The sequence below is a fragment of the Pseudarthrobacter siccitolerans genome (genome assembly GCF_001046895.1).
Taxonomy (GTDB): domain Bacteria; phylum Actinomycetota; class Actinomycetes; order Actinomycetales; family Micrococcaceae; genus Arthrobacter; species Arthrobacter siccitolerans.
The window spans coordinates 168,957-283,321 of sequence record NZ_CAQI01000042.1; the positions used below are offsets into that span (position 1 = coordinate 168,957).

104 protein-coding genes and 1 pseudogene (1 of these 105 only partly in view) are annotated in these 114,365 nt (G+C 62.1%); 46 read left to right on the top strand and 59 right to left on the bottom strand.

The window, feature by feature from the left end; translation table 11 throughout:
* Positions 1-18: 18 nt before the first annotated feature.
* On the top strand, positions 19-336 hold the full coding sequence (locus ARTSIC4J27_RS10020) for a hypothetical protein (RefSeq protein ID WP_050055049.1): 318 nt from the start codon (positions 19-21) through the stop codon (positions 334-336).
* 95 nt (positions 337-431) lie between these two features.
* On the opposite strand, the gene ARTSIC4J27_RS10025 is transcribed toward ARTSIC4J27_RS10020, so the two are convergent.
* The 15 genes from ARTSIC4J27_RS10025 to ARTSIC4J27_RS10095 form a co-directional block, all read right to left on the bottom strand.
* The gene (locus ARTSIC4J27_RS10025) at positions 432-1,379 is read right to left on the bottom strand and encodes a hypothetical protein (protein WP_152683835.1); all 948 of its coding nucleotides are present in this window, start codon (positions 1,377-1,379) and stop codon (positions 432-434) included.
* 482 nt (positions 1,380-1,861) lie between these two features.
* Complete coding sequence (locus ARTSIC4J27_RS10030) at positions 1,862-2,101, bottom strand: hypothetical protein (protein WP_050055051.1); 240 nt, start codon at positions 2,099-2,101, stop codon at positions 1,862-1,864.
* A 250-nt stretch (positions 2,102-2,351) separates the two neighbouring features.
* Positions 2,352-2,663 carry a muconolactone Delta-isomerase gene (locus ARTSIC4J27_RS10035; protein ID WP_050055052.1) on the bottom strand — a complete coding sequence of 104 codons (312 nt, stop codon included), beginning with the start codon at positions 2,661-2,663 and terminating at the stop codon, positions 2,352-2,354.
* A gap of 12 nt (positions 2,664-2,675) precedes the next feature.
* The gene (locus tag ARTSIC4J27_RS10040) at positions 2,676-3,431 is read right to left on the bottom strand and encodes an alpha/beta fold hydrolase (protein ID WP_050055053.1); all 756 of its coding nucleotides are present in this window, start codon (positions 3,429-3,431) and stop codon (positions 2,676-2,678) included.
* A complete protein-coding gene (locus ARTSIC4J27_RS10045; protein WP_235436628.1) occupies positions 3,424-4,308 on the bottom strand; it encodes a class III extradiol dioxygenase subunit beta in 885 nt (294 codons plus the stop codon). Before ARTSIC4J27_RS10045 ends, ARTSIC4J27_RS10040 begins: the two co-directional genes overlap by 8 nt.
* Positions 4,283-4,639: a protocatechuate 3,4-dioxygenase gene (locus ARTSIC4J27_RS10050; RefSeq protein ID WP_050055054.1), complete on the bottom strand. Its 357-nt coding sequence runs from the start codon at positions 4,637-4,639 to the stop codon at positions 4,283-4,285. The genes ARTSIC4J27_RS10045 and ARTSIC4J27_RS10050 overlap by 26 nt, the downstream gene beginning before the upstream one ends.
* A 54-nt stretch (positions 4,640-4,693) precedes the next feature.
* Positions 4,694-5,293, bottom strand: coding sequence for an RraA family protein (locus tag ARTSIC4J27_RS10055; protein ID WP_050055055.1), 600 nt, complete (start codon positions 5,291-5,293; stop codon positions 4,694-4,696).
* A 14-nt stretch (positions 5,294-5,307) separates the two neighbouring features.
* Positions 5,308-6,024 (bottom strand): PIG-L deacetylase family protein, encoded by a 717-nt coding sequence (locus tag ARTSIC4J27_RS10060; protein WP_050055056.1) that lies wholly within the window; start codon positions 6,022-6,024, stop codon positions 5,308-5,310.
* A gap of 109 nt (positions 6,025-6,133) precedes the next feature.
* Positions 6,134-6,415, bottom strand: a complete 282-nt coding sequence (locus ARTSIC4J27_RS22140) for a DUF2218 domain-containing protein (RefSeq protein WP_083435401.1) — start codon at positions 6,413-6,415, stop codon at positions 6,134-6,136.
* 115 nt (positions 6,416-6,530) lie between these two features.
* Positions 6,531-7,865, bottom strand: a complete 1,335-nt coding sequence (locus ARTSIC4J27_RS10070; protein WP_050055058.1) for an MFS transporter — start codon at positions 7,863-7,865, stop codon at positions 6,531-6,533.
* 89 nt (positions 7,866-7,954) lie between these two features.
* Positions 7,955-8,806, bottom strand: a complete 852-nt coding sequence (locus ARTSIC4J27_RS10075; protein WP_050055059.1) for a bifunctional 5,10-methylenetetrahydrofolate dehydrogenase/5,10-methenyltetrahydrofolate cyclohydrolase — start codon at positions 8,804-8,806, stop codon at positions 7,955-7,957.
* 2 nt (positions 8,807-8,808) lie between these two features.
* Positions 8,809-9,651: a formyltetrahydrofolate deformylase gene (gene purU / locus ARTSIC4J27_RS10080; RefSeq protein ID WP_235436637.1), complete on the bottom strand. Its 843-nt coding sequence runs from the start codon at positions 9,649-9,651 to the stop codon at positions 8,809-8,811.
* A gap of 46 nt (positions 9,652-9,697) precedes the next feature.
* Positions 9,698-10,984, bottom strand: a complete 1,287-nt coding sequence (locus ARTSIC4J27_RS23205; RefSeq protein WP_235436629.1) for a hypothetical protein — start codon at positions 10,982-10,984, stop codon at positions 9,698-9,700.
* Between the two features lie 794 nt (positions 10,985-11,778).
* Positions 11,779-13,242, bottom strand: coding sequence for an aldehyde dehydrogenase family protein (locus tag ARTSIC4J27_RS10090; RefSeq protein WP_050055060.1), 1,464 nt, complete (start codon positions 13,240-13,242; stop codon positions 11,779-11,781).
* A 76-nt stretch (positions 13,243-13,318) separates the two neighbouring features.
* Positions 13,319-14,224 carry a hypothetical protein gene (locus tag ARTSIC4J27_RS10095; protein WP_083435403.1) on the bottom strand — a complete coding sequence of 302 codons (906 nt, stop codon included), beginning with the start codon at positions 14,222-14,224 and terminating at the stop codon, positions 13,319-13,321.
* A 301-nt stretch (positions 14,225-14,525) separates the two neighbouring features.
* Between ARTSIC4J27_RS10095 and ARTSIC4J27_RS10100 the strand changes: the two genes are divergently transcribed.
* From ARTSIC4J27_RS10100 to ARTSIC4J27_RS10115, 4 genes are all read left to right on the top strand, one after another.
* Positions 14,526-15,512 (top strand): LysR family transcriptional regulator, encoded by a 987-nt coding sequence (locus ARTSIC4J27_RS10100; protein ID WP_050055062.1) that lies wholly within the window; start codon positions 14,526-14,528, stop codon positions 15,510-15,512.
* Positions 15,513-16,002: 490 nt separating this feature from the next.
* Complete coding sequence (locus tag ARTSIC4J27_RS10105) at positions 16,003-17,847, top strand: glycoside hydrolase family 15 protein (RefSeq protein ID WP_050055063.1); 1,845 nt, start codon at positions 16,003-16,005, stop codon at positions 17,845-17,847.
* Complete coding sequence (locus ARTSIC4J27_RS10110) at positions 17,844-20,195, top strand: ATP-binding protein (protein WP_050055064.1); 2,352 nt, start codon at positions 17,844-17,846, stop codon at positions 20,193-20,195. The genes ARTSIC4J27_RS10105 and ARTSIC4J27_RS10110 overlap by 4 nt, the downstream gene beginning before the upstream one ends.
* 607 nt (positions 20,196-20,802) lie before the next feature.
* Entirely contained in the window at positions 20,803-20,994 is a 192-nt protein-coding gene (locus ARTSIC4J27_RS10115) for a hypothetical protein (protein ID WP_050055065.1), read from the top strand.
* Positions 20,995-21,018: 24 nt separating this feature from the next.
* On the opposite strand, the gene ARTSIC4J27_RS10120 is transcribed toward ARTSIC4J27_RS10115, so the two are convergent.
* Positions 21,019-22,254, bottom strand: a complete 1,236-nt coding sequence (locus ARTSIC4J27_RS10120; RefSeq protein WP_050055066.1) for an IS110 family RNA-guided transposase — start codon at positions 22,252-22,254, stop codon at positions 21,019-21,021.
* Between the two features lie 878 nt (positions 22,255-23,132).
* Here ARTSIC4J27_RS10120 and ARTSIC4J27_RS10130 point away from each other — a divergent pair.
* Positions 23,133-23,387, top strand: coding sequence for a hypothetical protein (locus ARTSIC4J27_RS10130; RefSeq protein ID WP_050055068.1), 255 nt, complete (start codon positions 23,133-23,135; stop codon positions 23,385-23,387).
* Between the two features lie 133 nt (positions 23,388-23,520).
* The gene (locus ARTSIC4J27_RS10135) at positions 23,521-23,820 is read left to right on the top strand and encodes a hypothetical protein (protein WP_050055069.1); all 300 of its coding nucleotides are present in this window, start codon (positions 23,521-23,523) and stop codon (positions 23,818-23,820) included.
* Positions 23,821-24,068: 248 nt separating this feature from the next.
* Here ARTSIC4J27_RS10135 and ARTSIC4J27_RS10140 read toward each other — a convergent pair whose 3' ends face one another.
* From ARTSIC4J27_RS10140 to ARTSIC4J27_RS10180, 10 genes are all read right to left on the bottom strand, one after another.
* Positions 24,069-24,518: a hypothetical protein gene (locus tag ARTSIC4J27_RS10140; protein WP_050055070.1), complete on the bottom strand. Its 450-nt coding sequence runs from the start codon at positions 24,516-24,518 to the stop codon at positions 24,069-24,071.
* Between the two features lie 344 nt (positions 24,519-24,862).
* Positions 24,863-27,019 (bottom strand): amylo-alpha-1,6-glucosidase, encoded by a 2,157-nt coding sequence (locus ARTSIC4J27_RS10145; RefSeq protein ID WP_050055071.1) that lies wholly within the window; start codon positions 27,017-27,019, stop codon positions 24,863-24,865.
* A 390-nt stretch (positions 27,020-27,409) separates the two neighbouring features.
* A complete protein-coding gene (locus ARTSIC4J27_RS10150) occupies positions 27,410-27,862 on the bottom strand; it encodes a carboxymuconolactone decarboxylase family protein (protein ID WP_050055072.1) in 453 nt (150 codons plus the stop codon).
* A 238-nt stretch (positions 27,863-28,100) separates the two neighbouring features.
* Complete coding sequence (locus tag ARTSIC4J27_RS10155; protein WP_050055178.1) at positions 28,101-28,850, bottom strand: GntR family transcriptional regulator; 750 nt, start codon at positions 28,848-28,850, stop codon at positions 28,101-28,103.
* A 148-nt stretch (positions 28,851-28,998) separates the two neighbouring features.
* The gene (locus tag ARTSIC4J27_RS10160) at positions 28,999-30,144 is read right to left on the bottom strand and encodes a thiolase family protein (protein WP_050055073.1); all 1,146 of its coding nucleotides are present in this window, start codon (positions 30,142-30,144) and stop codon (positions 28,999-29,001) included.
* Entirely contained in the window at positions 30,137-30,529 is a 393-nt protein-coding gene (locus ARTSIC4J27_RS22145; RefSeq protein ID WP_083435404.1) for a Zn-ribbon domain-containing OB-fold protein, read from the bottom strand. Before ARTSIC4J27_RS22145 ends, ARTSIC4J27_RS10160 begins: the two co-directional genes overlap by 8 nt.
* Positions 30,526-31,746 carry a CaiB/BaiF CoA transferase family protein gene (locus ARTSIC4J27_RS10165; RefSeq protein WP_050055074.1) on the bottom strand — a complete coding sequence of 407 codons (1,221 nt, stop codon included), beginning with the start codon at positions 31,744-31,746 and terminating at the stop codon, positions 30,526-30,528. Before ARTSIC4J27_RS10165 ends, ARTSIC4J27_RS22145 begins: the two co-directional genes overlap by 4 nt.
* Positions 31,743-32,900 (bottom strand): zinc-binding dehydrogenase, encoded by a 1,158-nt coding sequence (locus tag ARTSIC4J27_RS10170; RefSeq protein WP_050055075.1) that lies wholly within the window; start codon positions 32,898-32,900, stop codon positions 31,743-31,745. The genes ARTSIC4J27_RS10165 and ARTSIC4J27_RS10170 overlap by 4 nt, the downstream gene beginning before the upstream one ends.
* 16 nt (positions 32,901-32,916) lie before the next feature.
* A complete protein-coding gene (locus ARTSIC4J27_RS10175) occupies positions 32,917-34,437 on the bottom strand; it encodes an aldehyde dehydrogenase (protein WP_200900788.1) in 1,521 nt (506 codons plus the stop codon).
* 167 nt (positions 34,438-34,604) lie between these two features.
* Positions 34,605-35,978, bottom strand: a complete 1,374-nt coding sequence (locus ARTSIC4J27_RS10180) for an MFS transporter (RefSeq protein WP_050055076.1) — start codon at positions 35,976-35,978, stop codon at positions 34,605-34,607.
* Between the two features lie 433 nt (positions 35,979-36,411).
* On the opposite strand from ARTSIC4J27_RS10180, the gene ARTSIC4J27_RS10185 reads away from it, so the two are divergent.
* From ARTSIC4J27_RS10185 to ARTSIC4J27_RS23555, 3 genes and pseudogenes are all read left to right on the top strand, one after another.
* On the top strand, positions 36,412-37,824 hold the full coding sequence (locus tag ARTSIC4J27_RS10185) for an MmgE/PrpD family protein (RefSeq protein WP_161799564.1): 1,413 nt from the start codon (positions 36,412-36,414) through the stop codon (positions 37,822-37,824).
* Between the two features lie 114 nt (positions 37,825-37,938).
* Positions 37,939-39,084 carry an IS630 family transposase gene (locus tag ARTSIC4J27_RS10190; protein ID WP_083435405.1) on the top strand — a complete coding sequence of 382 codons (1,146 nt, stop codon included), beginning with the start codon at positions 37,939-37,941 and terminating at the stop codon, positions 39,082-39,084.
* Between the two features lie 59 nt (positions 39,085-39,143).
* Positions 39,144-39,539 (top strand): annotated as a pseudogene (locus tag ARTSIC4J27_RS23555) (hypothetical protein); the annotation flags it as partial.
* Between the two features lie 393 nt (positions 39,540-39,932).
* Here the strand turns inward: ARTSIC4J27_RS23555 and ARTSIC4J27_RS23560 are convergent.
* Together ARTSIC4J27_RS23560 and ARTSIC4J27_RS10200 are read right to left on the bottom strand one after the other, a co-directional pair.
* The gene (locus tag ARTSIC4J27_RS23560) at positions 39,933-40,475 is read right to left on the bottom strand and encodes a flavin reductase family protein (RefSeq protein ID WP_200900800.1); all 543 of its coding nucleotides are present in this window, start codon (positions 40,473-40,475) and stop codon (positions 39,933-39,935) included.
* A gap of 129 nt (positions 40,476-40,604) precedes the next feature.
* The gene (locus ARTSIC4J27_RS10200; RefSeq protein ID WP_050055078.1) at positions 40,605-41,381 is read right to left on the bottom strand and encodes an SDR family oxidoreductase; all 777 of its coding nucleotides are present in this window, start codon (positions 41,379-41,381) and stop codon (positions 40,605-40,607) included.
* A gap of 416 nt (positions 41,382-41,797) precedes the next feature.
* On the opposite strand from ARTSIC4J27_RS10200, the gene ARTSIC4J27_RS10205 reads away from it, so the two are divergent.
* Complete coding sequence (locus tag ARTSIC4J27_RS10205) at positions 41,798-42,064, top strand: MmyB family transcriptional regulator (protein ID WP_152683836.1); 267 nt, start codon at positions 41,798-41,800, stop codon at positions 42,062-42,064.
* An 81-nt stretch (positions 42,065-42,145) separates the two neighbouring features.
* On the opposite strand, the gene ARTSIC4J27_RS10210 is transcribed toward ARTSIC4J27_RS10205, so the two are convergent.
* The 3 genes from ARTSIC4J27_RS10210 to ARTSIC4J27_RS10220 form a co-directional block, all read right to left on the bottom strand.
* Positions 42,146-43,372: an MFS transporter gene (locus ARTSIC4J27_RS10210; RefSeq protein ID WP_161799565.1), complete on the bottom strand. Its 1,227-nt coding sequence runs from the start codon at positions 43,370-43,372 to the stop codon at positions 42,146-42,148.
* Between the two features lie 143 nt (positions 43,373-43,515).
* Positions 43,516-44,367: a helix-turn-helix transcriptional regulator gene (locus ARTSIC4J27_RS10215; protein ID WP_050055081.1), complete on the bottom strand. Its 852-nt coding sequence runs from the start codon at positions 44,365-44,367 to the stop codon at positions 43,516-43,518.
* Between the two features lie 865 nt (positions 44,368-45,232).
* Positions 45,233-46,408, bottom strand: coding sequence for an acyl-CoA dehydrogenase family protein (locus tag ARTSIC4J27_RS10220; protein ID WP_050055082.1), 1,176 nt, complete (start codon positions 46,406-46,408; stop codon positions 45,233-45,235).
* Between the two features lie 224 nt (positions 46,409-46,632).
* Here ARTSIC4J27_RS10220 and ARTSIC4J27_RS10225 point away from each other — a divergent pair, with 224 nt between their 5' ends.
* From ARTSIC4J27_RS10225 to ARTSIC4J27_RS10255, 7 genes are all read left to right on the top strand, one after another.
* Complete coding sequence (locus ARTSIC4J27_RS10225; RefSeq protein ID WP_050055083.1) at positions 46,633-47,199, top strand: MaoC family dehydratase; 567 nt, start codon at positions 46,633-46,635, stop codon at positions 47,197-47,199.
* Positions 47,196-48,077 carry an HpcH/HpaI aldolase/citrate lyase family protein gene (locus tag ARTSIC4J27_RS10230; RefSeq protein WP_050055084.1) on the top strand — a complete coding sequence of 294 codons (882 nt, stop codon included), beginning with the start codon at positions 47,196-47,198 and terminating at the stop codon, positions 48,075-48,077. Before ARTSIC4J27_RS10225 ends, ARTSIC4J27_RS10230 begins: the two co-directional genes overlap by 4 nt.
* Positions 48,078-49,250 carry a CaiB/BaiF CoA transferase family protein gene (locus ARTSIC4J27_RS10235; RefSeq protein WP_050055085.1) on the top strand — a complete coding sequence of 391 codons (1,173 nt, stop codon included), beginning with the start codon at positions 48,078-48,080 and terminating at the stop codon, positions 49,248-49,250. It abuts the gene before it with no gap.
* A gap of 105 nt (positions 49,251-49,355) precedes the next feature.
* Positions 49,356-50,108 carry a GntR family transcriptional regulator gene (locus tag ARTSIC4J27_RS10240; RefSeq protein WP_050055086.1) on the top strand — a complete coding sequence of 251 codons (753 nt, stop codon included), beginning with the start codon at positions 49,356-49,358 and terminating at the stop codon, positions 50,106-50,108.
* Positions 50,109-50,697: 589 nt separating this feature from the next.
* Positions 50,698-51,336 (top strand): hypothetical protein, encoded by a 639-nt coding sequence (locus tag ARTSIC4J27_RS10245; protein ID WP_200900789.1) that lies wholly within the window; start codon positions 50,698-50,700, stop codon positions 51,334-51,336.
* Positions 51,329-52,441, top strand: coding sequence for an XRE family transcriptional regulator (locus tag ARTSIC4J27_RS10250; protein ID WP_050055088.1), 1,113 nt, complete (start codon positions 51,329-51,331; stop codon positions 52,439-52,441). Before ARTSIC4J27_RS10245 ends, ARTSIC4J27_RS10250 begins: the two co-directional genes overlap by 8 nt.
* A gap of 27 nt (positions 52,442-52,468) precedes the next feature.
* Positions 52,469-54,121, top strand: a complete 1,653-nt coding sequence (locus ARTSIC4J27_RS10255; RefSeq protein WP_152683837.1) for a DUF6119 family protein — start codon at positions 52,469-52,471, stop codon at positions 54,119-54,121.
* A 57-nt stretch (positions 54,122-54,178) separates the two neighbouring features.
* On the opposite strand, the gene ARTSIC4J27_RS10260 is transcribed toward ARTSIC4J27_RS10255, so the two are convergent.
* The 5 genes from ARTSIC4J27_RS10260 to ARTSIC4J27_RS23405 all read right to left on the bottom strand — a co-directional run bounded on the left by ARTSIC4J27_RS10260 (position 54,179) and on the right by ARTSIC4J27_RS23405 (position 57,377).
* The gene (locus ARTSIC4J27_RS10260; protein ID WP_161799566.1) at positions 54,179-54,796 is read right to left on the bottom strand and encodes a phospholipase D-like domain-containing protein; all 618 of its coding nucleotides are present in this window, start codon (positions 54,794-54,796) and stop codon (positions 54,179-54,181) included.
* A gap of 331 nt (positions 54,797-55,127) precedes the next feature.
* Entirely contained in the window at positions 55,128-55,346 is a 219-nt protein-coding gene (locus ARTSIC4J27_RS10265; RefSeq protein WP_050055091.1) for a hypothetical protein, read from the bottom strand.
* 110 nt (positions 55,347-55,456) lie between these two features.
* Positions 55,457-56,074 (bottom strand): hypothetical protein, encoded by a 618-nt coding sequence (locus ARTSIC4J27_RS10270; RefSeq protein WP_050055092.1) that lies wholly within the window; start codon positions 56,072-56,074, stop codon positions 55,457-55,459.
* A 176-nt stretch (positions 56,075-56,250) separates the two neighbouring features.
* Positions 56,251-57,210 carry an alanine racemase gene (locus ARTSIC4J27_RS23210; protein WP_327077645.1) on the bottom strand — a complete coding sequence of 320 codons (960 nt, stop codon included), beginning with the start codon at positions 57,208-57,210 and terminating at the stop codon, positions 56,251-56,253.
* Positions 57,162-57,377, bottom strand: coding sequence for a hypothetical protein (locus ARTSIC4J27_RS23405; RefSeq protein ID WP_050055093.1), 216 nt, complete (start codon positions 57,375-57,377; stop codon positions 57,162-57,164). The genes ARTSIC4J27_RS23210 and ARTSIC4J27_RS23405 overlap by 49 nt, the downstream gene beginning before the upstream one ends.
* Before the next feature lie 578 nt (positions 57,378-57,955).
* On the opposite strand from ARTSIC4J27_RS23405, the gene ARTSIC4J27_RS10285 reads away from it, so the two are divergent.
* From ARTSIC4J27_RS10285 to ARTSIC4J27_RS10305, 5 genes are all read left to right on the top strand, one after another.
* Complete coding sequence (locus ARTSIC4J27_RS10285) at positions 57,956-58,978, top strand: ABC transporter substrate-binding protein (RefSeq protein ID WP_050055094.1); 1,023 nt, start codon at positions 57,956-57,958, stop codon at positions 58,976-58,978.
* A 118-nt stretch (positions 58,979-59,096) separates the two neighbouring features.
* The gene (locus ARTSIC4J27_RS10290; RefSeq protein WP_050055095.1) at positions 59,097-60,749 is read left to right on the top strand and encodes an amidase; all 1,653 of its coding nucleotides are present in this window, start codon (positions 59,097-59,099) and stop codon (positions 60,747-60,749) included.
* A 69-nt stretch (positions 60,750-60,818) separates the two neighbouring features.
* Positions 60,819-61,136 (top strand): DUF4286 family protein, encoded by a 318-nt coding sequence (locus tag ARTSIC4J27_RS10295; protein WP_050055096.1) that lies wholly within the window; start codon positions 60,819-60,821, stop codon positions 61,134-61,136.
* Between the two features lie 57 nt (positions 61,137-61,193).
* Positions 61,194-61,592, top strand: a complete 399-nt coding sequence (locus ARTSIC4J27_RS10300) for a GlcG/HbpS family heme-binding protein (RefSeq protein ID WP_050055097.1) — start codon at positions 61,194-61,196, stop codon at positions 61,590-61,592.
* Between the two features lie 76 nt (positions 61,593-61,668).
* Positions 61,669-62,277 carry an NIPSNAP family protein gene (locus tag ARTSIC4J27_RS10305; RefSeq protein WP_050055098.1) on the top strand — a complete coding sequence of 203 codons (609 nt, stop codon included), beginning with the start codon at positions 61,669-61,671 and terminating at the stop codon, positions 62,275-62,277.
* Positions 62,278-62,370: 93 nt separating this feature from the next.
* On the opposite strand, the gene ARTSIC4J27_RS10310 is transcribed toward ARTSIC4J27_RS10305, so the two are convergent.
* The 20 genes from ARTSIC4J27_RS10310 to ARTSIC4J27_RS10405 form a co-directional block, all read right to left on the bottom strand.
* Positions 62,371-63,573, bottom strand: a complete 1,203-nt coding sequence (locus ARTSIC4J27_RS10310; protein WP_050055099.1) for an acetyl-CoA C-acyltransferase — start codon at positions 63,571-63,573, stop codon at positions 62,371-62,373.
* An 838-nt stretch (positions 63,574-64,411) separates the two neighbouring features.
* Positions 64,412-66,064, bottom strand: a complete 1,653-nt coding sequence (gene aceB, locus ARTSIC4J27_RS10320; RefSeq protein ID WP_050055101.1) for a malate synthase A — start codon at positions 66,062-66,064, stop codon at positions 64,412-64,414.
* A 75-nt stretch (positions 66,065-66,139) separates the two neighbouring features.
* Positions 66,140-67,456 (bottom strand): isocitrate lyase, encoded by a 1,317-nt coding sequence (aceA, locus tag ARTSIC4J27_RS10325; RefSeq protein ID WP_050055102.1) that lies wholly within the window; start codon positions 67,454-67,456, stop codon positions 66,140-66,142.
* A gap of 154 nt (positions 67,457-67,610) precedes the next feature.
* Positions 67,611-68,678, bottom strand: coding sequence for a YeiH family protein (locus tag ARTSIC4J27_RS10330; RefSeq protein WP_083435408.1), 1,068 nt, complete (start codon positions 68,676-68,678; stop codon positions 67,611-67,613).
* A 188-nt stretch (positions 68,679-68,866) separates the two neighbouring features.
* On the bottom strand, positions 68,867-69,004 hold the full coding sequence (locus ARTSIC4J27_RS22780; RefSeq protein ID WP_161799567.1) for a hypothetical protein: 138 nt from the start codon (positions 69,002-69,004) through the stop codon (positions 68,867-68,869).
* Positions 69,005-69,072: 68 nt separating this feature from the next.
* A complete protein-coding gene (locus ARTSIC4J27_RS10335) occupies positions 69,073-69,546 on the bottom strand; it encodes a MaoC family dehydratase (protein WP_050055103.1) in 474 nt (157 codons plus the stop codon).
* Positions 69,543-70,304 (bottom strand): SDR family oxidoreductase, encoded by a 762-nt coding sequence (locus tag ARTSIC4J27_RS10340; RefSeq protein ID WP_050055104.1) that lies wholly within the window; start codon positions 70,302-70,304, stop codon positions 69,543-69,545. The genes ARTSIC4J27_RS10335 and ARTSIC4J27_RS10340 overlap by 4 nt, the downstream gene beginning before the upstream one ends.
* A gap of 51 nt (positions 70,305-70,355) precedes the next feature.
* Positions 70,356-71,009: a histidine phosphatase family protein gene (locus ARTSIC4J27_RS10345; RefSeq protein ID WP_050055105.1), complete on the bottom strand. Its 654-nt coding sequence runs from the start codon at positions 71,007-71,009 to the stop codon at positions 70,356-70,358.
* A gap of 104 nt (positions 71,010-71,113) precedes the next feature.
* The gene (locus ARTSIC4J27_RS10350) at positions 71,114-72,379 is read right to left on the bottom strand and encodes an MFS transporter (protein WP_050055106.1); all 1,266 of its coding nucleotides are present in this window, start codon (positions 72,377-72,379) and stop codon (positions 71,114-71,116) included.
* On the bottom strand, positions 72,376-73,698 hold the full coding sequence (locus ARTSIC4J27_RS10355; protein WP_083435409.1) for an MFS transporter: 1,323 nt from the start codon (positions 73,696-73,698) through the stop codon (positions 72,376-72,378). Before ARTSIC4J27_RS10355 ends, ARTSIC4J27_RS10350 begins: the two co-directional genes overlap by 4 nt.
* 86 nt (positions 73,699-73,784) lie before the next feature.
* Positions 73,785-74,945: an acyl-CoA dehydrogenase family protein gene (locus tag ARTSIC4J27_RS10360; RefSeq protein WP_050055108.1), complete on the bottom strand. Its 1,161-nt coding sequence runs from the start codon at positions 74,943-74,945 to the stop codon at positions 73,785-73,787.
* A gap of 65 nt (positions 74,946-75,010) precedes the next feature.
* On the bottom strand, positions 75,011-75,898 hold the full coding sequence (locus ARTSIC4J27_RS10365) for a 3-hydroxyacyl-CoA dehydrogenase family protein (RefSeq protein ID WP_050055109.1): 888 nt from the start codon (positions 75,896-75,898) through the stop codon (positions 75,011-75,013).
* Complete coding sequence (locus tag ARTSIC4J27_RS10370) at positions 75,895-76,704, bottom strand: enoyl-CoA hydratase/isomerase family protein (protein ID WP_235436631.1); 810 nt, start codon at positions 76,702-76,704, stop codon at positions 75,895-75,897. Before ARTSIC4J27_RS10370 ends, ARTSIC4J27_RS10365 begins: the two co-directional genes overlap by 4 nt.
* A complete protein-coding gene (locus ARTSIC4J27_RS10375) occupies positions 76,704-77,930 on the bottom strand; it encodes an acetyl-CoA C-acyltransferase (protein ID WP_050055110.1) in 1,227 nt (408 codons plus the stop codon). Before ARTSIC4J27_RS10375 ends, ARTSIC4J27_RS10370 begins: the two co-directional genes overlap by 1 nt.
* A 60-nt stretch (positions 77,931-77,990) precedes the next feature.
* On the bottom strand, positions 77,991-79,193 hold the full coding sequence (locus ARTSIC4J27_RS10380) for an acyl-CoA dehydrogenase family protein (protein ID WP_050055111.1): 1,203 nt from the start codon (positions 79,191-79,193) through the stop codon (positions 77,991-77,993).
* Between the two features lie 32 nt (positions 79,194-79,225).
* Positions 79,226-79,936 carry an SDR family NAD(P)-dependent oxidoreductase gene (locus tag ARTSIC4J27_RS10385; protein WP_050055112.1) on the bottom strand — a complete coding sequence of 237 codons (711 nt, stop codon included), beginning with the start codon at positions 79,934-79,936 and terminating at the stop codon, positions 79,226-79,228.
* Complete coding sequence (locus ARTSIC4J27_RS10390) at positions 79,936-80,796, bottom strand: alpha/beta fold hydrolase (RefSeq protein WP_050055113.1); 861 nt, start codon at positions 80,794-80,796, stop codon at positions 79,936-79,938. Before ARTSIC4J27_RS10390 ends, ARTSIC4J27_RS10385 begins: the two co-directional genes overlap by 1 nt.
* 51 nt (positions 80,797-80,847) lie before the next feature.
* The gene (locus ARTSIC4J27_RS10395; RefSeq protein WP_050055114.1) at positions 80,848-82,761 is read right to left on the bottom strand and encodes a flavin-containing monooxygenase; all 1,914 of its coding nucleotides are present in this window, start codon (positions 82,759-82,761) and stop codon (positions 80,848-80,850) included.
* 46 nt (positions 82,762-82,807) lie between these two features.
* A complete protein-coding gene (locus tag ARTSIC4J27_RS10400) occupies positions 82,808-83,620 on the bottom strand; it encodes an alpha/beta fold hydrolase (RefSeq protein WP_050055115.1) in 813 nt (270 codons plus the stop codon).
* Positions 83,613-84,497, bottom strand: coding sequence for an ABC transporter ATP-binding protein (locus ARTSIC4J27_RS10405; RefSeq protein ID WP_050055116.1), 885 nt, complete (start codon positions 84,495-84,497; stop codon positions 83,613-83,615). Before ARTSIC4J27_RS10405 ends, ARTSIC4J27_RS10400 begins: the two co-directional genes overlap by 8 nt.
* A 292-nt stretch (positions 84,498-84,789) precedes the next feature.
* Between ARTSIC4J27_RS10405 and ARTSIC4J27_RS10410 the strand changes: the two genes are divergently transcribed.
* From ARTSIC4J27_RS10410 to pntB, 22 genes are all read left to right on the top strand, one after another.
* Positions 84,790-85,671 carry an SDR family NAD(P)-dependent oxidoreductase gene (locus ARTSIC4J27_RS10410; RefSeq protein WP_268794387.1) on the top strand — a complete coding sequence of 294 codons (882 nt, stop codon included), beginning with the start codon at positions 84,790-84,792 and terminating at the stop codon, positions 85,669-85,671.
* A 41-nt stretch (positions 85,672-85,712) separates the two neighbouring features.
* A complete protein-coding gene (locus ARTSIC4J27_RS10415) occupies positions 85,713-86,564 on the top strand; it encodes an ABC transporter permease (protein ID WP_050055118.1) in 852 nt (283 codons plus the stop codon).
* Positions 86,552-87,403: an SDR family NAD(P)-dependent oxidoreductase gene (locus ARTSIC4J27_RS10420; RefSeq protein WP_050055119.1), complete on the top strand. Its 852-nt coding sequence runs from the start codon at positions 86,552-86,554 to the stop codon at positions 87,401-87,403. The genes ARTSIC4J27_RS10415 and ARTSIC4J27_RS10420 overlap by 13 nt, the downstream gene beginning before the upstream one ends.
* A gap of 122 nt (positions 87,404-87,525) precedes the next feature.
* Entirely contained in the window at positions 87,526-88,428 is a 903-nt protein-coding gene (locus tag ARTSIC4J27_RS10425) for a LysR family transcriptional regulator (protein WP_050055120.1), read from the top strand.
* A gap of 501 nt (positions 88,429-88,929) precedes the next feature.
* On the top strand, positions 88,930-91,167 hold the full coding sequence (locus tag ARTSIC4J27_RS10430; RefSeq protein WP_268794388.1) for an acetate--CoA ligase family protein: 2,238 nt from the start codon (positions 88,930-88,932) through the stop codon (positions 91,165-91,167).
* A gap of 2 nt (positions 91,168-91,169) precedes the next feature.
* Positions 91,170-92,744 (top strand): acyl-CoA carboxylase subunit beta, encoded by a 1,575-nt coding sequence (locus ARTSIC4J27_RS10435; protein ID WP_083435413.1) that lies wholly within the window; start codon positions 91,170-91,172, stop codon positions 92,742-92,744.
* A 12-nt stretch (positions 92,745-92,756) separates the two neighbouring features.
* The gene (locus tag ARTSIC4J27_RS10440; protein WP_050055122.1) at positions 92,757-94,142 is read left to right on the top strand and encodes an acetyl-CoA carboxylase biotin carboxylase subunit; all 1,386 of its coding nucleotides are present in this window, start codon (positions 92,757-92,759) and stop codon (positions 94,140-94,142) included.
* A 2-nt stretch (positions 94,143-94,144) separates the two neighbouring features.
* Positions 94,145-94,366 (top strand): biotin/lipoyl-binding carrier protein, encoded by a 222-nt coding sequence (locus tag ARTSIC4J27_RS10445; protein WP_050055123.1) that lies wholly within the window; start codon positions 94,145-94,147, stop codon positions 94,364-94,366.
* 3 nt (positions 94,367-94,369) lie between these two features.
* On the top strand, positions 94,370-95,386 hold the full coding sequence (locus ARTSIC4J27_RS10450; RefSeq protein ID WP_200900790.1) for an NADPH:quinone oxidoreductase family protein: 1,017 nt from the start codon (positions 94,370-94,372) through the stop codon (positions 95,384-95,386).
* 60 nt (positions 95,387-95,446) lie between these two features.
* Positions 95,447-96,568: an ABC transporter substrate-binding protein gene (locus ARTSIC4J27_RS10455; protein WP_050055124.1), complete on the top strand. Its 1,122-nt coding sequence runs from the start codon at positions 95,447-95,449 to the stop codon at positions 96,566-96,568.
* Positions 96,569-96,576: 8 nt separating this feature from the next.
* Complete coding sequence (locus ARTSIC4J27_RS10460; protein WP_050055125.1) at positions 96,577-97,650, top strand: phosphotransferase family protein; 1,074 nt, start codon at positions 96,577-96,579, stop codon at positions 97,648-97,650.
* Positions 97,651-98,880 carry an acyl-CoA dehydrogenase family protein gene (locus ARTSIC4J27_RS10465; RefSeq protein ID WP_050055126.1) on the top strand — a complete coding sequence of 410 codons (1,230 nt, stop codon included), beginning with the start codon at positions 97,651-97,653 and terminating at the stop codon, positions 98,878-98,880. It begins immediately after the preceding gene.
* 177 nt (positions 98,881-99,057) lie between these two features.
* Positions 99,058-100,074, top strand: coding sequence for a PDR/VanB family oxidoreductase (locus tag ARTSIC4J27_RS10470; protein ID WP_050055127.1), 1,017 nt, complete (start codon positions 99,058-99,060; stop codon positions 100,072-100,074).
* A gap of 11 nt (positions 100,075-100,085) precedes the next feature.
* Positions 100,086-101,300 (top strand): cytochrome P450, encoded by a 1,215-nt coding sequence (locus ARTSIC4J27_RS10475; protein ID WP_050055128.1) that lies wholly within the window; start codon positions 100,086-100,088, stop codon positions 101,298-101,300.
* A 190-nt stretch (positions 101,301-101,490) separates the two neighbouring features.
* Complete coding sequence (gene bioB / locus ARTSIC4J27_RS10480) at positions 101,491-102,516, top strand: biotin synthase BioB (protein WP_050055129.1); 1,026 nt, start codon at positions 101,491-101,493, stop codon at positions 102,514-102,516.
* 62 nt (positions 102,517-102,578) lie between these two features.
* Complete coding sequence (gene bsaP / locus ARTSIC4J27_RS10485) at positions 102,579-102,806, top strand: biotin synthase auxiliary protein BsaP (RefSeq protein ID WP_083435416.1); 228 nt, start codon at positions 102,579-102,581, stop codon at positions 102,804-102,806.
* On the top strand, positions 102,803-104,182 hold the full coding sequence (locus ARTSIC4J27_RS10490) for an adenosylmethionine--8-amino-7-oxononanoate transaminase (protein WP_050055131.1): 1,380 nt from the start codon (positions 102,803-102,805) through the stop codon (positions 104,180-104,182). The genes bsaP and ARTSIC4J27_RS10490 overlap by 4 nt, the downstream gene beginning before the upstream one ends.
* An 8-nt stretch (positions 104,183-104,190) precedes the next feature.
* The gene (locus ARTSIC4J27_RS10495) at positions 104,191-105,363 is read left to right on the top strand and encodes an 8-amino-7-oxononanoate synthase (RefSeq protein WP_083435417.1); all 1,173 of its coding nucleotides are present in this window, start codon (positions 104,191-104,193) and stop codon (positions 105,361-105,363) included.
* Positions 105,360-106,037, top strand: a complete 678-nt coding sequence (bioD, locus tag ARTSIC4J27_RS10500) for a dethiobiotin synthase (protein WP_050055133.1) — start codon at positions 105,360-105,362, stop codon at positions 106,035-106,037. Before ARTSIC4J27_RS10495 ends, bioD begins: the two co-directional genes overlap by 4 nt.
* A gap of 38 nt (positions 106,038-106,075) precedes the next feature.
* Positions 106,076-107,296, top strand: coding sequence for a cytochrome P450 (locus ARTSIC4J27_RS10505; RefSeq protein WP_235436632.1), 1,221 nt, complete (start codon positions 106,076-106,078; stop codon positions 107,294-107,296).
* A gap of 247 nt (positions 107,297-107,543) precedes the next feature.
* Complete coding sequence (locus ARTSIC4J27_RS10510) at positions 107,544-109,097, top strand: Re/Si-specific NAD(P)(+) transhydrogenase subunit alpha (protein WP_050055134.1); 1,554 nt, start codon at positions 107,544-107,546, stop codon at positions 109,095-109,097.
* Between the two features lie 44 nt (positions 109,098-109,141).
* Complete coding sequence (gene pntB / locus ARTSIC4J27_RS10515) at positions 109,142-110,569, top strand: Re/Si-specific NAD(P)(+) transhydrogenase subunit beta (RefSeq protein WP_200900792.1); 1,428 nt, start codon at positions 109,142-109,144, stop codon at positions 110,567-110,569.
* A 434-nt stretch (positions 110,570-111,003) separates the two neighbouring features.
* On the opposite strand, the gene ARTSIC4J27_RS10520 is transcribed toward pntB, so the two are convergent.
* Positions 111,004-113,160, bottom strand: a complete 2,157-nt coding sequence (locus ARTSIC4J27_RS10520; RefSeq protein WP_050055135.1) for an amylo-alpha-1,6-glucosidase — start codon at positions 113,158-113,160, stop codon at positions 111,004-111,006.
* 404 nt (positions 113,161-113,564) lie between these two features.
* Here ARTSIC4J27_RS10520 and ARTSIC4J27_RS10525 point away from each other — a divergent pair, with 404 nt between their 5' ends.
* On the top strand, positions 113,565-113,891 hold the full coding sequence (locus ARTSIC4J27_RS10525; RefSeq protein ID WP_235436635.1) for a hypothetical protein: 327 nt from the start codon (positions 113,565-113,567) through the stop codon (positions 113,889-113,891).
* Here the strand turns inward: ARTSIC4J27_RS10525 and ARTSIC4J27_RS10530 are convergent.
* Together ARTSIC4J27_RS10530 and ARTSIC4J27_RS10535 are read right to left on the bottom strand one after the other, a co-directional pair.
* Positions 113,888-114,286 (bottom strand): hypothetical protein, encoded by a 399-nt coding sequence (locus ARTSIC4J27_RS10530; protein ID WP_050055136.1) that lies wholly within the window; start codon positions 114,284-114,286, stop codon positions 113,888-113,890. The two genes, ARTSIC4J27_RS10525 and ARTSIC4J27_RS10530, sit on opposite strands and share 4 nt — an antisense overlap.
* Positions 114,276-114,365, bottom strand: the final stretch of a protein-coding gene (locus tag ARTSIC4J27_RS10535; RefSeq protein ID WP_050055137.1) for a DUF4193 domain-containing protein. Its footprint extends 210 nt past the window's final position; the window shows 90 of its 300 coding nt (coding positions 211-300); the start codon falls outside the window, past its right edge; its stop codon occupies positions 114,276-114,278. Before ARTSIC4J27_RS10535 ends, ARTSIC4J27_RS10530 begins: the two co-directional genes overlap by 11 nt.

Sequence of the window (114,365 nt, forward strand, 5' to 3'; positions counted from 1 at the left end):
AACCAAGGAGAAGCATCCATGAACAAGAACGAGCTGGCCCAGTTGGGCCTCGACACGGATGGCCTTACGCCTGACGCCGACTACGTCCCGAACCCCTTCACCGCCGACGACGGTGTGCACGTCGACCTCGTGTACCGCGCGTACCTGCAGCTCGAGCAGATTAACGCGCTGGGCGGTATCAGCGTGCTCGGCGGCTCGCGCGAGCGGTTGGAGGACATTTATGGCGGACTTGAGGATGGCATGGATCTGATGACGGCGGTGGCGCGCTTTGGCGACGATGAGCAGCAGCAGCGCGCCCAGCAGCTCATCGCGGCAGGGAAGATCAGCGGCTCCTGACAGGCCTCGACAGAACCCCGACAGCCCAGGCTGTCGGGGTTCTTTCTTTTCATCATGCAGACCGAGCTGGCGAGAACGCCTGCGATGGGTGTGTGTCAGCGGTACCAGCGGCGGCGGGTGGGTACTTCTATCCGCGGGATTTCGTGAGGTTTTAGTGGTCGTTGGGGAACCGGGCGGATGGTGTAAGGGGTGATGCGGTCCGTCTCGTGTTCCCTCTCGATCGTTTCTGCTGCGCTCTTGTCAGTTCTGCGGATGTGGTCCACTGCCCAGGTCAGGAGGACGTCGAGGCGATTGACTTCCGCTTCTGCAGCCAGGAGCCGTTCATGAGCCGTCACCGAGGCGTAGCCGCACCATTGGCGGAGGATCTCATGAATGGGCTTTTGGTGGCACAGGTAATAGTCATATTCGAACTCTGCAGATGTAGCTACCGTTTCCCGGGTTTCCCAGTCTTCAATAGTTCCTCCCCGCTTGGATTTTTCCCGTGCCGCTGCTTCCTCGGCCATGACGAGGTCCAGCACCGGGGCCGGGTTCCTGCGGCAGACCAGCTCCGCTACGGCCAGCGCCGCACGCGGCGACAGGAACACCTCGCCGTCATGAACCAGCCAGGAAAATCGGGATTGGAAGGCAGCCACGGTCTGTCCGGTGAGCGTTTCGAAGGCAACGTGATCGTGGACGGTCAATGCGTCGTCGGTTGAGGCGACAGACAGCTCAGCGACCTCCGAAGGTATAACCAGCTCAAGGGCCGCCCACAGGGCCGACGCCTCATGGCCGTCGATGGACTCGGCCTTGAGCCGCCTCCAGCCATCCATCGAGGCGTCGTACGGGACTACGTCTTTCCACGGCACCTTGAGCCTCGAGCGAGGAACGTTCTCTTCCCTGCCCGGTGGATGGCCTTGCATGTGGCGGATGTCGACGCGGAATCTTCGACCCTCCTGGTGCAGCGCCACGATGTGCACCCGCTCGGACGGCGCATCGTCACGCAGCCTGTAGGCCCACTCTTCCCCTGGGCAGGGACCGCCGGAAACGTCAGCATTTGGTTCCATAGCCGCTCATTATCCGTCCACACCAGGCTGCTGTCTCTTGGCGGATCCAAGAGCCTGAACAGTCAGAAGTCCGACCCTGGTATTCATGTGGTGTTCGCACCGTTCTGCCTGATAATGCAAGGATCGCAGCACCATCGATCACGCGGTTATTCGAATTCCTCCGGGGGTATGTCCTTAACCATGCATGCGAGAAGGCATTCTAGCGGTGACCGGTTACCTTCAAATATGTTCGCGGAAGCACCGCCTGCCCGAACCCGCCGAGCTGCTGCCGGGCTCGACGGCGAGCGGTGCGCGCGGATCTCGACGCGGCGATGAAGTCAGCAGGCTAAGCCATCCCGCAGCGGTCTCCGGCGAAAGTTCTGGGAGGGGTGTCGTAGCCCTGCCGCGTGTATGTCTAAGCAAAGCGGGCGTTCAGGTCGAACATTCGTGGGGGCGAGAGTAGCCGAATGAAACGTGAGCACGTGAAGGCTACGTGTGTTCTGTCAGACATTGGAGCTGATGGCAGAAGATGGACGCATGTCGCGCTCCATAATCGTTCCGTACGGGACCTCTTGATTGAATGAAAGACTGAAGGAGCGGTGGTTATGGCGCGTGATGAGGATGCCTGCTCCGGCCGGCCGCTGGGTGGCCTGTTCGATTGCCGCTTCAACTGCGGTGTCCAGTATCTGATCGAGATCGTGCGGGCTGGCAATTGTAAAGGTCATGGGGTAGATGGTCTTCATAAGTTCCTCGGCATATTTCAGGACAAGCACCCAGCAGCCGTGTTTGTGCCGGATGGGCCATGCGGTTGTGAGTGCCTGGCATTTTCGTACCGACTCAGGGCTGCGAAATCGACGCTGACAAAGCCCTCCTTGGTACCAGTTCCAATCGACCCCGTTTGAGATGAGTCCTCGTGGCTTGGGTCGCGGCTTCCGGACTGGTCGTGGGGAGCGCTTCCTCAGGTTTCCCTCTCGCTCCTTGCAGCCCAGATGCTTACTCTTTGGCCGCTTTGGAGGGATTGGAACCGGCCAGCACCTGTTCTTGTGGGTGGGTGGCCAAAGCCTCAACGGTGATGGACTGCCACGGAAACGTGGGCAGATTCGAGAGTACGTCGTGTAGCTCTGTTGCGTCTTCCACTTCGTACCAGCCAACTGCAGTGCGTGTCCCTGGGATCCGCCAGAGGCGCTTTAGTATGCCCCGGTCGCGCAGTTCCTGGGCATAGGTTCGTTCAGCTGATTTGATCTGAGCAGCTTCGTCTGTCGGCAGCTGGGGCAGGTTGTTTTCTTGGCGCACTAAGAATTCCATCGTTGTCTCCTCCTATGGAGCCGTCTCTACTGGCTGGTTTGCGGGGTATAGCAGGTGATGTGCGAGCAGGTCAGGGTTTGTGACCATGACCTCGTGGTCAGCATCTAGTTCGCTGACTTGCCATGTCTTGGCGCTCGCGCGTTGGGCAAAACGCAAGAACGGCGTCGACCATCCGGAACACAGCAGATACTCGCCCGGGAATGACAAGTCCGACAGCCCGTGTTCAACCTTGTCCAGGTAAGTCTTGGCGGGGTGGGCGGTAAGTTTCGGAGTCAGTTCTGCGATTGTCTGCGGGTCGCTGACTCCAAGGTTTTCAAGCGGCCTGGGGTCGATGACGAGTCCATCATTCTTGTCCGCTGATTCCCGGTAGTGAGCTGCGGCGCGTTCGGGCAGCAAGTCCATAGCTACCTCTCCTGCCTCTGGCAAGAAGCCATCCAGAATCACCAGCCGTTTGATGCGGTCCGGGACGAGCGCGGCTGCAGAAGTGACAACCAGTCCTGCGTAGCTGTGGCCGACAAGGACTACGTCCTGCAGGTCTTCTGATTCGAGGACGGACACTACGTCCTTTACGTGGGTGGACAGGCCGGTCTCCCTGGTCAGAAGGTGTGCCCTGTCACCGAGTCCGGTAAGGGTTGGAGTGAAGACCCGAGCTCCTGCGGCTTCAAGAAGATGTTGGACGGGCCGCCAGCACCAGGCTCCATGCCAAGCCCCGTGGACCAATACAAAAGGCCCGGAGTCCGCAACTTTGCCATCAGAGGTGTTAGGCATTTTTGGCTCCGTTCGAAGGCACGGTTTCAAACAGGGCTAGGGCTGTGGCTGTGTTAGAGGCCGGCACATGGTATGCCTCGTGTACCCGGTGAATATCTGATCCAATGGCTCCGCGCATAACCAGCCACATTATTAATTCGATGCCTTCCGAGCCGGCCTCCCGAATGTAGTCCTCCCTTGTTAGCGCCGTTAGCGCAGCAGGGTCAGTTTCAATCGCTTCGAGGAACATCCGGTCAAACTTTTCGTTGATGAGTCCGGCGCGGGCACCGGCGAGTTGATGCGACATTCCTCCGGTGCCAAATACTGCGACTTTGATGTCCTCCGGGTAGGAACGGATGGCCTTCCCGAGGGCCTCGCCTAGCGCCAGGCAGCGTGCCGCCGTTGGTTGCGGGTACTGGAGAACGTTGACCAGGATTGGCACTACCGCGCAGGGCCAGGCGGTACCGGGATCCGGGCAGTAGACCGAGAGCGGAACAGTAAGGCCGTGATCGACATCCAGTTCCTGACATACGGTCATATCGAATCCATCATCAACGAGATTCACAAGGAGGTGCTCGGATAGCTCAGGATGGCCGATAACAGGAGGGACTTTGCGGCTGCCCCACCCTTCGTCGGCGACGTTGTATTTGGCGGCCGTCCCGATAGTGAACATGGGGGTCATGCCGAGGTCCATCGCGTTTGCATGGTCGTTGTAGACGATGATGGCTACGTCAGGTTTGTGTTGAGCCATCCACTCACGAGCGGGGGCATATCCATCAAACAGCGGCTTCCAGTAGGGTTCCTCCGTTTTGTGGTTGTCCATTGCCGCGCCAATGGATGGTACGTGGGAAGTTCCAAGTCCCCAGATCAATTCAGCCAAAATGACGTCCTCCTGCATTCAACGATGCAACGAATTCCTCCGTTGTCATACCTGTGAAAATTCCGCCCAAATCCTGCATGGATACCTTGTCCAATACAGCGAGTTTGAACACATAAAAAATTGAGCCGCCCAAGTCCAGCATCCGGGTCCAGTCGCGCTGAAGGATGGCATCGCGTTGCTCGGCGGTGAGGCCATATGCCTCGCAGTATGCGGCCTCATCCGCAGTGAAAATTTCGCGGTTGGCTGGGTCTTTGAGGGAGCCACATAGGCGATTTAGTGCATATCCTCGGGCGCTCTGAACAACATCAAAGACGTATGTCCCGGGAACCACCGGTGTAGACGATGGCATTTGTTTCTCCGTTCCTTGCGGTTTACTAACCAGGTTTTGCGGCCGATGACCGGCTTAGTGAGTGCTGGCCGAACCAGTTATCGCATGTCGTTGCGCGAGTTCCTGCTCGTGCTTGAGGGCGGCCTTTGCAATGACATCGGCCTCGAACTGATGCGGGACCACAACCACCCCGTCGTCGTCGGCGACGATGAGGTCCCCGGGACTCACAACAACCCCGCCTATGGCCACAGGTCGCTGACAGTAGCCGGGCCCATTCCGGTATGGACCAGCCGGTGAGATTGCCCTGGCGAACACAGGAAACTGCATCAGCTGCAAGTCCCGGACGTCACGGACAGCGCCATCAATAACAAACCCGAGCACCCCTGACGCGGCAGCCCGACCGGCTATGAGTTCCCCGATGAGGGCCCGGTGCGTTGCGGCCTGACCATTCACGACCAGGACCTCGCCGGGGGCGGCAAGGTCTAGAGCATCATGAATGGCTTTGTTGTCCCCACCGGCGGTCATGACTGTGAACGCGCGGCCGACTATCCGTGCCCCTGGCCAGACTGGATGAATGCCGGAATCGACGACGTTCAGCCTGTCCATGGCATCCCCGATATTTGCGGTGGGCAGTGTCGCAGCTTGTTCCATTAGTTGCTTGGCAGGAGCGTTCATGCCTGTTTCCTTTCCTAGAGCTGATCGACGACGTTGGGCAGTAGTCGCTGGAACGCTTCGGCCTGGCGGATCTGCTTGTTGCCGGTGACCTTGCGGGCGTGGTTGCCCCGGTGCTCGGCTCGCTGGCTGTAGTACTCCTGCAGGTACTGCTGGGCCTTCATCTCTTTCATTGCCAGCATTTTGAGCTCAAAGACTTCGCTGATGTCGACAAAGACCGAGGGCGTGAACTCACAGAGTTCAGGCTGGTGGGGTTCGAAGGCCAAAAACTCTGCCGGGGGCGCTGTGCGAAAACCACTGTCCACGCCAGCACCGGCTGTCAGAAGCCGGGCACGAGCCACGGCGGCGTGGGCGACGGGATGGTCCGGGTTGTAAGGGTCCTTCGCCGGGTGAGTGAGGGTCACGTGGGGTTGAAAGTCCCGCATCAATTCGGCAAGACGAGAAATGACATCCGGGCCGATCTCCAGCGGATAGTCTCCCAGATCGAAGGCCTGGAAATCAGCTCCAAGAATTGCCGCTGCCCTTGACGCTTCCTCATGCCGGATACGTTTGACGTTGTCCTCAGTCTGCCCGGGTACCTTCCACAGCTCACCAGATTCCCCCCGTTCGCCGTATGACAGGGCCAAGACAAGTGCCTCGCCGCCAGCTTTGGTGTGGGCGGCAACGGCACCTGCAGAGCGCCAGACGAAATCTGCGCTATGCGCGCCGACGACGAGCATTCTCCTCTTCGACATCAAGGTCTCCTTTATTGGTTGACAAATGTTCTCTAATTGAAATTGCAGTGGACTTGGCCCCAATGCGCTTTGCCGTGGCATCGGGGCCGCGGAACAGGAGGGTAATTTCCTACCGGAGCCACAAGATGTTCAGTTGCTCCTGGCGGGCGAAACGTTGAAGGTGCCGGGCCAGTACGCCTTCTATGTGCTCCAACGAAGCGGTATCAGGGGCGATGACGAGCAGCACCAACTTGTCAGACTCGACAAGCACGATTCCTTTCCCGCCGCCGATAGTGAGGACATCGCCCTCCGGCGATTGTTCCGATGGGACATTCCGGCTCAGGTGGGCGACGAGTTGCTTAGCCCAGCGATGTGGACGGTCAATTGAAATGTCCGCGCGTGATCTCAGCATTGGAGGTAACACTTCAACTCTCCGAAAGGCAGAAAGACAACGGCGCTTCTGGGGACGACGATCCCACGGGTTTCCTTCTTGAGCTGGAGGGGGAGGGTGGCTTGGATGCGGGTGCTTAGGCGGTGGGAACGCGTTCTTCTACTGGAGCTGCCGGCATTTTGAACCGGCGGGCAGTCACGATGATCACGGCAATGACTGCGATGACTGCGGGGATGGTCAAGAGAAGGAAGTTGATTTGCAGAGGGAGCTGGGCTGCCACAAGGGCACCTCCAAGGATCGGACCAGCGATCGCACCGACACGTCCGTTGCCTGACGCCCATCCGACGCCTGTCGTGCGGACATGAACCGGGTAGAACTCCACAGCGAAGGCGTGGATGATAGCCAGGATCCCGATGATTGTTGCTCCTGCCGTGAACAGGGCGATGTTCAGGACGAGCGGGCCAGGCCGAACAGAGAGCACCAGCAGCGAAGCAATTGCCACCGCGAAGTAGCCAATGAGGGTTTTCCGGTAGGAAGTACGCCCGGCCATCCAACCTCCTGCGATCGATCCGAGAAGCCCGCCTGCGTTGAGCACGACAAGTGTCCACATGGCTGAACCAAGCTCAAATCCCGCGTTCTGCATCAGTTTGGGCAGCCAGGTGTTCAGTGCGTAGGTCAGGAGCATGGTCATGATGAAGAAGACCCACATCAGCGATGACGCCAAAGCGTTTCCGTTGGTAAACAGTTGTGCGATGCGGGAGTTCGACTGAGCACGGGCAGGCTGGACTATCTCGAGTCCGGAGTCCCAACCTGGCTCAATCTGCTTCATCACCGCATCCAGCCGGTTCCGATCGCCGCGCAGGGCCAGGAACTCAGGAGATTCCGGCAGGTGCTTCAAGACCACGGGAACCAGGAAAATAGAAAGCCCGGATACGTAGAAGACCCCGTGCCAGCCCAGGAACGGCTCAACCCAGATCGAAATCAGGGCCGCGCTGACGCCACCGACGGCGTAGAAGGCCGATACCGTTGCTACGAAGAGTGCCTTCGACTTGTTAGGCGCGATCTCGCCGGTGAGAGCTACAAGGTTCGGCACCAGTGTTCCCAGGGCAATACCGACGATGAATCGCAATGCTCCCAGGACAAGCACAGACCCGGCGAAGGCGCAGGCAAACGCCGCGAAGCTGACCAGGAGCAGGCCGGCTACAAGCACTTTTCGGCGGCCGTATTTGTCGGCCAAGGGGGCTACGAGCAGTCCGCCGACAAACATCCCGGCCAGGGCCATGGAGGCGACGACGCCAAGGGCTACGGGGTCCGCGCCCCAGTCCTTGATGAGGAGGGGAATGACGGATCCGAACGAAACGAGGTCATACCCGTCGATGACCATGAGGAGAGCGCAGATACCTGCGACTTTGATGTGAAATCGGTTGATTTTCGCATTGCCGACAACGGTGGCGACACTGGTTGGTGACATGGTGGTCCTTCGGTAAGGATTTATTGGATTCCGCCGTCCTCGGCAAAATCGGAGTTGATACGGCCCAGGGCCGTGTTGGACTAGTAGCCCTAGTTTTGGAGCTGCGCCGCTTTCAGCGTGTTTCTGAGTAGTTCAGCAATGGTCATTGGGCCGACGCCGCCAGGCACTGGGGTTATCCTGGACGCCACTCCGCTTACTGCGTCGAAGTCGACGTCGCCCACCAGGCCGTTCGCCGTCCGGTGGATTCCCACATCGATCACTACAGCCCCTGGTGAAATGTGCTGCTTTCCAAGCAGGCCGGGGACACCGGCGGCAGCAATCACCAATGCCGCCCGGCTGGTGACTTCTGCAAGATCTTCCGTTTTGGAGTGGGCAAGCGTCACGGTCGCATCCTTTTGCAGCAGGAGCCGGGACAAGGGATTTCCGACCAGATCGGACCGTCCGACAACAACCGCATTGATTCCCTGAAGCCGAACGCCTTCAGCCTCAAGCAGGGAGATCACGCCAAGCGGTGTGCAGGGCCGCAGTCCGTCCAAATTTCGGGCGAGACGGCCAGCGCTGGTCGTTGTCAGCCCGTCGACATCCTTCTCCCAAGGTATGCGGTCGATGAGGGCCTTGGCATCCAAGTGGCTTGGCAGCGGAAGCTGAAGCAGAATACCGGCAACTGCAGGATCGGCAGCCAATTCATCCAGAACAGCGGCTACCTGTTCCTGCGTCGCATCGGCCGGCAGGCGTCGATGATGATCATCGATCCCCGCCTGTTGCGAGAGCCGACGTTTGCTGCCGACGTAGACTTCAGAGGCCGGGTCATCGCCCACGAGGACGGTCGAGAGCCCAACCGGGCGGCCGGTGGCGCGTTTGAACTGTTCTACCTCGGAGCGGAGCTCTTCTCGGAGACGCGCTGCCAGGCCCTTGCCGTCAATAATCTGTGCCGTTTCCATGGCTAGAACACAATCGTTGTGTTGCCGTCGCGCATGACCTTGTCCTCACAGTGCCAGGCAACGGCCCTGGAGAGGACGCTCCGCTCAACGTCCGCTCCGAAGCGCATCAACTGCGGTGTTGATTCCCGGTGAGTGACCCTGATGACGTCCTGTTCGATGATCGGCCCTTCATCGAGGTCCTTGGTTACGTAGTGCGCGGTTGCGCCGATGAGCTTGACGCCGCGATCCTTGGCCTTCTGATAGGGTCCTGCACCGATGAAGGCGGGGAGGAAGGAGTGATGGATGTTGATCACGGGGACGTCCACTTCGTCCAGGAATTCAGCCGAGATGATTTGCATATACCGGGCAAGGACCACGAGGTCGACGTTGCCGTTGAGCAGTTCAAGGTGCTTGCGTTCGGCCTCCTTTTTATCTCCGGTGACCGGAACGTAAAAGTAGGGGATATCGAAGGGGCGAACCTGGTCCGCGAGGTCGGGGTGGTTGGATATGACCATGACGACATCCATCGGGATTTCACCACGCCGGTGCCGCCACAGCAGATCTAACAGGCAGTGGTCCGTCTTCGAGGCGAAGATTGCCACGCGTTTGCGCTTGGAAGCGTCGGTAAGCTTCCACTGCATGTCAAGCGGACCCGCCAACTTCGCTTGGATATCAGCTTCCAGGCCCTCCTTGCGGGCTGCGTAGCCCGGCAGATGGAACACGGTCCGCTGGTAGAGCGTGCCGTCTTCGGGGCCGGTTGTGAACTGGTCCAGGGAGAGTATGTTGGCTCCGTGCTGACCGAGCAGTTGTGTCAATTTGGCGACGATGCCTGGCTGGTCCGGACAGCTGACAACCAGACGCCCGATGTCCTGGGGCCCTGAGGCGGCGGCAGCTGGTGCCGGGAGTGTCGTGCTAGACGGTTGCAAGGAGATCACCTCGTGATTTATCGGTCTTGTAGGGGGCTGGCCTGACAATGGCTCGGATGGTTTTTTGTGGGTGGCCGGGGGCTCCCCAGATGACGCTGACTTCGGTACCTGGTTCGGCATACTCGACGTCGATGGTGGCCAGGGAGAGCATTTTGCGGAAGTAGTAGCTGTATCCCCGCGAGGTGGCCACTCCTGCAAGGATTCCGTCGACTTCGACGCGGTCCGCCCACATGAAACCGCGTTGGTCCCGAGGCATGTCCATGAAGTCGTAGTGCTCCCCGTCCCGGAACAAGGAAGCCTGAACCTCGGCGACGTCGTCTCCGTCCCATTCGAGGGTTCTGATGACCCGGCGAGGATTCTCCTTCTCTTCAGCGAGGGCTTCACGGCCGAGGAAGTCGTGATCAGTGTTCACTGTTCGGCCCCACCCCAATTCGATGGGGCTGCGGTAGTACTCGCTGATGTCCTTTCCCTCGTAACTGCCGGCGATATATGCAGGTTGCGCGAAGGCGGGCATTGAGGATTGGAAGTACTTCAGGTACTCGGCCATGTCCTCATCGAAGATCGCCGGGATGTAGTCAGTGGCAATGGTTGGAAAACACGCCTCGAGATGGTTGATCGCGGCCACCCTGCCACCCAACTTGCGGATGCCAAATGCCTTGCCGGCTTCGAGTACGGCGTCGTAGACGGCCTGACCGGCTTCTTTGGGGCCCTGAAGTTCGAACCCGACTTCACCGGCCATGCCCTGGCGAAGGGCATGTATTTCGTGCCCGGCTACTGTGATCGGGACGACATGCATGTATTTGGCGTTCAGTAGTTCGTCTGAGTCCGTGAGGGCTTTGAGGACCTTTACTGCGGCCGGACCCGAGACCTGGAAGATGAACCAGTCTTCTTTCGACACTTGAGCGTTGTAGTTGCCGTGCTCAAGATTGAAAGCAGCCCAGAAGCCGCCGCGCCCGTGGACAACAAAGTCCTCCTCACCGAAGCGTGTGAGCACACCTTCGTGAATGACTTTGCCGCTCCGGTTGGTGTGAATTGCGTGCTTAGACTGCCCGATATCGAACTTCTTGTAGCTGTTCACCGTGGTTTCCTCGAACAGGCGCAGCGCGTCCGGACCGGTGAAACGGTGCTGCCACAAGAAGGACCAGTCGCCGATGTAGCAGCTCTCCTTCCAGGAAAGGCTCTCGTCAAGCCAGTCCGTGTACTCCGGCTGGCCGAAGCGGCTCCACGCGTATCCTTCCGGAGCCTTGCGCATGCTGTCGACGGTGTACGTCATTGTTTCCACCTTTTCTTGCGTATTTGCTGAGGAGCGTTCCGCGGATTTCTTCACGCTTCCGCTCACTTGGTTGATGCTTTTGTGCTCTGCATCACCACCTAATTCACGATAAAGCCGAACGTATTATTTATCAAATAGAATGTATGAATGTCAGAATAGATACTGTCTATGAGGCTTTGTAGGCGTCTCGGATGAAGGACCTGGTGGCAGTGAAAGGCGTTACGAGAATGCTCGGTTTGGCGGGCGATCGGTCCTCATAGCTATTTGATGGGCCGTTTGGCATAGCGAATGCGTCCCGAAATCCGGTTGCCGCTATGCCGTACGCGTTGGTCGCCTCTAATGCGTGCTGATCAGGGTTTCGGGGGCAGGACGGTGAGGTGGATAGCGGCGCTGCCTGCACATGGGCGGAAGTCATGCGCGTGGACCCACGGGTCGGTAAGGTCGGGTTGGTCGCCCGTCAGTAGTGTTCCTCCGGGCCAGAGGTCAGCAGGGGCAGCATTCAGACCAGACCCGTGGTGCAGGAGGGGCTGATTGGCAAGCGGAAATAGAGCCAGGGCCGCGCAGGTGGCTTCCGCGCCTTGAGTGGGTGGAGCTGGGTCCGCTGCCGTTTGGTGTTGGCCATGACGGGGTGGGCGGCGAATATAACACGCAACCCCTGGACGGCAGTAGCGATCCAGGGGCGCGTGCGATCACCGGGCTGCTGGCGGAGCACAGCTTCGGTGAGTGTCGGGTGAAGCAGCAGTTTCAGTGGTGGTGTCTGTTGGTCAGGGGCGACACCACCACTGCGGGATCTGTCAGGCGCGGAATGTCACTGTGTGGGGTTCCGTGAAGTCAAGGATCCCGTCGGTTCCCATCTCTCGGCCGATTCCGCTCTGCCGGAAGCCGCCAAATGGAGCGCGGTCATCGCATGCACCGGCGTTTGCCTGGTTCACCCACGTCGTGCCGGTCCTCATTCGCCGTGCTATGTCACCGCCAAGTTCCTCATTGGAGGTCCACACCGATGAACACAAACCGGACCATTCATTGTTCAACTGCCCGATCAATTCATCGAGGTCATCAAAGGGCATAATCGGAACCGTCGGGCCGAACTGTTCCAGAGTGACGATATCAAGGTGGGCTGGAGGATCGAGAACCAGCGAGGGCAGAAGATAGTGGCCAGCGCCAGCAAGGGCCTGTTCCGTCATCCGACCGAACTCACGGACCTCAGTTCCAGTGCGGCGAGCCTGATCAAGGAGTTGAATGACGTGGTCACGCTGTGCAGCGCTGTTCAAGGGGCCCATGTTTACGGCAGGATCAAAGCCGTTGCCCACTATATAGTTTTCGAGAATACGGCCCATTCCATCGGCAAGTTCTGCGAAGCGGCTACGAGCAACGTAGATGCGTTTGACGCTCATGCACACTTGCCCGGACGTGAGAAAACACGCTGCGACAAGCTCTGAGAGCATAGAGTCGCTGAGCTCCGCGTCATCAAGAATGATGGCAGGGTCGTTGCCGCCGAGTTCCAGCGTGACCTTGGTCAGCGATTGTGCTGCCAGTGTCATGATGCGAGTGCCCGCCGCGGTGCTGCCAGTGAAGACAACGTGTTGGACTCTGGAGTCGGTGATTAGTGGTTCGACGTCAGAATTTGCGCCGCTGATCACGTTGATCACCCCTTTGGGTAGCCGTGAACCAAGAATCTCCAGAGCGCGCATAACCGCAAGCGGCGTAGTGGGCGGCGCTTTGACCACGACGGTGTTTCCGGCCACGAGCGCATATGGAAGACTCGCCGCCAGGATTGCCAACGGCCAGTTGAACGGGACAATGATGCTAACGACGCCTACCGGAAGCCGGTGAACTTCCGTCCGGAAAGGCGGGCCGGCAAGCCGTACCGGTTCAGCGACCGTCGCCGCTAGCTCACATGCCGCGCGGAAACGAAGTTCGAACACGGTGACATCTATGGACGCCTCTTGCAAGGTCTTGCCGTTTTCGCGCACCAGGAGTTCCGACAGTTGATTCTCGTAGCCCTCGATCCCGCTTAATGCGTCCAGGATGAGCGAGACCCTGTCGAGTATCGGGGTTGCGGCCCATCCAGGGAATGCAGCGTCGGCTGCGGCAACGGCGGCGCGGGATTCGTGCAACGACGCGTCTGCGGAGTAGCCGACAGCCGTGCTCGGATCGGAAGGGTCATGAACAGGTGACCAGTTGCCGGTTTCGATAGTGGTTCCGTCGATGAACAGCCCAGCCCGGGTCTGGGTGGCACGGGAAATATTCGTGGTCATTTTTGACACATACTTTCGTTCATGCCGATAGACGGCGAGTGATGGAGAGAGTTGTGATTCATGTGGATTTGTCGACCTAGGCTGCACTCTTGAACTTGCGCTCGGTCCGCGTCAGCTGGCCCAGCTTTGCAGCCGCTTCGCGGTGCCGCTCCGGCGTTGAGATGGTTGGGTCCGGTAGGACTTTCTCTTTCGCAAAGAAGGCTGCCAGGATGATCAGCTCGAATATTTTGGTGACAAACCTGCTGGTATACGGGATCCGGTGGACCCTGTGGCTTGGCTCGTCGAGCAACGACTTGATGAGGTTCCTGCCGACCCAGTGGAATCCCTTGGGAAACCAGTTCTCGCCAAATTTGTCGATCAAGAGCATCGCTGCTTTATGTCCGACGTCTGTCTGTGGCCAGTCCCGGGCCTCGAAGTCCGCCATGTAGGTGAGCATTCCTTCGAAGTTTTCCGGGAACTGGTCCGAAACCGGACCGACTTCGCTGAGGAACATCTTGGAGACCTCATACCAGTACTTGTGTGTGGCGATCCGCTGGTTCTCGGTAAAACCGGGCATTCCCACGCGCAGTCGGAGTCTGTGCATGTCCGCCCCGAGGACACAGATGGTGTAGATGAAATCATCGACATTGGAAAAGAGCCCGGGGTTCTTCTTCCAAATCGCCTCATGAATCTTGTTGACGATATCAACGGATTTTTGCATTTCGGGACTGGATGGCCCGCGCTCGAACCAGGTCCACAGGTGATCGGTTGTATCTTCCTCGCGCTTGTCAGTTCGCGCGAAGATCTTGTTGGTTGCTTCCAGTGACTTCGGTCCGGTGGGAGGCAGGGTGAAATGGGGAAACCCGGTTGTGTAAAGGAAGCTCATCATGAAGTCGTTGACCCAATAGCACGTCGATAGCTTCCAAATAGTTTCGTAGTCGACGTTAGGGTCCAACCGCTCGATTTCCGCAGAAATCCATTTGTAGCCACGCTGCTTAGTCATTTGTACTCTCCCAGAAAGTTAAGTATCGGCGCGAGGAGCCGTCATTGGTCTGACGGCGCTGAGCGACTTGCCCTCGCATGCCGGCGACGGTGTACGTCATTGTTTTCCACCTTTTTTGCGTAATTGCCGAGCGAGCGTACTTCGGGTTTTCTCACGTTTTCCGCAGGCCGGGCCGGATGCTATGTGCTCTGCATCACCACCTGATTCACGGTAGGCCTCAGACCTTTGTTTATCAAATAGAATTTGCGTATATAAAAATAGATGTTGTCTATGAGGGTGGTTCTTCCACTACTCTGTGGGTATGGACGAACCTGGCGCGAAGTACGATCTGAACCTCCTGCGCGTATTTGCATTGGTGTTTGAGACGCGAAGCGTGACTGATGCCGCTGAAATCCTGACCATCAGTCAGCCTTCGGTCAGTTATGCACTTTCCAAGTTGCGAAAGGTGTTCACAGACCCGCTTTTCCTCCGCGGCCCCAATGGTTTAGAGCCAACACCAATGGCTCTCGGTCTCTATCCAGAATTGAGCCAATCGCTTCGTGCTTTGGACTCTGCAGTGCGGGGTGCAGCTACCTTTGACCCAGCAGTCAGCACGCACCGGTTCAGGCTGATGATGACCGACCTGGGCCTGATGGCGCTGTTTCCTTACATCATTCGCGCTGTTCTGGCAGCCGCGCCCAACGTAGGAATCGACGTCATTCCACTGGACACAGCGCAGCTTCATGACCGGTTGGTGCGGAATGAGGTCGATGCCGCGATCGGCATTCCCGCAATCCATGAGGACGATTTGCTCATTGAGCCACTGATGGATATGCCCTATGTAGGCATATGTGCCCTTGAGCACCCTCGCTTGTCCGCCAGCCCTTCCCTCCAAGACCTTGGTGCGGAGAAGCACATTGTGGCCTCCAAAGCGCTGGGCCACGAGCACGTCCTCCAGCGCCTGCGTGAGGTAGGCATCGGCGACTCGGTCACAATCACCCTTCCCAGCTTCGCGGTAGTATCGCAGGTCCTCGCCGTCACCGACCATGTGAGTGTGGTGCCCAAGGCTTTGGCTGATATAGCCGAATCTCAAGGGAACATTCGCCAGTTCACGCTTCCCTTTAGTATCAAGCCTGGGCGTGTCACGCTCTACACCTGCCGACGCACCGTGCCGTCCCGGCCTGTCGAATGGCTCCGTTCCACTATCGCCGCCGGACTGGCCGTGTATCCGTACCCGAACTACGTCAATGGGGGAGTGCCGGAGGTATCTGTGTATGGTCCTGACGACCAAGAAGAAAATAGCCCGTAACCCACTACAGACTTACCGCGCGAAGAACGGTGCACCAGTAACTAATACCTCGCGGAAAGAGTTTGGGTTCTGGCGGTTTGACCACCAGGGTCGCAGTAGAAGAACTGAGGCTGCTGTACCGGCTCGTATGGGACGATCACCCATTCCCCACTGTAGAACTCCACATACGAGTCTTTCGGGCAACGAACAAAGGCTTCTTCTCGTGTCATCGCCTACACTCCCTTTCCTGCTTTCGTAACGGTTACGGTTCTTCCCAGGACTTCAGAATGTCGCGCAGTGCTGCGTTCGGGACGGGGGAAACTACGCGATTGACTACCCGATCTTGTTTCCACTGGGTGCGCCGTGCTCCGATCCTGGGAACCGAACCATGCGGAGCAGCACCGCAGAGCCCCCAGTGCGTCAGAGGCGCAACTTCTCAGTCTGAGCTGGATCGAAGCGGTGGCGTGCGCGACTGTGCGCGCACGGACAGCCTTTGTGCTTTAGTAGGCATATGGCGGAATCAATCGAGGATTACGCACTGCTGTCGGACCTTACGACGGGGCCCCTTGTGTCCAAGCGAGGAAGCGTCGATTGGCTCTGTTTCCCGCGCTTCGACTCTCCTTCGACTTTCGCGGCCTTACTTGGAACAGAGGAGCACGGCCGCTGGGTTATCGCCCCTCAGCACATGTCAGCGCAGGTGATCGACCGACACTACGTGGAATCGACTTTTGTCCTGGAGACCATCTGGGAAACCGCCGAAGGTCGGGTCAAAGTGGTCGACCTCATGCCTGTAGGCCTTCCGGGTTCATCCATATTGCGACGAGTCATCGGGCTTGAAGGTGAAGTTTTGATGCGCCAGGAACTGTCGATTCGTCCCCAGTACGGTGCACTGAAGCCATGGACAAGTCGTGTTCGTTCCGGTTCGAAAGACAGTTTGGTTGCCATGGCCGGCCCGGATGCCTGGGCTCTCCACTGCGAAACGCTGCCGGACCCGCACGCTCAGGGCCATGGCAGTTCGTTCGCCGTTGCCTCCGGCCAGCATCTGGACTTCGAGCTGGATTGGTTTCCCTCATATCGGCCGCTCCCAGACCCGGTTGATTTTGATGTCGCACTCAGCGGGGCGCTGAGGTTTTGGAAAACCTGGGGAGGAAATTGCCGTCAGGATGGGCCCTATAGCCCCATGGTGAAACGGTCCCTCCTCGTCTTGCGGGCCTTGTCCCACTTTGAAACGGGTGGCATCGTTGCAGCTCCAACGACTTCACTGCCCGAGGAGTTCGGGGGAACGCGAAACTGGGACTACCGATTTTGCTGGCTGCGGGACGCGGCGCTCACTCTCGAGTCCATGCTCACGCACGGCTATGAGGCGGAGGCTCTCAAGTGGCGGAACTGGCTATTGCGGGCCCTCGCCGGAGACCCCGAGGATATACAGATTATGTATGGGGTGGCGGGCGAGCGTGACCTGCCAGAAAAAGTCTTGGACCACCTCCCTGGGTACAACGGCGCTGTACCAGTCCGCATAGGTAACGCAGCGGCCTCGCAGTACCAAGCCGATGTGGTCGGCGAAGTAATGGTGGCGTTGGAACGGCTACGACTCGCCGGCGGTAAAGAAGATTCGTTTTCCTGGCCGCTTCAGCGTGCGCTCCTGTCCTTTGTTGAGAAGCACCTCGATGACGAGGACTTCGGATTGTGGGAGATGCGGGGCCCCACCAGGTATTTCACCCATTCCCGGGTCATGATGTGGGCTGCGTTTGACTGCGGTGTCCGGGCCGTTCGAGAACACGGGCTCACCGGACCGGTCGACCGTTGGGAACAGCTCCGGGACCGTATGCGCACAGAGATAATGGAACGAGGCTTTAGTCAGGAACTCAACTCATTTACGCAGAGCTACGGGGGTGTCCAGACCGATGCATCCCTCCTGGTCCTTCCGCAGGTGGGGTTTTTGGCTTACGACGATGAACACATGCTTGGAACCGTCTCGCGGATTGAAAGGGAGTTGCTGGCCAGCGGGGGTTTGTTGATGCGATACCGGACCGACAGCGGCGTTGACGGCCTTGAACCTGGCGAGCACCCTTTCCTGGCTTGTTCGTTCTGGCTGGTGGAGCAATATGCACGCAGCGGCCGCCGGGACGAAGCACATAAGCTCATGGATCGGCTCGTCGGGCTGGCCAACGAACTGGGTCTTCTCAGTGAAGAGTTTGATGTTCAACAGCATCGGATGGCGGGGAATTTCCCGCAGGCATTTTCGCACCTGGCCTTGGTCAGAGCTGCCGATGCTATGCATGGCGTGGATAGGCTGAGCCTGGCAGTTCCGGAAAGTGCTCAGGCCTCATCGAAGGGAAACCTGTCCGCACCATGACGGAGGCTAAGGGACCGGGCAACTTAAGGCTGCAGCTGACAAACTTCGTCGGCCGGCGGAAAGACATAGCCAATGTGCGCGACGCCATGGCGGAGTCCCGGCTTGTCACCCTCATCGGCCCTGGAGGAGTTGGGAAAACGCGGCTCGCCCTTCACGTCGGGATGATGGTCAGAGCGTCATTCGAAGATGGCGTCTGGCTGGTGGACCTTGCGCCGTTGACCGATCCCGCATTAGTCCCTGAAGCTTTGATGTCAGCACTCGAGATTCGTACTACGTCGACCCAAAGCGTTGCTGATCAATTGAGTGCGCACCTTTCGCAGCGGCATTTGCTGGTGATACTCGATAACTGCGAACATGTGCTGCCTGGCTGTCGGCTACTGGTTGAGAAACTGCTCGAAAACAGTCCCAGGCTGAGCATTCTGGCCACAAGCAGGGAACGGCTGGGGGTCAAAGGCGAAAGGATATTGCCCGTCCTACCCTTTGAGCTTCCGCAAGCCAACGAAGTGCTGGATGAAACAGCTGTCCGGCGGATCGACTCGCTGGCATTCCTCCATGATCGGGCCAGGGCCAGCTCCCCGGACTTCCGGATCACCAATGAAAACATTGCCGCAGCGGCCGAACTCTGTATCCAACTCGACGGGATCCCCCTGGCTCTTGAACTTGCTGCGTCGCGCCTTAGATCACTCAGTGTCAGGCAGCTCCTGGAGCGACTCAAGAGCCGCTTCGCGATTCTGACCTCCGGGAGTCCAACGGCCCCGCCCCGTCAACAGACCCTGCGTGCACTCATCGACTGGAGTTATGAACGGTGCTCTTCGGAAGAAAAGGTTCTTTGGCGGCGGATGTCGGTGTTCGCCGGAAGCGCCGATCTCGACGCCATAGAACGCACCTGCTCCGACGAGATCCTCTCCCAGAGCTCCATTCTCGAGGTGGTCGACTCTCTTGTTTCCAAGTCGATCCTCATTGCCATCGTGACCCCGAAAAGCGTCAGGTATCAGGTTCTGGAGACCATCCGCCAGTATGGTCTTGAGCGCGCGCAAGACGCCGGCGAGGAGGCAGCTCTGCGCCGAAGGCACCTCCAGTACTACCTGGAACTTTCCCAATCCAGCGCTGAGGAATTTTGGTCGCAGGAACAGAACATATGGATTAGCCGACTACGTGTGGAGCACGAGAACATACGGGCGGCTCTCACGTATTGCACTGCCCGCATGGAGTCCTCAGATGTCTTGGCTTTACAGCTCGTAACAGCGCTTCGATTTCACTGGATGGTCGGAGGCTTCGTCAGCGAGGGCCGTCGGTGGTTGGATCTGGTCCTCGCGGCGTCGACCGAGCATGATATCGAGAAGTGCCGCGCCCTATGTGTCGCCGCCTGGATGGCGTCGGTCCAAGGCGACTTGGCCGGGAGTCACCAGCGTCTCACGGAATGCACCCTTCTTCTCGAAGAATTGAGGGCCGCCGGGAAGATTTCGGAACCAGATTTTGACGACATTGAAACCCAGATCCAGATCTGGTCCGGCAGCCTCCTCCTCTTTGGGGGAAATCCATCCGCAGCCGCCGCAACATTCGAAAAGGCATTGGCGCGGAGTCGGGCGGCGAATCGCATCGAAGGCACCATGTTGGTGCTGTTTCAACTGAGCACCACGTATGCGCTGATGGGCGACTTCCCAAAGGCTGAAGAAGTTTCAGGAGAGTCAATAGCGATCAGCGATACGGTCGGTGAGACCTATGCAAAGTCCCTGACGTTATGGTCGAAGGCCTACTGTGCCTGGGCGCAGGGGAACCCGGAAGGTGCCCTCGAATACGCCCACCAGAGCCTTGCCCGTGCCTTGGTTTTCGACGACAAAGTAGTGACGGCACTCAACCTTGAGGTCGTTTCCAGTGCACTCGCCGAGCAAACCAAATATGAGGACGCAGCGGTCATCCAGGGAGTCGCGTCCCGTGTCTGGGAAGCCGTGGAAAGCAGCATTGATTCCTTCGGTCCGGATCTGGCCGGAGCCCACGACAGATGGGCCAAGCGGGCCCACAAGGCACTCGGCCCTCGAACCTATCGTGAAGCTCTCGCGAGAGGCTATCGAATGAGCCCAGAAGAAGTGAGAGCCCGGGTATTGGGCTTTAAAGTTTCCGAGCAAGATTCAGCCTCCGACAGGGAGGCAGGCGCGCTGACCAAAAGACAACGCCAAGTAGCAACACTTATTGCCGACGGTCAGAGCAACCGCGAAATTGCAGACAACTTGGTCCTGTCGACAAGGACCGTAGAAGGACATGTCGAGAGCATTCTGTCCAAACTGGGTATGACCTCCCGTACCCAGATTGCCTCATGGATGAACCGGCGATCGGTCCCGGATCGCTGAGGCGGGTCTCAGGAAATGACTTCTCGGGACACCGATTCCCGTGCGTCGGCTTCTTTCCGCCCGGCCATTGATGCGCTCAGAGTCTATGGGCGAACCTACGTGAACGTATCACATGGTCTTTCCCTCACCCTCGACATCGAGAATGGCAGGTGTGTGCTGTCGGAACTCAAAGTTGGTGGACATGTGGTGATCGCAGTGGGAGGGGGCTGTTTGTGCTGATTTAGCAGGGATCTTTTCTCCTTGTTTATCAGCGAAAAACATACCCCTCACATAGACCCCCGGGTCCCTGCCCCTAACTATGTATGCGTCAGGGCGCGGGCCGACCTGCCGTCAAACTGCGTGCGGCGTTCATCGCGCGGACACACAGCCTGCTCAAGCCCGGCTCGGTGCTGCTGCCCGGGCTCGCCGTGGGCGATGCGGTGGAAGGCGAACGGGGGCCTTGACAATCCACGTGATCCGCGTCGGCCGAGGCATTCATATTCGGCGGGGATTAATGTCTCGTATCGCGTCCGTACAAAGCTGGAGGAGCATCGCCACCGGGAGAAGCTTCAGCCGGGCGGAATCCCTCGTCCAAGCGGTCATGCATCGAGACTTTGGTCAGCGACTGATGAATGAAGTCACCCACCCGAACCTCGACGCGATCATTTCCGCCACTGACCTGGCCACGGCGAACGCGGTCCGGTTCGGCAGCCTTGTTTCTTCCAGCTCACCGTACGGTCGGATCACCGACTCCGTTCCGGTCGCCGACGCGGTCGCAGCATCAGCTGCCTTCCCTGCACTCCTTCCGGCACTAACGTGAAAATGGAGTCTTGGCCGGGGCCTGTTATGCGGCCGGGCGGGGTTCGAGGGTGACGGTGTAGCCGAGGGATTCGAGCTGGTGGACGGCGCGGATCTGTGCCTGGACGGGCTTTCTGCGGACGAAGTAGTCGGGTCCCGGGTCGGCATAGAGTTCGCCGTTGGTAAGCATGTGCCAGATGGCGATGAGGATCGACTGTTCGAGGGCGACGAGTGCTTTCATGGGCCCGCGCCGGGATTTGACGCGGCGGTACTTCGCGCCGAGGTAGGTCGTTTGGGACCGGGATACCGAGAGGGCCGCGGTGCCCAAGGCGCGTTTGAGGTACCGGTTCCCGGGCCGCGTTTTCGTGGACTTGACCCGTCCTGCCGATTCATTGGCCCCGGGCGCGGCCCCGGCCCACGAGGCCAGGTGCCCGGCGGTGGGAAAGATGCTCATGTCGGCCCCGGTTTCGGCGATGATGACATCGGCGATCCGGTCACCGATGCCCGGGATGCTCGCTAGCAGTTCCCGGGCCTGGGCGAAAGGGGCCATGAGTCCTTCTAGCCTGTCATCAACCCGCCGAAGATCATTGCTCTGCGCATCGATCCGGTCCAGGTGCAGCCGGGCCAGGAACCTATGGTGGTCATTGAACCGCCCGGTCAAGGCCTCGACCAGCGCCGGGATCTTCGGGCGCATCCTTGTCCGTGCCATCTCAGCGAGAACCGTCGGGTCCTCTTCGCCGCCGATCAGCGCCTCGAGCATGAGCCGTCCGGAGACACCCGTGATATCGGTTGCGACCGAGGAGAGTTTGATGCCAGAGTCCTCGAGCATCTTCTCCAGCCGCAGAATCTCCCGGGAGCGTTCATCGGTGATTGCCGTCCGGGCCCGAGTCAGGTCGCGGATCCGGCGGATATCGGCCGGCGGAACAAAACAGCCGCGGACCAGCCCGTGGGCGCCAAGCTGGGCCAGCCACGCGGAGTCCGAGACGTCGGTCTTGCGCCCGGGCAGATTCCTCGCATCCCGGGCATTGACCAGTTGAACGTTGAGACCGGCCTCCTCCAGGATGAAATAGAACTGGCGCCAATAATCGCTGGTCGCCTCTATCACGACCAGGCCCACGCGTTCGCGGAGCAGGTGACGGGCCAGTTCATGAACCTGGTTCGTCATCGAGGTCCACGTCGTGATCGTCTGCGTGATCTTCCCGCCGCCGGCAACACGCACGCAGGCCTTTGCATCGCGCTTGGACACATCCAGTCCCGCGCACCGTTTGAATAGGACATCCATGGTTCCGGCCCTCCCGCCGTTGTCGGATCGTAAGGTGTGTCCCGGACGAGAAGGCAAGGAAAGGCAGAAATCTAACGTTCGTGCTCGAGGCAACAGTCCACGGTCCCCGCGGACGAAGGGCCCTCCGCCACCAAGCTAATACACGGGCTCACAGGCCCCATAGGCAGACCAGGGACGCATCCGGAACACGCCACCAGTATCGGCCCGGCGGCCACCGCCCGGAAAGGCTGAAGTACTCCGAAAAGGCGGGGGGCAGGCACCCGTTTTCCCCTTCCACGGAGGGACGCGGCAGCGGACCTGGGGAGCTAGTACGCAACTACACGTTCGAGGCATTCGACACCGGCATCAGGACGGTTCAGCGCCTTTCGATGACCGACGGGGGCGTCTACGACAACCTCGGAATCACACCACTGCTTCCTGGACGGTCGTCGAAACACACAGCCCATGTATACGACCTCGACTATGTGATCGCAGTTGACTCCGGTCGCGGACGAGAGACGGCCAAGCCCGCGCAGTACCTGATGAACCGATTGAAGCAGACACTGACGATCTCGCACGGGGCGTGTCCAAGACTCCGGACGGTCTCTCCTGAACGTCGCCGCCGGAAATGGACTCGACGGTTTTGTCCACGTGTACCTCGGGATGCGCGACCATTTAGTGCGCCCGCTCGCCGACCTCGTGCCGCGAGACGTCGCCCGTCGCTGTCCGACAGACTTTGCGGCCATGTCAGATGCGATGTTCGACGCAGTCACGATTCGAGGCGAGCAACTGACGAGACTGGTGATCGCCCGGCACGCTCCGAACTTGCGCTGAATCGGAGAGGGCACACCCGTAGGCGCGACGAGGTATCTTCACACAGAACGTGTCAGCATCAGGGCATGAGGAAGACGCGGAAGCACGGAGATCCGATCATCTGGCGTGGCGGCCTGCAGTGGACGAAGGCCGCACGGATGCAGGCCGCGCGGTTCGAGCACGCTGCCATGGAACTCTATTCGGCGTACTTCGACGCTTCGATGCGGGCAGACCTTGAGGGCCACAAGGACCCCTGCTCGCTCAAAGATGGCGCGACAGCCTTGATGGCCGCCCGCCGTTCGACCCGCAACGGCCGTTCTGTGTCCCCGCAGCGGCTTTGAGCATGCAGGTCGCTGCTGAGCACCAGTTCCTGTTCGTGGCGTTGAGGAATGCGCGGCGTGCCCACGACAGGCTCCCCGCAGGCGTGAAGCCTGCGGTGCCAGGCGGGAAGGCAACCACCCTGCTGCGCCCGCCATGGAGCATTGGGACGAGGAGGGTGGACCATCGATCGGTGAGCTACTGGAGATCGAGTACAACCGGCGGGTGCTGGACGACGCGATTCTCATCGCGAGACTCTCGTCTCCGGATGAAGAGGAGAGTGCGAGGAGGCGGTACAACGACGAACCCATGACGCTCCATGCATCGTTCAGCGTGTCGAAGCACGAGGTGACAGTCGGTGGCTTCACCGTGGAGGAGTTGCAGGAATGGCTGGAATTACTGGATGTAGCCATGCGGGTAGCACTTGCCGAGGCGGGGCTCGACGCACCGGGTTGAGGATTCGATCGTGGCTGGAGACGACAACGTCGCATGGCCTGCCGACAGATTCCGGGGACGGCTATGGGGGATTCTGCAGGTAGAGGTCGATGAATGGGCCGCGCGCCCTTCGGCTCCACAGTTCGACGTCCCATTCGAAGGCCTCCGTTATGACGGCTGACTCCACCCCTCCTCCTGCCGCGACGGGTCTTCGATCAGGTCAATGTGTGTGAATGGCCCAGGTAGTCGTCGTGGAGGGGTAGCTCTTCTCAGGTCGGCAGGCGGTCGGGCAGCGGATAGATACGGGCGGTCCCTTCGGGGACCACATCCCTCGACCGCAGCGGCTCGGGAACGTGAACGACGACCGCGACGTGGTCCGCGATGCGGATGTGCGTCACTAGAGTGAGTTCCATGAGCCGTCGCATCCCACCAAGCTGGGCCTGCGAGCAGGACGCGGCGTCCGGTGCCTTCTGAACCCAGTCGAAGACGCCGTTCTGCTTGCGGACACGGAAGAGGTGCACGGCGAATCCGTCCGGGACGCTAACAAGCGCATGCCGGGAAGGCTCGTCGACGAGGAGCCTGAAGGGCTGGGACACGTTGAGGTTGACTGCCGTCTTCGCGAACCATCGCGCAAGGATCGTGGCTTCGTCATCGGTGATTCGCCCGCGGCACGGACTCTGAGTCAGGATCGGCATGGCGCTTATCTCCAGCAAGGACATCCAGCCGTTGTTTCACCCGGCACAGACCTCGCCGTTGAAATGGGCGCGCAGTCGACGCTCCCCGCGCTCAAACGCGACACGCCGCCGAGGGGCATGCTGATGCGGGTGGGGTCGATTCGCTCATCCATGGCCCTGTGGTGCCTGAGAAGCCACTGCGGGAAGATGTGCTCCTTCGATCGAGTCCCAGCGGGGCTGTCGCAGAACCAGCAGAAGGCGACTACTCGATGGGCGAGCGGGCGGCCTGCCTCGATCAGGTTCCGATCGAACTTTCGCGGTCTGTCGAGAACTTCACGGCACTTCATTCACTCGAGGCATTCTTCGCGGCAGGGACCCCGCAACCCCCGTTACGACGTCCTGTTCCGTTTGGCTTGCTCCACCAGTTCGGTCAGCCACGGCCGGTGCCCACGGTGGAACACGATTCCTTCGCGCAGGCCTTGGATGGAGGGGACGGAGTTGGCGATGTCGATGGTGATCCGGCCGTTGCCCATGGGCGCATTGCTGATATGCAGGTCGCCGTAGGACTCCGGGAGCACGGGGTCCATCCATAGGCCACCGCGGGAAACGTGGGTGTCATACTGCATCAGGCTCGTCAAGAGTAGGATCGGTGTGGTCGCTGCCCAGGCCTGTGGCGCGCATGCCGTTGGATAGGGCAATGGCTTGGCGAATTGGTCCCGGCTGAAGCCGCAGAACAGCTCTGGGAGTCGGCCATCAGAGTACTCCGCCGCCTCCAGCAGGGCGTTGGAGATCCGTTGTGCTTCCGCCACGAAGCCGTAGCGTACCAGGCCGGCCGTGATGATTGCATTGTCGTGTGGCCATACTGAACCGTTGTGGTAGCTGGCAGGATTGTAAGCGCCCATGTCACTCGCCAGGGTTCGCACGCCCCAGCCGCTGAACATCTCCGGAGACATCAGGCGTTCGACCACCTGCGGAGCTTTATCCTCATCCACCAGGCCGAGCCACAGGCAGTGGCCCATATTGGAAGCACACGCGTCGACCTGACGCTTCTTCCCATCCAAGGCGACGGCGTAGTACCCGCGCTCGGGCATCCAGAACTGCTCGTTGAACCGTTTCTTCAGTTGCGCGGCGAGATCGGCCAGTTCATTCCCTAGAGTCGCATCGCCGGCGTCGTACGCCATCCATGCGCGCGCCAAATATGCGGTATAGACGTAGCCCTGCACCTCGCAGAGAGCGATCGGCGGCTCCGCCAGGGTTCCGTCGGCAAAATTGATCCCGTCCCAGGAGTCCTTCCAGCCCTGGTTGATCAGCCCCTGGTCGTTGAGACGCTCATACTCGACAAATCCGTCGCCGTCCTTGTCCCCGTAATCTCTGATCCACTCCAGCGCGCGGTCTGCATGCGGCAGCAAAGCGGCGATGGTATCCGCTGCGAACCCCCAGCGGCTTACTGATCCGAGCAGCATCACGAACAGGGGCGTGGCGTCTACGCTGCCGTAGTACGTCGATTTGCCGCCCAGGGAAAGCCCGCTGGAGATATCGAGCCTGACTTCGTGCAGGATTTTGCCTGGCTCTTCCTCGCTCATCGGGTCCACCAGGGTGCCCTGCCGGTCGGCCAGCGTCTGGAGCGTGCCCAAGGCCAGGGAAGGGTCCACCGGGAGGGCCATTAGGGACGCCCAGAGCGAGTCCCGGCCAAACAGAGTCATGAACCAGGGTGCCCCGGCGGCTACCATGACTCGGTTAGGATGGTTCGGATCCTCGATGCGGAGGGCGCCCAGGTCGTCATAGCTGCGCCGCAGGGTTCGTTCAATGGAGCGGTTTCCCATTTGCAGCACCGGAATCTTGGCCACCCACTCCTGCCGACGTCGGTCACTCGGCGAAAGTTCGCCGGTATCCGGATGAACAAACAGCATGCTGGGGCTGATTCCGTCAACGAGGGGCACTACGCTAACCAATGCTGTCCATTGGCCGTGGGGCGGGACAACGGTCCGGTACGTCAGGGCCTCTGCCGTGACATCGGCACCCTCGGCCGTGACCAGAACGCCCTTCCGGGCATCCTGCCAAGCGGCCTGGATCGTCAAGGTATCGCCGTCGGAGTGGCGGGTTTCGTGCCACTGCCGAGAGATCCGCGCCTCCTTTACCTCGAAGAGATCCGCGAAATCGGATTCGATCCTAAGGGAAATAACGCATTCTGCAGGATTCAGGGCATAGTTCCGTACCGTGATCTGCTCCAGGATTCCTGTACCGACTTCGCGCAGTCGCTCCACGATCAGCGGGCTGTCCGCATACCCGTCCCCGCGGAGAACACGGCCGGCAAACAGCGCCCGGTACGGCTCTTTCGTCTCGGCTCCCAGCGGCTCCAGGGGCTGTCCATTAATCGTGAGGTTCCAGCCGGACACGATGCGTATGTCCTGAAAGAACACTCCGTGCGGATGTTCGGGATGGATGTCCCCGTTCGGCAAGGAAATGCAGAACGACGATCCCTCCACTAAAGTGACCGTCCCGGCACCTAAGGGCCCGGCCGCCGTGTCGGCATTCCATCCAGCCATTTCCGGTTCCTCCAACGGATTTCCCCTAGGCGACGTGGTCAGATGTTCTGTCCAAGCGCCGCCGGCCTGCATCGTTCTAAGCGACGCTACGCCCGTGTTCCGATTGATGCCAGAGCCACGACTGGATGCCCCATGTTCAGTGAGATTCCGTCACCGTCGCGGATGTAGGTCGGGGGAATGCTCGTGCACAAATTCTTCGGCTAGGCCCTGTTGTTCTGCCTCGGACAGACTTCGGGGCCAGCAGTAGGCCTGCATCCATCTCGTCTTATTTGCCCCGCAGTGCATCCGACCCGGTGGAGCGTATTTGAAGAGCTGGCTGCGTCTGGCTCGGCCCGGTAGACCACAGTGATGGCTGTCTCGAATTTGGCGGTCTTCCACGCCAATGTTGGTCTACTCTGCCCGCAGACCAATGTGTTGCGGATTCTCCAGCGGAAGCAGTCCTCGCTCGGCAAAAACTCGTTTTGCTTCAAACACGGCGTTCAATGCTCTGGGGAAGCCGCAATAGACAGCCGATTGGGTCAGAGCTTCGATAATCTCCGCAGGCGTGAGCCCGACGTTCAGCGAAGTATTCAGGTGAAACTCCAACTGAGCTTCACAGCCTCCCAGGGCGGCGAGGATGCCGAGGGTGACAAGCTGGCGTTGAGCCGGAGACAGAGTGTCCCCGGAGTAGATGTCGCCATACGCGAAAGCAACCATGTGCTCCGCCAAGTCTGGGGCCACACCTTCTAGCGCGGTTACAACGTTTGATCCGGTTCGTGGGTTCAGGGTATTCAACACCTTGAACCCACGTTCAAAGCGCTCGGATCTTGCACTGCGCTTTCCAGTGCCGTCTTGGGTGGGCATTTTTCGTTCCTCGCGCGGTTGCTGGCTGGTCAGGTTACGTGGCTCCAGACGGAGCGGCTTGAAGCATGCTGATCTTGAATCGAATTGTCGGCAGCCGTCTGGGCTCTCGAGCTGCCTCAGTCAGGTTCCCGAACCAGGGAGACTCCGAACGTCCATTGTTCTCGCGGTTGGATGCCACAACTTTCGCGAGTTTTGATCGCTGGGTGGGCGATGCGACGGAATGACCTAATCGAGAGAGCTACGGGGCATTTCTGTGCAGTTCCATACGATATGCATAGCGTCTGGGATTGAAATGTGAGGAGGTGAACTCGATGAACTTCCCGTCCGCGTCGTAATAGAGACGTTCGATCAGCAAGATCGCGTCACCGGCTTCGCATCCGATCAGCCCGGCCTCATGGTCCGGGGCATTCATCGCGGTAATTTCCTGGCGCGCGCCTGTTATGGGCTTGTCCAGGAAGTGCTCTGCGATTCCGATGACTGTTCCTTCGCCCGGCGACGCCTCTCCCAACTCGGCCAGCTTCGCACCCAGAGTTGGTTCCACGTAGTGGCGGGTCACCACGAACGGCACCCCTTTGTAGGAACGGCGCACGGTGGCCCGGCTCACCTCTATGTAAGTGAGGCCCATGCGGGCAGCTATGGATGGCTCTACGACAACGGAAAATGGCTCTATTACCTCAGTGGTCGTGTCAGGCCAAACAATAATCTCATCGAGGGATCCGATGGACCGCATGTAACGCCCTTGGGAATCCTGGCGGCCATTGACGTAGGTGCCGCTGCCTTGGACCCGGTTTATCAGGCCATCCGTCAGCAGGATTTGAAGAGCTCCTCGAACGGTGTGCCGGCTGACCTTATGGGCAGCCTGCAACTCACTCTCGGTCGGAAGCTTCCGCCCTTCGGAATAAACCCCCGCGGCAATATCGGCCCGAATCTGCGCAGCGAGGGACCGATAAGCAGGAACTGCGCGCTCTTCTCGGGTATGAACCCCCATCCTGTACCTCCGTTGGATTCGGCCCGTTCGGGACCTGCCGAACACCATCAAATCTAGCATATGTCCGGACGAATTCCTCCTGGGCGTGGCGCCGGATCGGTCCTCAGGTTCCCTGACGTCCGAGAACTACAGGGAACCTGAGGGAGCGTCATCTTTCGACCATCAATACAGTTACTGAACCGCCATCGGTGCCGCTGACGGTACCGCCTTTGCAGTAAGCCAGACCGAGGTGAGCATCCTCAACCTGACGTGCACCGGCACGATCAGTGAGTTGCCATGTCAGCTCACATATTTGGGCCACGCCCGTGGCACCGACCGGATGTCCGCGACTAAGAAGGCCCCCGCTGGTGTTTACGGGCATTTTCCCCCCGAGGGATGTGCTGCCGTTCTCGGTCCAGATTCCGCCTTCACCTACTGGAATCAGACCGAGCCCCTCCAGCCTAACGATTTCGGCGATGGTAAAGCAGTCGTGCATCTCAACAAGATCGACGTCTTTCGGTCCAAAGCCTGAGATGTTCCATGCCTGCTCTGCAGCCCGCCGTGAGACGTCCTCATCGTTAAGGCCGGCGGCAGTGGATACCACGCTCCCGCTGATGAGTGCGCATCCTGCTATCCGGGGGGCGGAGCGAATTTTCAGTTTTGCCAGACCGGCCTTGCTGCACAGGACTACGGCCGCTGCTCCGTCACTAATGGGGCTGCAGTCCAGAAGTCCTAGCGGTTCGGTGATAATGCGTGCCTCCAGTACTTCGCTGAGGCTGACTGGGCGCTGGTATTGGGCGAATGGGTTATGAACGGAGTGCGCGTGGTTTTTGACAGCAACGGCTGCGATCTGTTCCCGGGTCGCGCCATGATCGTACATATACCGGCGCGCGCTCATCCCGTGGTTGGCTGCCATGACCAGTCCGTTGATGGCGTCGAGGTCAGTCGGGTCTGGCATGACTCCGCCGGCGACTCGGTCCGTCATTTTCTCGGCACCAATGACGAGCACGATGTCGTGGATCCCGGCTTTTATTGCAATCCAGGCCTCTCGAATCGCTGTTGCTCCACTGGCGCAATAGTTTTCGTGGTTCGAGACAGGCAGTCCGCCTAGCCCAAGTTGGACAGCGACGCGCTGGCCCGCTACCGGGCCACCGAAAACGTGCCCCATATATACGGCTTCGATATCGGCAGGGATGACGTATGAGTCTGCCATCGCTGCCCGAGCTGCCCCGACCGCGAGCTTTTCAAAGGTGACGTCTACGGGGTATTTCCCGAACCGCACCATTCCTGCTCCGGCGATGAATGTTTCACTCATTTGTTTCCTCGATTCCTCGGAAGCGGTACCACCATAGTGAGTTGCCGGACTCGTCAACAGTTTTGGGGTACAACTCGACCCCTACGACTGTCCCGATGTCGACGTTGCCTTCTGCCGCGCCGAGTACACGGTTACCGTCTTCGAAATCGACCGTGACAAGTGTGTAGGGGGTCTTCAAGTGGGCAGGGGCCTGACGAACAACGGTCCAGCTACAAACGCGGCCTTGCTTGGGCAAGCTGACGTTTTCAACCCGGTCAGAGCCGCAATGAAGGCAGAGCGGTCTCTGCGGAAATGAATGCCGTTGGCAGGCGAGGCATGAAATGCCCTGCAGGCCATTCGCCAGGTTCACTACGTCTTCACGAAGAGGCATATCTACAGATGTCATTGTTCTGCTCCTAGGAGGATGTGGTCCTTGGGCGGGGCTCCAGTTCGTTCGTTCCCGGAGCGTGGTTTCAAATCCTGCAGTAGTTCCTTGTTGTTGGCGCCCAGCTCCGGGGCTGAGTCGGGGCGGGGCTCCTCGTAGGCGTCCATGAGGATCGGCGTCCTGATCATCCGGTGCTTGCCGGCAAACTGGTCATCGATGCTGATGAACATGTGCCTGGCGTCCAGGTGCGGGCAGTCATAAAGTTCGTCAATGGTTTGAGTTTCACCCGCGGGTAGTCCGGCAGCGGCGAAGGATTCGACGATCTGCCGACGCGTCCGTGTGTATGTCCACTTTTCGGCTTCGGGACGGATGACGGTTGCGAAGTTTTCGGCACGGTTCATCACGGAGCCCAGAAGGGGATGGTCAAGCAAATCCGGCCGGTCAATGGCCTTGCACAGTCTGCGCCACATCTCGTCTGTAGGGAGGATCAGCGCTACGAATCCATCGCTGGCTTGCAGTGAGCCCAGGGGGGCGTACCGGTCGACGCCCCTTACACGCTTTTCCTTTGTGAAGTCCCAAAGCATCAGCTCCCGTTCCAGCAGGGATGCGACTGTGTCGTACATGCTTTGGTCCACGAATGAACCCGACCCTGTTCGTTCCCGTCCCTGAATTGCGGCGAGTATGCCAACGGATGCGTAAACGGCAGTGTATATGTCGGCGAAGCCGGTGACCGTCGGCAGCGGCGGACCGGACGTTTCACCGGTGACGGACATAAGACCGCCCATGGCCTGGATTGCAGTATCGAATGCGGGGCGGTCTGAAAATTCCCCGCGGTGACTGTTCAGACGCCCGTAGCCGCTGATCGCGCAGTAGACCAATCGCGGGTTTTCTTCCCGCAGCGCGTCGTAACCGATTCCGAGTTTGTCGACGGCGCCCGGTCGCAGGTTTTCGACAATGATGTCCGCGGTTCCTGCAAGGGCCAGGTAGGCGAGCCGATCCGTCGGGCTGCTGAGGTCCAAGGTTACCGATTTCTTGTTCCGGTTATAGCTCAAGAACCCGCCGCTCAGGGCGCCGGCATCGGTCTGCACGAGAGGGTCGTAAACCCTGCGGGGGTCTCCGCTGTCGGGTTTTTCGATCTTGATTACTTCGGCACCGAGATCGGCGAGGATCATCGCGCAATACGGTGCGGCTATGTACTGTCCCAGCTCCAGGACGCGGAGGCCTTCGAGGGGTCTCATGTCAGCGCCGCCGTACCGTGGGGAACGATCAGGGGCTTAATGTCTTCCTGGGACCGCATCCGGGACATCGCCTCATTGACTTGATCGAGCCGGTAGTGGTTGGGAACCAGTGCGCCGAAGTCGTATTTGCCCTTGGAGTTCTTCATGAAGTCCAGCGCTTTGCGGTATTCGGCGATGTGGCCAGACCAGGTGCCCATGATGGTGAGCTGTTGGCGGGTGATGAAGCCCGGACGCACGGGTACTTCTTTTCCGGGGCCGTCGATTTGACCGGTGACCATGTATCGGCCACCTTCTCTGATCATTCCCAGGCCCTCAGTGAAGGCAGTGCGTGCACCTGAGAATTCGAAAACGACTTCGGCACCCTGTCCGCCCAGTAGTTCCCTTACTGCGCTGATCCGGTCTTCGGGTTCGGGTGCGTCCGCGATGGAGATGGTGTCCGTCGCTCCGTACTGCTTGGCGATGGCCAGTCGACTTTCAGGGGCACCTATGGTGATGATCCGCCCTGCGCCAAGGTGATCTGCAAGTGCGGTGGCGAACAGTCCGAGCGGGCCGGCACCCTGGATCACAACATTCTCCCAGGGGTTCATTTTTCCGATGCGTTCAAAGGAGTGAACTACGGTTCGCAGGGCGCAGCTGGCTGCTGAGGCCCATGAGGTTGGAACCTCATCGGGGACTCGTACCCGGCCGGAATTGGGAAAGACGTAGCAGTATTCTGCAAAGCCGCCGACGAGGTAGGGCGGGCGTTCGCAGTTTGTGAACATGTAGTACTGCCGATTTGTGCACAATGTGGGCTGGTTATCGAGGCGGCAGTGGTCACAGTTGTTGCAGGATGCGTGTGTGAAGCAGATGCGGTCGCCCAATTCCAGGGGAGCCCCGAAGGTGTCCCTTTCGGCTCCGGGCCCGAAAGCCACGATGCTGCCCACCATCTCGTGGCCAGGGATGACGGGAAGGTCCACCCCTTGGCTTCCTCCGAGCGAGCCGTCCCATAGGTGGAGGTCTGAGCCGCAGATGGTGGCTGCTTCGATCTTCACGAGCAGCGCTCCGGCTTCCAGCTCCTGGGGGACGGGGATGTCGCGTAGTTCCAGGTCCTCGCCGTGTTTGGCAAGTACTGCCGCACGGCTTGTCTTGGGAATCTCGAAAGTACTGTTTGTCATGGCTTTTTCCTTTGTCTTAGCCGAGTTTGAACGGGTCGCGGCTTTCGCCCGTGAGCTCAACCCACACGGACTTTGTCTGCAGGTATGCGTCCAGGCCTTCCAGCCCGTTTTCGCGGCCGATGCCGCTCTGGCCGAAGCCTCCGTAGGGGACGTTATTCGCCAGGACCCGGTAGGAGTTCACCCAGATGGTGCCCGCTTTTAGCTGGTGCGCGATCCGGTGTGCGCGCTGTACGTCCTTAGTCCACACAGCAGCCGCGAGCCCGTAAGACGTGTCGTTGCCGAGGCGAACTGCTTCCGCCTCGTCCTCGAAGGGGATGACTGCCAGAACGGGCCCGAAGATTTCTTCCCTGGCCACTCGCATGGAGTTGTTGACTCCGGTGAGAATGGTTGGTTCAAAGAAGAATCCGTCAGTCAGGCCCCGTGTCTCGGGCCGCCGCCCACCGGACGTGATGGTGGCGCCTTCTTCGACGCCCAGGTTCACGTAGTACTGGACTTTGTCGAGCTGCTCGGAGAAGGCGATGGGGCCCATCTCCGTTGCCATTTCCAAGGGGTCACCCATTTTGATCTGTGGTGCACGATCGGCAAGCCTCCTCACCACTTCGTCATGGATTGAACTATGCACAAGAAGCCGGCTCCCCGCGATGCAGGTCTGGCCTGTGGCGGCGAAGATGCCGGCCATCGCTCCGTTGACGGCGGCGTCAAGATCAGCATCAGGGAAAATGATGTTGGGGGATTTGCCGCCGAGTTCAAGGGTGACTTCAGCGATGTGGTCCGCCGCGCTCTTCATGACAGCGATTCCTGTGGCGGTAGATCCGGTGAAAGTGATCTTGTGAACCCCGGGATCAGCAGTCAGGGCGGCGCCAGTCGCGCCGGCCCCGGTAAGGACGTTGAAGACGCCTGCCGGGAACCCCGCGTCATGGACGAGCCTTGCAAACTCAAGGGTTGAATTGGGGGTCTGTTCTGCAGGCTTGGCAATAAAGGTGCAGCCCGCCGCAAGGGCCGGCGCCAGCTTGCTGGCCAGCAGGAAGAGTGGACTGTTCCACGGGAGGATGGCCGCTACGACTCCGATCGGCTCCCGGCGGGTATACGTGAAGAAATTGGTCTGTGGGGCGGGGATGGTCTGCCCGAAGATCTTGTCCGCTGCACCTGCAAAGAACTCATAGGTCGCGGGCAGGCCCGCCATCTGGCTCCGGGTCTCCCGGATGACCTTACCGTTGTCCCTGGTTTCGATGACGGCCAAGGAGTCGGCCTCGGACTCAATGAGAGCAGCCAAACGACGGATGAGGACTCCGCGTTGCGCCGCCGACATTGTCCCCCAAGGGCCTTCCAGAGCGGCCTGGGCTGCACTCACGGCCTTGCGGACGTCAGCTGGCCCCGCCAGAGGAACAGTGGCCCAAGGCTTCCCGGTATACGGATTGACGGATTCGAATGTCTGACCCGACTCTGCCTCGACCCATTCGCCGCCGATGTACATGCTGCGGTGCTCGAGCTGGGTCGACTCACTGTCGGCACTGGCCAGTGTTTGGTTGGAACTCATAATCTTCCTGCTTCCTGCTTCCTGCTTTTGGGCCTACGGTTGCCCGGTCAAGTTCGCGCTACTTGTGCGCGGTCTTCTTGCGTATGAACATTTCTGGGTCTGCTAAAACACGCTGACTTCTCCTGACGGTGGTGACCGTTGGCCGGCCCTTGGGCCGGCCTCAGGCCTTAGGAATGCGTCTTGACAGCTTCGTTGGAGGACAAGGAGACGCCGCGTGTTTCGGGCAGGTAGCGCAGCAGAACGAAGAAGCAGATCAGCGCTACGGCGGCGAGATAGAAGGCTGGCGCCACCAGGAGGGCAAAGGCCGACGCGATGGCCGTTGCGATGAATGGGCCTGGGCCCCCAATCAGTGCCTGCGCGACGTTGAAGCCTATGGAGCTGCCACTCACGCGCAGCCGGGCCGGGAAAAGTTCCACCATCAGTACGCCAAGCATCACGTTGACGAGCGCCTCAAAGGCAGCGAAGATCACCAGCCCAGCCAATCCGAGGAACCAATTTCCGGTGCCCAGGAGCATAAAGCACGGGATAGTCACAACGGCGATGCCAATGGTGCCGATGAGCATCGTTTTCCTTCGCCCGATCCTGTCGCCGATCATGCCGGCGATGGGGCACATGATGGAGTAGATCAAGAGGCCAAGGATGGAGAGTTCAAGGGCAGCGGTGCGTGGCATGTTGACCTTGACCGTCAGGAAGGTAATGACGAAGGTCGCCAGGTAGTAGAACCCAAGTCCTGTGACCGCGGTGCAGGTGAAGACCAGCAAAATTCCTGAACGGCTCTTCTTGCTCGCGGATCGCAAAGGCGCGTGCTCTACCTCGTGCGTGCGCTGGAGTTCGCGGAACACCGGGGTGTCTTCGAGCCGAAGCCGCAGGTACAAGCCCAATACCGCAAGCGGCCCGGCGACGATGAACGGCACTCGCCAGCCCCAGGCGGACATTTCCTCACTACTGATGCTGCTCGCCAGGAGGAGGGTGACAACTCCACCCCCCATGACTCCTATGGCGGCACCCGCGGAGACAACACTGCTCCAGAGGCCCCGGCGCCCATGTGGGGCGTATTCGATCAGAAAGGTTGCTGCGCCCGCGTACTCACCACCGGCCGAGAATCCCTGTGCGCAGCGGAACACCACGAGAAGGATGGGGGCCGCGATCCCGATGGTCTCATACGTTGGCAGGAGGCCGATCGCGAGGGTGCATACGCCCATCAAGACAATTGCTAATGAGAGAGCAGCTCTGCGCCCCAGCCGATCCCCCAGGGCTCCGATGATCAGGCCACCCATGGGCCGGAACAGGAATGCCACACCGAAGACCGAAAGGGAGGAGAGTAGAGAGACGGTTGGATTTTCGGACGGGAAGAAGAGCTGTCCGATCGTGACTGCGAGAAAGCCATATACGGCGAAGTCAAACCACTCCAGGAAATGACCGATGCCAGCCGCAACGGCAACCCGCTTGGAGACCTGGGGGGCTAGCGAACCATCAGCGATTATTGAGGTGCTCTGGGGTTCGGGTGGAACCTCAGTGTGAGGTGTAGTTTCTGCGTTCATTGATTCTCTCCTTTGAGAATTTGTCATTGGGGCTATGTCTGAATGCCAAGTTGTCTCATTCACCGGGATAGGCGATTGAACCAAGGGAGAGGCGGTGCTTGTGACGCCATCTCTACTGGACGTGACCTGCGCTACAAAGGTACGGACAAATCTAGCTCGGTCATCCCTTTACGTCAAGAGGTGTTTGCTTGCCTCCTGTCGAGACTCAAATGAGAGCCCCATACTCCGTGTGTTTCCGCCGTCCAGAAGCCATAGTCCGGATTGAATATGGCTTCCCGGGTGCGGTGATTGACTGGGTGAGGATCGAGGCCTAGGGTAACAATGGTACGGACGATTTACAGATAGGTTGCCAGCCGGATACGAGCGGCCAGGAACCAAAGCGCCAGAGCAAAAGGCGCACGACCCAAGGAGTTAAGGAATGCGGCAGGGAGCAATGGGGCTTCAGCAGGAGCCATCCGCCACCACGAGCACGATCGCCGAACGACTCGCGCTGTTTGCGTGCGAAGTCAAAGTTGGTGATGCTCCGGCATTGGTACTGGAACGGGTGAAGGCGTGCTTGATTCACGCCATTATGGTTGGAGCCGCCGGAATGGACGCCCCTTTCGGGATGGCGGCCGAAAGGGCGATGGGCCCTGGAGATCCTGAACTGCGGGCAGGCCGGTCGCGATCCCTTATCACCGGTGATTATCACTCTCCACCCATAGCGGCGTTCATCAATGCGTCGCTTTTTCATGCCCGGGCACAAGAAGACACCCATGGTACGTTCCATCCGGGGATCACCGTTATACCGGCCGCCCTCGCGGCGGCCGAGTCCAAGATGTGTGACGGTAAGACGTTCATGGACGCCGTCTTGGCTGGATATGAGGTGGGGACGGCTCTTTCTGCCGTTCTGACGGAGAGGACCACGCCTCCGTTTAGAGCCACAGCCGTCTTTGGTGCAGTAGCCGCCGCTGCGGCGGTCGGAAAGATACTTCAACTCAGCACCGAGCAAATGGCTTCGGCCATTGCTATCGCTGCGGCCAGCTCAGGTGGCACCTCCGAGTCCTTCGGGGCAGGAACAGATGAGTGGCGCTTTCAGCCGGCAAAGGCTGCCATGAACGGGTTCATGGCCGCAACGCTGGCTGTCGAAGGGGTTCATGGCTCGAAGACGGCAATCGAAGGACCCGCAGGGTTCCTGGAGTGCTTCGCAGGGATAGATGCAGAAGACCTGACCACAGATCTGGGTAACGTCTGGAATATTCTGGGGGTGACGTTCAAGCCGTATCCGGTCTGTGCCTTCAACCAGGCGCCTTCGCTCCTCGGCGTTCAGATGCGCTCCGAAGGGTTGCGGGCCGAAACGGTGGAATCCATTACCCTCAGAATGAACGAGCGCGAAGCGACCTACCCGGGTATGCCGTTCGATGGCCCTTTCCAGACGGTGGCCCAGACGTTGATGAGTGCAAGATTCGCATTTGCCACAGCCTTGGTCCACGGTGACATCACTCTGGCATCACTGCAGGAGTTCGAAACTCCCGAAGTCATGGAGATGGTTGGGAAAATCAAACTCGTTGCTGATAGCGGCAGGCCGGCGAAAACAGCCAAGGCCACCGCTCATCTCGCGGATGGTTCCGTGCTCGAGCGGGCGATCGAGGAAACCGACTCCCTCCTTTCCTGGTCTCTCCGACAGGTTGTCGCTAGGGGGGAGCGAATGCGTTCCGAATCGAATCTCTCGGCCGATCAGTATCAGCTTCTTGTCCGAAGCATAAATGACCTCGCGGCGGCCAACGATGTGAGGGAAGTTGTTTCGGCCGCCATCAGCGCCCAGCCGGCGGAATCGATGAGTGAACTTTCCGATCCAGTGCGGTGATTCGTGAGATGCCGGGGTCAAGTGCGGTGTCCATCCCAGCCTTCTTTGACGGTTTGGGATAGGCCGACCTAGTGTCCTGCGCCTGAAATTCGCTTCGTAATTATAGAATGGTTTATGGCGAACGTTGGACGGCCGAAGGCCCCTCTGGAACTGTCGGATGAAGAGCGGGAAACACTGTCCCGGTGGGCCCGCAGAGCCAAGTCGGCACAGGCGCTGGCCACACGCTCGAAGATCGTGTTGGGCAGCGCCGAGGGCCTGAGCAACGTGGAGGTCGGTGCCCGGTGCGGAGTCGAACCTCATACCGTGGCTAAGTGGCGGCGCCGCTTCCTAGAGCGCCGGCTGGACGGGCTTGTTGATGATCCCAGGCCCGGCCGTCCTGCGAGCATCACCAGTGATCAGGTAGAGGATGTCGTGGTTGTGACGCTGGAATCGACGCCGAAGAATGCCACGCACTGGTCCCGGGCGAAGATGGCCGAGCGGTCGGGGCTCTCAAAGTCAACGATCGGGCGGATCTGGAAGTCTTTCGAACTCAAGCCGCACCGCGCTGACGGGTTCAAGCTCTCCAATGACCCGTTCTTCGTGGAGAAGGTCTATGACGTGGTGGGCCTTTACCTGAATCCGCCTGAATCGGCTGTGGTGCTCAGTGTGGATGAGAAGTCGCAGGTCCAGGCGCTGGCCCGGTCCCAGCCGGCTTTCCCGATGATGCCGGGCATGCCGGAGAAGCGCACCCATGACTATGTCCGGCACGGGACCACAACCCTGTTCGCGGCGCTGAACACCGCGGACGGGTCCGTGATTTCCAGCCTGCACCGCAAGCACCGGGCCATCGAGTTCAGGAAGTTCCTGGCCAAGATCGACGCCCAGGTCCCCGAGGGCCTGGACGTGCACCTGATCTGCGACAACTATCAGACCCACAAAACACCCGTGGTGAAGACGTGGCTGCAGAACCACCCGCGGTTCCACATGCATTTCACCCCGACGTACTCATCCTGGCTGAACCAGGTCGAGCGGTTCTTCGGATTCGTCACCGAGGACCTGCTGCGCCGCAGCGATCACCGCAGCGTCCAGGCCCTCGAGTCCGACATCCGCAAATGGGTCACCGAATGGAACACAAGTCCCACGCCCTTCACCTTTCAGGCGCAGGACACTAGGAACGTGGTGAAGAATTCGGGAGTAAAAGTGCATCTGTTGGATTCTGGCTGCGCACCGTTAGGACTTGAGGGATGCAGGGTCGTGACGACGGCAACGAGAGATTCTTGACGTAGAGGCGTTGGTGGGGCAAGACTCTTTTCGGGTGGGCCCACCACCGGGCTTTCTTCAGAGCCGCCTGCAGGAAGTGTCCGCTCCGATCCCGTTACACGACGGCCCGGGACGGCAGGAACCCCACCCTTCACCAGTTCGCCCCGCTGCAGCGTGGACACCGGGAATGGGCCGCCGACCAGGAAATCCATCAGAGCTACCGGCAGCATCCGCCGATGGTCGAACGCTCTATCGCCTGGCTCACCGGGAGGGCGCATCCCCCATCGCGCCGTCGGCAGGAACAACTCCTGGCTCAGCCTGCGCGCGGTCCGACCCGAACTTGGGCATACACAATCTCGGTCCCGCTAACAGCGACGGGACCTGGGCGATCGCCTGAAACCCGGGTCCGGGAATCGTCCGAACTCCGAGAGCCGGCACCGTTCAACGCCATCGGCTCGACCGGAACAGTCAGCTAACATCCGGTCCCGGCAGCCACGGGCACCGCCCGCCGGAAACCACGCCAAGGGCGCAAACTGCCCTTCCAGCAGGAGCCCGAATACAGCACCCTCCTAGCTGAACTCCCACGAGGTTGTGAACGGCGTGGAGTGATTCATGAACGAGGACCTCCCGTATCGATGTCGGTAACGCTCACTCGATGACGAGGGAGGTCCTCGTTTCCCGCTTTAGTGGCTATCTCAGATTGTTCCTCTGGGCCGTTCATCCACTCTCCCCGTCCAGCTCCGAACCGGAACCGCAGCTCATCGTCTTGTTTGCTCTGCAGAGATGGCGTGTGGACGAGCAGGATCGGACTAAGCGTGAGAAACCCCTTCACCGTGACGGGCAGGGATTCGTCCATGACGCTGGGGGTGTCAGACGGAGAGGGAAGGCCATTTGGTCATGCGGTCGCGAAGGTCGATGACGCTGCCATTCGTGGAGAACGTCCCGTTACCCCGATGGTGGAATTCCCCTGATCCCCGCAGCCCGGGTGCGTACCAGGCTCGGACCGGACGAAGCACCCAAAGGTCGTACTCGTCGACCAACCTGTCATCTGCTACAACGCATTCGATGTTAGCGAAGCATTCACGAACGAGCGGAGCTGAAACCTCTTTGGGCTGCATGGGAGTGAAGCCAAATCCGCTCCATTTGTCCATGTCCTGGCCGGAGGAGTTCCCTACATCCACGACGGCTTCAGCCAGTCCAGCGGACGGTATTGCAATGACGCACTCTCCAGTATTACGCAGGGCGTGGTAGCTGTAATCCCACGGACCAAGAGTGACTCCGATCAGTGCCGGGGATGCCTGATCGGCATGTTGAAACCGTTGGTCATCAGGTTTGGCTCGCCGTCGTCCTCGGTTGCGATCAGGATGGTCGGCCCGGGTTCCATCAGACGATGGACGAGATGGAGGGGGTATTCCTCGAAATCAGAGGTTCGTTGTACAAAGCGCAATGGGTTGTCATTCCTTCCCTGCGGGCGAGGATGGTGTACGAAACCAGGGTGGGGCCGGGGCCCGGCCCCACCGCCTGGATCGGATGGGACTGGGTTAGATGGCTTGCGCCGTCGGAAGAATCGTGAGCTCGGTGAGATTCACGTGCTTCGGAAGTGCGGCAACGAACGCGACGGTTTCTGCCACGTCCGCCGACCGCAGGACGTCGATCTGGTTGATCAGGTCCGCCATCAACTTGCTGGCATCAGGATCGGTGACGTGATCCGGAAGTTCCGTGTTCACCATGCCCGGCTCAACTGTGGACACGCGGACGTTCTTCCGCCCGAGTTCGGTCCGCAACAATCGGGTGATGTGGCTGATGTACGCCTTGGTGCCGGAGTACACCTGGAACTTCTCGAGCACCCTGGTGGCAGCGATCGACGAGGTAGTGATGAGGTCGGCCGAGCGCCCCTGGCCACCGGCGGTTTCGAGGGATCCGACGAACGCCTGGATGGTGTTCATGACGCCCTTGATGTTCAGATCGATCTGCGCATCCCAGTCCTCGGTTTTCAGGTCGCCGATTTCGGAGATCAGCTGGACGCCGGCGTTAGCGAAAACCAGGTCTACCGTGCCCAGTTCGAGGTCGATCCTGTCAGCAGCCGCCAGGACGGCATCGCGATCGGTGACGTCGGTAGGCACTGAGAGCGCTGTTCCGCCATTCTTCGTGATCCGCTCGGCGAGGACGTCGAGACGATCCTTCCGTCGGGCGATGAGTGCGACCTTGGCTCCAAGCTCGGCGAGTCGCTCCGCGGTCGCCTCGCCGATGCCGCTCGATGCTCCGGTGACTACGGCGACGCGACCTGCCAGCGGGGTTCCTTCAATTAGCTTGCTCACTACGTACTCCTAAGAATCGTGAGAACCGGTGTGACCGGCTTGATTGGGAAATGAAAGCTTGTGCTTCCGGGTAACCACTATTCGCGAGTCTTGGCGAGGCAAACAGGGTGTAACTCACCTACCCTCGGGGTTTGGTGCGGAGATCACGCCTATGCAGGACGAACCAGGTGGGGCATGACCTCTTCGATCGCATGCCGGGAGCATGAGTGGCTGAAAATCCGTCCCGTTGAGGACGGATCGAGCGGCAGGGACAGATAGCTGTCAATGCTGGGGTAGGTTTGTTGGGGTTAGGCAAAGATCAACCTGGAAGTGCGGGGGAGCCGTACGCCGTAGGGATTGCGGTGGCAGAATGTCGGCATGGTCGCCGAAGACTGCCACAACATGACGACCTGTTGATGCTGCCGAGGGGCGATCCCTTGGCGGACGAGCTTGAACGTAGATGGCTATATGAAATTGAATCGTCTTTCGTCCCTTTGGATCGGACACTCGCTGAGCTGCTGGGGAAGTTCACCCATACACCAGCGATCCTGATTGATGAGATTGGGAATGTGATGGCATCGAATGCTCTGGCCAATGAGCTGTTCGCGGAATTCACCATCCGAGACAATGTGTCACGGATGGTTTTCCTGGATGCCGCGGCACGGCGCAGCCACCATCACTCGCGCATACGGCGCCCGTACTGAAACGCAGGGACTGGCCACACCAGCCCCGGAGAGTGTCATTTCCGCGATGACTCGGAATGAAGATATCCAATCCGAATCCCCTTACACGTAAGCCCCTTCATCGCGGGGGATTTGAGGGCGCGATTGACAGGCGAAGGACATTAGGGCGGCACCTGTCAGGAGCGCCATCGCGGCAGCGCTCATTCCCCAAACGAAGCCCGACGGGGCCAGCAGTGATGCAATCTGTGGTCCTGCGCTTCCGCCAAGAAACATGAAGAAGCCGTAGAGCGCTGTTGCGCCGCCCGATTCCCCGGGTCGGGCGATGGCGACCACTGCTTCGATAATGGCAGGTGCGGCGGCGGCAATGGCGGCGATGAAGAGGAAGACGGAGAAACCAAGAGCTATCGTGCTTCCATCGAGAGCAGAAGCTGCGCCGGCGAACACCGCGGCCAGCGCCAGCGAGCCGGATCCACGAACACCGGCACCCCACCGATGAAGTACTTTGCCGAGCAATGGCACCATTATCAATGCGGGTAAGGTCCCCAATCGCAGCGTCTGGAGCGTCTGCGGATCCGCGATGATATCCGACGGGCCGACCAAGGAGATCGTGGTGAAGACGCCCGCATAGCCGCCTAAGAGGGTGGCCGCTGAACCGTACAACGCGAGCATTCGCCCCCGAGCAAGAACACGGGGTATCGCGCGAAATGGATGGGTGTCTGGAGACGGTTGCGTTGAAGGTCTGTCGGGCACAAGCGCAACCACAGCGACAGCACACGCAGCCAACGCGATAGCGCTGAAGACGAAAACCATGCGCCACGTAAAGACTTGTTCGATCAGCTGTGCAAAGAGCTGGAGCAGTACGGCGGAGGCCAGGAAGGCGCTGGTCAGGCAAGTCAAGGCCAAAGGGCGGCGACGGGGGACGAGATGTTCGGCAACGTAGGTAAAGGCTGCCGGAGCAAAGGTTGCTGCCGTGCCGCCCTGCGCTGCCCTGGCGACAAGCTCCCATGGGAGGTTGGTAGGCACCCCTGCAACTGCCGTTGCCAGGGCGGCCGCGCCCAGACCGGCAACCATGACCCGTCTGGACCCATGCTTGGATGCCAACGGGCCGGCAATGAGGAATCCGGCCGCATAGGCGACACCGAAAACCGTTGCGGTGCCGGTTGCCTCACTGGGTCCGATCCTAAGACTTTCTGCGATGGCAGGGAGGATCGCCAACACCGAATACATTTGGCCGACGATCACCACCGCCGTGAATGTCAGAACGGCGATGATGGGGGTTGACGGTGGCCAAGGGACAGCGGGATGGCTGTCAGGGACGGAAGCGGACATGCGTCTGCCTTTCGAGGAATCGATATTCTCCCTGTCCTCGTGCTCTGGACGGGGGCTGGACTTCACTCTTCCCTGAAAGCGGCCCCTCATACAGGACGCCGCGTTCCTAGGTTGGACGCGGCCTGCATGGACGGCGACGGGAGCTAATTGGGCACGGATTGACCACTGTCATGTCTCTGCCCCACGCCGGCGAGAGTGCTAAGGAGAGTCAGCGCCTGAGCGCTCGATGAATGCGGCTCTGCGTGGTAGGTGATGAGCTGTTGCCCGGGGGCGTCCCGGACGTCGAAGGCCTGGTAGGTCAGCACAAGGGGACCGACGGCTGGATGAAACAGATCTTTCGGGGCTTTGGTTTTACCCCGCACTTCATATTGGTCCCATAATTCGGCAAATCGTTCGCTCTCCGCGGTGAGCTCGTCAACAAGCTCCCGGATCCTGGCGTTCTGCGGATCATGCCCCATGGCATCGCGGACGTGCGCTACTGTGGCCTGCGCAGCACCATCCCAACGGCCATAGAAGCTCGTTCCTGCTGAATCGAGGAAAATCATCCGCACAAGATTGTCCTGCAAGGTAAATGGTGAGTAGAGAACTCTGGCCAGGGAATTCATGGCAAGGAGATCGTGGGCGCGGTTGATGACGAATGCCGGTGTGGTGGTGAAATTGTCCATGAGCTCAAGCAGTGCGGGGCTGACCCACTCACGGGCGGGTGTCCTGCTTCGACTCTGTGATGCCCCTGCAAGAAGGAACAAATGCGTGCGGGCGTCATCATCGAAATTCATTGCCCGCGCGATGGCATCCAGCACCTGCGGGGAAGGGTGTCGTTCACGGCCCTGTTCAAGCCGTGCGTAGTAGTCGCTGCTGACACCCGCGAGGAAGGCGATCTCTTCCCGGCGTAGCCCTTTGACCCGTCGGGTCCCATAGGTCGGGATGCCAACGTCAGAAGGGAGCAACTGAGCGCGTCGCGCCCGAAGGTAGTCACCGAGTTGGTTGGGTTTCATGCATCGAAGTCATGTCGAGGGCGGCGCCCACTACCTGGGTGGTTGCACCTAGTCTTGGCCTGTCCTGGATGAGAATGTTCGAATCAGCCGGAATGGTGACTAGCCCATGCCGAACCTCCGAGTGGAGCGGACCGGTGCTCTGAGCAGACCGTCTCTGACCCGGGGCGGGGCATTCCGCCACAGCGGCCTGTGGTGTACACCCCTTCTGTTCGGGTCCGAGTCCTTTAGTCGAACGGGACAGTGGCTCTCGAGAACGTCTTCCTCGGGATTCGCCCGAATGCACTGACAACCACGCCGGGAGCAGGCACGAATTCATCTGAATCTTTCTGTATGAGGACATTTCAGTCCTGCCTGGTCGAGAACAAGTAACAGGCGCGTCGGAAGGACACCGTTTGGCGACGAATACCGCGTTCAAACGCCCTGCGAAACGGCATGCGGTGGTTCGAGTGATTTCTCGGCATGGTCTATCCATCACCCGTCTGTATCGATATTGGGGCGTTGAGAGTCATATTCGCCTGGAGACTCAGCCTGACGGTTGAGTTGGGGATGCTCCCACGTGTAGTCGATCCATACTTCCAAGCCCGGATCCCGGGTGAACATCCTTCTCGTGGCAATTCCCATGGCCCGTAGCCACAGCGTGTCGTCGTTAGGGGTTACTGCGTCCACCGTCCCCGCGTCAATAGTCACTCCATTACGGCGAATTTCGACCCAGTGGCCCACAACAGGAGACCACGACATTTGGGGGTGAAACGACATTCAAAGCCTTTCAGGGGGAAACAATCATGGAATCGTCAACGAGGACCCAGCGTGCCCGGCTTCGGGGGCTTGTAGCGACCACGACCGTGCCGCACCAGATCCGCGGGCTTTAGTAGGAGCGGGGGAGACCAAGGACCTTGGTGGCAACGAAGGACTTGATCATGTTGTTGTTGACGGGAGCCACCTGGAACATGCGCGTTTCGCGGAACTTGCGTTCGACGTCGTACTCATCGACGAAGCCGTATCCGCCGTGGGTGTCGAGGCAGGCGTTGGCGGCGGCCCAACTGGCTTCGGAGGCGAGGTGTTTGGCCATGTTGGCCTCGGCGCCGCAGGGTTCTCCGGCGTCGAAGAGCCGGGCAGCTTCATAACGCATCATGTCTGCGGCGCGGACCTTCATGTAGGCGTCAGTGATGGGGAATTGCACGCCCTGGTTGCTGCCGATCTTGCGGCCGAACACCTCACGGCTGTTGGCGTATTCCACGCCCCGCTTCGTGAACCAATAGCCGTCACCGATCGCTTCGGAGGCGAGCAGAATGCGTTCGGCGTTCCAGCCGTCGATGACGTAGCGGAAGCCCTTGCCGACTTCGCCGATCACGGCCGATGCCGGGACGCGCATGCCGTGGTAGTGGATTTGGTTGGTTGCGTAGTTGAACATGGTGCGGACCTTGACCACCTCGAGCGTGTCAGGCTGTTCCTGGTGGACCTGGCGCAGGTCCACCAGGAACAGCGTCAGGCCGTGAGTTTTATCAGTTCCCTTGCCGTCGGGCTTCCCGGACGTGCGTGCCAAGACAAAGAGCAGGTCCGATTCCTCGATCCGGCTGGTCCAGCTCTTGTGGCCTGTGATGACGAAATCGTCGCCATCGCGCACGGCGGCCGTCTCGATGCTGGTGGTGTCCGAGCCGGCCTTGTCCTCGGTGATGGAGAAGGCCTGCAGCCGCAGCGAGCCGGCAGCGATCTGCGGCAGGTATTCGTTCTTCTGAGCCGCGTTACCGTGCCGGAGCAGCGCACCCATGGTGTACATCTGCGCGTGGCATGCAGCCGAGTGGCCGCCGGACTTGTTGATTTCCTCCATTATGACGCTGGCCTCGGTCAGGCCCAGGCCCAGGCCGCCGTACTCGGCCGGGATTAGCGCCGAGAGCAGGCCGGCCTCGGTGAGGGTGTCTACGAACTCCTGCGGGTAGCGGCGGTTGCGGTCCGTCTCGCGCCAGTACGCATCCGGGAAGCCTTCGCACAGGAGGCGGGTCTGCTCGCGCAGCTGGTCCAGTCCGGTGGTCAGGGTTTGCATCGTTGCTCCTTGAAATTGTTGCTGGCGACCCTCCGTCACCTCTGGAAAATGACCATACGTCAATATATTGGGATCTGGCAAGGGGCATGTAAACGGTTTATGCAAGCGGTAGATCCTTGACATTCTAATTCTTTTTCGGTCAAACTGGCGACTACTTGCCAATATATTGGGTGTCCAACGGTTAGCATTCGCCGGAGGCCGCCACGAACCTAAGGAGACCACCGATGACCGAAGCAGCAACCCAGGCAACAGCCCGGGAAGGCGGAGTAGTGGAGGGCTGGACAGGTCGCCTGTTTGAAGACTTCACCCCCGGGGACATCTACTACCACCCGTTCGGCAAGACGGTCACAGAGGCGGACAACCAGTCCTTCACGCTGATGACGCAGAACGTGGCAAAAACGCACGTGGACCGCAATTTCGCCAAGGCCACCGAGTTCGGCCTTCCGCTGGTCAATTCCACTCTTACTCTCGCGCTGGTCACGGGCCAATCCACCATCGACCTGTCCATGAATGTCTTCGCGAACATGGGCTGGGACGAGGTCCGCATGCCGAACCCGGTCTATGAAGGCGACACGATCTACTCGCGGTCCAAGGTCCTCTCCGTTCGGGAGTCGAAGTCCCGCCCCAACCTGGGCCTGGTCACTGTCGCCACCGAGGGCTTCAACCAGGACAGCAAAATCGTGATCAGCTACCGCCGCACGTTTATGGTGTACCGGCAGGGCCACCTCCCTGGCGTCGAATCCGCCCGTCCGGATGAGTCCACCCTGCCCTCGGTCGGGGACTTCCAGTGACGGCCGAGCCTCAGGTTGTGGCCACGGTGGGCACCGCCACGGAAAATGTCGTCGCGGCGGTCACCGCCTTGTTTGTTCCCGGTGACCGTCCCGACCGGTTCGCCAAGGCAGCCGCCGCGGGTGCCGGCGTCGTGATCATTGATCTGGAAGACGCCGTGGCACTTGACGCCAAGTCCGCAGCCTTGGCTGCGGCCGTGGAGGCTGTGGCACCGTCCGACGGCGGCGCAGCGGTGCGTGCCTTGGTGCGGGTGAACCCGCAGGGTTCCGGCCATTACGACGCCGACATCACCTTGCTGCTGTCCGCCGTCCGCACGCCGGGGTCAGGTCTGCTGGGCATCGTCGTGCCGAAGGCGGAAGACGCCGGTGCACTGCGGCAACTGCGAGCGGACCTGCCAAAACATCTGGCGCTGGTGCCGCTAGTTGAATCCGCGCTCGGCGTGGTGAACGCCGTGGAGCTGGCACGCGTGCCGGGCGTTACCCGGCTGGCCTTCGGCGCCATCGATTTCGCCCTGGACATCGACGCCGACGGAGGGGACCGATTCCTGGACCACGCCCGGGCGCAGCTGGTCCTGGCCTCCCGCGCGGCCGGCATCGCGGCGCCGCTCGACTCGCCCTCCACAGACATCAAGGACACCGGCAAGGTTGCCGATTCAGCCCGGCTCGCCCGGAACTTCGGGTTCGGCGGAAAACTGTGCATCCACCCCGCCCAGCTGGCGGCCGTGCAAGGGACGTTCGCTCCCGCGGAGGCGGACGTAGAGTGGGCGCTGTCGGTCATCAGAGCCGAAGGCGGCGCCGCCCAGGTGGACGGCCAGATGATAGACCGTCCCGTCACCGAGCGGGCCAGACGTATCCTGCAGCGCGCAGGGAAGGAGCAATAAATGGGCGCCCTGCCACTGGCGGGCATCACCGTCATCTCCCTCGAACAGGCCGTCGCCGCCCCGTTCGCCACGCGCCAACTCGCCGATCTGGGCGCCCGCGTGATCAAGGTCGAACGGGACACCGGGGACTTCGCCCGCGGCTATGACACCAAGGTCCACGGCATGGCCAGCTACTTCGTATGGCTGAACCGGTCCAAGGAAAGCATCGTCCTGGACCTGAAGTCCGCAGAGGGCATGGCCGTGTTGCGCAAGCTGGTATCCACCGCTGACGTGCTGGTCCAGAATCTGGCGCCAGGCGCCGTCGAACGCCTGGGTCTGGGACCGGACGAAGCGCTGGCGCTGAACCCGCGGCTGATCCATGCCTCGATCTCCGGCTACGGCCGCGGCGGGTCCTACGAACAGAAGAAGGCCTACGATCTACTGGTCCAGTGCGAGGCCGGCCTGCTGAGCGTCACCGGCACGCCGGATTCCCCGGCCAAGGTGGGTGTATCCATCGCCGACATCTCGGCCGGTATGTACACCTATTCCGGAATCCTGACTTCCTTGCTGCAGCGGGCCACCACAGGCCGCGGCGATGTTTTGGAAGTCTCCATGCTCGAGGCGCTGGGCGAATGGATGGCCCAGCCATACTTCTACGCCGAATATGGCGGAGCCCCGCCCGCCCGCAGCGGCGCCCAACACGCCAGCATCGCGCCTTACGGACCATTCGGTGCGGCCGACGGCACTGTGTTCTTCGGCATCCAGAATGAGCGCGAATGGGCCAAGTTCTGCACGGACGTGCTGCAGCAGCCGGCGCTGGCTCAGGACGGCCGCTTCGCCGGCAACGCGCTGCGCGTGGACAACCGTGCGGCACTGCACGATGCCATCAACGCGGTTCTGGGTGCTTTGCCGGCAGCCGAGGTCCTGTCCCGGCTAGACGCGACCGGAATTGCCAATGCCCAGCTGCGGGACATGCACGAGTTCGCCGCGCACCCTCAACTGGCAGAGCGCAACCGCTGGCAAGACGTTGAATCCCCGGCGGGCCCGCTGCGCAGCCTGCTGCCCCCCGTCTCGTCCCGGGAAGCGGACGTCAGGATGGATCCGGTGCCGGAGATCGGCCAGCACACCGAAAAGATCCTGGCCGAACTGGGGCTGCACACGCCCGGTCCGGCCCGGCCCGGAACCATCAACTGAATCACCCCTGATTGCGCATCAGCCACGGCTGATCTGTACCCCAGGCAAGCCGTGGCTGATGCCGTATGTTAGGTGGGGAAATTGATCAGAAAGAGTCCGCAGCCCATGACCAGCCGTAGCCCCCGTAGCAGCGCCCGCCCGCAACTGAGCGAAAAGGCAACCGCCCATATCCGGGGCCTCATCATGTCCGGTGAAATACGGCCCGGGACCTTGGTCCGCCCCGAGACCATCGGCGAGGACTTAGGAATCTCCACCACGCCGGCGCGCGAGGCGCTGCAGGCCCTCAGGGTGGAAGGCTTCCTGGAACTCGTGCCGCGGCGCGGGTTCGTCGTGGCACCACTTACCGGACAGGACATCCGGGACCTTTTCCAGGTGCAGGCCCTCATCGGCGGGGAACTTGCCGCCCGGGCCGCCACCAAGGCCACGGCGCAGGACGTGGCCGAGCTCGAGGCACTGCACCACGAGCTGATCGCGGCCGCCGCCCGGAACGACCACGATCGGCTCGAAGAGAAGAATCACGCCTTCCATCGCGAGATCAACCTGATGGCCGATTCCCGGAAGATCATCTGGATGCTGGGCCTGGTCACCCGCTACGTCCCGAGACAGTTCTATTCCTCCATCCCGGGCTGGCCCCAGGCAACCGTCACTGACCACGAGGAACTGCTAGAGGGAATCCGCTCAGGGGACTCGGACAAGACACGTGCAGCCATGGTGGCTCACATCATACATTCCGGGGAACTGCTCGCAGCCAACTTTGACGAACGACTGGCCGAACCTCTTCCGGCAACCGATGCGGAACTCACCCAAGGAAAGACCGGGACGAGCCGCTTTGAGGCGTCCGTGAACGCCACAAGCTAGCGGCTGGTATCACGTCCGGAGTTGATCGGCGCCTGCTCGAGCATAAGCTCTTTAACTCTGAAAGCCTCCTGAACCCAGCAGATTCGGGGTGTGGCACGAGCCCTGGTGCATCCCTATCTGGAGGACATGCCCTCGGAGTTTGTGGGTCTGTCGGTACCCGCGAGAACCCAGAGTTGGTCGGATCGGTCCTGGCTACCGTCCACGCATCAGCCAGAATTTCGATGTCAGCAGGGCGCACACACATGGTCTTTACGCTTTCCTGCACCTCCGGGAGTGCACCCTTAAGTATGTTGGTGGTGCGGCCTCGGTAATCACGGAATTGGAACAGCGCCAGTTGCGGTCTACGATCCGTTACCCCGGGGATTCCAGGTGCAGGGCGGGCTGCCGGACACCTACGCGCCAAACATCCCATGGAAACAGGATCCGACACGCCGCGTATGTCACTGAAGCTTCCATGCGCGAATCGTGTGCAACACTGAAGTTTCAGTCTTTGCCGCGCCCGCGGCACCGATGCCTGTTCAGGAGGCCTGCCGTGGTTCCAAACTCTCCCACCGATGCACTCGGACTCCATGCTCCGACAATTCGCGACTTGCTCGTTCAGGCTGCGCGATCCCGGCATAGCCGTTTCGCCGAGGCGCACCAGATTTCGGAATCCCGGTACGCGATGGGGTTTGGCACCCAGTGGCGGGACCTGCTCGATGACGCCCACGAAGCACTGACGGCGCGCGGTTTTCAGTCGTACAAACTGCCTCCGGCCAATTACAAGCTCCCCGTGGTTAATGACTGCCTCGTCTATCTGTGGAGGGTTCCTGAAGCTGTTGACGCGGTTGCCTCATTCGCGACAAGCCCGACGAAGAGGAACGGGTTCATCGCGCCGCCTCTGGATCCGATGTTGTTCGACCCGGCATTGTTGGCTGGTCCTGAGCCTGTCGAAGCTGCAGACGACGAGACAGAGCTCGAGCGTGTCGTACGCGAGGTCGGCGATACGATGCCGCTGGTGCTTGTCATGATCCAGTCTTCACCCCGTCAGTTGCAGTCGATCGAATGGGCAATCGCTGAACTCAACCATGTGACCGACGAGGTTGTGCTTCGCGGGCATGAATCCATCTGGCAGCCGGAACTAAATGCGGCCGACGCGTCGTTCGATGTCGAGTCGTTCGATAGTGGTGTGCCGGTCGTGCCCGCCGTCGAGCTGCAGAAGCAGGAGGCTACGCAGTCGGATGCGTGAGGACACTCCGAGTCTGTTCGAATTCTCCGGCTCCGGGCAGACGCATGGACGATTTGAGCCGGCACGGCTGACCCAGGCCCGGGTTCGTGCCGGAGTGAGCAAGACAGACCTTGCCGCCGAAGTCGGGGTATCCGCTGCAGCTATCGGACAGTACGAAGCTGGAGTCAACTCGCCCCGCCCTGACGTTCTTGACAGCTTGGCACGGGCCTTGAACGTTCGCCCTGGCTTCTTTGGCATCGGCCGTCCTCTGGCACGTATCGATACTGTGAATGCCCATTTCCGGAGCTTGAGGTCCGCCCGTGTAAGCGATCGGCAGAAAGCACTGGCCACGGCGGCCATGGTGTGGGAACTAACGTTCGCCCTTGAGCGGTACGTGAAACTTCCCGAGGCTGATCTACCTGCCGTGGCGACGGGGACATCGCCGGCGGATGCAGCCGTGTTGTTGCGCCGGCACTGGGAACTGCCCGACGGACCCGTCAAACACCTCGTCGCCACGACTGAATCCCGTGGCATCGTGGTGGCAGTGCGACCCCTCGGTGAAATTGATGCGGTTGATGCGTTCTCAGTAGTGATCCTGGATCGTCCCATCATCATCACGACGCCTCGCCGGAGCGAAAACGTCTTCCGGCACCGCTTTTCGATCGCACATGAGATTGGGCACCTGCTGCTACATACCGATTGCGTTGAGCACAGCGCGGCGATCGAGAAAGAGGCCGACGAGTTTGCTGCAGCATTCCTGACCCCCGCGTCCTCGATGGATGCAGCGCTCCCGCAGCGTCTCGACCTGGCAGCCCTGGACCGGCTCGGCAGGACTTGGGGTGTCTCGCCGCACTCGCTAATTCGCCGGATGGTCGAACGTGGCCGCACGACAGAGTCTTCAGCACGCCGGGCCTACCAGCGCCTTGCCATGCTCGACGATCCCGATGCCGACCCGACCAGCTCCTACGCAGGAGAGGTTCCAACACTACTGAGGAAGGCCGCCGAGTTGGCCGGCGAGAACGGGGCCGGAATACCTGCGCTCGCTGACGTCTTGAAGCTCAGCACCTCGCAGGTGCGGGATCTGCTCGGAACGGCAGATCAGCGCCCGGTTCTTCGAATCGTTTAAGCAGTCATATTCAACAGGGGAGTGAAGATGATCGAGAAAAAGCAGTCGGGAAGACGCACCACGATTTACCGCTTGACAGGAGTCTCGGACTTCGAGGATGCCATCCGCCGCAAGTACCTCGATCGGGAAGGCTTCGATCACCGCAGCGTCGAGGTAGGGAAGCGACCTGCCTACCTGGTAGCAGGTGCCATGTCCAAGGACAGGGCGGATTGGTGCTCGACGGTGACGACTCTCACCGGAGACAACGTCGAGATTAGCGGCGTCACGCCAGCGGGCGTGCTGCTGGTGAGGCCGACCGGGGACCAAGTGGCAGAAGGCGGCATCGCCTATGCACTGAGCTACGGGATGGGCTTCCAGTTGCTCGAGCCCAGCAGGATAGACAACCTGTTTGGACAGCGCATCGCGATCCGGGCAGCGGATCCGGGTAAGCTGCGCTCCCTCACAGTCACCACGATGGACGAGCGCTCGCGGACGTCGCGCGCGACCATCCCGCAGGGCGATGGTTTGTTGGGTTTCGGCGTTGGTGATATCGGGGAGGCCGTCAGCCGGATCGTTGCGATCGCGGATTTGCCGAACCTCTCCCGATCTGCGGGCGAACCCCTGCAGATCCGGGGATCGGACGCACTCAACGTCCCGCTGGGCCTGACCGCTGAGGAGGTGCTCGCGGATCTGGATGTGCTGGAGAAACTGCTCGCGGCTGACCCCCTCCCGTCCCTCAAGATCCTCGAGCAGCTGGCGGCGGTGAAGAACCCTGAAACGAGAGAGCGGCTAGACGGGCTCCTTTCGAGCGCCCTGGACGGCATCGGCGGCAACGTCGGACTGGCGTGGCCTCACGAAAGGGTGGACGAGAACGGCACTCCGGACTCTTGGGTCCCTACCGGACTATGGCCACGCGGGCGGAACGGTGTTCGTCCGGGGCAGCCAGAGTGGTCAGAGATACGAGCAGCGCTGAATGAGCTTCCTGCCGGGAAGCGCCTGGCCCGTCTGGACTCCGCGTCCATACAGCTGTGCCGTGACGCGGAAGGGGACCAGCCGATCAGCCAGGCAATCCCTCTCAGGCGGTGGGTCGCGTTCGAGGGCGATCTCGACGGCCGGACCTACGCGCTCTACGACGGCTCCTGGTATCAGATCCACCACGACTACGTCGAGAATATCAACCGGATGACCAAAGAGCTCTTCGATCGCCCGGTAGACGATCTGGATTTCCCGGAATGGCACGCTGCCGATGACGAGGAAGCGTACAACAAGGCTCTGGCCGCCGCGCTGGGAGGGATTTGCCTTGATCGGAAGCTAATCACCACTGACCTTCACCGCCGAGGGATCGAAGCGTGCGACGTATATCTTCCGGACGCGACGCTGATCCATGTGAAGAAGACCGAGAAGTCCGCTGCCGCGAGTCATCTCCTGGCGCAGGCGCTCGTGTCCGCGGACGCTCTATGCAACGACTCTCAGGCGAGGGAGAAGCTGAGAAGCAGAATCAAGGCGCTTGGCGGTAATGCAGATAGGCTGGGGTCGAAGCCCTCGAGGGTCGTACTAGCCATGCATCGGGGTGAGGGGAAACCGGTGACTGCGAAAACCCTTTTCACCTTCACAAAGGTTAACTTGGTCAGACAGGCGGCGTCGCTCGAAGAGCGAAGCGTTTCGGTGCGTGTGGTATCGATCGAAGGTGCCAGCGCCTGAGCCATGGCTTAGGAGGTCGCGCCGAACAAGGCCCTGCAGGATGTCGTGGCTTTCCAGCTACGTGCCCAGCCGCCACTCGGGTTCAACCCACCTTGACGTCCAGTCGAGGGGCTCGCTTAGAGAAGCGACGCGGCTGAACTCCTCGAAGTAGGAATGGGCGATGGCTGCGTCGTGGATCACCACGGCATTCTCGAACGAGAAGCCGGCGTTCCTGGTGAAGTTGAAGGAACCCGTCCAGACGCTCTCGGCCTCAAGAGTGATGGAGTCAGCCATCTCCAAGCCCCCCACAACGTCGCCCGGAACTGCCGTCTGGCGTAGACGGACCAGGAATTTGTGGTGCATGCGCGGGCTGGCCGCCTTCCGCTCCGAGTTGTGGTTGCCGACGCAACGAACGCCTTCGATCCCGCTCAGCCTCAAGGTCGACATGCTCCTGAGGGGCTCCGGGAACCACCAGCGCATCCACGGGTTGTCAATGCTGTCATACCGCTGGCGCAACCGGCCTTTCCAGTCGTCACCGTTGGTGCCAAGGTCGGGCCGGAGGAAGTCTTCCTTCTGGACGACCAAAGCCCCGTCGATTTTGGCAATCTCGTCCAAGACCTCCAGATCGGTCAGCCATGCAACACATCCGACCACGGCTTCGGAGCCGCGGATGAAATCTACAAGAGGTTCTTTCACGTCTCCGAAGTGGGAACTCACGCGCGGACCACCCGAGTAGGCTCCTCGGATGCGCTGGTCCCACTCGAATTCGCTCGGCTCATCAACATCTGGCCGTAGATCATGAAGAGACCGTTGGCCCGGATTTTCTGGTGCTGGTTGACTGAACATCGCCCCTCCTCGTTGTTCGGCGGACAGCCATCTGTCGTCTGCTGTCCGGGCCGAGGCCATTGCGCTAACCGCATTCTCACATGCCCGACGATCGCTGGGAATCAATATGCGTGAAAGTGTGCGAGAGGTGGCTTATGTCGCGGAGTCGTTGGACCTGAGATCTTGAGACGGTAGGTAGGTGTCAGCGGTACCAGCCGCGGCGGGTGGGTACTTCTATCCGCGGGATTTCGTGCGGTTTCAGCGGACGTTGGGGAACCGGGCGGATGGTGTAAGGGGTGATGCGGTCCTCCTCGTGCTCCCTCTCGATCATTTCTGCGGTGCCCTTGTCAGTCCTGCGGATGTGGTCCACAGCCCATGTCAGGAGGACGTCGAGGCGAATAACTTCCGCTTCTGCGGCCAAGAGCCGTTCATGGGCCGTCACCGACCCGTAACCGCACCATTGGCGGAGGATCTCATGAATGGGTCTTTGGCGGCGCAGGTAATAGTCGCATTCAAACTCAGCTGAAGTGGCTACCGGTTCCCGGGTTTCCCAGTTTTCAATTGTTCCGCCCCGTTTGGATTTTTCTCGAGCCACTGCTTCTCGGCCATGACGAGGTCCAGGACCGGGGCCGGGTTCCTGCGACAGGCCAGCTCCACGACAGCCAGCGCCGCACGCGGCGATAGGAACACCTCGCCGTCGTGAACCAGCCAGGAAAATCGGGCTTGGAAGGCAGCCACGGTCTGTCCGGTGAGCGCTTCGAAGGCGACGTGATCGTGGACCGTCAACGAATCGTCGCTTGAAGCGACAGACAGCTCGGCGACCTCCAAAGGTACAAGCAGCTCAAGGGCCGCCCAAAGGGCCGACGCCTCATGTTCGTCGATGGCCTCGGCCTTGAGCCGCCTCCAGCCATCCATTGCGGCATCGTACGGGACTACGTCTTCCCACGGTACCTTGAGCCGCGAGCGAGGGACGTTCTCCTCCCTGCCCGGTGGATGTCCGTGCATGTGACGGATGTCGACCCGGAATCTTCGACCCTCCTGATGCACCGCCACGATGTGCACCCGCTCGGACGGCGCATCGTCACGCAGCCTGTAGGCCCACTCTTCCCCCGGGCAGGGACCACGGGAAACCTCAGCATTTGGTTCCATAGCCGCTCATTATCCGTCCACACCCGGCTGCTGTCTCCTAGCAGATCCGTGCCCACACAGTCAGAAGCCCAACCTTGATGGTTCATGTGGTGATCTCCGATTCAGCCACGTCGCTTTGCTCTTCAGATTCGCAGAAGAGCCAGACGACGGGGCGGCGAAACCGCCTACTGTGATTCCTAATCCTCCGCGTCTGGATCGTTGTGGCCCGACGCCAGCTTCTGCCGCAGATGGTCGATGTATTCGGCGCGGAGCACAGGCCGGGCCCGCGGGCGCTTCCCGCTGTTGATGTCCCGGACGTACTGCGCGAGCCGCTCCGGGTTCTTGCCGGCCCACCCGTGAGCAAGGGCCCAACCCTGGATGGCGTCGGCGTCCATCGGGATTCTGGCGTCGCGCAGCGCCAGGAGGACGCCGACGACCCGATCCTTCTCATAGCCTGCCGATATCGTGTTGTTGTGGTTCACCGTAAGCGTCAGGCTCCTCAGGGCCTCTATGACGATCGGGTCGAGATCGGGGGAGAAAGTTTCCCAGTCCGACCCGTCGCCAAGAATGTCCGGTTTCATCGCCATGACCCACGGTCGGATCTGGTCGGCATTCCCGGTGATGAGGCAGATGGCCCGGATCCCGCGGCCGTAGCGCACCAGCTTCCCGATGTCTTCCATGTCCGGCCAGGCCATCAACACGGGACCATTACCTCGTGGAGCCCCACCACCGCGACCGGTGATGTGTACAACATTGCTGTGCCGCTGCACGAGGCGCTCCAAGGCGTAGCAGTTGCTGAGGTTCGACATGAGTGACGTCCAGACCGAGAGTGTATCGCCGGTCTCCATGTGCTCGATGCACCAATCATCTGTGGCCGTGGACGGGGCGGTGAAGCTGGCGCTTGGAGTGGATCCGCCACTGCGGTGGACGATGTGGAACCCAGCCTCGATCAGCAGGTCCGAGGCCACACCAAGGGCCCAGCGTTCCTCATCAGCGGCCTGCTGTGACATGCGAGGAGCATAACTGTGTCCGGGGAAGGTAAAGACCCCGATTACCCTGAGCCCTGCCGTTGCGGCGGCACGGGCTACGGCGACGACGGCGTCCGGAGCTATGCCGCTGCGGTGATGGCCACTATCGATTTCCGGCCGGACCTCAATCTCTCCAGCTGGGCTCCGTACTCTGCAAAAACCTCCGCCTCTCCGAGGGTTGCTAAAGTCAATCCGACTGCACCGGCCGCCAGCTGCATTTGAGCGATTTCGGGAATTTTGTGTGTCTTAACGTGCGGGCGAACGGCCAATCCCTTTGCCTGGACGGCGGTTGCCATGCGGTCAATATTCGCTGCAGCACGTCCAGGTCGATCATGATTTCCGGGGTATCGATTTCGGCTGGGATGGTCATCCCTGGCTCACCCATGTCTTTCAGTGGAGGGACGGCGGGATGTGAGGCTGCGCTGGGGGATGCGAAAGACATTCACAGACTGTTGCAGCTTCCATGCTCCGGTTGCAAGTCCGCAAGCAACCAATCCAGTCCGGCACAGTCCCAGGGGCGCACCCGCATCCGCGGCGCGAGGAAACATTTTGTGTGCTCAGCTGCGTGGACCCTGATAGGCGACCCCTATCACCGTGCCATCTTTGGCGCCCTTCCAATGCATCCACTCACTCACGAGACTTGGGTCACTCCGGGTGTTTGAGTTCGCCGTCCGAACCCAAATGCCAGGTGAGCTGCTCCCACCATCCCAGTCGAACAACCCGGATGGGTGGCCAGGGCAACCGGAATCACGCACGAATCAACCAAACAGGAGAATGAATGTTTGAGCCACAGAGTGAGGGAGCGCTCGGGGGTCTACGGGCATCTGACAACAGAGTCTCGCGCCGGAGGCTGTTAAAGTGCGCGGGACTTGGCGTGGCGGCCTTTGGCACTGCCTCGTTGCTCGCGGCCTGCGGGGACAACGTGGTCCCTGCGGCTTCCAAAGCAATGCACAAGTTCGCCGTTGCGGCATTCCCCGGCGACGCATACTTCCTTGACACCATTAACCTGGAAAACAAGATCTACGCCGCGCATAACCTCGACGTTCCGAAGCACATCACCCCGCAAAGCGGTGTCCAGGCATTCCAACTGCTGGTAGCAGGTGCCGTCGACGGCTACGCCGCCGATACGGGGCTCCTGATGGCAACCCACGCTAACAGTTCCAAGGGCAAGCGTCCGGTACTAATTGGTTTCCGCAACCTCCAAACCACCTATGGGATTATTGGTGGCCCGGATAGCCAGTGGCCCGCCCCCGACGCGAGCTTCGAGGAGAAGATGCAATCCCTGAGGGGCAAGAAGATCGGCGTCACGGCAGTAGGCGCCGGCGGGGACCTCCAGTTGGGGCTGGCACTTGAGCTGGCGGGCATGAAGCCGGGCGACGTGACGGTGCTGGCTGTCGGCCCCACTGCCCAAGCAATCCCTAACATCAAAGCCAAGCGTATTGATGCCTATGTGGGGGTTCAGTGGACGGCAACGCGGTTCATTGCTAAGGAAGCAGCCGGGACGATCTTGCTCGATTTCGCCGATGCCAGTGCACCGGAGTTGCTTCGCAACCAGGCGGTCGTCGCCATCGCGGTCCGTGAGGAAACGGCGCAGCAGAATCCGGACATTGTCCAGAATTGGTTGGCGGCGCAGGATGCGGCCAGCAAGTGGATCGGTGAGAACAAGGATGCTGCGGCCAAGCTGCTTAACGGTAACGGGCTTGGCGGCAAAGCACCTGAAATTGCCATGGAATACGTCCGACACTACGGTGCCACTGTGCAGCCCCAGCTCACGCCGATGTTCAAGGCGACGAGAGAAACTGTTGAAAACATGTCCGAGCTCGCGTTGCGTTTTGGCAGCGTCCAGAAGGGTGACATCACCTATGAGCAGCTCGTCCCGGAATTTGCCCGCGCCTAGACAAATTCAGTTCACAACATACACCGGCCTGAATCGGATTAAGTTCCGGCGCCGGTTCGACGGGACTTGCTAACCATCATATTTCTGACGGATTGGGGATCACTTTGGAACTACACGCATGAGTACAGCCGCTGGATCCACCGAACTCCACCACTTGGGCATCGCACAAGCAGGGGAGCTCATCCGCTCGCGTTCGCTTTCATCCGTTGAATACGTCAAGGCGCTCATAGCTCGCACCGAGTCACTTGACGGGCAACTGCACACGTACGTCACACGCAGCTTCGAGAACGCACTGGAACTGGCGCGCGGGGCCGACAGGGAAATCGCAGCGGGTCGCTACCGCGGTCCGCTCCACGGCATCCCCTTTGCACTCAAGGATTGCTTTGACACCGCGGGGATCCGGACCACCGGGCACTCCAAGGTACTGGCCGGGAACGTGCCGGTGCGCGACGCCGCAGTGACTGCGCGGCTGCAGCAAGCCGGTGCGCTGTTAATGGGTAAGCTGGCGCTTCACGAGTTCGCCCACGGCGGGCCGTCGTTTGACGTGCCCTGGCCGCCCGCCCGAAACCCTTGGAACACTGCCCGCGTCACGGGAGGATCCTCAAGCGGTTCGGCCGCCGCTATCGCCGCGGGGTTGGTGCCGGCGAGCATCGGCACCGACACTGGCGGGTCCATCCGCGTTCCGGCATCCCGCTGCGGGATCACGGGGCTGATGCCCACCTTCGGGTTGGTCGGCCGTTCCGGCGCGATTCCCCACTCTTACACCTTTGACCGCAGCGGGCCCATGGCGCGGACGGTCGAGGACTGCGCGATTCTGCTCCAGGTGATTGCGGGCCATGACCCGGGCGATTCGGGCAGTGTGCTCCACTCTCTCCCCGACTATCGAGCTGCACTTGGGCAGGACCTGCGAGGCCTGCGGATCGGCGTTCTGCGGCACAACTGGGAGGAAGAGGTCGCAGTTTCCGATGCCGAGCACGGGGCCATACAGGACGCACTTGGTGTTCTTCGGGAGCTGGGAGCAACGCTGGAGGATTGCCGGATCAGGCCGATGCGCAGTTATACCGACATCAAGACGATCATCGCCGAAACCGAAGTGTTCAACGTCCACCTGCGTGACCTGGCCGTCCGGCCCTCCGATTTCGGTGCGGATATCCTCGGCCGCATGCTCCCCGCCATGCTGTTCACCGCCACCGACCTCATCAAGGCCGGCAGGGAACACCGGCGGGCCATCACTGAGATGGAGCCGCTGTACCGGCGGTTCGATGCCTTCATCACCATCTCCTCCGGCGAAGCCCCGGCTTTCTCAGCGCATGACCCGTTGGGGTTCTGGAAAAACGCCAACCATTTCACCGCGGCCAATGTGACGGGCCAGCCGGCGCTTGCCCTGCCCCACGGCTTCGGTCCCGGCGGAATGCCGCTCGGCATGCAGATCCTAGGCAGGCCTTTCGGCGAAGCGTTGATCCTCCGCATCGGCCACGCCTATCAGGAGGCTACGGAGTGGCACCTGCGCCGTCCCGTGTTGGTCGATCATGCCGACGCGCCGTCCGTGGACGAACCCCCGCTGCTGGCCGGCACCTCTGGGGAAACCAGCGCAGGGCTGCGCGAGGCGTGCCTGGCCGCGGCGCGCAGTTTAGGCCTGAAGCTGTCCGGGCGGATGTTCGCTCAGCTTTTGGAAGGAGCACCGTACGCCTTTGCGATGGCCGGCCGGATGCCCGGCGACCACGGGCATGCTGAGGCTCCCGCCAATGTCTTCGCCGTCCGGCACCCATAAAAGCCCTTGGAAAAGACTGTAAAAACACTCCCTAGCGCCGCCGTAGCGGCCGTCTGAAAGGTCATACCCATGAAGGACAACACCGAATACATGTGGCTCGTCCAGCTGGACATCCCGGAGGAATTCGATGACGAGTTCAACCGCATCTACAACACCGAACACGTGCCGTTTATCGCCAAGGTGCCAGGTGTCCTGAGCGTCCAGCGCTACGTGCTGGAACGGCCAAACCCAGGCGTGCAGCGGTATGCAACGGTCTACCGTGTGGTCTCCCCCGACCTGCCGCACACCCCGGAATGGAAAGCCGCATCCGAACAGGGTGACTGGGCCTCCAAGATCAGGCCGCACACGTTCAACGCCTCGCTGTCCATGTTCCGTGCCATCCCTTAGCCACGGTCCACGATTCCCAAAACCTCTTTCCCTTCGCCACCCGAAAGACAGGCCATAATGTTCACACTCGCCCAGGCAAACCTCGTCATTAGCGGCGCCATGGACAAAGCCAGGGAACTGGACATCAAGATCAGCGCCTCAGTCTGTGACGCCGGCGGCCGTCTGCTCGCCTTCGGGAGGATGGACGGAGGGCACTGGGGTGCCGGCTACGGCTCCCAAGGAAAGGCCGTCGCTTCAGCCGGCTTTGCCAAGCCCAGCGGCCTGCTCGCCGAGCGTGCCACGTCACCGATCATGTCCGGCATTGCCCAAGCCGAAGGCGGGCATATCTTCTATGCGAGAGGCGCGGTCCCGATTTTCAGCAAAGGCATCCTGGTTGGTGCCTGCGGTGTGGGCGGCGGCACCGGCGAGCAAGACGAGGAATGCGCAACCGCCGGCGTCACCGTGCTGGGGGAATGAACCCACGTATGAGAAACACCTCCGGTCCGGCCGCCCTGGCACCGGAAACTCCGTTGACCAGACGAAAGAAGCGCCAATGATTTACGAAATCCGTTCCTACCAGGTGGCCTCGGAGAATGTGCCCGAGTTCGAGCGACGCTTCGGCAGCGGCTTCGTCGACCGTGCCGCCTTCTCGCCTTTGACGGGCTTCTGGCACACCACGGACCAGCCGCAAAGTGAAGTGATCCACGTTTGGCCCTACCAGGACCAGGCCGAGCGCACTAAGCAGCGTGCCAGCGCCGCACAGCACCCGAACTGGCCCCCGGCAACTGGTGAATTCGTCGACCGGATGATGGTGGAGCTGGTCATCCCGTTCGACTTCGTTGAGGAGCCGCTCCCCGCCGCCATCGGACCGGTCTTTGAAGTCCGGTATGACTACTTCAAAGTCTCCGACCTTCGCGCGGCCGGCGAGGCATGGTCGAATTGGATCAGGAAGCGCAGCCAGCACGACTCGCTCGTGCTGGCCGGGCGCCTGGAGTTCGGTCAGACCAACGGCGTCGTCCAGATCTGGGCTTGCGGGGGCGGGGAGGTCCCCCCGCGCTCACTTGGGTCTGCAGGGGCCGCCGCGTCCCCTGCAGACTGCCCTGCACCGCTCTCAACCTCAGTGAAGAGACTGGCCCCGGCCCGATTCTCACCGCTGCAGTAGCCTTGGATGACGCAGGCGGTTCCCCGACGCGGGGCCGAGGGGAACCGGCTTCATGCATTCTCCGGCGCGCAGACGCCGGATTTGCGGCCCTGTCTAGCGTGCAACCTCGAATAGGCCCGCCGCTCCCATACCCCCGCCCACACACATTGAAACCACGACGAATTGCTGGTCACGGCGCCGCCCCTCGAGCAGGGCGCTGCCCACGGCCCGCGAACCCGTCATCCCGTACGGGTGGCCGAGAGCGATCGCGCCGCCGTTGACATTCATCTTTTCGGGGTCGATCCCCAAGAAGTCCCGGCAGTAAACGGCCTGCGACGCGAAGGCCTCGTTCAGTTCCCACAGCCCGATGTCGTCAACGCCCAGCCCGTGGAGCTTCAGGAGCTTCGGAATGGCGGTGACCGGACCGATCCCCATCTCGTCGGGTTCGCACCCGCTGACGGCGATTCCGCAGTAGTAGCCCAGCGGGTCCAGCCCCAGGGACGCAGCGTACTCGCTGTTCATGAGGACGTTGGCTGAGGCTCCGTCGGAGAGCTGCGAGGCATTGCCGGCGCTCACCGTCGGATGCGTTGTGAATTCTCCGGGCTGTAGGACTGTACGAAGCCCCGCAAGAGTAGCGGCGGTGGTCCCAGGACGCACTCCTTCGTCCTGGGACACCAGCTGCTCAAACTCGCTGACCTCGCCGGTAACCTTATCGGTCCGCAATGTGGTCACCCGAATCGGTGCAATCTCGTCGTCAAAAAGGCCATTCATCTGCGCGAGCGACGCGCGCTGTTGCGACAGGGCGCCCATCCGGTCCTGCGCCTCTCGGCTGATGCCATATCGCTCGGCCACGAGTTCAGCAGTCCGCAGCATCGGCATGTACATGCCGGGGTGGTTAACCTCAAGCCACGGATCCCTGCTGCGATATTTGTTGTGAAATTCGTTTTGAATCAGCGAGATGGATTCGACTCCGCCGCCCACCGTGACTGCCATAGAGTCGACGAGAATCTGCTTGGCCGCCGTCGCGACCGCCATCAGGCCCGAGGAACACTGCCTGTCAATGGTTTGCCCAGGAACGGTCACAGGCAGCCCCGCGCGGAGCGCGCCTTGGCGGGCGACGTTGAAGCTTTGCGTCCCTTGCTGCGCGGCGGCACCCATGATGACGTCCTCCACCAATGCCGGGTCCAGTCCAGTTTTTGCCAGCGCGGCGGCGATCGCGTGCCCGGCCAGTTCGGGAGCTGAGGTGTTGTTAAAAGCCCCGCGGTGAGCTTTACCAATGGGGGTTCGGGCGGTGGCAATGATGGCTGCTCTGGTCATGGGGTGCTCCTAAGCAAGAGTGGTCAACGGAGAATGAGGTGACCGGGAGTCGGCAACTCGGCGTGGGTCAGACTGCAGGTTCCTTGGAGAGCCGGGAGGCAACTTAGGCGACATCCCGGCTTCTTCGGTTCGCCGTTGAGTTATTCCACCCGGGATGACAGCCAAGGCGTTACGAAAAGCCGGAGAGAAGGTTCCCGGCGCGGCATCCCGGCACGCGGACGGTGAGGCCACGGCCGAGAGCGAGGTCAAGCATGCGCTTCTCCTGGGGCTGCTGGCGACTTGCGCTGCGTACGGCAAAAGGCAACGAAATCCTGCATGCTGTTCAGATTTGGTTCGGACATGATAGCTCAGCAGTTGGCGCGTGTTTGGCTGGCCTGAGGTTCAAATCAAGGAGAAATGGTCAATGGGCGCATCCAGTATCGATTGTTCGGCAACCCTCCACGCCTTATAGCCCTCGGCTTTTTCATACAGTGCCCGGGGCTCAACGCCCTGTCTGCTCAGCCACAAGGCGTCACCGGATGGTGACACTGTTTCAACCTCCCCGAAGCGAATATGTCGTCCGTTCCTCCGGATCCAAATGAACTGGCCGGTCAGAGAGGTCCAGTCTTCTATATGCTCATCCATCGCTGCGCCAACTCCAATCTGCTCGTCCTGTTGATCTTAAAAGCTGAGTGCTGTCATGAGGCCGCCAATATCGATCGATGGCACACGGAGCCCCGAGATACGGCTACACCTGCTGAGGTATGGCATGGCTGTAAAACACCGATTGGGCACATCCGACGCTCGGGTTTCGGAGTGTGTTGCGGAGGGCATGGCGGCCCGGCAAACGGAAGTCTGGTCACGCCGCGGCAAGCTCCTCCACGGTGGCCTTTTCACGGACCTCGGTGAGGTAGCGGGCGTAGGCCGGCAGGGTGAGGAAGGACGGGAATTCACGGCTGAGAGTTACCTCCTCGAAGATGTCCCTGGCGTCCTCGAAACGGTCGCCGTCGAAGCGCTCCAGCCGGGCGAATTCCTCGTCCAGCAGTTCCTCCACCCACCCGTGGCTGACGATCTCACCCCGGTTGGTGATGGCCCGGGCATAGATCCACTGCCACAGCTGGGACCGGGAGATTTCGGCGGTGGCCGCGTCCTCCATGAGGTTGTGGATGGTGACGGCGCCGTTTCCGCGGAGCCATGATTCGAGGTAGCGGATGCCCACTTCGATGTTGTTCCGGATGCCCTGCTCGGTGATGGTGCCGGTGGTGGCGGCCACGTTGATCAGAGCGCGGTCGTTCGGGGTGACGTCCTCGCGGAGCCGGTCCAGTTGATTGGGTTTGGCGCCCAGGACGCTGTCGAACACTTCGCGGCAGACGGGCACCAGGTCGGGGTGGGCCACCCAGGAGCCGTCGAAGCCGTCGTTCGCCTCCCGCATCTTGTCTACGCCGGTCCTTAGCAGGGCATCAGCATTCAACGCCGGGTCCCTCCTACTCGGTACAAATGCGGCAGGGCCGCCGATGGCCATGGCGCCGCGTTTGTGGCAGGCGCGGACCAGCTGCTCGGTGTAGGCGCGCATGAAGGGGGCCGTCATAGTTACCTGGCTGCGGTCGGGGAGGACGAAGCGGGGCCCGCGGGTGCGGAAGTTCTTGATCAGGGAGAAGATGTAGTCCCAGCGGCCGGCGTTCAGGCCGGAGGCGTGGTCCCGCAGTTCGTAGAGGATCTCCTCCATCTCGAACGCCGCGGTGATGGTCTCGATCAGCACGGTGGCGCGGATGGTGCCCTGCGGGATGCCGAGCAGGTCCTGGGCCAGGATGAAGATGTCGTTCCAGAGCCGGGCTTCGAGGTGGTTTTCGATCTTGGGCAGGTAGAAGTACGGGCCTGCGCCTTGGGCGAGGAGGCGGCGGGCGTTGTGGAAGAAGTAGAGGCCGAAGTCCAGGATGCCGCCGGCGATGGGTGTCCCGTCGATGAGCATGTGTTTTTCGGGCAGGTGCCAGCCGCGGGGACGGACCACGATGGTGGGCAGTTCGCCGGCGGGGCGGAGCTTGTATTCCTTGCCCTCTTCGGTGGTGAAGTCGATCCGGCGTTCCAGGGCGTCGGTGAGGTTCAGCTGGCCCTTGATGACGTTGCGCCACGTAGGGGTGTAGGAATCCTCCATGTCAGCCAGCCACACCTTCGCGCCCGAGTTCAGGGCGTTGATGGTCATCTTCTTGTCCACCGGGCCCGTGATTTCCACCCGACGGTCCTCCAGGCCGGGTGCCGGGGGAGCCACCCGCCAGGAAGGATCATTCCGGATGTGCTCGGTTTCCCGCAGGAACCGCGGGTCCGCTCCGGCAGCGATGTCAGCCCGCCGGGTGCGCCGTGCCTGCAGCAGCTCCTGCCGACGCTCTGCAGTGGCCCGGTGCAGCTTTGAAACAAATTGCAGGGCCTCCGGTGTAAGAACTTCGCTCTGCCGCAGTACGGGCTGGGCAGTCAGTTCAGTACCAGTAATGGCTAAAATATCAGTGAAGTAGCTCACAGATGATCTCCTTAGAGTGCGGCAACGTGCGCTTCAGTTCGAGTGTGAATACAGGCCGCCGAAAGAGCATGTTTTTTAATGGAACTGGCCTTCTTCTGTGGATCCCACGAGAGCCAATGTTGATGCGTTCGGGTTGAGCGCGGTGGAGATGTCGTCGAAGTAGCCGGTGCCGACTTCGCGCTGGTGCTTGGTTGCGGTGTAGCCGCGGGACTCGGAGGCGAATTCCTTTTCCTGGAGTTCGACGTAGGCGCTCATGCCTTCGCGGGCGTAGTCGTGGGCGAGGTCGAACATCGAGTAGTTCAGGGCGTGGAATCCGGCCAGGGTGATGAACTGGAAGGTGAAGCCCATGGCGCCGAGTTCGCGCTGGAACTTGGCGATGGTGGCGTCGTCCAGGTGCTTGCGCCAGTTGAACGAGGGCGAGCAGTTGTAGGAGAGCATCTGGTCCGGGAACTCGGCCTTGACCGCCTCGGCGAACTTGCGGGCCAGCTCCAGGTCCGGGGTGCCGGTTTCCATCCAGATGAGATCGGAGTAGGGGGCGTAGGCCTTGGCCCGGGCGATGCAGGGCTCGATGCCGTTGCGGACCTTGTAGAAGCCTTCGGCGGTGCGCTCACCGGTGATGAATTCCTGATCGCGCTCGTCCACGTCCGAGGTGATCAGGGTGGCTGCCTCGGCGTCGGTGCGGGCGATGATCACGGACGGGGTACCGGCGACGTCGGCTGCCAGGCGGGCTGCGTTCAGCGTGCGGACGTGCTGCTGCGTGGGGATCAGGACCTTGCCGCCGAGGTGGCCGCACTTCTTTTCCGAGGCGAGCTGGTCCTCCCAGTGAACGCCCGACGCGCCGGCCTGGATCATGGACTTCATGAGTTCGTAGGCGTTCAGCGGGCCGCCGAAGCCGGCCTCGGCGTCGGCAACGATCGGGACCAGCCAGTCCTCGACGGTCTGGATGCCTTCGGAGAACTCGATCTGGTCGGCCCGGAGCAGGGCGTTGTTGATGCGGCGGACCACGGTGGGGACGGAGTTGGCCGGGTAGAGCGACTGGTCCGGGTAGGTGTGGCCGGAGTTGTTGGCGTCGGCAGCTACCTGCCAGCCGGAGAGGTAGATGGCGCGCAAGCCGGCCTTGACCTGCTGCACGGCCTGGTTGCCGGTCAGGGCGCCCAGGGCGTTGGTGTACCCGCCGGTCTTGTGCTCCTCGGTCAGCTGCTTCCACAGCTTCTCCGAACCGCGGCGGGCCAGGGTGTGCTCTTCGGAAACGCGGCCGCGGAGGCGGACGACGTCGGACGCCTTGTAGTCCCGGGTCACACCTTCCCAGCGCGGGTTGGCAGCCCACTCCGCTTCAAGGGCGGCAGCCTGCTGTTCGGGCGTCTGCTCGGTGGGCTCAAATGCTGAAGTCATCGTTGATCTCCTTGTTAATTGTTGCGTGGTTCATATGCCATGCAGCTGCTTCTGGCAATGGCGTGGAGGTGGAGCCTGTGAGGAGCTGTTATGGCCTCCTTGAGCGGGGCTGGATTGGTGGCGCTGCAGGGGATGTCGGTGCGAAGGGCGTCAACTAAATGAGTTGGACGCCCAGATAGGCCGCAGTTGCTATCAGTGCCCATGACAACATGGCAGCGAGGACCGCTCTTCCACCGGTCTTCAACAGGGAGTGGATTTGAACCGAAGCTCCAAGGCCATAGAGCGCCGCGGCTAATAGGACGTCCTGGACTACCCCCGCGATTTGGAGGGCCTCCGGCGGAAGGATCCCGAAGGTGCGGAGTATTATGGCAGCCACAAATCCAGCCACGAAGAGCGGGACCAGCGGTGGAAGTTTAGCGTCGCTTTGCTCAGAGCTTGCGCCCGCGCGTCGACTGCGGCGACGTTCGACGAAAGAGGCTCCCATGACCATGGGCGCGAGCATGAGGACCCGGGTCAGTTTTATAATCAACGCCCCGGCCAGGGCTGCCGTGCCTGCCGTTTGTGCCGTTGCCACAACCTGTCCAACATCATGGACACTCGCTCCGACCCAATGGCCGAATTCAACGTCGTCCAACCCGAGCATCCCCATAAGTGCTGGCAGGACACCAATTGCCAGTGTTCCGCAGAGGGTCACCAGGGCGATTGGAACAACGGTGTCTCGATGGTCGGTCTTGGTCGCTCCGCCCATCGCTCCAATGGCGGATGCACCACAAATTGAGAACCCTGTAGCCAGCAGCAGGGGCTGACGCCCGGGAAGTCCAAGTGCTTTGCCCAGTAGTAACGTTCCGACGAAGGTCAGAAGGACGATGCACACGACGATTCCTACCGTTCTCCATCCCAGGGCGACGACGTCAACAAGACTCAGTTTGAGGCCGAGCAGGACGATTCCCATTCGCATGAACCGTCTTCCGGCCAGCGTCAGCCCAGGTTGGAGAACTCCTTCAACAGACGTACCAACCTTGGGAAGGTTGGCAGAAAGAATTCCCAGCATCACCGCAATGGTGAGGAATGGCAGCATCGGGACGGCCAGGTGGAGCAGCCATGCGGCGGCCACGGCGGCGACAGCTACCGCCAGGCCGGGTAGCGGCTTCCATCGCAGACCTCGTGTAAGGAAAGAGTCCCGTCTTCCGCTTTTTGCCGGTGTGGCCACATCGTGAGTCATAGGTCTCTACCAGTCGCCCCGCACCTTCATAGAGGTCGGGCCGAACATCCTTTCTTGGACTGAAATATGTGCGTGCTGAGGGCTTCGATGCCTCGAGAAGGACATAAAGGTCAGCACGTCGGTCCCGACAACGCATACCTATCGGGAGTGGGCAATGATCGGAGGGCGCTCACCAGGGCGACGAAGAACTATTCCGTCGACGCAACAACCCAGGGCCGGTCATTCATGAGGGTTGTCAAGCCCTGCACCGGGCCGCCGCCGGCCGCCCGGCGCGAAGCAGGCCTGGGGGACGTTCGGGCGGTAGCAATGACGGGTGCTCTGGTCATGGGGGTGCTCCTTAGCAAGAGGCGTCGGCGGGGAATGAGATGACCGGGAGTGGGCAACTCGGCGGGGGTCAGAACGCAGGTGCTTCGTAGAGGCGGGAGACAACCTCGGCGACACAGCCCGGCTTCTTCGCTACGCTGTTGAACTCCTGCTCGACAGTGACCTGGACCGTTGACTGTGCCCAGTTGTCCTCGCGGTCAAGCGCCACCAGTTTCACCCGGCCACGCACACGCGAGCCGACCAGGACCGGGGCCGGATATCGGACCTTGTTCGATCCGTAATTCACGCCCATGGACAGCCCGTCGATGCGGAAGGTGTCGAACATGAAGCCGGAGACCAACGCGAGCGTCAGGTAACCGTGCGCCAGCGTGGTGCCAAACGGACCCGAGGCCGCACGTGTGGTGTCCACGTGGATCCACTGGTGGTCATTGGTCACCTTGGCGAACGCGTTGATGTCCTCCTGGGTGATGGTGCGCCATTCGGTGACGCCGAGTTCCTCACCGACACACTGCGCGAAGTCGCTGATGCCGTTGAAGATTCTCATGCTTTCGGTCCGCCCGCTACGTACAGCACCTGGCCGGAGACGAACCCGGCGTTCTCGGAGGCGAAGAAGGACACGGCATTGGCGATGTCCGCAGGCTTTCCGGTGCGGCGCGCCGGGATCGCTGCGGCTGCCTGGGCAGTGAAGTCCTCGAAGGTGATGCCCATGCGCTTGGCCGTGGAGGCGGTCATCTCAGTCTCGATGAAGCCGGGAGCGATCGCGTTGGCGGTCACGCCGAAAGGGCCTAACTCCAGGGCAAGAGTCTTGGTGAAGCCCTGTAGCCCGGCCTTGGCCGCCGAGTAGTTGGCCTGGCCACGGTTGCCCAGGGCCGACGTGCTGGAGAGGTTGACGATGCGGCCCCACTTGGCCTGGACCATGTGCTTCTGGGCGGCGCGGGCCACGAGGAAGGATCCGCGCAGGTGCACGTTCATGACCAGGTCCCAGTCGGAGACAGCCATCTTGAAGAGCAGGTTGTCACGGATGATGCCTGCATTGTTGACCACCACGACGGGAGCGCCCAGCTCCTCTGCGGTGCGGGCGACGGCAGTCTCCACGGCGGTCTCGTCAGAGATGTCCGCCACGATGCCGACGGCGGAGTGGCCGTTTTCGGTCAGCTCGGCGGTGAGGGCGTCAAGCCCGTCCTTGTCGAGGTCAATCGCTGCGATGTTGAATCCGTCGAACGCCAGGCGCCGGGCAATTTCGGCGCCGATGCCGCGTCCTGCTCCGGTGACCAGTGCCGTGCGTTGTTGTTGTTCAGTCATGATTAATCCTGTTTCCTTACTCTGGGGTGAAGTGGGTACCTGTTCCTGCCGCTAGCGATATGTGACCCAGGAGCGGGGAAGATGGCCGTGGTCGTTGAATGTCACCATCGTCTTCCCGGATGACCCGGTGACGATCTTGGTGACACCGGAATTAACGGTGACCCGGTTGAGTGCGAGCCATTGGGGAAAGCCGCCTTTGACCAGCCGGGCTACGGCCCAGGCAATGGCGCCTGAGCTCGAGACGACCACGGCGTCCTGGCCCGGTCCGAGCCCATCAACAGCGCTGTCGAGGGCCGCGTCGACCCGTTGTGTGAATGCAGGGAAAGACTCCAGATAGTCGGCGTCGTGTTTGTTGGAGGCCCAGCGGGCAGAGGCTTTTTCGAGGAGTCGCTGGAAGGCTCGCGTGTCGGTTTTGGCGCTGGGGTCTTCCTCCGGATAGATCTTCAGCAGGTCGGACGCGTTGAATTCGTCCCAGCCCGCGTCGATAACGGGCGTCGTGTCCCAGCCGGCAGCATCGATGACCCCCTGTGCCGTTTGGCGCTGGCGTTTCATTCGTCCGCTGACGATGCGGCTGGGCGTCATGCCGGCCTGCATGAAGTAGGTGCCGAGGGCTTGACTCTGATCTCTGCCGTGGGGTGACAGCCGGTCGTAGTCTTCGGTGCCGAATGATGCTTGTCCGTGCCGGACCAAATAGAGAACACTCACAGTCCCGACGGTAAGCCAACGTGGAGGTCGGGAACCATCCTTTTTTGGCTATCGGGGTGCCAGCAGGATACTTGCACAACCTATGGAGCGCCCCGGCAACGATGTCAATGGGTATCTGCCTGCCGCATAGCGGTGAGGGTCTGCCCACTCACGTGTAGTTCTCCTTTAAAATCATCGGTGACAACGAGCCTGCGCAGGCCAAGCGGGGCCATGATCATCATTACGCTTGCGGCCAGCAGACTCATCCAACCGGCCGAATAGCCCCAGTGGTCGGCCAGCAGTCCGAAAAGCACCGGGCCCCCGGCGAAGCCGGCGAACAAACCCATGGAGATCCGTCCGGTCACTGCACCGGCCCGGGACCCGGGGACCAGGCGCATGACCACCGTGAGCAGGATGACCATGGCCGCCGTTCCGGACAAACCATAGAGCGCGATCCCTGCCCACATGAGGGCTGGTGATCCCGATAGCGATGAGCCGGCTACCAGCCCCACGGCCACGGCGCTGGCCACGGCAATCAACGCCAGCGGCACCCCCGGGGTCCGGAATCGCTCCGTCAGGCGACCCCAGACCAGCCGTGATACCAGCCCGCTCACCCCCAGCACTACACCGCACACAGCGGCGATTTCGGGCCGCAGGTGGAGTCCCTCGAAGGCGTAGAGCGGCAGGTAAGTGGCGAGCGTCTGGTACTGAATGCCTGAGAGGAGCGCGTAGGCGACCAGCCACGCAAGTCCTGCTACATTGGCGTGGCGCGGCCGATCCCGGGAAGCGCGTGTTGGTGCGCTGCGTTGGGGATGCACGTGGAGGTAATGCAGGGCCGCCCATAGCGACAGCAGAGTGACCACGGCGCCCACCAGGAAGCCTGCCTGCCAGGACACCAGCGTGGCCGCCAGCGGGTAGGCCAGGCTGGTGAATACCTGGACAAGCTGGACGCCGGTTTGTTTCACTCCCACCAGCATCCCGCGGCGGCCCGGCTCGACCCGCAGGGCCACCATGCCATTGGTCAGCGGATTGGCCAGGCCAAGGGCCGCTCCAGTTAAGAGGGCACTAACCCACAGGCCGACCATGGACTGTGACAGTGCCGCCGTGACCATGGCGCACAGCCCGAAGCCGTGGAGCAGCAGGATGCCGGCGCGTTGGGAAAACCTGTCGGCGGTCCAGCCGAGCGGCGTGGACAGGAGCGCGGCGGCGGTAGCGGCCACCACGGCGAAGGATCCAAACTCCAGGCGCGTCAGGTTCAGGTCCCGTGACAGCACGGGGCCCAGGGCGCTCACTCCTGTGGTGAGCAGCGGTCCAATCCCAGTGGCCAGGGTCAGGACCGCCCCGAGGCCCATCAGGTGCGGGGTGGCGGATCGTGCACCAGCAGTGGTCACGGCTTCAGCTGTGCCATCACTCGCGCCGCGTCACGGTCGGGATTCACCAGGATCATGGCCAGAACCGCTCCGACGATCGCCACAATGCCGAATATTTGGAAGGATTGCGCGTACCCGACAGCGGGTGAAACGGCCTGGTCCACGATCATTCCTGTGAGTGGAGGGGCAACGATGCCGCCGAGGGCCATTAGCGCAAGGAACATTCCCAGTGACCCTGCCACCTGGTTATTGGGGCAGATCTGTGAAATGGCCGCGTTCATGATCGGAGCGAGGATGCAGCCGATTCCGTAGCCGATGGAGACGACGGCTACGACGACCATCGGGGTGTCGATATAGGGCAGCACTGCCATGAAAATGCCGCAAATAAGAAGTCCTGCTGCCGGGACGATTCCCCTCATGATCCGTGCACTCACGCCTCTGCTCATGAATTTGTCACTAAAGTACGTACTGGTGAACATGGCGAGCATGGCTGCGATGCTGGGGAACCCGAACATCGCTCCCGCCTGGAGGCGGGTGAAACCCAATCCGACTTCGAAGTAGGACGGCAGCCACGTGAGAACAACTGTCAGCAGCGCGTACATGGGGATTACTGCTGCGAGGGCACCCACGAAGGTTCCCGTGCGGAAGATCGACATCCAGGGAACAGCGGGCGGTGGCGTCGCGGCCGAACCCTTGACACCCGGAATCCGGACTTCGCCGTAGGGACCAGGGCGCCAGGTGAAGTACCACAGCACGCACCAGGCCAGGCCCACAACCACCATGGCGACAAAGGCGGAATGCCAGCCAAATTGCACGATGAGGAAGGCCAATGCCGGCGCTGCTGCGATCTTTGCCAGCGAACTTGACGAGGCGATGAATGCTCCTGGCAACGAGCGTTTTTCCATTGGGTGCCATGAATACACTGCCGTGTGGATGAGTGCTCCTGACGGCCCTTCGGTGAGGCCGAGCAGGAAGCGGCTGACCAGGAGGACCACGAAGCTGCCGGCGACGATCATGGGCACCATGCAGACTGCCCAAATCACGGCCAACGCCATCAGGGACCATTTAAGAGTGGCCCATTTATTGATAAGGCCGGCAAAGAACCCTCCTGCAGTGAACGCGAAGAAGAACACGCTTGCCGTCAGCCCGATTTGCGCTGAGGTGAGTCCGAATTCTTCTTTGAGGGGTTGGGCGACAAGTCCGAGCAGGATCTTGTCGCTGTAGTTGATCATGTAGAGAAAAACCAGTACTGATGTAAGGCCCCACGCCTTGGCGCGCGACTCTTGGCCCGGCGTCGTCATTTTTCCTGGCATGAGGTGCCGTGTGGTGACTTTGGACATGTCATTACCCTTCAAGTGTTGCGCATCGTCGCACAACAGTGTGGTGATCTGGTGCTTTTTCACTCGTCAAGTGCCAGGGGGGATTGTTAGCGGAAGGCAGGAACGCCGGTCAGCTTTTGGCCCAGGATGAGGGTGTGAATTTCGTCGGTGCCTTCGTAGGTCCGGACGGATTCGAGGTTGTTGGCGTGGCGCAGCGGTGAGTAATCCAGGGTGATGCCGTTGCCGCCGAGGATGGTGCGGGCTTCGCGGGCGATTTTGATGGCTTCGCGGCAGTTGTTGAGTTTGCCTACAGAGATCTGGTCCGGCTGCAGGCGGCCGGCATCCTTGAGCCGGCCGAGGTGCAGGGCGAGGAGGAATCCTTTGTTGATTTCGAGTGCCATGTCCACGAGCTTCTGCTGGGTCAGTTGGTAGCCGGCCAGGGGCTTGTCGAACTGCATGCGGCCTTTGGAGTAGTCCAGAGCGGCTTCGAACGAGTCGCGTGCCGCGCCCATCGCACCCCAGATGATTCCGTAGCGCGCCTCGTTGAGGCAGGAAAAGGGGCCTTTAAGTCCGACGACGTTCGGCAGCACCGAGGATTCGGGCAGGCGGACGTCGGTGAGTTCGATATCGCACTGGATGGAAGAGCGCATGGACAGTTTCGGCCCGATTGGTGTGGCCGTGAATCCCGGTGTGGACGTGGGCACCAGGAAGCCTCGTACGCCGTCCTTGGTCTGGGCCCAGATGACAGCAACCTGGGCCACGGAGGCCAACCCGATCCAGCGCTTGGCGCCGTTGAGGATCCAGTCGCTGCCGTCGCGCCGGGCATAGCTGGTCATGCTGCCCGGGTCTGAACCGGCGGTGGGCTCGGTCAGGCCGAAGCAGCCGATCACCTCCCCGGCGGCCATCGCCGGGAGCCATTCCTGTTTTTGGTCCTCGGAGCCGTGCTTGTAGATGGCGCTCATGGCCAGGGAACCCTGGACGGAAACGAGGGTCCGGGTGCCGGAGTCGCCGGCTTCCAGTTCCGCACCCGCCAGACCGTACTCGACGGCGGAGCGGCCGGCGCAGCCATACCCTTTCAGGTGCATGCCCAGCAGGCCGAGCTTGGCCAGTTGCGGGACGATCTCCACCGGGAAGTGCCCCTTTTCATACCAGCCTGCGATGTTCGGCTTGATCTCGCTGTCCACGAAGGAACGCACCAAGTCGCGCAGGGCAAGCTCTTCCGAAGTGAGCAGAGAGTCAAAATCAATCAGGTCGCTGATGTCGGACATGGTGGCCTTTCGCGGTGGTCGAGTGGTCGAGTGGTCGGGAGCGAGGGCGGCGAGGCGCCGCTGCATCAGCTCCAGTTGTAGAAGCCCTTGCCGGACTTGCGCCCCAGATCACCGGCAGCAACCAGGTCGCGCAGGATCTGCGGCGGTGCGAAACGGTCACCCAGGGTAGAGTGCAGGTACTCGGCTATGCCGAGCCGCACGTCCAGGCCCACAATGTCCGTTGTCTTCAGGGGGCCGGTGGGGTGTTTGTAGCCCAGGACCATGGCGTTGTCGATATCCTCGGCGGATGCGACGCCTTCCTCGACCATGCGCATCGCCTCGAGTGCGATGGCAACGCCAAGGCGGGAGGAGGCAAAACCGGGCGCGTCCTGGACTACGACGGCGGTCTTGCCGAGCGCGGACACCCACCGCCTCGCGGCAGCGATGGTCTCTTCGGAGGTCTTTTCACCTACAACCACCTCGATCAGCGTGGAGGCGGGGACAGGGTTGAAGAAGTGCAGACCCACGAACGCCTCCGGGCTTGGCAGTGCCTCGGCGAGCCTGCTGACTGACAGGGATGACGTGTTGGTCGCCAGGTAGGCGCGCGGGGAAAGGTGTTCCGCCACGGCGCTGAGTGCTGTCGCCTTCAGCTTGGCGTCCTCGGGAACTGCCTCGACCACGAGGTCGCAGCCGGCGAAGGCGGCATAGTCGGTGCTTGCTTCGAACCTCGTGAGGATCTCCCCGCGGTCCCCCAAGGCGGCCCCGCGGTCAAACGACGCGGTGACGGAAGCCGTGACCCGTTCCCGGGCGCCGCGGGCGGCGACGTCGTCGCGCTCGACGACGGTCACTTTCGAACCGCTGAGGAGGAAGGCGTGTGCGATGCCGGCACCCATGCGTCCGCCGCCCAGTACTCCGACGGTTGCTGGCAAAAGTCCTTCAGTCGTGCCGGCGGATGTTTCGTTGGTCTTTGTCATGACTGCTTCTTCCTGTCCAGGAACTGCTGCATGCGGTCGAATTTGGCCGCGGATTCAAACAGCACGCCCTGGGCGAGGTTGTCGATGAGTGGGTGGATCTCGCGAGGGCTGTGGAACACGGTCTTCGTCACCCTCACCGCGAGGGGGTCCTGCCGGGCAATGCGGTCGGCCAAGGCGTGGGCGGCATCCAGGAGATCCCCAGGTTCAACAAGTTCTGTGATCAGGCCAATATTGAGGCAATCCTGGCCTGTCAAGGTGCGTCCGGCGAGGAGGATTTCCTTGGCCAGGGGTTCCCCGACGAGTTCGCGCAGCCGCCACGTTGCGCCGGCGGCGGCCATAATGCCGAGGCCGGTTTCCGGGTTGCCCATCCGCAGGCCCGGCGTGCCAATACGGAAATCGGCAGCGTACGCCAATTCCGCCCCGCCACCCAGCGCGAAGCCGTCCAGTGCCGCGACGACGGGCATGGGCAGTTTCGCGATCCGGTCGAACAGGGAGGAGTTGATGCCGGCCAGCGCGTCATCCCGACGCCGTTCGCGGAGCTGGCCGATATCGGCACCGGAAGCAAAAATCGCCTTCGTGCCGGTTTCCGGATCGCCGGCACTGCCGGCCAGGATCAGGACCTTCGGCGTGCGCTCAAGGTAAGCACAGACAGCGTGCAGCTCATCCACCATCGTTTGGTCGATGGCGTTGCGCACTTCCGGCCGGTGCAGCCGGACCGTTAAGCGATCACCGCTTTCCTCAACCAGCAGCGCCACGAAAGCCGCGGCATCCAAGGCTGTCCCGGGGTCGTCCATTACCGCTGTCATCAGATGCCCTCGACGAGCAGGGCGGTGCCTTGACCGACGCCGACGCACATGGTGGCGAGGCCGAGCTTGCGGGTATTGCCAGTGAGTTCACGTTCCATGCGGCCGAGGAGAGTGACCACGAGCCGGGACCCGGAAGAGCCGAGCGGGTGGCCGAGGGCGATGGCGCCGCCGTCGGAATTCACGATGTCCTGCTCCAGTTTGAGCTCCCGCATGACGGCAAGCGACTGGGAGGCGAACGCCTCGTTCAGTTCGACGGCGCCCAGGTCGCCAATTGAGAGGCCGGCACGGTCCAGGACCTTGCGGGTGGCGGGCACCGGGCCGATACCCATGACCTCAGGCGCCACCCCGGCGGAGCCTCCTTCGAGGATCCGTGCCCGGGGCGTCAGGCCGTATTTTTCGATGGCGGCTTCGGAGGCAACGATGATGGCGGATGATCCGTCGTTGAGCGAGGAGGCGTTTCCGGCGGTGACCACGGAGCCGCCCTTGACGACCGGGCGCAGGCCGGCGAGGACCTCCGCTGTGGTTCCTGGCCGGGGGCCTTCGTCGGTGTCCACCAGGGCGGTGGCGCCCTTGCGACCGATGATTTCCACGGGCACGATTTCGTCGACAAACCGGCCGGCGTTGATCGCTGCCAGGGCGCGTTCGTGGGAGCGTGCGGCGAAGGCGTCGCAGTCATCCCGCGAGGTGCCGTAGACGTGGGCCACTTCCTCAGCGGTCTCCGGCATCGAGTAAGCGGCCTTCCCGTCGCGGGAACGCTCGCCGCTCAGGAAAGCCTGGTTGGTGAAGCGCCAGCCGATGGACGTGTCGAAAATGGCGCCGGGTTTGGCGAAAGCCTTGTCGGGTTTTTCCATCACCCAGGGGGCGCGGGACATGGACTCGACGCCGCCGGCCACGACGATGTCCGCGGCTCCGGCCTTGATCATGTGGGAGGCCATGATGATGGCGGACAGCCCGGACGCGCAGAGCCGGTTGACGGTAATGCCGGGGACGCTGTCCGGGTAGCCGGCAAGGAGCCAGGCCATGCGGGCCACGTTGCGGTTCTCCTCACCGGCGCCGTTGGCGTTGCCGAGGATTACCTCGTCCACCAGAGCGGGGTCGATGCCGGCGCGTTCGACGGCGGCGCGGACGGTGAGTGCCGCAAGGTCGTCCGGGCGGATGGAGGACAGGGATCCGCCGTAGCGGCCCACGGGTGTGCGGGCGCCGCCGATCAGGAAGGCCTCAGCCATATCTTGTTCATTCCTTAAGTTCATGTCGCAGGAGTCTTGTCGCGGTGCTGGTGGGGTGGCTCAGTTGAAGGCGGAGATGCCTGTGATGTCGCGGCCCACAATGAGTGCCTGCATGGAATCGGTGCCTTCGTAAGTGGAGACGACTTCCATGTCGGTCATGTGCCGGATGATGTGGTTCTCCAGGAGGAGTCCGTTGCCGCCGAGCAGGTCGCGGGCCTCGTTACAGATCCACTTGCCCTTTTGGGCGGTAGCCATTTTGACCATGGACGCCTGGGAATTCGTGAGGTGGCCGCGGTCGGCGAGTTCGGCCATCCGGGTGCACAGCAGCTGCATGGTGGTCAGCTCGCTGAGCATGTTCGCCAGCCGGGACTGGACCAGCTGGTAGGAAGCGATGGGTTTGCCGAACTGAATGCGGGTCTGGGCGTAATCGGCGGCGATTTCAAAGACCGCCATGGCGTGGCCCACGGCTTCCCACGCGGCGCCGCCGCGGGTGGCCTGCAGGACGCGGGACACGTCGCGGAACGAGCGGCAACCCTCGAGCCTGTTGGCCGCGGGCACGCGCATGTCCTCGATGAGGATATCGGCCTGCAGAATGGCGCGTTTGCCGACCTTGCCGGTGATCACGGTGGGGGAGTAGCCCGCCGGATAGCGGCCGGCATCGTCCTTTTCGACGACGAAAGCGTTGACGTTTCCGTCTTCAGTGTTGCGGGCGAACAGGACAATCACGTCGGCGGCGTGGCCGTTGCCGATCCACCGCTTATGCCCGTTGATGACCCAGCTGTCCCCGTCGCGGCGGGCGCTGGTTTCCAGGGCAATGGAGTCTGAGCCGTGATCGGGTTCGGTCAGGGCGAAGGCGCCTGTTTTGTCGATCCGTGCCAGGGCCGGGAGCCAGCGTCCTTTTTGCTGGTCGCTGGCGAGGAGGTTCAAGGCTCCCATGCACAGGTTGGAGTGGACTCCGAGGAAGGTGTTGAGGCTGCCGTCCGCGCGGGCCATCTCGCGGGCCACCATGCCGGCGGCCTTGCGGCTCATCCCCGGGCAGCCGTAGCCCTGGATGATGGTGCCGATGATGCCGAGCTCGGCCAGCGGCGGCAGCAGTTCGGCGGGGAACTCGGCCTTCTCCCAGTAATCGTTGATGATCGGGAGGACGCGCTGCTCGGCGAACGCCCGGACCTTGTCCCGGATGCCGGTCTCCTCAGGGCTGAGGTCATCATCGAGCCGGAAGTAATCGGAGACTGCTGTTTGACGGTCGGCCGTCGTAGTCATCTGTAAACCTTTCACGTGCGATCTGGGGCCGGTCAGCGGCGGATGGATCCGCCGTCGACCACCAGCGTCTGACCGGTCACGAACCCGGCACCGGGGGAGAGGAAGAAGCGGGTGGGGCCGACATAGTCTTCGACCACTGAGGCCCGCTTGATGGCCCTGGTCTCGATGTTCTTTGCCTCACCACCAGCGAGTTGGGTAGCCAACGGGGTCATGACAAGCCCGGGGGCGATCACGTTGACCGTGATGTTTCGGGCACCCATCTCCGCGGCGAGACTGCGGGAGAACCCGATGATGCCGGCCTTGGAGGCTGCGTAGGCTGCGGCGCCGGCGGGGGCCTTGAACACGGTGCCGGAAGAGAACAGCACAATGCGTCCGCCGTCCTCCACCATGTCTGCAACTCCCTGGACGAAGTTCAGCGTGCCGTGCAGATTCAGCAGCAGGGCGCGCTCCCACTCGGCCTTGGGCATCTCCATAAACGGGCCGAATACACCCACGCCCGCACAGTGGATGAGGGAATGGATGCTGCTGCGGCCCTGCGCCGCCAATGACTCGCGCACAGCCTGCGGGGCACCGCCGGCGACGTCGCCGGCCACATAGGTGACCCCGTCCAGCGGATGAGCCGGCAGAGACCGGGAGACGGACGTGACCGCCCAGTCGCTCCGCAGATCGGCGGCCAACGCCTCGCCGATGCCGGAGGACCCGCCGCTGAGGACCAAGGCGGGGCGGGTGCCGTCGTCCGTCATTACTTGCCGCCTTCAACGGTGGACTCGAGGAATCCGCTAATCAGGTTCCACGTCTCCTGCGGGTGGGTGATATTAGGGCAATGCTTATACGGCAGCAGCTCCACTTGGGCGTTTGGCAGCACAGCCTGGAGGTTTTTGGACCAGCCGCTTTCCAGCAGCGTGTCCCCGGTGCACTCCACGAGCAGTACGGGGGTTGCCACGCCTTGCAGCGGTGTTGGGTAGGGATCGGCCGGGCGCTCAACCTTGAGAGCCGCCGGGACCGGCATGTGGGGTCCCCGCATGGCCGTGAAGTGACCAGGCGCTGTTGCCCAGCCAAAACGGGCATCGAGCTGGGCTTCCTTGCCTTCGGAAGGATCGCAGAGAATGTCAAGGATTTCCTCGAGGCGCGTCCGGGTGCCGTCGAAGTCTCCGATCCTGGTCATGTCCGGAGCCTTCCACGGGCCGCCGGTGCCGTTGATCGTGGTGACCGAGGCGATCCGTCCCCGGTAGGTTTTGTCTGCCAGTGCGCGCAGGCCGACGGATCCTCCGAAGGAATTTCCCACGAGGTGAACCGGTTCGGTGATGCCCAGGGAATCCAGCAAGGAGAAGACGTGGCGGATGCGGAAGGCGAACGGCGAGACGTCTACCCGGATTGACTTGGCTGATCCGCCGTAACCGAGGAAATCTGGGGCGATGACGCGGAATTTCTCTGCGGCGAGCGGAAGGACGTGATTCCACGTCACGTCGGAGGCACCGCCCCAGGCGCCGTCGTGCAGGAATACCACGGGAACGCCGTCGTCGGGGCCGCCGGTAAAGTAGCGGGTTTCGAGGTTGGCGACGATAGTCGTGGCCTCGGTGATCAGTGATGTCTCGGTGAGCAATGTAGTCTCCGGTGATGTGGTTCGGATGGTGGAAGTAGGAGGGGGAGCTAGTCAGCCGAAGTTGTAGTCTTCGGTGCGCACATGGCTGGTGCGTTCGAAGTATTCGCGGGCTGGCAGCGGCCACATGATGGTGGAGCGGCCTTCGGCGTTCATGTACCAGCTGTGGGTCTTGGACCAGCCCCATGTTCGCTTGGCGCTGGCTTCGGTGATTTCCTTGTCGTACTTGGCAAACACGTCCGGTCGCAGGGACATGGCGCGGTAGCCGCCGGCGGCCAGCGTCTTCACTGCATCGATCATGTAGTTGGCCTGGCATTCGAGGAAGAACACCAGGTTCCCGTGGACAACAGTGTTGGTGTTGGGTCCGTACATGCAGAAAAAGTTTGGGTAGCCCGGCAGTGTCACGCCTAAGTAGGCGCTTGCGTCGATGCCCCAGGTCTCGTGCAGGTCCTTGCCCCCGACCCCTGTCACGGACATGGGCAGCAGGAAGTCGGAGGCCTTGAAGCCGGTGCCGAGCAGGATGATGTCGGCCGGGACGTGCTCGTCGCCAAGCCACACGCCGTCGGAGTCGATGCGGTTCACGCCCTGGCTGACCAAGCGGACGTTGTCCCGCTTGAGCGTCTTCACCCAGGTGCCGTCGTCGCAGATGACCCGCTTGGCGGCCGGCGGGTAGTCGGGGATGATCTGCTTGCGCAGTTCCTCGTCGTCCCCGGCCTGCTCCTCCAGGTATGCGGTCAGCTCTTTGCGCAGTTCTTCGTTGGCGGCGGAGACCGAGACCTCGGTCGGCGGGAAGTCCGGGTCCACGGTAGCGGCCGGCAGATTGCCGATGAGCCTGGGCAGGAAGATTGAGAAGCGATAGTAGGCGCGGTATTGGTTCAGGTTGTTCAGAAGCCAGCGTTCACCGCTTTCAATCTCCTGGCGCAGCACGGGGGTGGGACGCAGCCATGGGGCGCTGCGTTGGAAAATAGTGACGTGTTCAGCAACTTTCGCAACGGCGGGCGCGAACTGCAGGGCGCTGGCGCCAGTGCCGATGACCACCACGCGCTTGCCGCGGAAGTCGATCCCGTGGTCCCACTGCGCTGAGTGGACCACCGGGCCTTTAAAGGAATCGAGACCTGGAAGGTTGGGAATCGAGGGCCTGTTGAGCTGGCCCACGGCGCTGACCACGATGTTCGATTCAATGGTTTCTCCGATGCCTGCGGAAGTCTTGGTTTCAAGGGTCCAAGTTCCGGTTTCCTCGTCCCAGCGGGTGGCCGTGACCTCGGTGCCGAAGACCATGTGCTCGAGAAGGCCGTTGTCGGCCGCGAACTGGTGCAGGTAGCCATGGATTTTGTCCTGGCGGCCATAGTGGGTTTCCCAGTCGTGCTGAACAAAGGAATAGGTGTAGATGTGGCTGCGGACATCCGTGCGGCAGTCGGGATAGGTGTTTTCCCACCAGGTACCGCCGACGTCCAGGCTCTTCTCAATGATCTTGAACGGAACACCCGCCTGCTTCAGCCGCAGGCCTACCAACAGGCCAGAGAACCCTGCCCCGATTACCACGGCGTTGAGTGCACTGTCCGGGGCGATGTCCTGCAGCGTCCACGTAGGCCGGCGCGGGTCAACATTGTTGGGGGTGAACGCGACGGCAGCCATGGCCTGGGCGTCTTCGTTGTCATCCCCCATCAACCATGTAGCAAGCTTGCGGCGCAACGGCTCATCGGGGACAGCTGCCCATTCGTCCTGGGTGGCCAGGAAGGGCGCAAGGAGTTTGAAGCAGTAAGCGCGGGCCTCCGCCTCGGTTGCCGGATCCAAGCCGCTGAGTGGAAGCGTCTTCAGGTTCGGCCGCCATTCATCGCGCAGCACGCTTGTATCGCCAGTGACATGGGCGGTCAGCATAACGAGCGCTGGGACCTGGGCCGATTCAAGGTTGGCAAGCAAAGCTTCTTCACTCATCTCTGTCACGGCGCGATCGAGTGTTTTGTTCATGTTGTCTCCGTAAAGCAGGTATATGGATCAGTGTGCTCGCTGATGGTCAGCGTGGCCAGCAAGCAAGATTTTCGAGGAAAGGCCGCAGCACTGCGGCAACCTGGTAGGGGTTTTCGAAGGCCAGAAGGTGCCCCCCAGGGGCGATGCGCAACTCAGCATCCCTGATTGAGGAGGCAAGCTGTTCGATGATCGAACGGGGGGTACTGCGGTCGTCATCGCCACCAATCACGAGGGTTGGTGGCGGCGAGTCCAAGGAGAACTCGCCCACCTGGGTCATGGCTTCGAAATACTCGGCGATGATGTCGCCACCGGCCGCGAGGAATTGCGCCCGGGCTTGCCGGACCAGAGGATTCGTCTCATCCTTGGAGCTATCCCCGAACCAGCGGTACAGGGTCATCTCCACGGCCGCTTCAAGTCCGCCGGAGGCCCGGACCTCTGCAGCGCGTGCCCGGGTTCCATCGGCGGCCGCTTCATCGTAGCTGCCCCTCGTAGCCATCAGGATCTGCGCGTCCACCCTGTCCGGGAAGCTGCCGGTGACTGCCTGGGCCACCATCCCGCCCAGGGAGATGCCGAGCACCACGGAGCTCTTGATATTTTCGTTGTCCCACATGGCGGCAATGTCCTGGGCAATAAGCCCCAGCGTGAGGGGTGAATCTCCACGTGCACTTTGTCCATGTCCGCGGAAGTCCGGGACGAGCAGGCGATAATCATCGCCCAGTGCCTCGGCCAGGGGTGAGTACCACGAGCTGTCCAGCGCCAGCGAGTGCAGACAGGTCAGCAGGCGTGGTCCTTCGCCATACTGGCGGTAAGCGATGATGGTGCCGTCGGCGCCAGCAGCTTTTCGCAAGGTGTCAGCCATTCCGGCTCTCCTCCCTGATGCGCTGCTCGGCGAGTTCGACTTCGCTGCGGAGTCGATCGGACATGTCATGGAAGTAGGACTTGAACAGGTCGGAGTCACGCCGCATTTCTTGGCGTCGTGGCCGCTCGAGCTCAATCTTCATGTCCAACACCATGCGGCCGGGCCGGCTGGCCATCAGGATAACCCGGTCGCTGAGGAGGATGGCTTCCTCGAGGTCGTGGGTCACGAAGATGACCGTCGGGCGCTCAGCTTCCCACAGCTGGGTGAACTCTTCCTGCTGGATCGCACGGGTCTGCGCGTCAAGGGCCGCGAACGGCTCGTCCATCAGCAGTACCTTGGGATTTTGTACCAGGGTCCGCGCGATGGCGACACGCTGGCGCATTCCTTGGGACAGGTGGAGGACGTCGGAGTCCGCGAACTCGTGCAGCCGAACCCGGCGCAGCCAGGCCTCAGCACGTTCTCGCCGCTCCGTCTTAGGAACTCCCCGGATTTCCATACCGAGTTCTACGTTGCTGCGGACCCGGCGCCAGGGCAAAAGGGCGTCCCGGGCAAAAAGGAAGGCCGCGTCGTTGCTCCCGGAACGCATCGCGGTGCCGTCGATGCGGACAGTTCCACTGCGCGGTTTCAACAGATTTCCGACCATGCCGAGGGCCGTGGTCTTGCCGCAGCCCGAGGGGCCGACGATGCTGACGAACTCCGAGGGTTCGATGCGCAGGTTGAAGTTGTCCAACACCCGCACTGGCCGGTTGCCGTGGAGGAAGCTGTGGTTCACATTCTCGAACTCGACTGAAACACCCCTGGCTGCGGTTGACGGCGTTGCCGTTCCAGTCCTGAGGGTCTCACTATCGCCGGTTGAGTGGAGGGTTGTATTGGGCATTGTCGCTCCAGTCGATATTTGCGGGGCCGGCCCGTTGGCAGTCTTCGTTGGCTGACGATTGCAGAGCTGGCACCAAGGATGATGAGCACGCTGGCACAGCAATGAACACGAGGAAATGGGGTTGTCTGATCCTGTGGTGCACGTCACCCGCTGGTCCTTGAATCGTTGAACACCTGAGCTGCAGAGTCAAGAAAAACAGGCCGTTCAAGGGCTATCGCCTCGATAGCTGTTCTGACGTTGCCCACTGTCCTAAATGGCAGGAAGCTTTCTCAAACGCACCATTTGGGCCGCTATGCGTGTAGCCACCTGCACACCTCGCCAATATCAACCAGGAGAACCTCAGATGACGGACACAGTCACCAGCAGCAAGAAATCGGGTCAGACCACTTTCGACTTCACCGGCCAGGTGGTCATCGTGACGGGCGCTTCAGGCGGCATCGGCTCGGCCGTGGCAGACAAGTTCGCCGAAGCCGGCGCGGATGTAATACTGCATGGACGCAAGGCCGAGGTGCTCGAAGCGAAGGCTGAGGAGATCCGTCAACTCGGACGCAAGGCCGTTGTGGTCACCGGCAACATCAAGGAGCCCGAGACCGCCGGTGCGCTGGTCCGTGCCGCCCTGGCGGAGTTCGGGCGGATCGATATCCTGATCAACAATGCCGGAGGCAACTTCGCAGCACGTCTGGAAGATCTGTCGGCAAATGCCTGGAACGCAACAATCGGCACCAACCTTAGCGGTGCCTTTCACGTTTCGGTCGCCTGCCTCCCCGTCTTTGAGAAGCAGGGCGGTGGCAACATCATCAATGTCGGCTCCGGTTCAGCGAACTACGCTCACCCGATGCGGGGTGCATATGCCGCTGCCAAGGCGGGCCTTGCCTCGCTGACCAAGACCATGTCCTGGGAATGGGCTGACCGCGGCGTGCGTGCCAACTGTGTTGAGCCTGGTGCCACGCTGACCCCGTCCTCGCGTTTCGCCAACGCGGATGTCGAGAAGTCATTCGGCGAGTTCCTGGCCCTGGGCCGCGTGGGGCTGCCCGAAGAAGTCGCTGACGCCTGCCTCTACCTGTGCTCGGAAGCCTCCAGCTTCATTACTGGAACGGTCCTGCAGGTCACCGGCGGTCCGCACACCTCATCGCCCCTGGACTCAAAGCTTGTCCGGGCACCGCGCAACGCGTGATCCATCCAGCACCACCGAAGACCGCGAGGGAAGGATTTAACATGGCAGCAATCGCTAAGGCGGACACCTTGGTCGTTACCGAAGGCACGCCGGACTACAACGACAACACGATCCTCACGGAGCGGCGCCAGGCACGCATCAGGCAGGAGCTGAGTGTCTGGGCCCTGAGGATTGGCGCGCTCGCCGTCTTCGTCTTCAGCTGGTCGTTCGTCACCGGTCAGGGGCTTGTGGATGCGACACTGGTTTCCACACCCGGTGACGTCGGGACGTCCTTTATCAAGCAGCTGGGGGATGGCACGTTCTGGGTTGATGTGGCCGCGACCTTCAGCGGTGCCATGGCCGGTTTGGTCTCCGGTGCCATCCTGGGCATCCTGGCAGGCGTCGTCTTCACGCGCATCGAGGTTCTTCATGTCGCAGCGAGGCCGTTCCTGACCCTGATGAACAGCCTTCCCCGCCCGGCCCTGGCACCGATCTTCATCCTCTGGTTCGGCCTGGGGTTTGGCCCGAAAGCACTTGTTGCCTTCAGCGTGGTGTTCTTCGTCCTGATGACCAGCACCATGGGTGCCCTGCAGGGGATTGACCACGACATCAAGCAGTTGACCAAGTCGCTGGGAATGACGCGCAGGCAACGCTTCTTCAAGATCGAACTGCCCTCGGCGTTGCCGTCCATTGTGGGAGGGCTCCGGCTTGGCGCAGTGTACTCGGTCCTGGGGGCAGTGGTCTCTGAAATGGTCGGCGCGTACACCGGTCTCGGTCAGCGGTTGGTGGTGGTGACCAACAACTTCCAGGTTTCGGAGACTTTCGCGATCCTGCTGGCCATGGGCTTGTTGTCGATGATCCTCGACCTCTCCATCTCGGGCCTGCAGAAGCTCGTGACCAAGTGGACGAGGTAGCACTGACCGGGGTGGGCAACGACCCATACAACGAGGTATCTGCTCAACCATCCCCAGCCCAAAACGTCGATCATGCCAGCCTGTTCAGCCTGAAGGGCAGGGTCTATGCGGTGCTCGGGGCGGGCGGCGGGATTGGCGAACACGTGACCAGAACGATTGTCGGCATGGGTGGCCGGGTTCTGTGTGTGGACATCAATCTCGATGGGGTGAGTGCAGTGGCCGACTCCCTGCAGATGCCCTTCCTGGTCTCCGATGTCACCACGGAGGAAGGCATGAATCGGATCGCGCGCTTAGTTGCCGCCAAGTACGGGCAGATCGACGGGTATGTCGACGTCATCGGGCAGATGCACCGCAGGTCTATCTCCGACTACGGGCTGGCGGACTGGGACTTGGATTTCAAGGTTAACCTTGCCCATGCGTTCCTGGCAGCGCGGAGCTTGGCCCCTCTCGTCACCAACGGTTCGATAGTGCACGTTTCTAGTGTGGTGGGATCGCACGGCGGCCTCGTAGCGCCAGGTTACGGTCCAAGCAAGGCCGCACTGCAGGTATGGGTCAAGCAACTGGCGGCAGAGCACGGTTCCCGTGGCGTCCGCGTCAATGCGGTAGCGCCCGGTCTCTTCCTGTCACCAAGATATGTTGCGAAAGAGCGAACCAGCCGTGATACACGGATCCTGGCCGGACGGCCGCTTCTCGGCCGGCTCGGCCAACCATACGAAATTGCGGCCACGATTGCCTTCCTGCTCTCGCCCGCGGCCGGATACATCACCGGCACCACGATCCCCATCGAAGGGGGAACCCTGTCGCGGGACTCGACGGGTCTCGACGAACTAGCAGTCTGACCGCCGGGAGCTCCGCCCGTTCGGATGCCTTATGACCGGAGCGTGAATGTCCCGGGAGTTGTGATCGGAGTAACGTGGTCATCCAGCAGTCCGGGGACCGCGACAGCAGAGGAGGGAATGCCATGAGGTTCGCACAGTTGCGCTATCTGGAGGCAGCATTGCGGACGGGCTCGTTCCGGCAAGCTGCCAAGGAACTCGACATCTCCCAGCCCACCATCACCAATCAGGTGCAGCGGCTTGAAGAGGATTTAGGGGTCATCCTCGTGACCCGTGGTACCAAGGGTGTTCGGCCCACCTATGCGGCAGACCGAATCATGCCGCACGTGGTCGCGGCTGTTCAGGCCGAGCGTATGCTCCGCGAGGAAGCCAGCGCCATCAGCGGCCTGAAATTGGGCACGGTCCGGCTCGGAACGGTCCCGGCCGGCTCCCAGTCGATTCTTCCCACGGTGGTCAAACGGTTGTTAACCGAATTCCCCAACGTGCGTTTCGAAGTCGACGAGGGTCCCTCGAAGATGGTGGTTCGCGGTGTCCTTAGCGGCCATTTCGACGTCGGCCTGGTGACCCGCCTGCCCGGCATCGAACTGACCCCTGCCGAAGACGCCCTGATACACCACATCGATCTCGTCGCAGGCCGACTGGTTCTGTCCGTTCCAGAGGGCCATCGACTCGCCGGCAAGGATGACTTCGAACCCGCAGACCTGGAGGGGGAGGCGCTGATCTTTCCTGCCGAGTCAAGCATCCTGCGCGTCGCCTTCGAACGGATGCTGGAAGGTGTTGAGGCCAGAATCGTCTACGCCACACCCAATGCTGAGGCGGCCCAGGCCATGGTGCGGGCTGGTGTCGGAATTTGTATGGCGAACACGCTTCTCGATTCGACAATCAGCGGCAAGGGCGTCGCCCTTGTCCCGCTTCCCTTCGAATGGGCACGAGCGAGTACTTCCGCCATCGTCAGGAAGGACGAGGCGAGGTCCTCGGCTGTGCAGGCGTTCCTGCGTCTCCTGCGGGAAGCCGCCAAGACCTACTGACCGCTGATAGGCCCCGCTGCGCCTTCCTTGCTGGCGGCCTTTTTGGCGCGCCCAACCGTGGATCCCGACGACGATAGTGCGTTCATGGGTGGGTCCGCGAATCCGGTAGTGGTGGCGGCGGATGCTGCTCAGGTCTTCGGCGCCAGCTTGAGCCGTTAATGGCGTACCCCGGGCTGCATGCCCTCCGGTGTCACCTGCGCGTTGGGTTCGGGCAGGCGGTCCAGTCTCCTCCCGCCAATCCACCGGCCCTCCTCCCGCCTGCACCTGAGCCAGACAACATCAAAGTCCACCGGCATTGGTTAAGGCCACCGCGCGAAAAGCGGGTCCGACCTCCGACACACGGCAAAGTAGATGCCACTGCACCAGGGGTCGATGAGCAACCGGTGCCTATAGCGCAGGCGTATCACCCTGCCAGTGCTTGCGACCTTCCCAGGGCCTTGCTGACTGGCGAGACTGAAATCACACCGGACGCGAAAGTGTGCCGTCCGGATCCGACATTCAGTGAGGTGCCCCCCGTTGTTAGTTGAAACAGCCCTGTCGTGTAGCTCCGAGACAATCGTCGAGTTCATCGCACAGGCCAGAACCAGAGAATCGGCCATGTTTACCGAGGCCGAAGGAAAGTCCCTGCTGTCGGCATTTGGAATCGATACCCCCCAAGGCGTCGAAATTGCAGTGGGCCAGGAACTTCCGGGCCGTCTGCGCGAGCCCCTGGTCGTCAAAGCGATTTCGTCGACGCTCGTGCACAAGTCCGACGCCGGCGGTGTGCGGGTCGGCGTGACCCGCGCCGACCTTGAAGAGGTCACGGCAAGGATGCGCGAGAGCCTGGCCGACTTCGGGCACACGCTCGAAGGCGTCCTGGTCGAGGAAATGGTGCCGGCCGGCCACGAAATCATCGTCGGCGCTGTGCGGGCTCCCGGACTCGGCTGGACCGTCATGGTCGGCCTGGGCGGAGTCCTGGTGGAGGTATTCGAAGACGTTGCCTTTGGCCTGGCTCCGCTGTCCAACGGGCAGATTCTTGACATGCTGCAGGAACTTCGCGGGATGAAGGTCCTCAACGGCGCACGTGGAGGCGTAAAAGCCGATGTCCCGGCCCTTGTTACGCTGATCTCCCGGCTTGCCGGTCCCGACGGCCTGCTGGCCGCACTTCCCGATGACGTTGTCGAAATCGATCTCAACCCGGTGATTGTGTCCGATACACGGGCGGTCGCGGTGGACGCGCGGTTCGTTGTCGGGCCGCTGGGAACCGACGGCGCCAACGCCGCTGCCCGCAATGATGGCACGCCGACTGATTTTTCACCGTTATTCCAGCCCTGCAGGATCGCTGTACTCGGTGCAAGTGGCAAACGCCCAAACCTGGCCAACCGGTTCATCCGGAACCTCTTCGCCGGCGGCTTCGAGGGCACCATCATCCCGGTCCACCCGGCCGCCGAGGAGATCGAGGGCCTGCCCACGGTCGCCTCTCTGGCGGACGTGGCTGAACCCATCGATTATGCCTTTGTGGCACTGCCCGGCGCACGCGTCGCTGAGGCGCTGAGCCAGGGCGCCGGCAAGGTGCGGTTCGCCCAGGTTGTTTCCAGCGGCTTCGGTGAGGTCGAGGAAGGCAAAGATCTCGAAGCCGCACTTGTTGCTACGGTGCGCGGGGCGGGCATCCGCCTGATCGGCCCGAACTGCCTGGGCACCCATGCCTCGGCCGGGAAGCTTTCCTTCGTCCCCGAGGCCCCGCTGACCCCTGGAACCACAGCAGTGGTCTCGCAGAGCGGGGGACTGAGCGTTGACATCCTTCGCGTGGGGGCGTCCCGCGGCATCGACTTTCATTCCGTGACCAGCATCGGAAACAGCGCCGACGTCGACGCCGCCGAACTCGTTGAGTCCTTTCTGCGGAACGACGAGGTCCAGGTCATAGGGCTGTACCTGGAGTCGCTGACCGTTGCGCGGCAAGTCCTGGACGTGCTTTCCGCGACCGCAAACCGGAAGCCTGTGGTGTTGCTGGCCGGCGGCCGGACCGCCGAGGGTTCACGTGCGGCAACCAGCCACACCGGCGCGCTTGCAGGGAACCACCGCCTGTGGCCGGCCATCGCCCGCCAAGCCGGCATGACACTCGTCGACTCGCTCGCCGACTTTGCGTCCGCGCTGCATGCCCTCTCAACACTCGATTTGCGCGTGCAGCCCAACGGCCGCGAGGCAGTGCTCTTCGGAAACGGCGGTGGTGCCAGTGTGCTGGGCGCCGATGCACTTGACCGCCAGGGGGTAAGCACCTCGCCACTTCCCCCACAGGTCATCGAAGCACTCGAGGCACTCGACCTGCCCCCGGGCAACGGATTCCACAACCCCATCGACGTACCGGCCGGCACATTGGCCGTCAGGAGCGGCGCGGTCGCCGCGGACATTCTGAAGACCGTGCTCGCCGACAGCCACCCCGCTGTGCTGATTTCCCACCTAAACGTGGGCATCATCCAGCGCAACCTCGGGGCCACCCACGGAGACGTCACGGGCAACATCATCGACTCGATCGCCAAGGCACGCGACGAGTCACAGCCGGGTACCCACCAGATCCTGGTCCTGAAAACGGACGGCAGCGAAGGAACGGCGGAGCTGATCACGGAGTACGCACAACGTGCCCGCAAGATCGGCATCCCCGTCTTCCCGGCTTTCGAAGACGCGGCCATCGCCGCGCGGGCCGTGCTCGAACAGAGCAAACAGACACACCAGGCGTCGTGTGGCGCAAACGGAAGGCACTAACGATGACAACCGACGCAGTTAAGACCGACCCACTCCCCATCAACGAAGCCGCGCTCACCCGCGAGCAGGAGCACGAGAAGAAGCGTGCCGCGGCGTTGGCGATGGGCGGCCCTAGGAAGCTTGAAGCCCGACTTGCCAAGGGCGAACTGAACGCACGCGAGCGTATCGCGCTGCTGCTGGACCCGGGAACATTCCGTGAGAGCGGGTTGTTCGTGACCTCGGCCGTTCCGGCGGACCGCGACAAGACCCCAGCCGACGGCAAGATCACCGGCTCCGGCGAGATTGAGGGCCGACGCGCGAGCGTTGTCGCCTACGACTTCACTGTCAAGGGATCATCCTCGTCCCCGATCAGCAACAAAAAGATGGCCCACTTCAAGGAACTGGTAGTCAAGACCGGCCAGCCGCTGGTGTACCTCTCCGAATCCACCGGCGTACGCATGCCCGACGCCATGGGCGGCACAGGCATGGGCAGTGCCAGCGGGAAGACCCGCTTCCTGCGCCAGCGTGAAAGCCCATGGGTCTCTGCGGCCTTCGGCTACTGTTTCGGTTCAGCCGCCTGGCACACCATGGCCTCCGACTTCGCAGTCTTCCGCAAGGGGGCGGTTCTCGCCGTGTCCAGCCCCAACCTGGTCGCACGCGCCACCGGCCAGCAGGTCGACGCCCAGGAACTCGGCGGCTGGAAGATGCACGCCGAGGTCACCGGCTTCGCTGACGCCGTTGCCGACACCGACGAGGAAGCAATTGAACTTGTCCGCCGCTTCCTCTCCTACCTGCCCTCGCACAATGGCGAGACCCCGCCCCTCGCGCCGATCCCCGACGGATCCGGCGAGCGTGCGGAGGAGATCAAATCGATCGTCCCCGAGTCCCGCACCCAGACCTACGACGTGCGCAAGGTCATCGACATCGTCGCTGACACCGGCTCGGTATTCCCGATCAAGGCCCGCTACGGCAAGTCCCTTGTGACCTCGCTGGCCCGCATCGGCGGCCAGTCCGTCGGCATCATCGCCAACAACCCAATGTTCAAGGGCGGTGCGCTTGACGGTGCCGCATGCGACAAGGCGACCAGTTTCCTGGTCCTCTGTGACTCCTACAACATCCCCGTCATCATGCTCGTCGACCAGCCGGGCTTTCTGATCGGTCTCGAGGCCGAGCGGAGCAAGGTTGCCGGCAAGATCATCAACTGGATGAACGCCCTCTCGCTGGTCACCGTACCGAAGATCGCGGTCACTATGCGTAAAAACTACGGTCAGGCCCTGATCAACATGGGTGGCGGCGGCACCGCCGACGCCACCGCCGGCTGGTGGTCTTCCGAGGTCAGCTTCATGGATCCGACCTCCGCCGTCTCCGTGGTCTACGGCATCGACAAGGAAACCGATCCGGAGATGTACGAGCTGCGCCTCGCGGAGATGAACAAGGGCACCACCGCCTATGACGTGGCTCAGGTCTTCGGCTTCGAGCAGGTCATCGATCCGTCCGAAACGCGCGAATTCATCCTCGGCGCCTTGAAGGACCACTACCGGGCCCGGAGCAACGGCGTGGGCGAACACCTGTTGCGCACCTGGCCGACGAGCTTCTAAGGAGAGATCACCGTGAATTCATTTCCGGAAAGCCTGCTGATCGCCAACCGCGGCGAAATCGCACGACGCATCATCAAGACGGCAAACCGCCTCGGTGTCCGCACCGTCGCCGTCTACCACAAGGTCGATGCCGGTCTGCCATACGTTTCCGAGGCCTCCGTGGCCATAGAGCTCATGGGCGACGTGCCCGTGCAGTCCTACCTTGACCGCGAGCAGATCATCGCGATCGCCAAGGAAGCGGGCGCCACCGCCATCCACCCCGGATACGGTTTCCTGGCCGAGAATGCCGGGTTCGCCCGCGAGGTCGAAGACGCAGGACTGACCTGGGTCGGCCCCTCGGCCGATGTCATTGACGTCATGGGCGACAAGGTCGAGTCCCGCCGCGCCGTTGCGGCTGCAGGCGTGCCGATCTCCGGCGACGCAGGTGCGGCCCTGAAGACCGGTGACGAGGCCGTCGAGGAAGCGGAACGCGTCGGCTACCCGGTCATGGTCAAGGCCTCCGCGGGCGGCGGCGGCATCGGCATGGCCGTGGCACACGACGCCGACGAGCTGCGCAAGGCCTTCGAGAATACCAAGTCAATGTCCGAGCGCAGCTTCGGCTCAGACCGCGTCTTCATCGAGCGCTTCGTCGAGTCCGCACGCCACGTCGAGATCCAGGTTCTGGGCCTGAACGACGGCACCATCGTCGCACTCGGGGAGCGCGACTGTTCCACGCAGCGCCGCCACCAGAAGCTGATCGAGGAATCCCCGGCACCGCACTTGGCCCCGGAAACCCGAGCACGGCTCGTCGAATCGGCCATCGCGGCCGCAAGCTCGGTCGGGTACCGCAACGCGGGCACCGTTGAGTTCCTGCTCGATACGCGCACCGGCGATTTCGTCTTCCTCGAGATGAACACCCGCATCCAGGTGGAGCATCCGATCACCGAACTGACGCACGGCGTGGACCTGATCGAACAGCAGCTGAGCATCGCTGCCTCAGGCACCACCACGGCGGACTTCAACCCGGTCTCCCGCGGACACGCGATCGAGCTGCGCATCTGCGCCGAGGACCCGAAGAAGTTCTTCCCGCGCCCCGGCCCGATCGATGGCTGGACCGAACCAACCGGCGAGGGAATCCGCGTGGACTCAGGCTATGCGGCCGGCACCGAGGTCACCCCGCACTTCGACTCGCTGATCGCCAAGGTGTGCGCCTACGGGGCAACCCGTGAGGACGCACTGGCACGGGCCATCAAGGCCTGCGAGGACTTCGAGATCGAAGGTCTGGTCACCAACCGGCCCTTCCTCGAGGAGATCCTCTCCGACGAGGAGTTCACTGATGGTCACTACGACACCGGCCTGGTGGAACGCATCCAGCAGCGACTTAAAGAACAGGCCAAGCTGGCCAAAAGGAGTGCATGAGCATGGCAGAAACAATTCAGTCGGTAATGGGTGCCAGCGTCTGGAAGATCCTGGTGGCACCGGGCGACAAAGTGGAGGAAGACGACGTCTTCATGATCCTCGAGGCAATGAAGATGGAAATCCCCGTCATGGCTGAGGACGCAGGAACCGTGCTGGCAGTCCATGTGGCTGAAGGGGACGCGGTCTCCCCGGGCCAGGCCCTTGTCGAATTTGAGGCGGAGTAGACCATGTCGATCCCGATCACCCTGAAAGCATGGTCGGTCACCGAACTCGGTGAACCCGTCGATGCCCTCCAGCTCGTCGAACGCGGTCTGCCCGTTCCGGGCGAAGGCCAGCTGTTGGTGCGCGTCCTGGCCTCAGCGGCAAACTTCCCGGATGTGCTGATGTGCCGCGGCGTTTACCAGGTCAAACCGGAGCTACCCTTCACTCCTGGGCGCGAAGTCTGCGCCGAGGTCGTGGCCACGGGTCCGGGCGTCACCCGCGCCACCGTAGGCGACAGGGTGCTGGGACTGACCACGCTGCCGCACGGTGGCTTCGCCGAGTACGCACTCATGGACCAGGACAAGGCGCACCAGGCGCCCGCCTCGCTCGACGACGCCCAGGCATCGTGCCTGTTCATCGGCTACCAGACCGGCTGGTTTGGCCTGCACCGCCTCGCCCGCATCCAGTCCGGAGAGACGCTGCTGGTGCACGCCGCAGCGGGCGGGGTGGGCAGTGCTGCCATCCAACTCGGGAAAGCAGCCGGCGCCAAGGTTATCGGTGTGGTGGGCGGAGAGGCCAAAGCGGATTATGCCAGGAAGCTTGGCGCCGACCTTGTTATTGACCGCCGCACAGAGGACTTCGTGAAGCAGGTCAAGGTGTTCACTGGCGGGAAGGGTGCGGACGTCATCTACGACCCGGTCGGCGGGGAAGTCTACCAGCGATCGACCAAGTGCATCGCGTTTGAAGGCCGGATCATTGTGGTCGGTTTCGCCGGCGGAGAGATCCAGTCCGCCCCGCTGAACCACGCACTGGTAAAGAACTACTCGATCATCGGCATCCATTGGGGCCTGTACAACACCAACAATCCTGCCGCGGTTGATGAATGCCACCGGGAACTGACCAGGCTGGCGGATTCGGGTGCCATTGCACCCTTCGTCAGCGAAAGATTCACGTTGGACGGCGTGCCCGCAGCACTTCAGCGGCTCGCCGACGGAAAGACCGTGGGCCGGGTCGTCATGGAACACGCTGCCACCGGTGGTTAGCAGCCTGCGGCGTTGCCGGCTCGGAGCCGTCAGATACGAATCAACTACACAGGAGTAGACATGTTTGAGTCACAGAACGGCGGATCGCCCTACGGCGACCTGCGGACGTTGGACCGCGGCCTATCACGGCGTTCGCTGTTGCAGTACTTCGGCCTTGGCGCGGCGGCAATTGGTTCGGCCTCACTGCTGACCGGCTGTGGGAGCGGCGGCGGTTCGGCCGCCGCCGGCCAGCCGCAGAAGTTCGCGATCGCCGCCTTCCCCGGTGACGCGTATTTCCTTGATGCGATCAACCTTGCCAACAAGGACTACGACAAGCACCAACTCGAGGTGCCGAAGCACCTCAATCCGCAAAGCGGCGTCCAGGCGTTCCAGCTGCTGGTTGCCGGCGCGGTCGATGCCTACGCATCTGACACGCTGCTGCTGATGGCAACCCACGCGAACAGCTCTAAGGGCAAACGCCCGCTGCTCGTAGGATTCCGGACCCTTGAAACGACCTACGGGATCGTCGGAAGCAAGGACCTCAGCTGGCCCGGGCCCGAGGCGAGCTTCGAAGAGAAGATCGGTTCCCTGAAGGGCAAGCGCATCGGCGTCTCCAGCATCGGTTCCGGCGGCGACCTGCAGTTGAAGCTCGCCCTTGAGCTGGCAGGCATGCAGTACAGCGATGTGACGGCCCTTGCAGTGGGGCCCACCGCGCAGGCGATTCCCAACCTGAATGCCGGCCGCGTCGATGCCTACGTCACGGTCCAATGGACCGCCACCCGTTTCATCGCCCAGGAGACCGGCGGGCCGGTCCTGATTGACTTCGCCGAAGCGGGGGTGCCCGAGCTGATGCGCAACCAGGCAGTGGTCGCGATGGGCGTCCGCGAGGAAGTGGTGCAGCAGCACCCGGACGTCGTCAAGAACTGGCTGGCCGCCCAGGATGATGCCAGCAAGTGGATCATCGACAACAAGAAGGCTGCGGCAGATCTGCTCAACACGTCCGGGCTCGGCGGCAAGGCTCCCGAAATCGCTGCCGCCTACGTGGAGCACTATGCGACCGAGGTCGCACCCAAGCTCGAGCCGACGTTCAAGGCAACGAAGGAGACCGTGGACCGCATGGCCGAACTCGCCCTGCGTTTCGGCAGTGTCAAGGAGGGTGCCATCACCTATGAGGCTCTCGTCCCGGAGTTCGCCCGGGCATGAGTAAAGCGATGAAGACAGTAAACGACGGGGGCGTGGGGACGGCCCTTGAATCCCCCACAGGCCTCGACCTCACCCGCCTGGGGGATTGGTTGGCCCGGGAGTGTCCTGGACTGGTGACGGGGGAGCTCTCTGCCAGCCTGATCCAGGGCGGTAAATCGAATCTGACGTATGAGCTCACCGACGGGGCCAGCCACTGGATTGTGCGCCGCCCGCCGCTGGGCGTCATCATGGCCACTGCCCACGACATGCGCCGCGAATACACGATGGCCGATGCGCTTCGGAACACGGATGTCCCGGTGGCGAGGATGTTCGCCTATTGCGGCGACAAGGATGTTCTGGGTGCCGACTTCTACCTCATGGAGCGCATCGAAGGGATACCTTACCGGTATGCCGACGAGATCAAACCGCTCGGCGAGGCACGCACACGGGCCATCGGGACAGAACTGGTGCGCACCCTGGCGAAGCTGCACCGGGTTGATCCCGCCGAAGTTGGCCTGAGTGACTTCGGCAGGCCCGAGGGCTTCCTCGGCCGTCAGGTGAAGCGCTGGAAGCAGCAGCTCGATGCATCCTTCACCCGCGATCTTCCCGGCGCCCAGGAGCTTTACGACAGGCTCGTTGCCTCGGTGCCCGCCGAGTCCGCATCGGGCATCGTTCACGGCGACTTCCGCCTGGACAATGTGCTGATGGGCGCCGACGATCTGCCGGCCGCCGTCATCGACTGGGAGATGGCCACCCTCGGGGACCCGCTGCTCGATTTGGCGCTGATGCTGATTTATCAGCGCCGCGCACGGATCGTGGCAGCCCGGGAATCGACAGACCCGGCCACCTACGACGTGACACTGGCGCCGGGGTACCCGTCCGAAGAGGAGATCATGGCGCTCTACGAGGCGCAGAGCGGCAGGACACTCGACGGATTCGGATTCTACTTGGGACTGGCCTGCTTCAAGCTGGCGGGGATCTCCGAGGGGGTCCGCTTCAGACACATCAATCGCCAGACCGTTGGCGCAGGCTTCGAGGACAGCGGCCGAACTGTGCCTTTGCTGCTGGGACTCGGGCTCGAATCACTCAAGGAGTACAAGTAAATGGAATTCTCAACAGACGAGCGGACCGAGCTTCTGAAGAAGGAGCTCATCGACTTCATGTACGCGCATGTCTACCCGGCCGAAGCGGCATACCAGGAAGAGCTGGAACACCTCGAGAACCCTTACGCGTGGTCGGAGTCGCCTATCCTGCAGAAGTTGCGCGCCGAAGCGCGACGGCGTGGCCTTTGGAACCTGTTCCTGCCCGGCGAAGAGGGGGCAGGGCTGACAAACGTGCAGTACGCTCCGCTTGCCGAGATCACCGGGCGCAGCCGGATCCTTGCCCCGGCGGCCCTGAACTGTTCGGCTCCGGACACCGGCAACATGGAACTGTTGGCTGAGTTCGGCACGAAAGAGCAGAAGGATAAGTGGCTCACGCCGTTGCTCGAAGGTAGGATACGTTCGGCCTTCGCCATGACGGAGCCCGCTGTTGCGTCCTCCGACGCCACCAACATTGAAACCAGCATCGTGCGTGATGGCGACGACTATGTCATCAACGGTCGCAAATGGTTTATCACCGGGGCGATGAACCCCAACGCCAAGATTTTCATCGTGATGGGCAAGACCGATCCCACCGGTGAACGGCACCGCCAGCAGAGCCAGATCCTCGTGCCACGCGACACTCCCGGGGTCGAAGTCAAGCGGGCCATGAAAATCTTCGGCTACGAAGACCACTACAACGGTGGTCACGCTGAGATCGTGTTCACCGATGTCAGGGTCCCGATCGAGAACATCATCGGCGGTGAGGGCGACGGTTTCGCGATCGCCCAGGCCAGGCTGGGCCCTGGCCGCATCCATCACTGCATGCGTGCAATCGGCATGGCCGAGCGCGCCATCAAGATGATGTGCGAACGTGCCGACGAGCGCGTTGCCTTCGGCAAGCCGCTGAGCGAACAGGGCGTAATCCGTGACTGGATTGCCGAGTCCCGCGTCCGGGTAGAACAGTTGCGCCTGATGGTCCTCAAGACCGCCTGGCTCATGGATACGGTAGGCAACAAGGGCGCCCATACCGAGATCCAGGCCATCAAGATTGCCACGCCGTCGACTGTTGAATGGATCCTTGACAAAGCCATTCAAGTCCACGGCGCAGGCGGGCTGTCGCAGGACTTCTTCCTGGCCTCGGCGTTTGCCTATGCGCGCACCATCAGGTTCGCCGATGGCCCCGACGAAGTGCATAAAAACGCCCTGGCCCGCAATGAGCTGAAGCGTCAGCGTGCCCGCCGCAACGCATAACGCCAGCCATATTTAAGGGTGGCCAACGACCCCCTCACCACGATTATTGGTGAGGGGGTCCTTGCCGTGTCCGGAGAGATCGAGGGTGCTGTCAGGTTCCGGGTAGAGCCACGTGGCTATCACCTTGATAAGTTTGTGAGATTGATTACAGTCATGCATTGCGCGGATGATCGTTATATGCCTACTACTTCCCCTTCGCTTGCGGCCGACGCTTCGTCGGCTTCCAAACCCGCTGCCGGTCACCCTGGGATCCAGTCCCTCCGGGTCGCGCGGAAGGACGTCATCGCCGACGGCGTCGTGCGGTTGCGCCTCGAGGAACCACACAACGGCCGCGTGCCTGACTGGACGCCGGGCTCACACATCGAACTGGTGCTCCCGACCGCGGACGCCGGAGCTCTCTCGCGCCACTATTCACTGTGCGGGGACCGCTGGGACGCACACGCCTACGAGGTGGCAGTGCTGAATGAACCGAACTCAAAGGGCGGCTCGCGCTACATCCATGACGGGCTCGCCGTCGGGGACATGCTCACTGTGGGAACCCCCCGTAATAACTTCCACCTGACTCAGGCGACCCGCTACGAATTCATTGCCGGCGGCATCGGGATCACCCCGATCATGACGATGATCGCCGCCGCCGAACAGCTGGGCATCGACTGGCACCTGCACTACGGTGGCCGCACGCGTGCCTCAATGGCCTTCCTCTACGAGTTGGCCCAGTACGGCGACAAGGTCACCATCTGGCCCCAGGATGAGCTGGGCCACCTGAACCTCAGCTTCCTGAACGAACCCGTTGACGGGGGACGGGTCTACTGCTGCGGGCCGGAGCCGCTCTTGAACGCTGTAGCCGCTGCCGCAGCCGTCTGGCCGTCCTGGGCGGTGCGCTTCGAACGCTTCGTTCCCGCAACCCTGCCGGCCCCGGTGCGGACCGAACCGTTCGAACTCGAACTGGCGCTCTCCAAACGGTGTATCACAGTCGGGACCGATGAAACCGTGCTTTCGGCCTTGAGCGACGCTGGCGTCCCCGTGCTCTCCTCGTGCAACGAAGGCGTGTGCGGCACCTGCGAGGTCAGCGTCCTGCGGGGTACCCCGGAGCACCGCGACTCGCTCCTCAATGACGCGGAGCGCGCCAAGAACGACCGAATGTTTGTCTGTGTCTCACGCGCGATCACCGATCGCCTCGTGCTGGATCTTTAGGAGCTACCCCCATGTCGACAGCGAAGTGCCCCGTTAACCACGGAACCATCCCGGTCCTCGACGATGACCCGTTCTCGCCGGAAATCCTGGAGAATCCCCTGCCGTTCCAGGAGCGCCTGCGCGAGGCGGGCGCCGTGGCGTTCTTGTCCAAGTACAACGCGTACGCGATCGGACGCTATGCCGACCTTTCGGCCGCCGTCGCGAACTGGCAGGAACTCACCTCAGGTTCCGGCGTGGGCCTCAACGAGCCCTGGCGGGCCCGCGGCCTGCTGCAAATGGACCCGCCGCAGCACGATGCACCACGCGAGGTGCTCCAGGAAATCATGTCCTCCAGGGTCCTGCGGTCCATGAAGGACGGCTGCAAGGAACTGGCCGGCGGTATCCTCGATGGACTGCTGGCCGGCTCCACCCCTGGCGGAACGGTGGAGGTCGACGGCCACCGCGACATCGGCTCGCAGCTTCCGGTGAGCTTCTTCCCCGAGGCCTCCGGCATCTCCGAGGAGGGCCGAGAAAACCTGGTGCCGTACGCCGACCACATCTTCAATGCGCTCGGTCCCGACAACGAGCTCGTGGAGCAGGGCAGGTGCAAGGCAGCTGAATACACCGAGTGGGCAACCGCCAAGTGCCAGCGCGACGCCTTGAAGCCCGCGGGCTTCGGCGCCGACATCTGGGCCGCCGCCGACCGCGGCGACATCCTGCACGAACAGGCCCCGCTGCTGACCCGCTCACTGCTCTCGGCCGGCGTGGACACCACCGTCTACGGGATCTCCGGCATGCTCTATGCCTTTGCCTCCAACCCGGAGCAGTGGGAAGCACTGCGCAGAAACCCCAACCTTGCCCGCGTTGCCTTCGACGAATCATTGCGCTGGGAATCCCCGGTCCAGCAGATCTTCCGCAAGACCTCAAGTGATGTCACCATCGGCGGCAGCACCATCCCCGAAGCCAGCAGGGTCATGCTGTGCTTCGCGGCGGCAAACCGCGATCCGCGCCGCTGGGAAAACCCGGATAAGTTCGACCTCTCCCGCGACCCGTCCGGGCACCTGTCCTTTGGCATGGGCATCCACCAGTGCGTGGGCCAGCACGCGGCCCGCCTCCAGGCGGCATCATTGCTCGAACAACTCGTGCCCCGGGTCAAGGCCATCGAACTGTCCTCGGCGATTGAACGCCACCACAACAACACCCTTCGTGGCTGGGATTCTTTGCCCCTGCGGTTGACGCTCGCTTAAGCCGGAGACAGGCAGGGCCATTCCGGCCTGATTCTCGACTTGGCCACGCCCGTCCGCGCCCGGCGGCGATGCCGCCGGGCGAAATAAACTGCCGGCCGTTCTTGTAGGGACCGAACAAAACCATGCCATCAGCCGGAAACTACTGTCACCGGTGAGGCATATCCACGAAGCTCAGCGCATAAGGACATCAATGACGATTCAGGCATCTCCCGCGACCACCAGCTACACCATTCTCGACACCGCCCGCCGGCAGGTCCTCGAAGAGGGTACCGGCCTCACCGAGGATCAGCTTGTCGAAGTGCTCCGCCTGCCCGACGAGGCCCTGCCCGCCGCCCTCCAGCTGGCCCATGAAGTCCGGCTCAGGCACTGCGGCGAGGACGTGGAGGTGGAAGGCATCATCTCCATCAAGACCGGCGGCTGCCCCGAAGACTGCCACTTCTGCAGCCAGTCCGGCCTTTTCGACTCCCCTGTCCGCGGCGTCTGGCTCGACATCCCGGAACTGGTCAAGGCCGCCAAGGAAACTGCCGCCACCGGTGCCACCGAGTTCTGCATCGTCGCCGCCGTCCGCGGTCCGGACATCAAGCTCATGAACCAGATCAAGTTCGCGATCGACCGCATCAACGAAGCCGTGGAGATCAATATCGCCTGCTCGTTGGGCATGCTTACCCAGCGGCAGGTGGACCAGCTGGCCGAGTGGGGTGTGCACCGGTACAACCACAACCTCGAGACGGCGCGCAGCTACTTCCCCGAGGTCGTCACCACGCACAGCTACGAAGAACGCCTGGACACCTGCAACATGGTCAAGGCCGCCGGCATGGAACTGTGCTGCGGCGCCCTGATCGGCATGGGCGAGACCTTGGAGCAGCGGGCGGAGCTCGCCGCTCAGCTGGCCGCCCTCGAGCCCCACGAAGTTCCGCTGAACTTTCTTAATCCGCGCCCCGGGACCCCGCTGGAGAACCAGGGCATCATGGACGGCAAGGACGCCCTCCGCGCGATCGCCGCGTTCCGCCTGGCTATGCCCCGCACCGTGCTGCGCTATGCCGGCGGCCGGGAGTTGACCCTGGGCGACCTCGGCACCCGGGAGGGCCTGATGGGCGGCATCAACGCAGTCATCGTGGGTAACTACCTCACCACGCTGGGCCGCCCCGCGAACGCTGACCTCAACCTCCTTGTCGAGCTGAACATGCCCATCAAGGAACTCCAGAAGACGCTATGATTCCCACCCGCCCCCGAACCTCGCAAGTCCCCACCGGCTCCCAGCCAGGGGACCCTGCGGGCGTGGCCCCAGTTTCCACGAGCACCACCACCGCCAAGTTTTGCGGGCACTGCGGTGAGCCGTCCGACAGCGGCACCGGCCCGACATCGGAGGTTCACCGGCGCTGCGGCGAACTCCTCGCAATGGAGCCGCCGCGCTACTGCCCCGCCTGCCGGCGCCGGATGAAGGTCCAGGTGACGCCGCTGGGCTGGTCGGGCCAGTGCGCCCGCCACGGGGTGCTCGAACCATGACGGACGCGGCGCAGCCGGGCCTGATCGGGCGGGACCGCGGACGGTTGTGGCATCCGTACGCGCCGGCGTCCCCGGACCTTCAGTTGTGGGAGGTGGAGACGGCCGAGGGGGTGCGTTTGCGGCTTCGGAGCGAGGACGGCACACGTCATGACGTGGTGGATGCGATGTCCTCGTGGTGGTCGGTGATCCACGGTTACCGCCACCCGGTGCTGGACTCAGCTGCCAGGGGGCAGCTGGATCGTTTCAGCCATGTGATGTTCGGAGGCCTCACACATGCCCCGGCGGTGGAACTCGCAGAGCGGCTGGTGGACATGGTTTCCGCAGCCTCGGGACAGCCGGGACTGGAGCGGGTGTTCCTCGCTGACTCAGGTTCGGTGTCCGTGGAAGTGGCGCTGAAGCTGGCGGTGCAGTTCCAGACCGCGTCCGGGCGTCCGCGGAGGCAGCGCTTCCTGAGCATCCGCGGCGGGTACCACGGAGACACGTTCGCGGCGATGGGTGTCTGCGATCCGGTGGACGGCATGCACTCCGCGTTCCCGGGGCTGCTGGCCGGCAACGTGTTTGCGCCGCGTCCCCCGGCAGCGGCGTCTGCGACCCCGGAAACCGTGCTGGCGTGGGCAGCCGGGGTCGGGGACATCGCGGCTGCGCACTCCGGCGAACTGGCCGCGATCATCGTCGAACCGGTCCTTCAGGGGGCCGGCGGCATGCACGTCTACCCGGCCGAATGCCTGACAGTGTTGCGGCAGATCGCCGACCGGCACGGTATGTTGCTCATCTTCGATGAGGTCGCCACCGGCTTCGGGCGCACCGGCGAGCTGTTCGCGGCCGATCATGCCGGCGTCGTACCGGACATCATGTGCGTGGGCAAGGCACTGACCGGCGGGTACCTGACGCTGGCCGCCACGCTCTGCACCGCTGAGGTGGCCGCGACAGTGTCCAGCGGCAGCGCCGGCGCCCTGCTGCACGGCCCCACTTTCATGGGCAACCCCCTGGCATGTGCCGTCGCCAACGCCAGCCTCGACATCATCGGCGACGGCGGCTGGCAGGCCGACGTTGCCCGGATCAACGCCGACCTGGTTTCCGGGCTCGCCCCCGCCCTGGAACTTGCGGCCGTCCGGGAGGTCCGCACCATCGGCGCCGTCGGAGTCATCGAGCTGCACGACGCCGTCGACGTTCCGGCGGTCACCGCCGCGGCGATCCGCCACGGGGTCTGGGTCCGGCCGTTCCGGAACCTCGTCTACACCATGCCCCCGTACATCAGCACCACGGTGGATGTTGACCGAATCACCGCGGGAATGACGGCGGCCGTTGCCGAAGTCCACGAGCGCGTCCCCGCATGGCAGCGCGTCGCAACAGGATCCGCAGGTACGGCAGCATGAGCGGCTCGATGACGCAGTGGCTTGAGCGGCAGGCCGCGGTCCGGGACCGCCGGGGCCTTGTCCGCCGCCCGCTCGCCCGCGCCGCGGACGAACAGTTCATCGACCTTGCGAGCAACGACTACCTTGGACTTGCCGCAGACCCCCGGGTTGCCGGGGCTGCTGCGGCGGCCGCGTTGGAGTGGGGCGTGGGTGCCACGTCCTCGCGCCTGGTGGCCGGGACAACGCGGCTGCATCTGGACCTGGAGCAGGAATTGGCCACTCTGGCCGGGATGGAGACGGCGCTGGTTTTCTCCTCCGGGTATCTGGCCAATATGGGTGTGATTACGGCGCTCGGCGGCCCCGGGACCCTGATCGTCGCGGACGGGCACTGCCATGCCTCGATGATCGACGGATTCCGGCTCAGCCGCTCTCGCACCGAATCGTTCACCCACAACAGCGTGGCGGAGGCCGGCCGCCTGCTCGCCCGCCGTCCGGAGCCGCGCGCGCTGATCGCCGTCGAGTCCGTCTACAGCGTCCTGGGTGACGAAGCCCCGCTCGCCGAACTCCTCGGCCTGGCCGAGCGGCACGACGCCGTGCTGCTCATCGATGAGGCCCACAGCCTCGGCGTCACGGGCACCGGCACCTCCCAGGGCCACGGCTCGGTGGCAGGGACATCCCTCGCCGGGCATCCGAACGTGATCGTGACCGTGACGCTGTCCAAATCCCTGGGCAGTCAGGGCGGAGCGGTTCTGGGCTCCGCCCTGCTGCGCGAACACCTCCTCAACCGGGCCCGCAGCTTCATCTTCGACACCGGACTGGCCCCCGCCTCCGCCGCCGCGGCTCTCGCCGCGGTGCGGATCATCCGGGACGAGCCGTGGCGGTCCGGAGCCGTCCACAGCAACGCTGCGGCACTTGCCGCCGGACTTGCCTCGGTGAGTGCAGCCCGCGGCGCCGCCTTCGGCCGGCCCGCCGTCGAGCAAGCAGCAGGGGCCGTGCAGTCGATCGCCATGCCGTCCGCAGAAGCTGCCCTGGCAGCAGCGCGGGCAGCGCACTCAGCGGGTGTCCGGATCGGCTGCTTCCGCCCGCCGTCCGTGCCGGACGGAATTTCCCGGTTGCGGCTCACCGCCCGCGCCACCCTTGCCCCCGAGGAAATCGAAGACAGCTGCGCAGTGCTGCGCGGCATTTTGGAGGAACTTCCATGAACCTGCCCGGCATCATCCTGGTCACCGGAACGGACACCGGCGTCGGCAAGACCGTCACGACGGCGGCCCTCGCGGCCGTCCTGCACAGAATGGGGCGCCGTGTCGCGGTATATAAACCATGCCAGTCGGGAGCCGTTGACGGCGATTCCGATGCGGCCGAAGTCGTCCGGCTCGCCGGTGCCGTGACGGTAGAAACGGGTGTCGTTCTGCAGCAGCCGCTGGCGCCCGTCGCAGCTGCCGCTGCCGACGGTTTGCCGCTTCCTCCTGTTGCTGCACATGCTGCGAGAGTCCGTGAGCTGGCCGCCTCACACCACCATGTCCTGGTGGAGGGCGCAGGCGGCCTTTTGGTGGAACTGGATTCCGACGGCGGCACGCTGGCAAGCCTCGGATCGCTCCTTGCCGCAGCATTTGTGCTCGTGGCCCGGCCGGCCCTCGGCACCCTCAACCACACGGCCCTGACCCTCGAAGCCCTGGCCGCGCGGGAGCTTCCGGTGCTTGGCGTGGTGCTTGGAAGCTGGCCCGTCAGCCCGGGATTGGTGCACCATAGCAACCGGCAGGTGCTCGGGTCGCTGCCGGTGCCGTTGCTCGGCGCCCTTCCCGAGCAGGCCTCGGGACTGTCGCCGGCTGATTTCTGTGCCGGGGCGGCTGCCTGGCTGAACGGGCTGCCGGCATGAACCCGACGATGACCGCAACGGGCTCCGTGGAGACGCCTTTGCCTGAAGGGCCTCAGGTCCCGGGACGGATCCAGAGCACGGGAGATGCTGCTGGCGCCGACGGGGCACGCTGCCCGTACCTGGTAGTGCGCGATCCGGACGCAGTCCGGGATGTGCTGCACCGGCCGGCCGACTACAGCCCCAAGAATGCCCTGGTCGCTGTGACTCCACTGGAAGGGCCTGCACTGCGTGTGCTGCAGCGCGTGGGCTTTGCGCTGCCTCCGGTGCTGGCCAGCAATGACACGGATACGCACGCCGGGATCCGCAAGGTGGTGGCGGGATTTTTCACACCTGCCACGGTTGCGGCCATGGAGCCGCGCATCCGGGAACTGGCCCGGGACTCCGCACGGACCACGTCGGACCGGCTCCGTTCGTCCGGCCAGGCGGACCTGGTGCAGACGGTCGCGGCGTTTCCCCCGGCGATTGTGATGCTGGAACTTCTCGGACTGCCTGTTCGGGATCTTGCGAACCTTAAGCGGTGGGGCCTTGAGTCCATGGAGCTGTTCTGGGGGTGGCCGGACGAGGACCGGCAACTTGAACTTGCCCGCAGCGCCGCCGAGTTCTACGTCTGGCTGCGCCAGCTCGTGGCAGAATCCCTGGCGGCGCCCGGACGCAACCTGTTCAAATCCCTGGCCACACACGGAATGTCCACGCCCGCGATGTGCTCGCTCGGCTATTTCCTTCTGATCGCCGGACAGGAAACCACCACCCAGCTGATCAGCACCGCCCTGTTCCGGCTCCTGGAGGGCAGCGCGCCGGTCGGTTGGAAAGACGCGGCCACCGAGACAGGCTCCCGGACCACAGTCCGGCACGTGCTCACCACCGAATCCTCCGTCCCTACCTGGCGTCGTGTGGCAGCTCACGACACGACCCTCGGCGACGCGCCGGTCCCGGCCGGTACCGAAATCCTCCTCGAACTCAGCGGAAACCAGGTCACCTCGCCCTTCGGCCATGATCGCAAGTCCTCGGCCAGGCGGCCGGATCTGCAATCCAGATTGCGGGGGTCTTTTGCGTCGCCGGGCCTGGTGTTTGGATCAGGCATCCACCGCTGCCTCGGCGCCAAGCTTGCCGAACTGGAAGCGGCCATCATCGTCCAAGAGACCGCCGCTGCCCTCCCCGGGATAGGGCTGCTGGGTCCTGACCCTGAATGGATCAGGTTTCTCTCCTTCCAGGCACCGCGGACGGTAGCTGTTATCCAAACGTCTACATGCGCTTCTTGAGAAGACGTGAAGAAGTGCAGTTCTTTCCACGCGTTGCTCGGGGGAGTCCCGTGCAAGTGCTGAAAAGTAGTGAGCAGGCAAAGATTTGCCGGATCGGGACAACGGCCGGGACTGCAACGCTGCAAGCCTGCGGCCAGGTTGCGCGACGGCCAAGGTCTACAGGGTCCGTGGGGATCCAACAATAGCCGGTATGCCCGGCCGGCAGGAGTCCCATCCCGGGCATATTCATGATGAAAGAGAGCAGTGAATGACACGTATTGGCATCGTGGCCGAGTTGGGTCGCGAGACGAGGGTGGCGGCAACGCCTGCCACCGTGGGAAAGATATTGGGGCTGGGCTACGACGTTGTGGTCGAGAAGGGTGCGGGGGAGTCCGCGTCCTTCCGTGATGAGGACTACGCGGCCGCGGGTGCCCTGATTGTTGGGGCTGATGAGGCGTGGGGGGCTGAGGTGGTGCTGCGGGTTAATCCGCCCACTGAGGATGAGATCGGCCGGCTGGCGGTTGGCGCCACCTTGATTGGTTCGCTGAGCCCCGGTCTGCGGCCTGAGTTGGTGGAGGCGTTGGCGGCGCGGCCGATCACGGCGCTGGCTTTGGATGCGGTGCCGCGGATCTCGCGGGCGCAGTCCATGGATGTACTCAGTTCGATGGCGAACATTGCCGGGTACCGGGCGGTGATTGAGGCCGCGCATGAGTTTGGCCGTTTTTTCACTGGCCAGGTGACGGCTGCGGGCAAAGTTCCGCCGGCAAAGGTCCTGGTAGCCGGCGCCGGTGTTGCCGGCCTGGCGGCCATCGGTGCGGCATCCAGTCTGGGCGCGATCGTGCGCGCTACTGATCCGCGGCCCGAGGTGGCGGATCAGGTCAAGTCCATTGGTGGTACTTACCTCAAGGTCGAGGTGGAGGAGGAGATGAAGTCCTCCGACGGGTACGCGAAGGCAACCTCGGAGGCGTATAACGCCCGCGCTGCCGAGATTTACACGGAGCAGGCGGCTGATGTGGACATCATCATCACCACGGCCCTGATTCCGGGACGTCCGGCGCCGAAGCTGCTCACCGCCGACGACGTGGCGGGTATGAAGTCCGGCAGTGTGATCGTTGACATGGCAGCCGGTCAAGGCGGAAACGTCGAAGGTTCCGTCGCCGGGGAACGGATCGTGACCGACAACGGGGTGGTGATCCTTGGTTACACGGACCTTCCGGCCCGGTTGCCGGCCCAGGCCTCCCAGCTGTACGGGACGAACCTGGTGAACCTGCTCAAGCTCCTGACCCCGGACAAGGACGGGCAGTTGCGGATCGACTTCGATGACGTGGTGCAGCGGTCGGTGACCGTGGTGCGCGAGGGTGAGATGACGTGGCCGCCGCCCCCGGTCCAGGTTTCGGCCGCCCCCGCGGCCAAGACCCAGGCCGAGGTTGCCGAAAGTCCTGCTCCGAAGAAGAAACAGGGCCTCAGCGCCGCCGGTAAAGCGGGCTTGTTTGCAGCGGGTATCGCCGCGTTGTTCCTGGTCAACGCGGTCGCCCCGGCGCCGCTGCCGCAGCATTTCACGGTCCTGATGCTCTCGGTTGTGGTCGGCTTCTACGTGATCGGGAAAGTCCACCACGCCCTGCACACCCCGCTGATGTCCGTCACCAACGCAATCTCCGGAATCATCGTCGTCGGGGCCCTGCTGCAGGTCACCTCCGAAAACCCGGTCATGCAGGTCCTGGCCGCGGGCGCGGTGCTGCTGGCCAGCATCAACATCTTCGGCGGCTTCGCCGTCACCCGGCGGATGCTGGCCATGTTCTCGGCCGGGAAGGCACGTTCATGAGCGCCATCACCGCAACAGCAGCAACACTTACGAGGAGCTCTACCGTGACTGACACCGTCTCCGGTCCGTTGACCGCCGACTCCATCGCGGGGGCGGCCTATATCGTCGCGGCCCTGCTGTTCATCCTGTCCCTCGCCGGACTGAGCAAACACGAGAAAGCCCGGGCAGGGGTCGTCTACGGCATCACCGGAATGATCATCGCCCTCGCGGCCACAATCTGGCTGACCCTCCAGGGCGCCCTGGGTACCAACACCGGCCTGACCGGCCTGGGCCTGCTCGTGGCTGCGGTAGTGGTCGGCGGGGCCATCGGACTCTGGCGCGCCCGGGTGGTCGAAATGACCGGCATGCCCGAACTGATTGCCCTGCTGCACAGCTTCGTGGGCCTCGCCGCCGTGCTCGTAGGGTGGAACGGACACCTCGCAGCTCCCGCGTTGTCTTCGGACCTGTTGGCAATCCACCACGCCGAGGTCTTCATCGGCGTGTTCATCGGCGCAGTGACGTTCACCGGCTCGATCGTTGCGTTCCTGAAACTCTCCGCCCGGATGAAATCCTCACCCCTGATGCTCCCGGGCAAAAACGCGATCAACCTCGGCACCCTCGTTGTGTTCGTCGCCCTGACCGTCTGGTACGTCAACGACTCCCAGCTCTGGCTCCTCATCGTCGTCACCCTCCTGGCCCTCGGGCTCGGCTGGCACCTGGTCGCCTCAATCGGCGGCGGCGACATGCCCGTCGTCGTCTCCATGCTCAACAGCTACTCCGGCTGGGCCGCCGCCGCGGCCGGCTTCCTGCTCAACAACGACCTGCTCATCATCACCGGCGCCCTCGTAGGCTCCTCCGGCGCCTACCTGTCCTACATCATGTGCAAGGCCATGAACCGGTCCTTCATCTCCGTGATCGCCGGCGGCTTCGGCATCGCCGCCCCCGACAGCAAAGGAGACACCGACCAGGGCGACCACCGCGAAATCACCGCCGAAGCGACAGCGGAAATGCTCACCAACGCCTCATCCGTCGTCATCACCCCCGGCTACGGCATGGCCGTCGCCCAAGCCCAGTACCCCGTCGCCGAACTCGCGCACCAGCTCCGCGAAAAGGGTGTGAACGTCCGGTTCGGGATCCACCCCGTCGCAGGCCGCCTCCCAGGACACATGAACGTCCTCCTCGCCGAAGCCAAAGTCCCCTACGACATCGTCCTGGAAATGGACGAAATCAACGACGACCTCGGCGACACCTCCGTGGTCCTGGTCATCGGCGCCAACGACACAGTCAACCCCGCCGCCGCCGAAGACCCAGGCAGCCCCATCGCAGGCATGCCCGTCCTCAAAGTCTGGGAAGCCGACAACGTTGTCGTGTTCAAACGCTCCATGGCCGCCGGCTACGCAGGCGTCCAAAACCCCCTCTTCTACCGCGACAACTCCCAAATGCTCTTCGGCGACGCCAAAACCCGCGTCGAAGACATCCTCAAAGCCTTCTGACGATGGCGGGTGGTCCATACCTGGTCGTACCTTACAAATGCACTACTGATAGAGAGAAGGCAATATGTCCGGACGACAAGCATCTCCCAACCGACCTGTTCGACTGGCCGGCCGGGCACGTCCGGCCGAACTGATTCCCGCTGCAGGAAATGCGTCAACACCCCGAGAAGCCATCAACATCGACGAACTGTGCGCGTCACCCTGGATTGGACTTCACTATCGCCACGAGTTCTTACTCCACCATCGGCATGAGTTGCTGGAAGAATCCGAAGAGTTGAACACCCGGAAGTTCCGCACCGATTGATGCTGCCTGAAACGGACCGCGAAGCGGGGTGATCCACCGATCAGTGCGCTGCAGGCTGGAACAGCTCAACAATCGAGCAGTCGCGCCCAGCCTGCAGCGCAGGGCAGCAATTACTTCGGGCCGGCCCCGGTTACTCGTTCTTGCGGCGGTCTGCCTCCTCCACGAGTTCGGTCATCCATGGCCGGTGCCCGTAGTGAAAGACCATTCCTTCGGGAAGCCCCTGCACAGTGGGTACGGAATTGGTGATGTCGATTGTGATCCGGCCCCCTGCCATCGGTGCGTTAGTGATGTGCAGGTCGCCGAAGGATTCCGGGAGCACAGGATCCATCCAGAGGCCTCCACGGGACACGTGGGCGTCGTACCGCATAAGGCTCGTTACTAGCCGGATCGGCGTAGTCGCCGCCCACGCCTGGGGTGAGCAGGCCGTTGGATAGGGGACAGGCGCAGTGAGTTGCTCCCGGCTGAAACCGCAAAATAATTCCGGTAGCCGGCCGTCGGAGTAATCGGCCGCCTCCAGCAGGGCAGTGGCGATCTGTTGCGCCTCGGCCACGAAGCCGTACCGCAGCAGACCAGCCGCGATGATCGCATTGTCGTGGGGCCAGACCGAGCCGTTGTGGTAGCTCGCGGGGTTGTAGGCGCCCATATCGCTGGCCAGCGTGCGCACTCCCCAGCCGCTGAACATCTCCGGTGACATGAGCCGTTCAACTACCTGTTGAGCCTTGTCCTCGTCGACGATGCCGAGGAATAGACAGTGGCCCATGTTTGAGGCGCAGGCATCCACCTGCCGTTTGTTGCCGTCGAGAGCGATGGCGTAGTATCCGCGCTCAGGAATCCAGAACTGCTCGTTGAACTGTTTCTTCAGCTGCGCCGCCCGGTCAGTGAGCTGATCCGCCAAAGCCATATCGGCGGCGTCGTACGCCATCCAAGCGCGCGACACATACGCGCTGTAGACGTAAGCCTGCACCTCGCAGAGCGCGATCGGCGGCTTGGCCAGGGTGCCATCGGCGAAGTTGACGCCATCCCAGGAGTCCTTCCAGCCCTGGTTGATCAGCCCCTGGGGGTTGAGACGCTCATACTCGACGAACCCATCGCCGTCCTTGTCGCCGTAGTCCCGGATCCAGTCCAGTGCACGGTCCGCGTGGGGCAGCAGCGCCGCGATCGTTTCCTTGGCGAACCCCCACCGGCTCACCGATGCCAGCACCGTCACGAACAGGGGAGTGGCATCGACGCTGCCGTAGTACGCGGACTTGCCACCCAGGGAAAGCCCGCTGGAGACATCGAGCCTGATCTCGTGCAGGATCTTGCCGGGCTCCTCCTCGCTCATGGGGTCCACCACAATCCCTTGACGGTCCGCCAAGGTCTGCAGGGTGCCCAGGGCCAGGGACGGGTCCACGGGCATTGCCATGACAGATGCCCACAACGAGTCCCGGCCAAACAAGGTCATGAACCAGGGTGCCCCGGCGGCGACCACCACCCGGTCCGGATGGTCCGGGTCCTCGATGCGGAGGGCGCCGAGATCATCGTAACTGCGGCGAAGGGTCCGTTCGATGGAGGGGTTTCCCATGTGCAGCACCGGGATCTTGGCCACCCATTCCTTTCTGCGCCGGTCCCGGGGGGACAACCCGTCGGCGTCAAAATGGACGAATGCGGCCGCCGGACGGTTTCCCTCTGCGCTGGGTACCACCGTCAGGACGGTGCTCCAGTGACCGTGCGGCGGTACGGACACCTGGTAGGTGAGGGCCTCCGGCGTAATGTCTGCTCCGGGGGCCTCAATTGTGACGCTCTTCTTGACGTCCTGCCAGAAAGCCCGGATAGCCAGCGTCTCGCTGTCGGACTGGCGGGCCTCGTCCCAGCGCCGCTGGATTCGTGCTTCTTTCACCTCGAAGACGTCCGCGAAGTCCGCCTCAATGCTCAGGGCAACCATGCATTCGGCCGACGCCGGGGAGTAGTTGCGGATGGTAATCCGCTCCTGGATTCCGGCTCCCAGTTCCCGCAGTCGCTCGACAATCAGAGCGCTGTCCGCAGACCCGTCGGAGCGGGGAACCCGGCCGACGAACAGTGCCCGGTACGGCGTCTTCGTCTCCGCAGCCAGCGGCTCAAGAGGCTGACCGTCAACCGTTAGCCGCCAGCCAGACAGGATGCGGGTGTCTTGAACGAAGAGACCATGAGGATGGTCGGAGTACATATCCCCGTTCGATAGGGAGATGCAAAACGATGATCCCTCCACCAAAGTGACCGCCCCGGGCCCCAACGGCCCGGCAGCCGTATCCGCATTCCACCCAGCCATCCCAGTCCCCTCTACAGACCGACGCCGCATATCTTGGGCCCTATAGGGCGCAGATCTCGCTGCCAATTCTTCGGTCGACGCTACTCCTGCTCCCTCCCCTAAACCAGAGGTGGACACTTTATGCCGGAGCGCGGTGAAAGCACTTTTTTGTAGGGAGAAGACCCCCGGTCAAAGCGGGTGGTCAACTGAGACTCCTCAAATGAGAGGCGACACTAGCGATCTTCATCATTGCCACACCGACACTGCGGAATGCAAAAGCAGGGGCTCCGCAGGAACGCAGACCACTCATATGGTCGAGGTGGGGACCAGCCTTGCACTTCCACCGGCCCGGGTCCTTACTAGTGGGGGAGGCAAAGCCTCACGAGCCTGCCACCAACAGTTCGTGTGGGGTGGAGGCTTGACCAATGGCTATCGGAGGACAAAACACAATGTTCGCTCGCGTCAGCACGTACCGGACCGCATCTGACAGCACCGGAGCACCTTCAGAAGAAACCGTCAGCCGAGTGCTTGCCTTGCCAGGATGCAGGGGAATCTATTACCTGCTGGGCAAAGAAAACACATCACTCTCGATAACGCTTTGGGATGATGAGAATGCGCTTGCAGGGAGCCGTCAGGTCACAGATCGTATCCGCTCCGAGACCAGCGCGGAGCAACACATGGAGGTCCTTGGAGTGGACGAATTTGATGTGCTAACCCAGCAGCTTAAGGGCCAGGCAGAGCCAAGCCGTTAGTTGCGCCTCTCGGCCGGCCGGTACCTGTCACCAAAGGCGACCAAGGAGCTCTGGAGCAGCGTCCTTCTGCCCAGTATGTCCACTGGCCGGGAACGGGATTCTGCCGGGAGTGGGCTGACCATCCAGGCGGCGAACACATTGTGAGGAACCTTCAGGCTCATCGCCTGATCAAAGAGACGCAACACAGGTTCGTGGAAGAGCCCATCTTTGAGCTGGAAGCCCGGGCAGAAGGTTTCAACGCCGATGAATACCCGAACTGCCCGGCGCATGGCCTCCGGGTCGCCGAGGGATTGGAAATGCGTCTCCAGGTCTGCCGCTGTCGGCAGGGTGAATTCTTCGCGGATGCTGTCCCAGATATGCTCCGGGACAGCCGGCCAAAACCGCTCAGCCAACACACTCGACGCAGTAGGCATGGCCGTCCTTCTCGCTCGCCTTCTGAGAACGGTGGCGGACCAGGAAGCAGGAATAGCAGGT

Excerpts from the sequence above, each read along its gene's own strand:
- ARTSIC4J27_RS10150 (WP_050055072.1), bottom strand. The coding sequence starts at position 27,862 with ATGCCCACCCAAGACGGCACTGGAAAGCGCAGTGCAAGATCCGAGCGC.
- ARTSIC4J27_RS10475 (WP_050055128.1), top strand. The coding sequence starts at position 100,086 with ATGTCGACAGCGAAGTGCCCCGTTAACCACGGAACCATCCCGGTCCTC.
- ARTSIC4J27_RS10185 (WP_161799564.1), top strand. The coding sequence starts at position 36,412 with ATGGGGCTTCAGCAGGAGCCATCCGCCACCACGAGCACGATCGCCGAA.
- ARTSIC4J27_RS10090 (WP_050055060.1), bottom strand. The coding sequence starts at position 13,242 with ATGACCACGAATATTTCCCGTGCCACCCAGACCCGGGCTGGGCTGTTC.
- ARTSIC4J27_RS10030 (WP_050055051.1), bottom strand. The coding sequence starts at position 2,101 with ATGAAGACCATCTACCCCATGACCTTTACAATTGCCAGCCCGCACGAT.
- ARTSIC4J27_RS22145 (WP_083435404.1), bottom strand. The coding sequence starts at position 30,529 with ATGACATCTGTAGATATGCCTCTTCGTGAAGACGTAGTGAACCTGGCG.
- ARTSIC4J27_RS10395 (WP_050055114.1), bottom strand. The coding sequence starts at position 82,761 with ATGAACAAAACACTCGATCGCGCCGTGACAGAGATGAGTGAAGAAGCT.
- ARTSIC4J27_RS10355 (WP_083435409.1), bottom strand. The coding sequence starts at position 73,698 with ATGTCCAAAGTCACCACACGGCACCTCATGCCAGGAAAAATGACGACG.
- ARTSIC4J27_RS10470 (WP_050055127.1), top strand. The coding sequence starts at position 99,058 with ATGCCTACTACTTCCCCTTCGCTTGCGGCCGACGCTTCGTCGGCTTCC.
- ARTSIC4J27_RS10295 (WP_050055096.1), top strand. The coding sequence starts at position 60,819 with ATGAAGGACAACACCGAATACATGTGGCTCGTCCAGCTGGACATCCCG.
- ARTSIC4J27_RS10050 (WP_050055054.1), bottom strand. The coding sequence starts at position 4,639 with ATGCCATCGTCTACACCGGTGGTTCCCGGGACATACGTCTTTGATGTT.
- ARTSIC4J27_RS10220 (WP_050055082.1), bottom strand. The coding sequence starts at position 46,408 with ATGCAAACCCTGACCACCGGACTGGACCAGCTGCGCGAGCAGACCCGC.
- ARTSIC4J27_RS10455 (WP_050055124.1), top strand. The coding sequence starts at position 95,447 with ATGTTTGAGTCACAGAACGGCGGATCGCCCTACGGCGACCTGCGGACG.
- ARTSIC4J27_RS10190 (WP_083435405.1), top strand. The coding sequence starts at position 37,939 with ATGGCGAACGTTGGACGGCCGAAGGCCCCTCTGGAACTGTCGGATGAA.
- ARTSIC4J27_RS10360 (WP_050055108.1), bottom strand. The coding sequence starts at position 74,945 with ATGTCCGACATCAGCGACCTGATTGATTTTGACTCTCTGCTCACTTCG.
- ARTSIC4J27_RS10365 (WP_050055109.1), bottom strand. The coding sequence starts at position 75,898 with ATGACAAAGACCAACGAAACATCCGCCGGCACGACTGAAGGACTTTTG.
- ARTSIC4J27_RS10075 (WP_050055059.1), bottom strand. The coding sequence starts at position 8,806 with ATGGAAACGGCACAGATTATTGACGGCAAGGGCCTGGCAGCGCGTCTC.
- ARTSIC4J27_RS10025 (WP_152683835.1), bottom strand. The coding sequence starts at position 1,379 with ATGGAACCAAATGCTGACGTTTCCGGCGGTCCCTGCCCAGGGGAAGAG.
- ARTSIC4J27_RS10525 (WP_235436635.1), top strand. The coding sequence starts at position 113,565 with ATGGCTATCGGAGGACAAAACACAATGTTCGCTCGCGTCAGCACGTAC.
- ARTSIC4J27_RS10215 (WP_050055081.1), bottom strand. The coding sequence starts at position 44,367 with ATGAAACCCAACCAACTCGGTGACTACCTTCGGGCGCGACGCGCTCAG.
- ARTSIC4J27_RS10070 (WP_050055058.1), bottom strand. The coding sequence starts at position 7,865 with ATGTCACCAACCAGTGTCGCCACCGTTGTCGGCAATGCGAAAATCAAC.
- ARTSIC4J27_RS10460 (WP_050055125.1), top strand. The coding sequence starts at position 96,577 with ATGAAGACAGTAAACGACGGGGGCGTGGGGACGGCCCTTGAATCCCCC.
- ARTSIC4J27_RS10445 (WP_050055123.1), top strand. The coding sequence starts at position 94,145 with ATGGCAGAAACAATTCAGTCGGTAATGGGTGCCAGCGTCTGGAAGATC.
- ARTSIC4J27_RS10270 (WP_050055092.1), bottom strand. The coding sequence starts at position 56,074 with ATGGAACCAAATGCTGAGGTTTCCCGTGGTCCCTGCCCGGGGGAAGAG.
- ARTSIC4J27_RS10300 (WP_050055097.1), top strand. The coding sequence starts at position 61,194 with ATGTTCACACTCGCCCAGGCAAACCTCGTCATTAGCGGCGCCATGGAC.
- ARTSIC4J27_RS10250 (WP_050055088.1), top strand. The coding sequence starts at position 51,329 with ATGCGTGAGGACACTCCGAGTCTGTTCGAATTCTCCGGCTCCGGGCAG.
- ARTSIC4J27_RS10135 (WP_050055069.1), top strand. The coding sequence starts at position 23,521 with ATGGAGCATTGGGACGAGGAGGGTGGACCATCGATCGGTGAGCTACTG.
- ARTSIC4J27_RS10375 (WP_050055110.1), bottom strand. The coding sequence starts at position 77,930 with ATGGCTGAGGCCTTCCTGATCGGCGGCGCCCGCACACCCGTGGGCCGC.
- ARTSIC4J27_RS10310 (WP_050055099.1), bottom strand. The coding sequence starts at position 63,573 with ATGACCAGAGCAGCCATCATTGCCACCGCCCGAACCCCCATTGGTAAA.
- ARTSIC4J27_RS10100 (WP_050055062.1), top strand. The coding sequence starts at position 14,526 with ATGGACGAACCTGGCGCGAAGTACGATCTGAACCTCCTGCGCGTATTT.
- ARTSIC4J27_RS22140 (WP_083435401.1), bottom strand. The coding sequence starts at position 6,415 with ATGCTGAGATCACGCGCGGACATTTCAATTGACCGTCCACATCGCTGG.
- ARTSIC4J27_RS10385 (WP_050055112.1), bottom strand. The coding sequence starts at position 79,936 with ATGACGGACGACGGCACCCGCCCCGCCTTGGTCCTCAGCGGCGGGTCC.
- ARTSIC4J27_RS10120 (WP_050055066.1), bottom strand. The coding sequence starts at position 22,254 with ATGGATGTCCTATTCAAACGGTGCGCGGGACTGGATGTGTCCAAGCGC.
- ARTSIC4J27_RS10115 (WP_050055065.1), top strand. The coding sequence starts at position 20,803 with ATGAATGAAGTCACCCACCCGAACCTCGACGCGATCATTTCCGCCACT.
- ARTSIC4J27_RS10235 (WP_050055085.1), top strand. The coding sequence starts at position 48,078 with ATGGGCGCCCTGCCACTGGCGGGCATCACCGTCATCTCCCTCGAACAG.
- bioB (WP_050055129.1), top strand. The coding sequence starts at position 101,491 with ATGACGATTCAGGCATCTCCCGCGACCACCAGCTACACCATTCTCGAC.
- ARTSIC4J27_RS10400 (WP_050055115.1), bottom strand. The coding sequence starts at position 83,620 with ATGGCTGACACCTTGCGAAAAGCTGCTGGCGCCGACGGCACCATCATC.
- ARTSIC4J27_RS10255 (WP_152683837.1), top strand. The coding sequence starts at position 52,469 with ATGATCGAGAAAAAGCAGTCGGGAAGACGCACCACGATTTACCGCTTG.
- ARTSIC4J27_RS10490 (WP_050055131.1), top strand. The coding sequence starts at position 102,803 with ATGACGGACGCGGCGCAGCCGGGCCTGATCGGGCGGGACCGCGGACGG.
- ARTSIC4J27_RS10410 (WP_268794387.1), top strand. The coding sequence starts at position 84,790 with ATGCGTGTAGCCACCTGCACACCTCGCCAATATCAACCAGGAGAACCT.
- ARTSIC4J27_RS10450 (WP_200900790.1), top strand. The coding sequence starts at position 94,370 with ATGTCGATCCCGATCACCCTGAAAGCATGGTCGGTCACCGAACTCGGT.
- ARTSIC4J27_RS10095 (WP_083435403.1), bottom strand. The coding sequence starts at position 14,224 with ATGACTAAGCAGCGTGGCTACAAATGGATTTCTGCGGAAATCGAGCGG.
- ARTSIC4J27_RS10510 (WP_050055134.1), top strand. The coding sequence starts at position 107,544 with ATGACACGTATTGGCATCGTGGCCGAGTTGGGTCGCGAGACGAGGGTG.
- ARTSIC4J27_RS10210 (WP_161799565.1), bottom strand. The coding sequence starts at position 43,372 with ATGTCCGCTTCCGTCCCTGACAGCCATCCCGCTGTCCCTTGGCCACCG.
- ARTSIC4J27_RS10105 (WP_050055063.1), top strand. The coding sequence starts at position 16,003 with ATGGCGGAATCAATCGAGGATTACGCACTGCTGTCGGACCTTACGACG.
- ARTSIC4J27_RS10225 (WP_050055083.1), top strand. The coding sequence starts at position 46,633 with ATGACCGAAGCAGCAACCCAGGCAACAGCCCGGGAAGGCGGAGTAGTG.
- aceA (WP_050055102.1), bottom strand. The coding sequence starts at position 67,456 with ATGACTTCAGCATTTGAGCCCACCGAGCAGACGCCCGAACAGCAGGCT.
- ARTSIC4J27_RS10110 (WP_050055064.1), top strand. The coding sequence starts at position 17,844 with ATGACGGAGGCTAAGGGACCGGGCAACTTAAGGCTGCAGCTGACAAAC.
- ARTSIC4J27_RS10335 (WP_050055103.1), bottom strand. The coding sequence starts at position 69,546 with ATGAGAATCTTCAACGGCATCAGCGACTTCGCGCAGTGTGTCGGTGAG.
- ARTSIC4J27_RS10165 (WP_050055074.1), bottom strand. The coding sequence starts at position 31,746 with ATGAGACCCCTCGAAGGCCTCCGCGTCCTGGAGCTGGGACAGTACATA.
- ARTSIC4J27_RS10405 (WP_050055116.1), bottom strand. The coding sequence starts at position 84,497 with ATGCCCAATACAACCCTCCACTCAACCGGCGATAGTGAGACCCTCAGG.
- ARTSIC4J27_RS10465 (WP_050055126.1), top strand. The coding sequence starts at position 97,651 with ATGGAATTCTCAACAGACGAGCGGACCGAGCTTCTGAAGAAGGAGCTC.
- ARTSIC4J27_RS10180 (WP_050055076.1), bottom strand. The coding sequence starts at position 35,978 with ATGAACGCAGAAACTACACCTCACACTGAGGTTCCACCCGAACCCCAG.
- ARTSIC4J27_RS23405 (WP_050055093.1), bottom strand. The coding sequence starts at position 57,377 with ATGGCAACCGCCGTCCAGGCAAAGGGATTGGCCGTTCGCCCGCACGTT.
- ARTSIC4J27_RS10060 (WP_050055056.1), bottom strand. The coding sequence starts at position 6,024 with ATGTCGAAGAGGAGAATGCTCGTCGTCGGCGCGCATAGCGCAGATTTC.
- ARTSIC4J27_RS10175 (WP_200900788.1), bottom strand. The coding sequence starts at position 34,437 with ATGAGTTCCAACCAAACACTGGCCAGTGCCGACAGTGAGTCGACCCAG.
- ARTSIC4J27_RS10380 (WP_050055111.1), bottom strand. The coding sequence starts at position 79,193 with ATGACTACGACGGCCGACCGTCAAACAGCAGTCTCCGATTACTTCCGG.
- ARTSIC4J27_RS10330 (WP_083435408.1), bottom strand. The coding sequence starts at position 68,678 with ATGACTCACGATGTGGCCACACCGGCAAAAAGCGGAAGACGGGACTCT.
- ARTSIC4J27_RS23205 (WP_235436629.1), bottom strand. The coding sequence starts at position 10,984 with ATGACGTACACCGTCGACAGCATGCGCAAGGCTCCGGAAGGATACGCG.
- ARTSIC4J27_RS10305 (WP_050055098.1), top strand. The coding sequence starts at position 61,669 with ATGATTTACGAAATCCGTTCCTACCAGGTGGCCTCGGAGAATGTGCCC.
- ARTSIC4J27_RS10020 (WP_050055049.1), top strand. The coding sequence starts at position 19 with ATGAACAAGAACGAGCTGGCCCAGTTGGGCCTCGACACGGATGGCCTT.
- ARTSIC4J27_RS10425 (WP_050055120.1), top strand. The coding sequence starts at position 87,526 with ATGAGGTTCGCACAGTTGCGCTATCTGGAGGCAGCATTGCGGACGGGC.
- ARTSIC4J27_RS10370 (WP_235436631.1), bottom strand. The coding sequence starts at position 76,704 with ATGACAGCGGTAATGGACGACCCCGGGACAGCCTTGGATGCCGCGGCT.
- ARTSIC4J27_RS22780 (WP_161799567.1), bottom strand. The coding sequence starts at position 69,004 with ATGACCAGAGCACCCGTCATTGCTACCGCCCGAACGTCCCCCAGGCCT.
- ARTSIC4J27_RS10155 (WP_050055178.1), bottom strand. The coding sequence starts at position 28,850 with ATGGGGGTTCATACCCGAGAAGAGCGCGCAGTTCCTGCTTATCGGTCC.
- ARTSIC4J27_RS10045 (WP_235436628.1), bottom strand. The coding sequence starts at position 4,308 with ATGCAGGAGGACGTCATTTTGGCTGAATTGATCTGGGGACTTGGAACT.
- ARTSIC4J27_RS10140 (WP_050055070.1), bottom strand. The coding sequence starts at position 24,518 with ATGTCCTTGCTGGAGATAAGCGCCATGCCGATCCTGACTCAGAGTCCG.
- ARTSIC4J27_RS10130 (WP_050055068.1), top strand. The coding sequence starts at position 23,133 with ATGAGGAAGACGCGGAAGCACGGAGATCCGATCATCTGGCGTGGCGGC.
- ARTSIC4J27_RS10435 (WP_083435413.1), top strand. The coding sequence starts at position 91,170 with ATGACAACCGACGCAGTTAAGACCGACCCACTCCCCATCAACGAAGCC.
- ARTSIC4J27_RS10520 (WP_050055135.1), bottom strand. The coding sequence starts at position 113,160 with ATGGCTGGGTGGAATGCGGATACGGCTGCCGGGCCGTTGGGGCCCGGG.
- ARTSIC4J27_RS10495 (WP_083435417.1), top strand. The coding sequence starts at position 104,191 with ATGACGCAGTGGCTTGAGCGGCAGGCCGCGGTCCGGGACCGCCGGGGC.
- ARTSIC4J27_RS10160 (WP_050055073.1), bottom strand. The coding sequence starts at position 30,144 with ATGAGTGAAACATTCATCGCCGGAGCAGGAATGGTGCGGTTCGGGAAA.
- ARTSIC4J27_RS10240 (WP_050055086.1), top strand. The coding sequence starts at position 49,356 with ATGACCAGCCGTAGCCCCCGTAGCAGCGCCCGCCCGCAACTGAGCGAA.
- ARTSIC4J27_RS10290 (WP_050055095.1), top strand. The coding sequence starts at position 59,097 with ATGAGTACAGCCGCTGGATCCACCGAACTCCACCACTTGGGCATCGCA.
- ARTSIC4J27_RS10035 (WP_050055052.1), bottom strand. The coding sequence starts at position 2,663 with ATGGAATTCTTAGTGCGCCAAGAAAACAACCTGCCCCAGCTGCCGACA.
- ARTSIC4J27_RS10170 (WP_050055075.1), bottom strand. The coding sequence starts at position 32,900 with ATGACAAACAGTACTTTCGAGATTCCCAAGACAAGCCGTGCGGCAGTA.
- ARTSIC4J27_RS10040 (WP_050055053.1), bottom strand. The coding sequence starts at position 3,431 with ATGCCTAACACCTCTGATGGCAAAGTTGCGGACTCCGGGCCTTTTGTA.
- ARTSIC4J27_RS10415 (WP_050055118.1), top strand. The coding sequence starts at position 85,713 with ATGGCAGCAATCGCTAAGGCGGACACCTTGGTCGTTACCGAAGGCACG.
- ARTSIC4J27_RS10340 (WP_050055104.1), bottom strand. The coding sequence starts at position 70,304 with ATGACTGAACAACAACAACGCACGGCACTGGTCACCGGAGCAGGACGC.
- ARTSIC4J27_RS10145 (WP_050055071.1), bottom strand. The coding sequence starts at position 27,019 with ATGGCTGGATGGAATGCCGACACGGCGGCCGGGCCCTTAGGTGCCGGG.
- bioD (WP_050055133.1), top strand. The coding sequence starts at position 105,360 with ATGAACCTGCCCGGCATCATCCTGGTCACCGGAACGGACACCGGCGTC.
- ARTSIC4J27_RS10055 (WP_050055055.1), bottom strand. The coding sequence starts at position 5,293 with ATGAACGCTCCTGCCAAGCAACTAATGGAACAAGCTGCGACACTGCCC.